At 36.6% G+C, this 115,343-nt stretch carries 103 protein-coding genes and 12 pseudogenes (1 of these 115 only partly in view); 85 read left to right on the forward strand and 30 right to left on the reverse strand.

The window, feature by feature from the left end; genetic code table 11:
- Positions 1-127: 127 nt before the first annotated feature.
- The 10 genes and pseudogenes from UP17_RS08305 to spoVK all read left to right on the forward strand — a co-directional run bounded on the left by UP17_RS08305 (position 128) and on the right by spoVK (position 10,125).
- Positions 128-583 (forward strand): SMI1/KNR4 family protein, encoded by a 456-nt coding sequence (locus tag UP17_RS08305; protein ID WP_061462495.1) that lies wholly within the window; start codon positions 128-130, stop codon positions 581-583.
- 133 nt (positions 584-716) lie between these two features.
- Positions 717-1,424: a response regulator transcription factor gene (locus UP17_RS08310; RefSeq protein ID WP_061462496.1), complete on the forward strand. Its 708-nt coding sequence runs from the start codon at positions 717-719 to the stop codon at positions 1,422-1,424.
- Positions 1,421-2,179 carry a histidine kinase gene (locus UP17_RS08315; protein ID WP_061462497.1) on the forward strand — a complete coding sequence of 253 codons (759 nt, stop codon included), beginning with the start codon at positions 1,421-1,423 and terminating at the stop codon, positions 2,177-2,179. Before UP17_RS08310 ends, UP17_RS08315 begins: the two co-directional genes overlap by 4 nt.
- A 41-nt stretch (positions 2,180-2,220) precedes the next feature.
- A complete protein-coding gene (locus tag UP17_RS29475; protein WP_349817602.1) occupies positions 2,221-2,370 on the forward strand; it encodes an ATP-binding protein in 150 nt (49 codons plus the stop codon).
- 208 nt (positions 2,371-2,578) lie between these two features.
- Positions 2,579-3,352: pseudogene (locus tag UP17_RS08320) on the forward strand (ABC transporter ATP-binding protein).
- Entirely contained in the window at positions 3,330-5,216 is a 1,887-nt protein-coding gene (locus UP17_RS08325; RefSeq protein ID WP_061462498.1) for an ABC transporter permease, read from the forward strand. The pseudogene UP17_RS08320 and the gene UP17_RS08325 overlap by 23 nt, the downstream one beginning before the upstream one ends.
- 600 nt (positions 5,217-5,816) lie before the next feature.
- Positions 5,817-7,148: a GHKL domain-containing protein gene (locus UP17_RS08330; protein WP_061462499.1), complete on the forward strand. Its 1,332-nt coding sequence runs from the start codon at positions 5,817-5,819 to the stop codon at positions 7,146-7,148.
- Positions 7,149-7,604: 456 nt separating this feature from the next.
- Entirely contained in the window at positions 7,605-8,525 is a 921-nt protein-coding gene (miaA, locus tag UP17_RS08335) for a tRNA (adenosine(37)-N6)-dimethylallyltransferase MiaA (RefSeq protein WP_061466028.1), read from the forward strand.
- Between the two features lie 3 nt (positions 8,526-8,528).
- Entirely contained in the window at positions 8,529-8,762 is a 234-nt protein-coding gene (hfq, locus tag UP17_RS08340) for an RNA chaperone Hfq (RefSeq protein WP_034313436.1), read from the forward strand.
- 406 nt (positions 8,763-9,168) lie between these two features.
- Positions 9,169-10,125 carry a stage V sporulation protein K gene (gene spoVK, locus UP17_RS08345; RefSeq protein ID WP_061466029.1) on the forward strand — a complete coding sequence of 319 codons (957 nt, stop codon included), beginning with the start codon at positions 9,169-9,171 and terminating at the stop codon, positions 10,123-10,125.
- 37 nt (positions 10,126-10,162) lie between these two features.
- Here the strand turns inward: spoVK and UP17_RS08350 are convergent, their stop codons facing one another.
- On the reverse strand, positions 10,163-10,771 hold the full coding sequence (locus tag UP17_RS08350) for a trimeric intracellular cation channel family protein (RefSeq protein WP_061462500.1): 609 nt from the start codon (positions 10,769-10,771) through the stop codon (positions 10,163-10,165).
- 164 nt (positions 10,772-10,935) lie between these two features.
- Here UP17_RS08350 and hflX point away from each other — a divergent pair, with 164 nt between their 5' ends.
- The 4 genes from hflX to glnA all read left to right on the forward strand — a co-directional run bounded on the left by hflX (position 10,936) and on the right by glnA (position 15,442).
- Positions 10,936-12,189 carry a GTPase HflX gene (hflX, locus tag UP17_RS08355; protein ID WP_061462501.1) on the forward strand — a complete coding sequence of 418 codons (1,254 nt, stop codon included), beginning with the start codon at positions 10,936-10,938 and terminating at the stop codon, positions 12,187-12,189.
- A gap of 12 nt (positions 12,190-12,201) precedes the next feature.
- Positions 12,202-13,470 carry a methionine gamma-lyase family protein gene (locus tag UP17_RS08360; RefSeq protein ID WP_061462502.1) on the forward strand — a complete coding sequence of 423 codons (1,269 nt, stop codon included), beginning with the start codon at positions 12,202-12,204 and terminating at the stop codon, positions 13,468-13,470.
- A 195-nt stretch (positions 13,471-13,665) separates the two neighbouring features.
- Positions 13,666-14,067: a MerR family transcriptional regulator gene (locus tag UP17_RS08365; protein WP_061462503.1), complete on the forward strand. Its 402-nt coding sequence runs from the start codon at positions 13,666-13,668 to the stop codon at positions 14,065-14,067.
- Between the two features lie 40 nt (positions 14,068-14,107).
- The gene (gene glnA / locus UP17_RS08370; protein ID WP_061462504.1) at positions 14,108-15,442 is read left to right on the forward strand and encodes a type I glutamate--ammonia ligase; all 1,335 of its coding nucleotides are present in this window, start codon (positions 14,108-14,110) and stop codon (positions 15,440-15,442) included.
- A 98-nt stretch (positions 15,443-15,540) separates the two neighbouring features.
- On the opposite strand, the gene UP17_RS26225 is transcribed toward glnA, so the two are convergent.
- Positions 15,541-15,798, reverse strand: a complete 258-nt coding sequence (locus UP17_RS26225) for a tyrosine-type recombinase/integrase (protein WP_081108760.1) — start codon at positions 15,796-15,798, stop codon at positions 15,541-15,543.
- A gap of 465 nt (positions 15,799-16,263) precedes the next feature.
- Between UP17_RS26225 and UP17_RS08375 the strand changes: the two genes are divergently transcribed.
- From UP17_RS08375 to UP17_RS08395, 5 genes are all read left to right on the forward strand, one after another.
- Positions 16,264-16,620: a hypothetical protein gene (locus UP17_RS08375; RefSeq protein WP_155727270.1), complete on the forward strand. Its 357-nt coding sequence runs from the start codon at positions 16,264-16,266 to the stop codon at positions 16,618-16,620.
- A 783-nt stretch (positions 16,621-17,403) separates the two neighbouring features.
- Entirely contained in the window at positions 17,404-18,243 is an 840-nt protein-coding gene (locus UP17_RS08380) for a tyrosine-type recombinase/integrase (protein WP_061462506.1), read from the forward strand.
- A 92-nt stretch (positions 18,244-18,335) separates the two neighbouring features.
- Positions 18,336-18,707 (forward strand): hypothetical protein, encoded by a 372-nt coding sequence (locus UP17_RS08385; protein WP_061462507.1) that lies wholly within the window; start codon positions 18,336-18,338, stop codon positions 18,705-18,707.
- Positions 18,708-18,877: 170 nt separating this feature from the next.
- Positions 18,878-19,447: a nucleotidyltransferase domain-containing protein gene (locus UP17_RS08390; RefSeq protein WP_061466030.1), complete on the forward strand. Its 570-nt coding sequence runs from the start codon at positions 18,878-18,880 to the stop codon at positions 19,445-19,447.
- 181 nt (positions 19,448-19,628) lie between these two features.
- On the forward strand, positions 19,629-19,997 hold the full coding sequence (locus tag UP17_RS08395; protein WP_048687544.1) for a VOC family protein: 369 nt from the start codon (positions 19,629-19,631) through the stop codon (positions 19,995-19,997).
- A gap of 428 nt (positions 19,998-20,425) precedes the next feature.
- Here the strand turns inward: UP17_RS08395 and UP17_RS08400 are convergent.
- Positions 20,426-21,700, reverse strand: a pseudogene (locus UP17_RS08400) (IS110 family transposase).
- Positions 21,701-22,635: 935 nt separating this feature from the next.
- Between UP17_RS08400 and UP17_RS08410 the strand changes: the two are divergent.
- The 3 genes from UP17_RS08410 (at position 22,636) to ltrA (ending at position 26,948) form a co-directional block, all read left to right on the forward strand.
- Positions 22,636-23,169: a hypothetical protein gene (locus UP17_RS08410; protein ID WP_053344630.1), complete on the forward strand. Its 534-nt coding sequence runs from the start codon at positions 22,636-22,638 to the stop codon at positions 23,167-23,169.
- Between the two features lie 400 nt (positions 23,170-23,569).
- Positions 23,570-24,616 carry a YaaC family protein gene (locus UP17_RS08415; protein WP_061462509.1) on the forward strand — a complete coding sequence of 349 codons (1,047 nt, stop codon included), beginning with the start codon at positions 23,570-23,572 and terminating at the stop codon, positions 24,614-24,616.
- 1,003 nt (positions 24,617-25,619) lie between these two features.
- Positions 25,620-26,948: a group II intron reverse transcriptase/maturase gene (gene ltrA / locus UP17_RS08420; protein WP_061462510.1), complete on the forward strand. Its 1,329-nt coding sequence runs from the start codon at positions 25,620-25,622 to the stop codon at positions 26,946-26,948.
- Positions 26,949-27,230: 282 nt separating this feature from the next.
- On the opposite strand, the gene UP17_RS08425 is transcribed toward ltrA, so the two are convergent.
- From UP17_RS08425 to UP17_RS08435, 3 genes and pseudogenes are all read right to left on the reverse strand, one after another.
- Positions 27,231-28,235: a DUF4030 domain-containing protein gene (locus tag UP17_RS08425; RefSeq protein ID WP_061462511.1), complete on the reverse strand. Its 1,005-nt coding sequence runs from the start codon at positions 28,233-28,235 to the stop codon at positions 27,231-27,233.
- The gene (locus UP17_RS08430; RefSeq protein ID WP_061462512.1) at positions 28,201-28,755 is read right to left on the reverse strand and encodes a sigma-70 family RNA polymerase sigma factor; all 555 of its coding nucleotides are present in this window, start codon (positions 28,753-28,755) and stop codon (positions 28,201-28,203) included. Before UP17_RS08430 ends, UP17_RS08425 begins: the two co-directional genes overlap by 35 nt.
- A 575-nt stretch (positions 28,756-29,330) precedes the next feature.
- A pseudogene (locus UP17_RS08435) lies at positions 29,331-30,572 on the reverse strand (IS110 family transposase).
- A gap of 399 nt (positions 30,573-30,971) precedes the next feature.
- Between UP17_RS08435 and UP17_RS08440 the strand changes: the two are divergent.
- The 9 genes and pseudogenes from UP17_RS08440 to UP17_RS08480 all read left to right on the forward strand — a co-directional run bounded on the left by UP17_RS08440 (position 30,972) and on the right by UP17_RS08480 (position 40,143).
- Complete coding sequence (locus UP17_RS08440; RefSeq protein WP_061462513.1) at positions 30,972-32,240, forward strand: M20 family metallopeptidase; 1,269 nt, start codon at positions 30,972-30,974, stop codon at positions 32,238-32,240.
- 373 nt (positions 32,241-32,613) lie between these two features.
- Positions 32,614-32,796 (forward strand): annotated as a pseudogene (locus tag UP17_RS08445) (transposase); the annotation flags it as partial.
- Positions 32,797-32,992: 196 nt separating this feature from the next.
- Positions 32,993-33,727, forward strand: coding sequence for an ABC transporter ATP-binding protein (locus tag UP17_RS08450; RefSeq protein ID WP_061462515.1), 735 nt, complete (start codon positions 32,993-32,995; stop codon positions 33,725-33,727).
- The gene (locus tag UP17_RS08455) at positions 33,724-34,554 is read left to right on the forward strand and encodes an ABC transporter permease (protein ID WP_061462516.1); all 831 of its coding nucleotides are present in this window, start codon (positions 33,724-33,726) and stop codon (positions 34,552-34,554) included. The genes UP17_RS08450 and UP17_RS08455 overlap by 4 nt, the downstream gene beginning before the upstream one ends.
- Positions 34,555-34,571: 17 nt before the next feature.
- Positions 34,572-35,333, forward strand: a complete 762-nt coding sequence (locus UP17_RS08460; RefSeq protein ID WP_061462517.1) for an ABC transporter permease — start codon at positions 34,572-34,574, stop codon at positions 35,331-35,333.
- Positions 35,334-35,357: 24 nt separating this feature from the next.
- Positions 35,358-36,137: an ABC transporter ATP-binding protein gene (locus tag UP17_RS08465; protein WP_061462518.1), complete on the forward strand. Its 780-nt coding sequence runs from the start codon at positions 35,358-35,360 to the stop codon at positions 36,135-36,137.
- Entirely contained in the window at positions 36,112-37,950 is a 1,839-nt protein-coding gene (locus UP17_RS08470) for an FtsX-like permease family protein (protein WP_061462519.1), read from the forward strand. The genes UP17_RS08465 and UP17_RS08470 overlap by 26 nt, the downstream gene beginning before the upstream one ends.
- 88 nt (positions 37,951-38,038) lie before the next feature.
- Complete coding sequence (locus UP17_RS08475; protein ID WP_061462520.1) at positions 38,039-38,719, forward strand: response regulator transcription factor; 681 nt, start codon at positions 38,039-38,041, stop codon at positions 38,717-38,719.
- Positions 38,719-40,143: a HAMP domain-containing sensor histidine kinase gene (locus UP17_RS08480; RefSeq protein WP_061462521.1), complete on the forward strand. Its 1,425-nt coding sequence runs from the start codon at positions 38,719-38,721 to the stop codon at positions 40,141-40,143. The genes UP17_RS08475 and UP17_RS08480 overlap by 1 nt, the downstream gene beginning before the upstream one ends.
- Positions 40,144-40,186: 43 nt before the next feature.
- On the opposite strand, the gene UP17_RS08485 is transcribed toward UP17_RS08480, so the two are convergent.
- Together UP17_RS08485 and UP17_RS26230 are read right to left on the reverse strand one after the other, a co-directional pair.
- The gene (locus tag UP17_RS08485; RefSeq protein WP_250211776.1) at positions 40,187-40,894 is read right to left on the reverse strand and encodes a S8 family serine peptidase; all 708 of its coding nucleotides are present in this window, start codon (positions 40,892-40,894) and stop codon (positions 40,187-40,189) included.
- Between the two features lie 115 nt (positions 40,895-41,009).
- A pseudogene (locus UP17_RS26230) lies at positions 41,010-41,123 on the reverse strand (YjcZ family sporulation protein); the annotation flags it as partial.
- 377 nt (positions 41,124-41,500) lie between these two features.
- On the opposite strand from UP17_RS26230, the gene UP17_RS08490 reads away from it, so the two are divergent.
- The 6 genes from UP17_RS08490 to UP17_RS08515 all read left to right on the forward strand — a co-directional run bounded on the left by UP17_RS08490 (position 41,501) and on the right by UP17_RS08515 (position 47,939).
- Entirely contained in the window at positions 41,501-41,776 is a 276-nt protein-coding gene (locus UP17_RS08490) for a hypothetical protein (protein WP_061462522.1), read from the forward strand.
- 274 nt (positions 41,777-42,050) lie between these two features.
- On the forward strand, positions 42,051-43,046 hold the full coding sequence (locus UP17_RS08495; protein WP_250211777.1) for a LacI family DNA-binding transcriptional regulator: 996 nt from the start codon (positions 42,051-42,053) through the stop codon (positions 43,044-43,046).
- Between the two features lie 193 nt (positions 43,047-43,239).
- Positions 43,240-44,688 (forward strand): sucrose-specific PTS transporter subunit IIBC, encoded by a 1,449-nt coding sequence (locus UP17_RS08500; RefSeq protein ID WP_061462524.1) that lies wholly within the window; start codon positions 43,240-43,242, stop codon positions 44,686-44,688.
- A gap of 69 nt (positions 44,689-44,757) precedes the next feature.
- Entirely contained in the window at positions 44,758-46,230 is a 1,473-nt protein-coding gene (locus UP17_RS08505) for a sucrose-6-phosphate hydrolase (protein WP_061462525.1), read from the forward strand.
- Between the two features lie 16 nt (positions 46,231-46,246).
- The gene (locus UP17_RS08510; protein WP_057277268.1) at positions 46,247-47,221 is read left to right on the forward strand and encodes a carbohydrate kinase family protein; all 975 of its coding nucleotides are present in this window, start codon (positions 46,247-46,249) and stop codon (positions 47,219-47,221) included.
- A gap of 220 nt (positions 47,222-47,441) precedes the next feature.
- Entirely contained in the window at positions 47,442-47,939 is a 498-nt protein-coding gene (locus tag UP17_RS08515) for a PTS sugar transporter subunit IIA (RefSeq protein WP_054397421.1), read from the forward strand.
- A 620-nt stretch (positions 47,940-48,559) separates the two neighbouring features.
- Here the strand turns inward: UP17_RS08515 and UP17_RS08520 are convergent.
- Positions 48,560-49,834 (reverse strand): annotated as a pseudogene (locus tag UP17_RS08520) (IS110 family transposase).
- Between the two features lie 309 nt (positions 49,835-50,143).
- Here UP17_RS08520 and UP17_RS08525 point away from each other — a divergent pair.
- The 5 genes and pseudogenes from UP17_RS08525 (at position 50,144) to UP17_RS26240 (ending at position 54,473) form a co-directional block, all read left to right on the forward strand.
- Positions 50,144-50,650, forward strand: a complete 507-nt coding sequence (locus UP17_RS08525; RefSeq protein ID WP_061462526.1) for a ferritin — start codon at positions 50,144-50,146, stop codon at positions 50,648-50,650.
- Positions 50,651-50,932: 282 nt separating this feature from the next.
- Positions 50,933-51,524: pseudogene (locus UP17_RS08530) on the forward strand (cupin domain-containing protein); the annotation flags it as partial.
- 530 nt (positions 51,525-52,054) lie between these two features.
- Positions 52,055-52,765 (forward strand): YetF domain-containing protein, encoded by a 711-nt coding sequence (locus UP17_RS08540; protein WP_061462529.1) that lies wholly within the window; start codon positions 52,055-52,057, stop codon positions 52,763-52,765.
- A gap of 91 nt (positions 52,766-52,856) precedes the next feature.
- Positions 52,857-53,018: pseudogene (locus tag UP17_RS29480) on the forward strand (hypothetical protein); the annotation flags it as partial.
- Positions 53,019-53,139: 121 nt separating this feature from the next.
- Positions 53,140-54,473 (forward strand): IS3 family transposase gene (locus UP17_RS26240; protein WP_155727271.1). Its coding sequence is split into 2 segments (ribosomal slippage): positions 53,140-53,512 and positions 53,512-54,473, totalling 1,335 coding nucleotides; the frame shifts between segments, so codons are not numbered across the junction.
- 63 nt (positions 54,474-54,536) lie between these two features.
- Here the strand turns inward: UP17_RS26240 and UP17_RS08555 are convergent.
- Both UP17_RS08555 and UP17_RS08560 read right to left on the reverse strand, forming a co-directional pair.
- On the reverse strand, positions 54,537-54,782 hold the full coding sequence (locus UP17_RS08555) for a hypothetical protein (protein ID WP_061462531.1): 246 nt from the start codon (positions 54,780-54,782) through the stop codon (positions 54,537-54,539).
- A 6-nt stretch (positions 54,783-54,788) separates the two neighbouring features.
- Positions 54,789-55,001 (reverse strand): hypothetical protein, encoded by a 213-nt coding sequence (locus UP17_RS08560; protein ID WP_061462532.1) that lies wholly within the window; start codon positions 54,999-55,001, stop codon positions 54,789-54,791.
- A 155-nt stretch (positions 55,002-55,156) separates the two neighbouring features.
- Between UP17_RS08560 and UP17_RS08565 the strand changes: the two genes are divergently transcribed.
- From UP17_RS08565 to UP17_RS08590, 5 genes and pseudogenes are all read left to right on the forward strand, one after another.
- The gene (locus UP17_RS08565; RefSeq protein WP_061462533.1) at positions 55,157-55,381 is read left to right on the forward strand and encodes a hypothetical protein; all 225 of its coding nucleotides are present in this window, start codon (positions 55,157-55,159) and stop codon (positions 55,379-55,381) included.
- 286 nt (positions 55,382-55,667) lie between these two features.
- Positions 55,668-56,291: a hypothetical protein gene (locus UP17_RS08570; protein WP_061462534.1), complete on the forward strand. Its 624-nt coding sequence runs from the start codon at positions 55,668-55,670 to the stop codon at positions 56,289-56,291.
- 1,129 nt (positions 56,292-57,420) lie between these two features.
- Positions 57,421-58,143: pseudogene (locus UP17_RS08580) on the forward strand (ETX/MTX2 family pore-forming toxin).
- Between the two features lie 146 nt (positions 58,144-58,289).
- The gene (locus UP17_RS08585) at positions 58,290-58,742 is read left to right on the forward strand and encodes a hypothetical protein (protein WP_061462537.1); all 453 of its coding nucleotides are present in this window, start codon (positions 58,290-58,292) and stop codon (positions 58,740-58,742) included.
- Positions 58,743-58,814: 72 nt separating this feature from the next.
- Positions 58,815-59,588: a TraX family protein gene (locus UP17_RS08590; RefSeq protein ID WP_061462538.1), complete on the forward strand. Its 774-nt coding sequence runs from the start codon at positions 58,815-58,817 to the stop codon at positions 59,586-59,588.
- Positions 59,589-60,238: 650 nt separating this feature from the next.
- Here UP17_RS08590 and UP17_RS08595 read toward each other — a convergent pair.
- Positions 60,239-60,451, reverse strand: coding sequence for a hypothetical protein (locus UP17_RS08595; RefSeq protein WP_061462539.1), 213 nt, complete (start codon positions 60,449-60,451; stop codon positions 60,239-60,241).
- A gap of 59 nt (positions 60,452-60,510) precedes the next feature.
- Here UP17_RS08595 and UP17_RS27420 point away from each other — a divergent pair, with 59 nt between their 5' ends.
- Both UP17_RS27420 and UP17_RS08605 read left to right on the forward strand, forming a co-directional pair.
- A complete protein-coding gene (locus UP17_RS27420; RefSeq protein ID WP_155727272.1) occupies positions 60,511-60,660 on the forward strand; it encodes a hypothetical protein in 150 nt (49 codons plus the stop codon).
- An 89-nt stretch (positions 60,661-60,749) separates the two neighbouring features.
- A protein-coding gene (locus UP17_RS08605) for an IS3 family transposase (RefSeq protein ID WP_434218677.1) occupies positions 60,750-61,900 on the forward strand; the annotation gives its coding sequence in 2 pieces (ribosomal slippage) (positions 60,750-60,999 and positions 60,999-61,900; 1,152 coding nt in all).
- Between the two features lie 162 nt (positions 61,901-62,062).
- Here UP17_RS08605 and UP17_RS08610 read toward each other — a convergent pair.
- Positions 62,063-62,689 (reverse strand): hypothetical protein, encoded by a 627-nt coding sequence (locus UP17_RS08610; protein WP_061466032.1) that lies wholly within the window; start codon positions 62,687-62,689, stop codon positions 62,063-62,065.
- A gap of 217 nt (positions 62,690-62,906) precedes the next feature.
- Between UP17_RS08610 and UP17_RS28460 the strand changes: the two genes are divergently transcribed.
- Positions 62,907-63,146: a hypothetical protein gene (locus UP17_RS28460; protein WP_061462540.1), complete on the forward strand. Its 240-nt coding sequence runs from the start codon at positions 62,907-62,909 to the stop codon at positions 63,144-63,146.
- Between the two features lie 783 nt (positions 63,147-63,929).
- Here UP17_RS28460 and UP17_RS08620 read toward each other — a convergent pair.
- Complete coding sequence (locus UP17_RS08620; RefSeq protein ID WP_061462541.1) at positions 63,930-64,211, reverse strand: hypothetical protein; 282 nt, start codon at positions 64,209-64,211, stop codon at positions 63,930-63,932.
- A gap of 1,676 nt (positions 64,212-65,887) precedes the next feature.
- On the opposite strand from UP17_RS08620, the gene UP17_RS08630 reads away from it, so the two are divergent.
- Positions 65,888-66,292: a DUF1259 domain-containing protein gene (locus UP17_RS08630; protein ID WP_061462543.1), complete on the forward strand. Its 405-nt coding sequence runs from the start codon at positions 65,888-65,890 to the stop codon at positions 66,290-66,292.
- A gap of 113 nt (positions 66,293-66,405) precedes the next feature.
- On the opposite strand, the pseudogene UP17_RS29485 reads toward UP17_RS08630, so the two are convergent.
- Positions 66,406-66,525, reverse strand: a pseudogene (locus tag UP17_RS29485) (IS3 family transposase); the annotation flags it as partial.
- 39 nt (positions 66,526-66,564) lie between these two features.
- Between UP17_RS29485 and UP17_RS28235 the strand changes: the two are divergent.
- The 5 genes from UP17_RS28235 (at position 66,565) to UP17_RS08645 (ending at position 69,423) form a co-directional block, all read left to right on the forward strand.
- On the forward strand, positions 66,565-66,720 hold the full coding sequence (locus tag UP17_RS28235) for a hypothetical protein (protein ID WP_167555974.1): 156 nt from the start codon (positions 66,565-66,567) through the stop codon (positions 66,718-66,720).
- Positions 66,721-66,746: 26 nt separating this feature from the next.
- Positions 66,747-66,977, forward strand: a complete 231-nt coding sequence (locus tag UP17_RS08635; RefSeq protein WP_061462544.1) for a hypothetical protein — start codon at positions 66,747-66,749, stop codon at positions 66,975-66,977.
- A 510-nt stretch (positions 66,978-67,487) separates the two neighbouring features.
- The gene (locus UP17_RS08640; protein WP_155727273.1) at positions 67,488-67,664 is read left to right on the forward strand and encodes a hypothetical protein; all 177 of its coding nucleotides are present in this window, start codon (positions 67,488-67,490) and stop codon (positions 67,662-67,664) included.
- A 127-nt stretch (positions 67,665-67,791) separates the two neighbouring features.
- The gene (locus tag UP17_RS28240) at positions 67,792-67,929 is read left to right on the forward strand and encodes a hypothetical protein (RefSeq protein ID WP_167555975.1); all 138 of its coding nucleotides are present in this window, start codon (positions 67,792-67,794) and stop codon (positions 67,927-67,929) included.
- A gap of 150 nt (positions 67,930-68,079) precedes the next feature.
- Positions 68,080-69,423, forward strand: a complete 1,344-nt coding sequence (locus UP17_RS08645) for an FAD-binding oxidoreductase (RefSeq protein ID WP_061462546.1) — start codon at positions 68,080-68,082, stop codon at positions 69,421-69,423.
- Between the two features lie 124 nt (positions 69,424-69,547).
- On the opposite strand, the gene UP17_RS26250 is transcribed toward UP17_RS08645, so the two are convergent.
- From UP17_RS26250 to UP17_RS08665, 3 genes are all read right to left on the reverse strand, one after another.
- Positions 69,548-71,121, reverse strand: a protein-coding gene (locus tag UP17_RS26250) for an IS3 family transposase (RefSeq protein WP_155727228.1) whose coding sequence is annotated in 2 segments (ribosomal slippage) — positions 69,548-70,479 and positions 70,479-71,121 — 1,575 coding nt in all. Because the reading frame shifts where the segments join, the coding sequence is not laid out codon by codon here.
- Between the two features lie 337 nt (positions 71,122-71,458).
- Positions 71,459-71,692, reverse strand: coding sequence for a hypothetical protein (locus tag UP17_RS08660; RefSeq protein WP_061462547.1), 234 nt, complete (start codon positions 71,690-71,692; stop codon positions 71,459-71,461).
- Positions 71,693-71,806: 114 nt separating this feature from the next.
- Positions 71,807-72,196 carry a hypothetical protein gene (locus tag UP17_RS08665; RefSeq protein WP_061462548.1) on the reverse strand — a complete coding sequence of 130 codons (390 nt, stop codon included), beginning with the start codon at positions 72,194-72,196 and terminating at the stop codon, positions 71,807-71,809.
- A gap of 61 nt (positions 72,197-72,257) precedes the next feature.
- Here UP17_RS08665 and UP17_RS08670 point away from each other — a divergent pair, with 61 nt between their 5' ends.
- Entirely contained in the window at positions 72,258-72,566 is a 309-nt protein-coding gene (locus tag UP17_RS08670) for a DUF3139 domain-containing protein (RefSeq protein WP_061462549.1), read from the forward strand.
- Between the two features lie 361 nt (positions 72,567-72,927).
- Here UP17_RS08670 and UP17_RS08675 read toward each other — a convergent pair whose 3' ends face one another.
- Entirely contained in the window at positions 72,928-73,107 is a 180-nt protein-coding gene (locus tag UP17_RS08675) for a hypothetical protein (RefSeq protein WP_061462550.1), read from the reverse strand.
- A 764-nt stretch (positions 73,108-73,871) separates the two neighbouring features.
- Here UP17_RS08675 and UP17_RS28670 point away from each other — a divergent pair.
- The 3 genes and pseudogenes from UP17_RS28670 to UP17_RS29195 all read left to right on the forward strand — a co-directional run.
- A pseudogene (locus UP17_RS28670) lies at positions 73,872-74,023 on the forward strand (IS110 family transposase); the annotation flags it as partial.
- Between the two features lie 464 nt (positions 74,024-74,487).
- Positions 74,488-77,103: a phosphoenolpyruvate synthase gene (ppsA, locus tag UP17_RS08680; protein ID WP_061462551.1), complete on the forward strand. Its 2,616-nt coding sequence runs from the start codon at positions 74,488-74,490 to the stop codon at positions 77,101-77,103.
- A 973-nt stretch (positions 77,104-78,076) separates the two neighbouring features.
- Entirely contained in the window at positions 78,077-78,211 is a 135-nt protein-coding gene (locus UP17_RS29195; RefSeq protein ID WP_284149564.1) for a hypothetical protein, read from the forward strand.
- Between the two features lie 289 nt (positions 78,212-78,500).
- On the opposite strand, the gene UP17_RS27435 is transcribed toward UP17_RS29195, so the two are convergent.
- Positions 78,501-78,644 carry a hypothetical protein gene (locus tag UP17_RS27435; protein ID WP_155727274.1) on the reverse strand — a complete coding sequence of 48 codons (144 nt, stop codon included), beginning with the start codon at positions 78,642-78,644 and terminating at the stop codon, positions 78,501-78,503.
- Between the two features lie 379 nt (positions 78,645-79,023).
- Here UP17_RS27435 and UP17_RS08685 point away from each other — a divergent pair, with 379 nt between their 5' ends.
- The 3 genes and pseudogenes from UP17_RS08685 to UP17_RS29490 all read left to right on the forward strand — a co-directional run.
- Entirely contained in the window at positions 79,024-79,374 is a 351-nt protein-coding gene (locus UP17_RS08685; protein ID WP_061462552.1) for a hypothetical protein, read from the forward strand.
- 390 nt (positions 79,375-79,764) lie between these two features.
- Positions 79,765-80,013 carry a hypothetical protein gene (locus tag UP17_RS08690; protein ID WP_155727275.1) on the forward strand — a complete coding sequence of 83 codons (249 nt, stop codon included), beginning with the start codon at positions 79,765-79,767 and terminating at the stop codon, positions 80,011-80,013.
- Between the two features lie 639 nt (positions 80,014-80,652).
- Positions 80,653-80,736 (forward strand): annotated as a pseudogene (locus UP17_RS29490) (IS6 family transposase); the annotation flags it as partial.
- 120 nt (positions 80,737-80,856) lie between these two features.
- Here the strand turns inward: UP17_RS29490 and UP17_RS08695 are convergent.
- The 3 genes from UP17_RS08695 to UP17_RS08705 are packed head-to-tail and all read right to left on the reverse strand — an operon-like array spanning position 80,857 to position 83,937.
- Positions 80,857-82,689, reverse strand: a complete 1,833-nt coding sequence (locus UP17_RS08695) for an amidohydrolase (RefSeq protein ID WP_061466033.1) — start codon at positions 82,687-82,689, stop codon at positions 80,857-80,859.
- A gap of 13 nt (positions 82,690-82,702) precedes the next feature.
- On the reverse strand, positions 82,703-83,296 hold the full coding sequence (locus tag UP17_RS08700; protein WP_061462554.1) for an antibiotic biosynthesis monooxygenase: 594 nt from the start codon (positions 83,294-83,296) through the stop codon (positions 82,703-82,705).
- On the reverse strand, positions 83,293-83,937 hold the full coding sequence (locus tag UP17_RS08705; protein WP_061462555.1) for a hydrolase: 645 nt from the start codon (positions 83,935-83,937) through the stop codon (positions 83,293-83,295). Before UP17_RS08705 ends, UP17_RS08700 begins: the two co-directional genes overlap by 4 nt.
- A gap of 268 nt (positions 83,938-84,205) precedes the next feature.
- Here UP17_RS08705 and UP17_RS08710 point away from each other — a divergent pair, with 268 nt between their 5' ends.
- The gene (locus UP17_RS08710; RefSeq protein ID WP_061466034.1) at positions 84,206-85,657 is read left to right on the forward strand and encodes an IS1182 family transposase; all 1,452 of its coding nucleotides are present in this window, start codon (positions 84,206-84,208) and stop codon (positions 85,655-85,657) included.
- Between the two features lie 192 nt (positions 85,658-85,849).
- Here the strand turns inward: UP17_RS08710 and ycaC are convergent, their stop codons facing one another.
- Both ycaC and UP17_RS08720 read right to left on the reverse strand, forming a co-directional pair.
- The gene (gene ycaC / locus UP17_RS08715; RefSeq protein ID WP_061462556.1) at positions 85,850-86,494 is read right to left on the reverse strand and encodes an isochorismate family cysteine hydrolase YcaC; all 645 of its coding nucleotides are present in this window, start codon (positions 86,492-86,494) and stop codon (positions 85,850-85,852) included.
- 184 nt (positions 86,495-86,678) lie between these two features.
- Complete coding sequence (locus UP17_RS08720) at positions 86,679-87,239, reverse strand: NADPH-dependent FMN reductase (RefSeq protein ID WP_061462557.1); 561 nt, start codon at positions 87,237-87,239, stop codon at positions 86,679-86,681.
- A 685-nt stretch (positions 87,240-87,924) separates the two neighbouring features.
- On the opposite strand from UP17_RS08720, the gene UP17_RS08725 reads away from it, so the two are divergent.
- From UP17_RS08725 to UP17_RS08770, 9 genes are all read left to right on the forward strand, one after another.
- On the forward strand, positions 87,925-88,866 hold the full coding sequence (locus tag UP17_RS08725) for a ring-cleaving dioxygenase (protein WP_061462558.1): 942 nt from the start codon (positions 87,925-87,927) through the stop codon (positions 88,864-88,866).
- 105 nt (positions 88,867-88,971) lie between these two features.
- Entirely contained in the window at positions 88,972-89,919 is a 948-nt protein-coding gene (locus tag UP17_RS08730) for a ring-cleaving dioxygenase (RefSeq protein ID WP_155727276.1), read from the forward strand.
- Positions 89,916-90,521 (forward strand): alpha/beta hydrolase, encoded by a 606-nt coding sequence (locus UP17_RS08735; protein WP_061462559.1) that lies wholly within the window; start codon positions 89,916-89,918, stop codon positions 90,519-90,521. The genes UP17_RS08730 and UP17_RS08735 overlap by 4 nt, the downstream gene beginning before the upstream one ends.
- A 342-nt stretch (positions 90,522-90,863) precedes the next feature.
- Positions 90,864-91,700 (forward strand): alpha/beta fold hydrolase, encoded by an 837-nt coding sequence (locus UP17_RS08740; RefSeq protein WP_061462560.1) that lies wholly within the window; start codon positions 90,864-90,866, stop codon positions 91,698-91,700.
- Between the two features lie 832 nt (positions 91,701-92,532).
- Positions 92,533-92,829, forward strand: a complete 297-nt coding sequence (locus UP17_RS08750) for a PadR family transcriptional regulator (RefSeq protein WP_061462562.1) — start codon at positions 92,533-92,535, stop codon at positions 92,827-92,829.
- Between the two features lie 21 nt (positions 92,830-92,850).
- Complete coding sequence (locus UP17_RS08755; protein WP_061462563.1) at positions 92,851-93,165, forward strand: DUF1048 domain-containing protein; 315 nt, start codon at positions 92,851-92,853, stop codon at positions 93,163-93,165.
- A 13-nt stretch (positions 93,166-93,178) separates the two neighbouring features.
- Positions 93,179-94,096 (forward strand): ABC transporter ATP-binding protein, encoded by a 918-nt coding sequence (locus UP17_RS08760; RefSeq protein WP_061462564.1) that lies wholly within the window; start codon positions 93,179-93,181, stop codon positions 94,094-94,096.
- A 5-nt stretch (positions 94,097-94,101) separates the two neighbouring features.
- Positions 94,102-94,869, forward strand: a complete 768-nt coding sequence (locus UP17_RS08765) for an ABC transporter permease (RefSeq protein WP_061462565.1) — start codon at positions 94,102-94,104, stop codon at positions 94,867-94,869.
- Positions 94,870-95,372: 503 nt separating this feature from the next.
- On the forward strand, positions 95,373-97,055 hold the full coding sequence (locus UP17_RS08770) for a M4 family metallopeptidase (protein ID WP_349817594.1): 1,683 nt from the start codon (positions 95,373-95,375) through the stop codon (positions 97,053-97,055).
- A 490-nt stretch (positions 97,056-97,545) separates the two neighbouring features.
- On the opposite strand, the gene brnQ is transcribed toward UP17_RS08770, so the two are convergent.
- Positions 97,546-98,895 (reverse strand): branched-chain amino acid transport system II carrier protein, encoded by a 1,350-nt coding sequence (gene brnQ / locus UP17_RS08775; protein ID WP_061462567.1) that lies wholly within the window; start codon positions 98,893-98,895, stop codon positions 97,546-97,548.
- 843 nt (positions 98,896-99,738) lie between these two features.
- Here brnQ and UP17_RS08780 point away from each other — a divergent pair.
- From UP17_RS08780 to UP17_RS08800, 6 genes are all read left to right on the forward strand, one after another.
- Positions 99,739-100,935, forward strand: coding sequence for an FAD-dependent monooxygenase (locus tag UP17_RS08780; RefSeq protein WP_061462568.1), 1,197 nt, complete (start codon positions 99,739-99,741; stop codon positions 100,933-100,935).
- A gap of 395 nt (positions 100,936-101,330) precedes the next feature.
- Positions 101,331-101,861: a sigma-70 family RNA polymerase sigma factor gene (locus tag UP17_RS08785; protein ID WP_434218685.1), complete on the forward strand. Its 531-nt coding sequence runs from the start codon at positions 101,331-101,333 to the stop codon at positions 101,859-101,861.
- The gene (locus UP17_RS08790; protein ID WP_061462569.1) at positions 101,851-102,897 is read left to right on the forward strand and encodes a DUF4179 domain-containing protein; all 1,047 of its coding nucleotides are present in this window, start codon (positions 101,851-101,853) and stop codon (positions 102,895-102,897) included. Before UP17_RS08785 ends, UP17_RS08790 begins: the two co-directional genes overlap by 11 nt.
- Before the next feature lie 51 nt (positions 102,898-102,948).
- Complete coding sequence (locus UP17_RS28245; protein WP_167555976.1) at positions 102,949-103,095, forward strand: hypothetical protein; 147 nt, start codon at positions 102,949-102,951, stop codon at positions 103,093-103,095.
- Between the two features lie 49 nt (positions 103,096-103,144).
- Positions 103,145-103,297, forward strand: a complete 153-nt coding sequence (locus UP17_RS27440) for a hypothetical protein (protein WP_155727277.1) — start codon at positions 103,145-103,147, stop codon at positions 103,295-103,297.
- Between the two features lie 770 nt (positions 103,298-104,067).
- The gene (locus UP17_RS08800; protein ID WP_208857050.1) at positions 104,068-104,553 is read left to right on the forward strand and encodes a hypothetical protein; all 486 of its coding nucleotides are present in this window, start codon (positions 104,068-104,070) and stop codon (positions 104,551-104,553) included.
- Between the two features lie 735 nt (positions 104,554-105,288).
- Here UP17_RS08800 and UP17_RS08805 read toward each other — a convergent pair.
- Complete coding sequence (locus UP17_RS08805; protein ID WP_061462571.1) at positions 105,289-105,627, reverse strand: winged helix-turn-helix transcriptional regulator; 339 nt, start codon at positions 105,625-105,627, stop codon at positions 105,289-105,291.
- Between the two features lie 353 nt (positions 105,628-105,980).
- Entirely contained in the window at positions 105,981-106,106 is a 126-nt protein-coding gene (locus tag UP17_RS29200) for a hypothetical protein (protein WP_284149565.1), read from the reverse strand.
- 363 nt (positions 106,107-106,469) lie between these two features.
- Here UP17_RS29200 and UP17_RS08810 point away from each other — a divergent pair, with 363 nt between their 5' ends.
- The 3 genes from UP17_RS08810 (at position 106,470) to UP17_RS08825 (ending at position 108,535) form a co-directional block, all read left to right on the forward strand.
- Positions 106,470-107,183 carry an SDR family oxidoreductase gene (locus tag UP17_RS08810; RefSeq protein ID WP_061462572.1) on the forward strand — a complete coding sequence of 238 codons (714 nt, stop codon included), beginning with the start codon at positions 106,470-106,472 and terminating at the stop codon, positions 107,181-107,183.
- Between the two features lie 508 nt (positions 107,184-107,691).
- On the forward strand, positions 107,692-108,213 hold the full coding sequence (locus tag UP17_RS08820) for a GrpB family protein (RefSeq protein ID WP_061462574.1): 522 nt from the start codon (positions 107,692-107,694) through the stop codon (positions 108,211-108,213).
- A 127-nt stretch (positions 108,214-108,340) separates the two neighbouring features.
- On the forward strand, positions 108,341-108,535 hold the full coding sequence (locus tag UP17_RS08825) for a hypothetical protein (RefSeq protein ID WP_061462575.1): 195 nt from the start codon (positions 108,341-108,343) through the stop codon (positions 108,533-108,535).
- Positions 108,536-108,801: 266 nt separating this feature from the next.
- Here the strand turns inward: UP17_RS08825 and UP17_RS08830 are convergent, their stop codons facing one another.
- On the reverse strand, positions 108,802-109,266 hold the full coding sequence (locus tag UP17_RS08830; RefSeq protein ID WP_061462576.1) for a hypothetical protein: 465 nt from the start codon (positions 109,264-109,266) through the stop codon (positions 108,802-108,804).
- Positions 109,267-110,636: 1,370 nt separating this feature from the next.
- On the opposite strand from UP17_RS08830, the gene nhaC reads away from it, so the two are divergent.
- Positions 110,637-112,058, forward strand: coding sequence for a Na+/H+ antiporter NhaC (nhaC, locus tag UP17_RS08840; RefSeq protein ID WP_061462578.1), 1,422 nt, complete (start codon positions 110,637-110,639; stop codon positions 112,056-112,058).
- A gap of 88 nt (positions 112,059-112,146) precedes the next feature.
- Here the strand turns inward: nhaC and UP17_RS08845 are convergent, their stop codons facing one another.
- Positions 112,147-113,406 (reverse strand): hypothetical protein, encoded by a 1,260-nt coding sequence (locus UP17_RS08845; protein ID WP_061462579.1) that lies wholly within the window; start codon positions 113,404-113,406, stop codon positions 112,147-112,149.
- A 104-nt stretch (positions 113,407-113,510) separates the two neighbouring features.
- On the opposite strand from UP17_RS08845, the gene UP17_RS08850 reads away from it, so the two are divergent.
- Entirely contained in the window at positions 113,511-114,620 is a 1,110-nt protein-coding gene (locus UP17_RS08850) for a mandelate racemase/muconate lactonizing enzyme family protein (protein ID WP_061462580.1), read from the forward strand.
- Positions 114,621-114,634: 14 nt separating this feature from the next.
- Positions 114,635-115,343 carry the 5' portion of a hypothetical protein gene (locus UP17_RS08855; protein WP_061462581.1) on the forward strand. The gene runs 8 nt beyond the window's last position, so 709 of the gene's 717 nt are visible here — the first part of the coding sequence; the start codon lies at positions 114,635-114,637; its stop codon lies off the right edge, out of view.

Below are 115,343 nucleotides of genomic sequence, written 5' to 3' on the forward strand. Positions count from 1 at the left end.
AATATAAAGGAAAACCTTGCCTTTTTATTACAGCAATCAGCAAGTGAATAAGGCTTACAGAATAAGATCATCTGGTGGTGAATTGATTTTGTATGTTGCTACAATAATCTGAAATGGAGTTGGTAGAATGGTGAATATTACTGGATATGGTAAAGCGACACAAAAAGCAGTGAATAATTTTGAGGAATTTGTGGGTTTTGAAATCCCTGCTGATTATAAACAATTTCTCCTCAAGCATAATGGCGGCATAACTGCGGTGCAAAACAGTAAGTTTTATGTAGATGCATTAGACACACTCGTTTGCTTAAATGTCCTTTATGGATTAGATCTTCAGGATAAAGAACTGGATTTACAGAAATGGCATGAAGAAAACAGGGAAGACTTACATAAGAATTGCATTATAATAGGTAATGATACGTGTGCAGGTAAAATTTTACTGATAAATAACGAAGAGGAAAAGGGAGTCTACTTCTGGGATCAGGGGTGGTATTCGGATCCATCAGGCCAGGATGAAAATATTTATAAAGTTGCAGAGAGTTTTCAATCCTTCATTGAGGGATTGAAAATCCCGGAGGAAATCTAATTTTATTTGCATCCCCTTGATTGGCTTAGGCCATTCAAGGTTTTTTATTGTAAATTCAAAAGCAGATTGATATGGGACGTAAATTATATGTAAGAGTGATAGTAAGGATTGTTCTTTTAAAAGGGAGGAAAAGATTTATAAAATCTTATTGGTTGAAGACGATGTCAAGATAGCTGGGAGCTTGGTCAATTATTTATATAGGTATGGGTATGAGGTTTTTGAAGTAAAGCAATTGGACCAAGTCTTTTCGGAGTTTCAAGAGATAAGGCCGGATTTGATTTTATTGGATATTAATCTTCCATATTATGATGGTTTCCATTGGTGCCGACTAATGAGGACGGTTTCAAAGGTTCCCATCATATTTACATCTGCAAGGACAGATGAAATGAACCAAGTCATGGCCATTGAATATGGGGGAGATGATTATTTAACAAAACCATTTCATTTGGAAGTGGTGCTAGCGAAAATAAAAAGTGCCCTTCGCAGGGTTTATGGTGAATATGCAGAAATATCTTCATTCCACCAACAAGTAAAGCAAATGGACGGATTAACCCTTTATACGGAAAAAGCGATGATTGAATTTCAACACAATCAGGTAACGCTAACGCAAAATGAGTTAAAATTATTGAGTTGTTTACTACGACAGTATGACACCATTGTCTCCCGTGAAGATTTACTTGAAGCCCTATGGAATGATGATTCATTTGTTGATGACAATACTTTGACTGTCAATGTCACTAGAGTACGGAGAAAACTAGAGGATATTGGCGTCAAGCATGCCATAACAATCAGCAGGGGAAAAGGATATCGACTAAAAATAGTGCAAGGTGAAGAAAAGTGAAACTAAAATCCTTTATTATAGACCGTCTTTATTTTATATTTTATACCGTTCTATTGGTAAGCCTGCTTATTATTGCTTATGCATTAGCCGTTCTGGAAGCGGGGAATCACATATCGATTTCAAATATCTTCTATTTAATTATTCTCACGTTGTTTATGTTGCTTCTATTTTTAGCGCCCGATTACATAAGGCACTACCGTTTTCTTAATCAATTAGCAAGGATGAAGCAAGAACCGAGCTTGTCGTTTGAATATGTCGAAGCCTTTAGGGAACCCCTGTCAAATGAACAAAAGTTGTGGATGGAGCTTTTTCAACAAATGAACAAAGTAACAATTGGACAATTACAAGAACAAATCAAACAGAAGGAGCAATATGAGCTGTTGATTCATCAATGGGTTCATCAAACGAAGACACCTGTTTCAGTCATTTCCTTACTGATTCAAGAAGGCAATAGGACATTTTCGAATGGGCCGATGAAGGATTATCTTAAAGAGATAGAAGAAGAAAATGATCGATTTCGCAGAGGACTGGAAATTATATTGCATGGAGCAAGGCTGCAGCGTTTTTCGGAGGATGTAAAATCGGAGCGATTTGACTTAATTAATCTAGTTAAACAAGTGATTAACGAGGAAAAAAAACAGTTCATCAAACGGTTCATATACCCCAAGCTTGATACGGAGCTTGAGAATTTTTATGTGCATTCGGATCGTAAGTGGCTCCACTTCGCCATTAGTCAGGTGTCTTTAATGCACTGAAGTATTCAAGGCAGGAAGAGCATGACAGCATAACGTTCAACATTGTTGAAAAAGGGTCGGAGATTCTAAGGATAACAGATCAGGGAATTGGAATTGTCCCACATGATATAAAACGAGTGTTTGATCCTTTTTTACTGGAGAGAACGGGCGAGTTCAACAAGAGTCAACCGGAATGGGACTACTATATCTAGTGAAGGAAATCGTTAACAGGCTTGGGCATGGCGTTACCATACAATCGACTGTATCTGAAGGGACTACTGTGGAATTTCTCTTTAAGACAAATACCCTACATGAAAGGTGACAGAATTGTAAGGGAGTTAAAGCGGTATGTAATAAACTTCGATGGGAGCCTCCCGCTTTATTCATTATACTTACGGTAAGAAAGGGAGGTATTTTCGGATGTCGATTTTAAAAGCGGAACAACTATCCAAAACTTATTTTCAAAAGCAGGGGAATTTATTTCATAAAGCGTTACAATTTCACAATGAATGTACAGAAAGGGGAGTTTGTCGGAGTGATGGGTCCATCAGGCAGCGGGAAAACCACGCTGCTTAACTTAATGGCCACGATTGATAAGCCCACCACAGGTAAAGTCATTCTAAATGATCAAAACCCTAATGAATTAAACAATCAGGACCTGGCTTTGTTTCGCAGGAGGGAAATTGGATTTGTTTTTCAAGACTTCAACCTTCTTGATACACTTACCGTTCGCGAAAATATCCTCCTTCCTTTAGCGTTAGATCATTATAAACTGCAGGAAATGGAAAATAGGGTAAATCAATTGGCGAACCTCTTTGTATAGAAGGGATTTTAGAAAAGCGGACTTTTGAAATTTCCGGGGGTCAGCAGCAACGAACGGCTTGTGCAAGAGCGATGATTCATGAACTTTCCATTATTTTAGCGGATGAACCTACTGGTAATTTGGATTCTAAATCTGCCAAGCAGGTAATGGATACCCTCACGACACTTCAGGAGAAAAAGGGAGCAACCATCCTCATGGTCACTCATGACCCGACTGCCGCCAGCTTCTGTGACCGGGTTCTATTCATAAAGGATGGCAAGTTCTTTTCGGAGGTTCATAGCGGAGGGGAGAGACAGAGCTTCCATCAAAGGATTTTAGATACGTTAAGCGTTTTGGGAGGAGTCTATCATGAACATCCGACTTCTCGCTAAGAGAAATATCCAAGGAAATGCACAACATTATCTAGCATATTTTTTTAGCATTGTCCTTTCCGTCTCAATCTTTTTTATTTACACATCATTTATCTTTCATCCTGATGTGCTCCATGCGAATATCCCTGGGGGACAGCTAATCAGTAGGGGACTCATAGCAGCAGAAATAGTGATCATCATATTTTCGGTTTTCTTTATCGCTTATTCGAATGCCGCATTTATACAGCCGCGAAAAAAAGAGTTTGGGTTGCTGACACTGCTTGGAACGTCCAAATCCCAACTAAGAAAACTGATTTACCTGGAGCAAACGATTGTTTCCCTCATATCCATCCTGATCGGAGTAGGCTTGGGGTTGTTGTTCTCAAAATTATTTTTAATGGCAGTTTCTTGTGTAGAGCAACCAATATCATTTGTCTTTGTCCCTGAGGCATTTGTTTATACGATTGTTGGTTTCATTTTGCTATTTCAGCTATTATCGCTCCTTTCATTGTTCCACATTGGAAATGCGGAGGTTGTCGATTTACTAAAAGATAAACAAAAACCAAAAAAGACGCCCTTCGTTTCAAAGTGGTTAATTGCATTATCAGCAGTTTGCTTATGCATTTCTTATTACTTGGCAGCCACGATGTCGTTGAACAATTCTTATATTCGAGTGATGCCCATTTTATTCTTCGTACTGATCGGCACCTATTTTTTATTCAGCCAAAGCATTGTCGCTCTATGCAGCAGGCTTTATCGGAAGAAGAAAAGCTTATATGGTGGAACGAATTTAATTACACAAACAAACCTGATATTTAATATTAAGGACTATTCCAGGTTATTCTTTTTGACCTCGATCATTACAGCTGTGATTTTGACCGCTGCAGGAACACTTTTCATGTTCAGTGCAGATTTAAAAAAGCAAGGGATCGATAACATTCCGCAATCAATTGGCTGGGTTGAAAATGACGCTTCCATTTATTCCGTTATTGAACCATCCGCAGTGGAGAAAACATTAAAGGAAGATGGATTCAAGATCCTTTACGAAGTTAATATGACAGGTGTGCCCATTTCCCACATGTTACCCCATATGAGAACGGGAGAATCCAATGAAAATTGGTCATTATTAATCTCGGAAAGTGATTATAACAATGCGGCTGCATTGCGAAAAATTGATCCAGCAAAGCTATCTGGAGAAGAAGCGTTATACATTTTTCCTTATGGAGGACTAGACTATGAATTTGTCCAAAAGGGTGAACAAAAGGAGCTGCAATATGGTAAACAAACCATACAGGTAACAATGATTGGTCAGCGCAATCAATCGATAGTCGCTCCAATAAAATCAGCAACGACCCTGATGGTGGTCGATGATCAGCTGTATCATGAAATCACTAATGATGTGCCTTTAAAAGATAAGGTAAGAGTACGAGGGTATGAAGTTAAAGACTGGGAAGAATCAATGGAAACTGCTGCTAAAATAGAAAAAATGTCTAATAATCCTGAACATAATCAATTGCAAACAAGAGCTCCGATTTATCAAGAAATGAAACAGGGAAGCATTTTGATCCTTTTTATCGGCTTGTTCGTCGGTTTATTATTCTTTATCGTCCAAGGAAGCATGATGTATCTGCGAGTTTTTACGAATTTAGAAGATAAAAAAATCCAAATTCATGCCCTACATCGACTGGGACTGACAAAAAAAGAAATACGGAAAATTTTAAGTGCGGAAATACGCATCCTCTTGTTCGCTCCTTTTCTGATAGGGATGATTCATGCCATAATCGCCTACGTGGCATTAAGCAATTTATTGGGATCCAACTTGTTCGTCTATTCTGCTATGGTCATCGGAACGTATTTTCTTTTTCAACTGCTAATTATCAAGTAACAAAAAAGATGTATGAGCGGGCAGTCATCAATTCGATTAAATAAAAGCTATATGTAAATGGAGTCAGGGGGCCCTGATTCCATTTTTTTGTATTAATGTCTCGTTAAAATGCCGTTTTCCTAAATGGTAAATTAGTTAATACGTACTATTGCAAGGGAAGTGATCCGCTTTTTTCATGAAACTGAATGGCATCTGAATAAAAATATGAATTTTATTTAGATTTTATAGATTAAACCTTTACATTCTTGTAATATTTTCATATAAAGGGTAAAATTATTTATTTCAAGGCTAATATATTGAAATCAGCATCTGTTCTTTTTTTCGTGTTCTTATATAAAGTTATATTAATATAATAAATATATGGTAATAAAATGTTTTGCTAGAAATATTAAGTATTTAATTTAGCTTAAATTAAAATTTAAAAAGTTAAGGATCAAAAAAGAAGTGGATAATATGTTAATTACTTGATTAAATACAGTGCCGTATACCTATGTTTATCGTGAATATTAGATTCTTTTCTATTTCTTTTCCCCTTTATATAGTAAACTCATAAAAGGTTCGTTAACTGTTAGCTGCTAGAGACGAGGTAAGTTTAATCCTATGAAAAATAAAAAGTTAAGGGCATTTCTTTATTTGACCATTCTTTTATTAATTGTCTTCATTCTTCTAAATATGTTTTCTACTTATTTAAGCATTAAAAATTCTGTGCAAAAATCCGTTGCTAATCAAAACTTGGTAACTGCCAGGTCTATTGCCGACTCAATGGATATAGAGGCATATCAACGATTTCTCAATAACCAAGTAAATAGCCAGGAATATAAGGATATAAAAGCTTATTTAGAGGATGCCCGTGAAAAAATCGGGGCATTGTATGTTTATACCATCATGGTTGATAATCCGAGAGTATCTAAAGCTATGATTACCGGATTTTCTAAAGATCATAAAGGGGATTTTCCTATCGGTGGTGTATGTACTGTTCCGTCGGAGCAAGTCGAACAGGCGTATGAAGGTAAAAGCTTTATTACCGGGATTCTGGAAGATCCGGAATATGGTGAGTATTTGACTGTGGGAGTGCCAATAAAAAATCAAGATGGCACCATTATTGGTTTTTTGGGCATTGATGTGAGTGCAGAGGATATTAATGCCATTAACGGAAAGGTATTGAAAAGCAGCATCGCCATCCTTGTTTATAACGGGGGATTTGTCATCATGTTGCTATTTACCTTTTTTGTCATTCAAAAATGGTATCAAAAAGAACTGACACGTGAAGTGGGGGATACGGAAGATACATATCAATCGGAATTTCAATCGCTCATTGCTTCAGTCCGCTCATTAAGGCATGATTTTTCCAATCATATTCAGGTGATACATGGACTGCTTAAATTAGGGGAGAACGCAAAAGCACTCGATTATTTAACTGGCCTTTCAAAAGAAGTGCATTCGATAGAATCGATGAAATTGGATGTGATTCATCCGGGCTTATCTGTCCTATTAGAGACAAAAAGGCTATCGGCACAGAATTATAACATCGATATAGAAATTGATGTTTCACCCAAATCTTTCAATCGGGTCAAAACAATCGATTTGATAAAATTATTATCCAATGTTATCGATAATGCAATTGAAGCAACAATTGAATTGCCCGAGCAAGAACGCCGAATGAATATTGCATGTAACGCTGATGATCAAAAGTATACGTTTATGGTCACGAACACCGGGCCAATGATTTCCACTTTAGATCAGGAGAATATATTCACCAGCGGATTTTCAACAAAAAAGGCACAAAAGGGTAAAGTTCGCGGACAAGGATTGTTCATCGTTAAAGACTTAGTGAACAGATATGATGGAGAGATTCATGTACAATCCACTGAAAAAGAAACGACCGTTACGATGATGATACCCGTAAATGGAAGAATATGCTGTGAACTGTAAATCAAAAGGGAAGCGCAATGATAAAGAAGGTATGATTCCTCAAAATGCAGAAGGAATCATACCCTTTTTTAGTTATTTTTGATTATCTTGTAATTTGTTGAAAGGCCTTTATCATGCTTATTTTTCTCCATTAGTCCCAGCTGGTTTCGCTATTACTTGGTCTAATGCGGTAAATGGAACTGGGGACTTCATCTATATTATAAAGCTGATCTATATGGATAAATGAAGGTATAATGGTCACAATTGAATGTGAATAAAGGGATTTCAAGATGGCGATTATTCCGGGAAAAGAGGTGAATAAAAGAATCTGAATTGGACATAATGGGTAGATGTTTAGCTGCTTTCATCGAGATTATGATAAGATAGGAAAAAATCATATAAGGCAGTGAGAATGTGAAACAACAAAAAGGAAAACTTCTCGTTATCATTGGACCGACTGCTGTTGGCAAGACTAAGATGAGCATTGAGATGGCAAAGTTATTTAATGGTGAAATTATCAGCGGAGATTCGATGCAGGTTTATAAAGGGATGGATATTGGGACTGCAAAAATCAAAAGGGAAGAAACAGAAGGGGTTCCCCATTATTTAATTGATATTAAGGACCCTGATGAACCATTTAGTGCAGCAGAGTTCCAGGAGCGCGCTAATGCTTGTATCGGGGATATCCAGAGCAGAGGTAAACTCCCAATTATCGTCGGTGGAACAGGATTATACATACAATCGGTCATCCATGATTATCAATTTTCGGAAGCGCCATCAGACCCTGTTTATAGGGATGGACTCGAAAAACAGGTAAGGGAGTTTGGAATCGATCCAGTTTTTGAACAATTACGCAGCGTTGACCCAGAAAGCGCGAATCGGATTCATCCTAATAATGTTAGAAGGGTGATCAGAGCACTTGAGATTTATCATTGTACAGGTAAAACGATGAGTGAGCAGCTGAATGAACAGCCTACTGAATTTAAATATGATACATGCATCATTGGATTGACAATGGAACGTGAGAAGTTGTACCGACGTATCGATCAACGTGTTGATGGGATGGTAGAAGAAGGGCTGATTCAAGAGGTGGAGTCCTTTTACGAAAAAGGTTTGAGGGATTGCCAATCAATCCAGGCTATAGGCTATAAAGAAATCTATGATTTTTTTGATGGAAAAGCTTCATTGGATGAAGCAGTTGAGAATTTAAAGCAAAACTCCCGTAGATATGCAAAAAGGCAATTGACTTGGTTTCGGAATAAAATGGATGTAAATTGGTTTAATATGACCGATCTCGAGGGTTTTCCAAAAAAAATACATGAAATATCTGGATTTATTGCAGGAAAGCTTTTCAATGAAGGCGAATACATAAATTTAGAGAGAAAAGAGGAGGACTAATACATGAAACAATCAGTAAATATTCAAGATCAGTTTCTTAATCAATTACGGAAAGATGGTACGTATGTGACGGTATTTTTATTAAACGGGTTCCAGATTAGAGGACAAGTAAAAGGGTTCGATAATTTTACCGTTTTATTTGAATCAGAGGGCAAACAGCAGTTAGTCTATAAACATGCGATTTCTACATTCGCTCCACAGCGTAATGTTCAGATTGATTACGAAGTGAAGGAATAATCATATATATGAATGTGAAAAACAGGTTTCGCTTATTGCGACCTGTTTTTTTTGTATGCACGGTACGTTTCTTTTTCAAAGAATCGATAATTTTACGTACCTGTTTTGAATATATATAAGGGACGGATTATTTTCCGGGAAACCGCAGGAAATGACAATCCCTCATAAATAATTGGTGAATGGGAATGAAACTTGTCGTAAAAAACCTTTTAGGGAAAAATCCTGTCAGACATAAGTCGCCGTTAGAAAAGGAATATGGCTAATTAAACTGAAATCTTTGGTATTCACGAAAAGAAATAATGAATTTTCCGATGGGGAAGTTTTGGCGATGTTACATATGCCTATTACCATCATAAATCTAATGGAAATTGTGGAGTAAGGGGTCCAAGATGGAGAGGTGAATGCATTGGAACAACCGATCCGTATGAAAAATAACGGGCAAATCAATATTGTGTTTAATGCGGAAAACAGAAAAGCGTTACAAAAGGATCTGCCGATAAAAGAAATTTTGGTGCAAGAAATCCCCCACCAGCATGTAGCGTTGAAAGAGATTGAAGATGATCTGAAATCGCTGGTCGGAATGGAAGAAATGAAACGGATGATAAAAGAAATATATGCCTGGATTTACATCAATAAACAACGTGAGGAAAAGGGGCTGAAGACTGGCCGGCAAGCGCTGCATATGATGTTTAAAGGAAATCCCGGAACTGGGAAAACAACGGTTGCACGTTTAATAGGTAAGTTGTTTCAAAAAATGAATGTTCTATCGAAAGGGCATTTAATTGAAGCGGAGAGGGCAGATTTGGTCGGGGAATACATTGGTCACACTGCCCAAAAGACAAGGGATTTAATTAAAAAGGCCATTGGCGGAATCTTATTTATTGATGAAGCCTATTCCTTGGGAAGGGGCGGCGAAAAGGATTTTGGTAAAGAAGCCATAGATACGCTTGTCAAGCATATGGAGGATCGCCAACACGAATTCATTTTGATCCTTGCTGGATATTCAAGGGAAATGGATTATTTCCTTAGCCTAAATCCTGGCTTGCATTCCAGGTTCCCGCTTGTTGTTGACTTTCCGGATTATACGATTGATCAGTTAATGGAAATAGCCGATCGGATGCTGCAGGAAAGGGAATATCTAATGAATCGGGAGGCCGAAAGGAAATTAAAAGAACATTTAATCATATTACGTTCATTTCGGGGGCCTATTTCATTTTCTAACGGACGCTATATCCGAAATGTTCTTGAAAAGTCGATCAGGGCACAGGCGATGCGGCTTTTACTGGAGGATTCGTTTGAAAAAGCCGATTTACTGACCCTAACCAGCCAAGATTTGATTTTTGAGGATGATGAGAAAGAATGACATGGAAAAGCCCACCAAAATGGCGGGCTTTTCAAATTTATGTTTTAGGCACCCATTTTTTATTAGGTAGATGCCAATTATTAGTGTAAGAAAGGACTCGCAATATCGTAATGACAGCGAAGAGCGAATAAAGCTGCCAAGACTGGGATAATACACCACTGCCTAAAACCAAGCCTGTTATGATGGCCCATACTACGTAGATTTCTTTTCTGAAGACCAATGGCTTTCTTCCGGCCAGTACGTCACGAAGTATCCCGCCTCCGCATCCGGTTAATGCCGCAGATACAATGATGGCACTCATTGGATGATTAAGTTCCACTGCATACATCGCGCCTTGGATGGCAAAGGCAGAAAGGCCAATGGCATCACTGAGGTTTCCCCATCTTTTCCAGTGTCTTGAAAGGTTTGTAGGGAATACAAAAACGATGGTGATGGATACTATAGCGATGGCAAAATAGAAACTTTGATCCCATAATGTTGAAACGGGGACACCAATCAGCAGGTTCCGAATTGCCCCTCCGCCAAAAGCGGTTATGATTCCTAAAATATAAACTCCTAAAATATCATACTCTTCTTCCATGGCAATGATGGTTCCGCTAATAGCGAATGCAATCGTACCTATGATGCTTAATACTTCCCATGTCATATGAATTCCCTCTATGTCTTTTCGATTTTGATGGTAAAGTCAAATTTGATTTTAGCATGATATCGGAATTTTTAAAACGGTAAAAGCTTTGTTTTTAGGAAATTTTTATATAGTCAATTTTTTTGTTATGATTAACTGAAATCTTCAAGAAGGTGGTGCATGATTTGGAAGAATCATCAAAGGAAACGGCCGTGTTGATTGGATGTCAAACAACAGAACCTACTGAACGTTTTGAATATTCACTCGATGAGCTGGCTTCATTGGCGAAGACGGCGAATGGTGAGGTGTTAATGACCATCACCCAGAAAAGGGAAAGCGTCGATCCAGCTACATATATAGGAAAAGGAAAAGTGGAGGAGCTTCGAAATCTGGAAGAGGAGCTTGAGCCGGATTTATTTATCTTTAATGATGAACTATCCCCGAGCCAGATTCGGAACCTTTCGAAACAATTGGAGGCAAGGATCATTGACCGGACACAGCTTATTTTAGATATATTTGCTCAGCGGGCACGTTCCAGGGAAGGGAAGCTGCAGGTTGAACTTGCTCAGCTCCAATATTTATTACCGCGTTTGGTCGGACAGGGGACCGCAATGTCCAGGCTTGGAGGCGGAATCGGCACCAGGGGCCCTGGAGAAACGAAGCTGGAAAGTGACCGTCGCCACATTCGTGGGAAAATAGATGAAATCAAGCAACAATTAAGTGGCATTGTCAAGCATCGTGAACGCTATCGTGATAGAAGGAAACGTAATAAGACCTTTCAAATTGCACTCGTGGGATACACGAATGCAGGTAAATCGACGCTGTTCAACCGTTTGACGGAGGCGGATTCATTCGAAGAGAACCAGTTGTTCGCTACACTGGATCCCATGACACGAAAAGCCATTCTTCCCAGCGGATTTACCGTGCTGCTGACGGATACGGTAGGATTCATTCAAGATTTGCCGACATCTTTAATCGCCGCATTCCGCTCGACTCTGGAAGAGGTGAAAGAAGCTGACTTGTTGCTCCATGTGGTCGATTCCTCAAGTACAGATTACTTTAATCATCAGAAAACGGTGCAGGATTTGCTAAATGACTTAGAAGTCCCTTCCATTCCACAGCTAACATTGTATAATAAGAAAGATCGGATTCATGCTGATTTTGTAAGGTCATCCAGTCATGCTTCATTAATGATCAGTGCCTATGAACAATCGGACTTGAATCAAATTATGGAAGAAATTGAAAAATACGTGATTGAAGAAATGGTCCCGTATTATGTTTTCCTGCCGTCGAGTGAGGGTAAACTATTATCACAGCTGAAAAATGAAACCATATTGCGCACTCTCTCCTTTAATGAAGAATCGGAAAGATATGAATGCAAAGGTTTTTGTCTAGCTGATCATCCATTAACCGGGCAGCTTGAGAAATATTCATTATAAAGGGGAAGTTTGATGTATCAGCAGTTAACAAATGGAGAAGTGTTGAAAAACATTGCCCAGGACGTGGAAGCAATGATTTCTCCGTTACATAAGCAAGTCGACGAACGAATTGAAGAAAATCAATTTCGTGTATTACAAAGTTATCAAGCACATAGGGTGAGTGATTCCCATTTCATCCCGACAACAGGGTATGGATATGATGATATGGGCCGCGATACGCTTGAATTGATATATGCAGATGTTTTTGGTGCGGAAGCTGGATTGGTGCGCCCGCAAATTATTTCAGGCACACACGCCATCTCCACTGCCCTGTTCGGCATATTGCGTCCGGGAGATGAATTGTTATACATAACTGGAAAGCCGTATGATACTTTGGAAGAGATTGTCGGTATCAGGGGATCGGGTATCGGATCTTTGCGCGATTTTCAAATCAGCTATAAAGCCGTTCCATTAGAGGAAGCGGGATCCGTTGATTTCGACGCCGTTAAACAAGCCATTCAACCAAATACTAAGATGATCGGTATACAACGGTCAAAAGGGTATGCTACACGCCCTTCCTTTACGATTGAAGAGATTAAGGAAATGATTTCCTTTGTTAAAGCCATTAATCCGGAAATCGTCGTGTTCGTGGACAATTGCTATGGAGAGTTTGTTGAAACACTAGAACCATGTCATGTCGGAGCAGATTTAATGGCTGGTTCACTGATTAAAAATCCAGGTGGCGGGATAGTGAAAACCGGTGGATATATTGTTGGTAAAAAGGACCTTGTTGAAGCGTGCTCTTATCGATTAACATCACCTGGAATAGGGGCTGAAGCAGGTGCTTCCCTTTATAGTCTGCAGGAAATGTACCAAGGTTTCTTCCTTGCACCGCATGTCGTGGGCCAAGCTGTAAAAGGAGCCATGTTCACAGCTGCGTTTTTAGAAAAAATCGGTATGAATACATATCCTAAATGGGATGCGAAGCGTACAGATTTGATTCAATCTGTTCAATTTGATGACCGGGATAAAATGGTTGCCTTCTGTCAAGCCATCCAATATGCATCGCCAATCAATTCGCACGTGACACCATATCCTGCATATATGCCAGGATATGAAGACGATGTAATCATGGCTGCGGGCACCTTTATACAGGGAGCCAGCATTGAACTGACGGCAGATGGTCCAACAAGGGCTCCGTATGTTGCCTACGTTCAAGGCGGCTTGACCTATGCCCATGTTAAAATAGCAGTATTGACCGCTGTGAATGCATTGATGGATAAAAAACTGATTCAACTGTAAAAGAGAATATGTAATTTACGTGATGGGAGTCCAAATCAATGGATTCCTGCCATAAACAATAGTCGTAATATTTGAGTAGTTACAAATTATTTAACTCTTCTAAAAAAAATGACGTCATAAAATGTAACATCAGATTGACATGTTTAATAACATGGTATATGATTATTTTAAGATAAACAAAGGAGGATGCTAAGAATGAGCGGCAACAACATTCGGCGTTCTATGCCTCTTTTTTCCATCGGAATCGTCATGCAGCTAACTGAGTTGTCTGCACGCCAAATTCGGTATTACGAAGAGCATCAACTTATTACTCCTATGAGAACAGATGGAAATCGTCGGGTTTTTTCTTTAAACGATATCGATCGACTGCTTGAGATTAAAGACTTAATCGAACAAGGAGTCAATCTGGCCGGCATAAAAAAAATTTTCACTGTAAAGGAACAGAATTTACCTACTCAAGATTTAGAACAAGCGGAAAAAATTAGACGTGACCTTAGTGATGAGGAGCTTCGCAAGCTTCTGCGTGCCGAGCTTTTACAAGGAAGTAAGCATCGAACATCTCTTCGACAAGGGGATATGTCTCGTTTTTTTCAATAAAAAATATGATTTTATGAATGATTATTAGGGGGAATAAAAATTGGCAAAGTTCACACGTGAAGACATCACTCGTTTAGCGAAAGAAGAAAATGTTAAGTACATTCGTTTACAGTTTACCGACATTTTAGGGACGATTAAAAACGTTGAAATCCCAGTCAGTCAATTGGAAAAAGCACTTGATAATAAAATGATGTTTGACGGATCTTCCATTGAAGGCTTCGTCCGTATCGAAGAGTCTGATATGTACCTATTTCCTGATTTAAATACATGGGTTATCTTCCCTTGGACTTCCGAAAAAGGTAAAGTCGCACGTTTGATCTGTGATATTTACAATACGGATGGAACACCTTTTGATGGGGATCCCCGTGCTAACCTAAAACGTGTTCTTGCAGAAGCAAGAGAAATGGGCTTCACAGATTTCAATCTTGGACCTGAGCCTGAATTCTTCTTATTCAAACTGGACGCAGCAGGCGAGCCTACTCTAGAATTGAATGATAAAGGCGGATACTTTGACCTTGCACCTACTGACCTAGGAGAAAACTGCCGTCGTGATATCGTTCTTGAGCTTGAAGAAATGGGATTTGAAATTGAAGCATCCCACCATGAAGTAGCTCCAGGACAACATGAAATTGACTTTAAATATGCGGATGCAATCTCAGCATGTGATAACATCCAAACATTTAAATTGGTTGTAAAGACGATTGCCCGTAAACATGGTTTACACGCAACTTTCATGCCAAAGCCATTGTTCGGTGTTAATGGATCTGGTATGCACTGTAACGTTTCATTATTCAAAGGAAACCAAAATGCATTTTATGATACAGAAGGAAAATTGGAATTAAGTAAAACAGCTGAGCAATTTATCGCAGGTATCATTAAGCATGCTCCAAGCTTCACTGCGGTAACAAACCCTACTGTTAACTCATATAAACGTCTAGTTCCTGGTTACGAAGCTCCTTGTTATGTTGCATGGTCTGCTAAAAACCGCAGCCCATTAATTCGTATCCCAGCTTCACGCGGAGTGAGTACTCGCGTAGAGGTACGTAGTGTCGATCCAGCAGCAAACCCATACCTGGCACTTGCTGTTATACTGAAAGCTGGACTTGACGGCATCAAAAACGACTTGACTCCTCCAGCTCCAGTTGATCGCAACATCTATGTTATGAATAAAGAAGAACGTGAAGAAGTAGGCATCGTTGATCTTCCAGCTACTTTATATGCTGCATTGGAAACATTAAAAGCTGATGAAGTCATCAAATCAGCACTCGGTGAACACTTACTTGAACACTTCATCGAAGCAAAAGAAATCGAGTGGGATATGTTCCGCACACAAGTTCACCCATGGGAACGCGAACAATATATGTCAATGTATTAATAGTTTCAAAGCCTTGGTATTACTGAGTTTCTCAGTTACCAAGGCTTTTTTTATTTTTATAAAATGAACGGAAACTGGCTGGCTGACCACATTTCAAACTATTTCATATTCAACTTTAAAACGTGAGCATAGACATCTGCTGTTGTTTGAATGGATTTATGTCCTAAACGTTCCTGCACATCTTTTAAACTGGCTCCGGATTCAAGAAGTAAAACCGCATGTGTATGTCGTAAACCATGAATGGTTATATGTTTTGTAATTCCTGCTTTTCTGCAGATGCGATTAAAGGCCCTGTGTAAGGTGGATTTTGAATAGGGGAGGCCATTTCCGCGTTCGAAAACAAGATTTTTCTCTATGAAATCTTTCTGCCAATTTCAGTTTTATTTCCTTTTGCTTAATGAAATGACGTGTTAAAAGAGCGGCAAGGCTTTCGTCATGATGGATTTAAAGAGCTGATACCCTTTTTTATCTGAAGAGTTTATTATTCGTGGTTGCTCGGTGTATGGCTGAGTGATCTTTTTGTTCACCTTAAACCAGATATAACTTCACAGAAAGACGGCAAGTATTTGGTGGTAAATGTATATCTTTGAGAATTTAAGAAAGGTCAATATTGGTGATGGGGCGGCATTACTAGGAATGGTAAATTGCAAATACCTTCATTTGTAGTTATAAATTCCATTTTTTTGCGTTTTATCATGATAGGTGAGTTCTCTTTTTTTAGACAACAATAAATAGGCAGCCCAATATAGTTGTCCATTTAGGACACTAACCCCTCTTTGTACATAGCCTGAAAGGGTAAACAAAAAGGGAGGATTTCTTGAATGTATAACTATAATCACGCTTTTAACCCTTATAATGTGCCTTATTATATAGACGGAGAACGAATACCGGGGCCGGGCGGTGGTCAATGGGACGGACATGGCGGCGGTCATGGTGGTGGTCAATGGGACGGACATGGTGGCGGTCAATGGGACGGACATGGCGGAGGTCATGGTGGCGGTCAATGGGACGGACATGGCGGAGGTCATGGTGGCGGCCAATGGGACGGACATGGCGGAGGTCATGGTGGCGGTCAATGGGACGGACATGGTGGCGGACATTGGGAACACGGGCAATGGGTTCCACGCTGTAGGAGAGTATGGGTTCATGGATTTGGTTGGACTTGGATTTGTAGGTGATGAAAAAAGACAGCATATTGCTGTCTCCAGGCTGTCGACAAAGTCGACAGCTGTTTTTTATAAAAAGTTTAGCAACAATATATTGTGTCCTTCTTTCAAACTTACAACTAAATATGCTAATTAAAAGATAAAAAAACCCCTTTTTCTCCAACAATTCTTTTGGAAAAGGGGTTTGTCTACACTCTGAAGACAGCATATTGCTGTCTCTTTTTTTCGCTTTTTCTTCGTATTATACATTTCTTAATTTAACTCTAACTACCAGTAAATTTACATTTATTGAAGTGTTACAATTATTATGAGGTGTTTTGAAATGTTTATATCACCAATGTTATTACACAAATCTAATCATCCTTTCGATGATGATTCATATATAACTGTTATAGGTATAAAATTAGTTGGTCGAAATTAATTAGTGCTTGTGCCTTGCAGGTTATTTTATATTTCGCCCATATCATCGTGGTCAAAATTATTATTTTTCTATCTGCAGACACACATTTCAACGACATATATGTTCGCTATGAAATCCATTTGAGTTATTTCAGACGTTAAGTGAAAATAAAGTTTTTTAATTTACAAAAAAGTCGTTTAAAACATAATAAAGTTTTTTAAAAACGTCAGTCATGTTATTCCATTAAAGGGTGCGTTAGATGAAGATCGGTGCTGTCTTATGGCAGCTTTTTCCTCTTTAACTACCAGGTGTTATTGTTTCTACTAATCTAGTATAATAGTTCTTCTTTTGTCTATACTGTCTATTAATAGGGTATAGATGGGAGAGAAACAGGTATGATCTTAACTGAGGTATGGAGTTTATATAAGGCAGATAAGCAAATCCAAGGTTATTCTTCACAAACATTAAAGGCCTATAACGTCCAATTTAACTTGTTAGTGAATAGTTTTGGAAATATATCTATTCAAGAACTTTCAACTAATTCTCTAAAAGTTTATCTGGGAAAAGCAGCTGAAAAGCTTAAGCCATCTAGTCTGGGACACAGAATTCGATTTATTAAATCTTTATTTAGATGGGCTCAGGATGAAAATTTAATTAATGGAAATCCTGCTTCAAAAATAAAGGAACCAAAAGTAGAATTAAGGGTTCCAAAATACTTGTCTGAAGAGGAAATTGAACATTTGCGGGAAGCTTGTCATACAACATTCGAAAATGCTTTATTTGAGTTTATGTACTCAACAGGATGTAGAATTGGTGAAGCAATAACGCTAGATAGGACATCAATCAATTTTTCTAATCAATCAGCAATCGTATTAGGAAAAGGAAATAAAGAACGAGAAGTATATTTTAATACTCGTTGTGAAATATGGTTGAAGCGATATTTAAGTGAGCGAAAAGATCATGAGGAAGCACTCTTTGTGACAACACGCGCCCCCCACCGAATGAGTATTTCTCAAGCGAGAAACGTTATAAAACTGATAGCAAAGAGAACGGACATTAAAAAGAGCATTCATCCTCATCAGCTTAGACATAGTTACGCCACAAAATTATTGAATAATGGAGCGCCTTTGGAAGTGATTCAAAATTTAATGGGCCATGAAAAAAGTGAAACCACAAAAATTTATGCATATCTAAGTGGTGCAATGCGAAGAGATTTGTATAGAAAGTATTTTTAAGGGACCAGGGTCCTTTTTATTTTGTATTTAATAAACTATCGGGGCAGTTTAGTGGAATAAGGGAATTAACATTTAGGAAGAATAGTCCTGAGGTGATAATAGTTCGTGAAAAGAATCTGCATAGTGTTTGTTGGATTACTCTTGGTAGGGTGAATGGAGTTCCTAAAAATGAATTGCTTGAAGAAACATTATATGCAAGATACTATTCGTATCTTGACCAAAAATATTCAGATTTTATATTGTGTCCAAGAATAGAAATCGAAAGAATAAAAGGTGATACTCGCAGACATATTGTTTATGCAAGTGCGTTAAATTATAGTTCACATCATGGTGACGTTCCTTTTGATAGAATTCATTTCACATTGACTGATACTCCAGAAAAGGGTGTTGAAATCAATATGGTTAGAATACAAAAAGGGATTTCTGAAAAGGAAAGTCAAAAACAGTGTAGAAATAGGAACTAAAAAATCTTATTCAGCTAAAGGGTGCTTAGTTAACGATCAGAGCTGTCTTTAAGGCAGTTTTTTCTTATGGAACAAAAGGGGCAGGTTAGTTGCGTAAGGATTCAGTAGAGGTTTTTCAAAATAGAAAAAGAATAGATAAGGATATAAGTTTTTTAGTTTGGGGGATTCATATGCCATTTGAGCAATGTCATAGCATTACTTCTTTAATGTCAGGGTTTAATAAAACGTGGTTCTTTGCAGGTGGTTGGGCAATTGATCTTTTTATCGGCAGAGAAACAAGAGAACATCAAGATATCGAGATTGCACTATTTCGGGAAGACCAATTATATCTGAAGGAATATCTTAAAGAATGGGATTTTAAAAAGGTTATTAAAGGTAAATTCTACACTTGGGAAAATGAGTTTTTAGAGTTACCTATTCACGAAATACACGCTTTGAATAAGTCAAATGGAGATAAATTAGAAGTTCTTCTAAATGAAACAAAGGAAAATGATTGGAAATTCAGAAGGGATTTAACGATCTCCCATCCACTTAAGTCAGTTTGGAGTTATTCTGATACAGGCATTCCTTATCTAAATCCAGAAATTGTACTTTTATATAAAGTAAAAAACACAAGAGAAAAAGACCATCAAGACTTTATGGCGATAATAGACAAACTAGATAATCAGAGGAAAAAATGGCTTCATTACGCTATACAATTGCACGAACCAGAACACAAATGGCTTCAATTCTTAACATAATGTCATAAAGAACTAACGGGGCAGGGTAGTGGAAGATGTAACTATAAATATAAAACATTAACCATAAGAGATTCTTATGTATTTTTATAAATAATATAAAATTTTATTTACGTTGGAAGTTTAGTATCCTTGTATCAAAGGAGAATTTTGGGAAAACTTTGAATTCATTGGGGGTACTAAAATGATTAAAGGATTACATCACGTTCAGATAACTATTCCAAAGGAGACTGAAGAAAAGGCTAAAAATTTCTATTGTGGTATTTTAGGTTTACAAGAAATCGAAAAACCCGAATCCCTTAAAGGACGAGGAGGATTTTGGTTAAAAGTCGGTGATAAAGATGTACATATAGGAACAGAAGATGATTTTGATAGATTGAAAACTAAAGCACATATTGCTTACGAAGTAGAAGACATCTCATATTGGAAAAATAGATTAACAAAAGAGAATATACAAATACTTGATGGTGTTCCAATTCCAAATTTTGAACGATTTGAATTTAGAGACCCATTTGGTAATAGGGTAGAAATGATTCAAAATTTGAACTTATAAGTTCTTTTTTGAAACATACATAGAAGGCCTTAATGAACTCCCTCAGTTTAATAGATAATACTCACGAATACTCGCTTATTCGCAGGATTTCATACCACATGGTATAGGTTGCTTTAGATAAACGAAAGAGATAGGACCGTTTTGATAAGATGAGGGCAGATTGAAATAGGGGATCTATTAAAAATCCCATATTATTACATATGCTGCACGCATTTTCCACGCTGCCCCTGGAGGCTTTCCCTCCCATGTCTCAACGGGTCATAATCATATGCCCTTTCATTCCTTCGTCACACCTATCCAGGGGGTGGAGGCCGGTTTTGCTAACGGAACGGGTCATTGCCCTTTTGTTCATTACATCCAGTACTTCGTGCTTTCTTTGAAATCCTACGAATAAGCCAACTTTCGTTAATAACAATGTGAATGTAAATTTACGCTGCTAGTTGTTCAAGAGGGAAGACCATTTCCGGTTTATAGGCAGAGCCATTACGAGCAATCCCAACTAGAACACGGGCAAGTTTTCCACATAGTTTCATGATGGATTTCATTTTCTTAATCTTCTTCACTTTAACATTGTTCGAGTGTAGGGCTTTAAACTCAGGGTTATTCATCACCAGACTCATGGTCGCAAGGAAAAGGTAACGCCGCAGGCGGGATCTTCCACGTTTGGAAAGAACAATTTGGCCTTTCCACTTCCCAGAGCTTGCTTCAGCTAGATGCAATCCTGCATGACGAAGGAGCGCATTCCCGTGAGCGAACCCACTTAGATCTCCAGCTTCTCCTAAGATGCCCGCTAGTGAAATCTCGCTGATTCCTTTAATGGCAAGTAATTGCTTAACGAATGGAATCTGTTCCAAGACGTTTGTGACTTCTTGCGTCACTCTTTCGAGTTGGGATGAAGCGAGATCATATTCCTCTAATAACTGTCCCAAGTGAAGTTTATACGCATCAAGGGCTTGTTTCGTACCAATTGAACGCTTGGCCAACGCAAGCAGGGAATGGGCTTTTTTATGCCCGGAATGTCGCTTCATACATGATTTCCACCCGGTTACGATATCTTGAGGCTGTAAGGAACATCATTCAGCTGGGGTAGGAAAGAGGCGTAGGGTTGCGATTGCCCCTTTACATGATACGTCTTTAAACACTTCCCGGAATTCGGGAAAGACAACATCCACCCAGCGATTAATTTGGTTGATGGAGCTAACAAGACGTTTAACGATCACATCTCGGTTAGCCATAAGGACACGAAGTTTTTCAAATGATTCTGAAGTGGAACGAACGAAGGCATAGTAGCCATTCTTCACCATATCAGCTATGACAAGGGCATCTTTTTTATCACTTTTGGATTGCGTATTATCACGATTTTCTTTGTTTCTTTTGACATGGTGAGGATTGACCGTGACAACATCCATGTTTTGTTTGACTAGCCACTTTGAAAGGTTTATCCAATAATGACCGGTAGGTTCCATTCCGACTATCGTGGTGCCTAAGTTTTTCAAGTGTTTTAGTTCCTTGATCCAGTTTAGTAAGCTAGTAAAACCCTCTTCGTTATTTTGAAAAGACAAAGGTTTTCCGACCACAATGCCCCGATAGTTTACTGCACGGGCCACGTGTACATGTTGGGCAATATCCACACCAACAACTAGATGTTGATCCGTAATTCTCTCAATTAGTTGATTTTGTTTGTTTTGCATTTTAAAATTCATAGTAGGGCTTCCTCCTTAAGGTTTTGAGTTAGATTGGTCTCTATACTCGTATCTTACCGAGGGGCTCTATTTTTTTCAAACCTGATATTTAACGATCTACAGGAATGCTAACGGGTGCTATAGCTGAAGATCGGAGCTGTCTTTAAGGCGGCTTTTTTTTTATGCAACTATCGGGGCAGGATAGTTTTATAAGAAGTATAAAAACAAAGTATTAAATTACCATATGTAAAATAAGTTGGGTGTAGTAAAATACTATTGTTTTCATAGAAAAGAAAAAAGGCATAATTAATCTTAATTAGTATATATTTGGATGTGAAATAACACCTTATGGATTTGTATGATTGGGGTTTTGATGTAATCATAGCTATTATTTTTCTTCTGATGTCTAAAAATAAGAAAATAACAATACTTGTTTTAGTATTAACTTTCTCTGTTTCTGCAATTCTTCATAGAGACATAGTAGTTGGAGCCACATTTTTTATTCTATTTATTATCGATATGTATAGACAAAAGAAAAAATAAGTTAGATTCAACTAACAGGTGCTATAGTTAATGTTCAAAATGAGTTGCTGCGGCAGCTTATTTTTTAATTGCTTTTTCAACTAAAGGGGCAGGATAGTGGAAGAAGGATTAACTATCAGACACTCCAATTATCAGACTATGTTGTTTGGTAATGCCAATTTCATTGTAGTTGAGAGCGACATCCCAAAACCACCTCACTATGAAAGTAGCAGGAAGAGGTAGCTGACCATTTGGCGTGTACTAGGTAAAGCTAAATAATTCTTTGTATTGAGTATAAGAAGACATTTAATCTAATTCTCTTATTTTCGAAACTTGTGTTTTTTTATCAGCAAATTGATCCATACAAAAAAGCTGTATCACGAATAAATTATATTTAGGAAAAAAAATTTTATTGATTGAAAGGAAGAGTTTATTTGAATAACAACTTTGAAGAAAGTTCATCAGAAGAGAGTGGTAATATGGTAGAGGCAATTACAACTGGTGTATTTCATGTGCCCGTTGATAACCAAGCGCCAGATAGCAATGATATGATCAACATCTATTTCAAAAATCCGAGTTCAAAAACGCTTACTGCGAATTTCCTAGTGGAATTTTCCTCTCCTGGGGTAGCTCCTGGCGTTCAAAACCCGGAAATTTCGTCTCCACCAAATGGTAACTGGACAGTAACAGTTCTCCCTCACCATACCCTCCTCATCGTAGTCACCGGTCCCGCTTCTCCTCCGGCTTTCGGAACATGGCGTTTTTCATTTTGGGGCGATATTGACCGCAACGAAAAGAAAAACAAACTTAGCGTAGAAGTAATTGCTGGGAGAATATTTGGTTCTGGGCCGGATTTGGCTTTTGACGATGCAGGGGCGACTTTCCCTCATGGGTTGTTTGTTGATGCAGACATTGAAGTAACCGGTCCATCAGTCCCAGTCCCAACAGGCGGTATCATTTCGGTTTAACAATCGAAACAGCTTACAGAATGGAAGGCGATGGCTTAATGCAGTCGTCCTTTCTTTTTCCGGCATGGGGTTATCCCAAAAAACAACTGAAGGTTTGTGAAATGATACACTTAAACTAACGGGTGCGTTAGTTGATTAAGGAACACAAAAATGATAAATCTTTTTTATAAAAGAATAATCCAATTAACTAGTATAAGGGCATGTTTTGATTTATCTTTTTCAAAACATGCCCTTTCTATTTATTCATTTATCAAGGTTTCTGTGTAGTGACAATAAAGTTGTTTAATTACAAATAAAGTCGTTATATTTACAATATACTTATTTAAAAAGCACATGTTATCAATTACAATAAATGTAATCGAACGTGTGTTTTTTATTTGTGAAATGAGGTTATAGAATAATGGCAGATATTATCAGCTACAAAGGAAAAGAACTAACATTACATAAGTCGATAAAAAACCCTAATTTTCTAGGGAAAACCGTTTTAGTGGATGATCCATGGGATTATGTAGAAATGTGGCTAAAAAGAAATAATCATAATGATGAAGCTGTATTCTATTGGCAGCAGTCTCTTCAGTTTTATGAAGCTTCTACCATGCTACCCTTAACCTCATCCCCGTTGACGATATATTATTGTTTTTTAAATGCAGTAAAGACACTTTTAATTGTAAATAAGGTTTCTTATTCAGATTTACATGGAGTATCAGGTTGGAGTAGAGAAAGTCGTGTGTCCCTAAGTAATGAATATATCAAATTTAAAACATCTGGGATTATCTCTGCCTTATGCAATTATTTAGGAGATCCAGTCCAAGATAATGAACAATACACACTGAAAAATTTACTTTATAACCTTCCTTTCATTCATAGAGCCTATTGTCTAACATATACCTCTGAAGCAAAAAAAGAGTTATACATACCTATCCACAAAGCATTTTTTGTTAAAAAAAAGGGTTCTTCAGAAAGTTGGTTTTCTGCAGTAGTGGATCCAAAGTATGCAAATGGTCATACTCTAAATAAACTTAAAAAAAACTTTGAGAGGGATATGAATTTTCCTGATACTTTCGTAGTTAGATACAAAACAAGATTTAGATGGAAAAATGATGATTCTAACAAAATGAAAAAAATATCATCTTATCACTATAAATTGAGAAAACAACTTAGTTACATTTCTGGCTTATCAAGACTGTGGTACATCAAACGAGATGAGATAGATGGAATAATACCACGAAATTCAATGATTTTAATATTTGCAGCAATGCATAGGTTAAGTGAATTATCTAGGTATGAACCTGTAATTCTTTCTAAACATTTAAATAGTCAACATAACTGGTTATTATCAGAGTTTATCAAAAATGCCTCAACGCAATTTATAGACGAAATAGCATCCGAATTAACTGGAGAGGAATTCATGACCCCGGGAATGACATCCAGAAAAAATCTTATCTGAATTTAATACTTAAAAAGATAATTAATAAATTTGGAGATGAAGTTATGCCTAAGCGCCAAACTGGTTGGACTGAATAGAAAATTGCCCGGTATCAATATGGTAAAGGAAGGAGATACCCTTTATGGGCGTCTCCTTTTTTTATTGTTCATTATCTAATGAGTTTGTTATTCAATAAAAACCAACATCAACCACCCCACCCCCGCCAATCTTGGCAGAGCACGCTCGGCACTTGCCAATCCTTTTAGTTTGAAAGACCGTCAAACCAAATGAATTTGGTCAGCTGTTTGAAATAGTAAAAGGCAACTCCTTAAATTCCCTCCCTGTCGGTCAGTCAGAAATTTACCATTGACGCCTGCAATGTTCATATTTTCTCCCCAAAAGAGACTTGTATTGTAGATTTATAAAAAAGAGTGATCAATTATATTAAAGTTTAAAAAGGCCTTGTTAATATAAAGAGGGATTGTGAAAAAGTGTACTTAAACTAACGGGTGCTTGTGCGGCCGAGCCTAGGTCGTATCATATAGCGGGTGGGATTCCCGTCGAGTAAGAATTAGCCATTCGCTCGTAGCGAGTCTTGGAGGGCTAATGGTAACGTTAGTCTTTAAGCGTAGACAGTTAGGTGACGGGCCGAAAGCCAAATGGTTGAAGGGATTGAGCTCCATAATGTTAGTAAATCGAGAGGGCTGATGCCTTAAGCGCAGCAGAAAGCTACATTTTATTCTTCGTTAAAGGCAAGAAGGATAAAGCCTCTCTGGAGTCAGAGACCTTGGCACGTTATACATTGATATGATGCGGCAACTCGGGAGACCCTTCCGGTCTTTTCTATTTTATTGAAGAGTATGGTGTACAAGCGATAACAAGTAAGGAAACCAAATGCCGTGTAGGGAGTCGGATAGCAGCGTAGTACCAATGAAGTTGGGTAATGCCGATGGAGGGAAGGCTAGCTACCAGTTATCACCCTTACTAGGGAAACATTTACTACACACAGAGGTAGGTATTATAAATGGAAACAAAACTACTAAGGATAGCAGAATTAGCAAAATCTGAGCCTAAAATGAAATTTACATCTCTTGCGCATTTATTAAATGAGCAATCGCTAACACAATGTCATCTTGAACTACCTAATAAAAAGGCTACTGGTGTTAACGGAACGACTAAAGAACAATACAGCGAAAACTTGGAAGAAAATATAAAGGATTTAGTAAGTAGGCTTAAAAGCAAAAGTTATCGCCCTGTTCCAGTAAGAAGGATGTATATCCCAAAACTCAATTCAACCAAGAAAAGGCCTTTGGGGATACCGGAACATGAGGATAAAATTGTACAAAAAGGCATTACAAAAATACTAAATACTATCTATGAAAATGACTTCCTAGCTTGTTCATTTGGTTTCCGTCCGAATAGAAACTGCCATGATGCGCTGAAAATACTGAACCATTATATTGAAAAGAAATCAGTAAGCTATGTAGTGGATGTAGATATCAAAGGTTTCTTTGACAACGTTGACCACAAGTGGATGATGGAGTTCCTGGACCTCCGAGTCACCGACCCTAACCTACTGAGAATAATCAGCAGGTTTCTTAAAGGTGGATACATGGAGGAAGGTAAAAAGTACAAAACAGATAACGGTACACCGCAAGGTGGAGTAATATCTCCGATATTAGCGAATGTATATCTCCATTACGTTCTCGACTTATGGTTTGAGAAAGTGGTTAGGAAACAATGTAAAGGGCAGGCCTACATAGTAAGATATGCAGATGACTTTGTTTGTTGTTTTCAACATAAAAGTGAAGCTCAGCAATTTTCCCATTCAGTAAAGCTTAGATTGAAGAAGTTTAACTTGGAGATAGCCGAGGATAAAACGAAAATTATACCCTTTGGAAGGTTTGCAGAAAATAATGCAAAGCGAGATGGGAGCAATAAACCGGATACCTTTGATTTCCTAGGGTTTACTCATTATTGCGGGAAAAGCAAACAAGGGAAATTTCGAGTGAAACGGAAATCTAGTAATAAGAAAGTCCAAGGTAAACTAAAAGAATCCAAAGAATGGTTGAAGATTAATAGAAATAAAGATATTCATACGATCATGGATAGATTTAAACGCTCACTCATAGGTTATTACAACTATTATTGTATGACCGATAACATACAAATGGTTAACAACTTCAAAGAGAGACTCGAATACTTACTATTTAAATGGCTAAACAGAAGAAGCCAAAGAAAGTCCTTTACATGGGATAAATTTAATCTCTTTCTCCGTAAATATCCACTGCCTTCACCAAGAATCAAAGTGAATATCTATGAACTAAGAAAAGAGATTGGCTACATTCTGTAAACGATGACTAGGAGGAGCCGTGTGCGTTAATAGCGCAAGCACGGTTCTGTGAGGGGGAGGAGTACAATTTACCGTAAGGTAGGAAGGCTCCTTTCTACTCGACTAGTTCATTAAGGATCACAAAATGATCAATCTTTTTTATAAAAGAATAATCCAATTAAATAGTATAAGGGCATGTTTTGATTAATCTTTTTTCAAAACATGCCCTTTCTATTATTCATTTATCAAGGTTTCTTGTATTAATTTGATCAAACTTTGTTCAAGGCTACAACGGAAATTCGATTAAAGATTTATCTGTTCCTGTTCTTGATTATATATTTTGATTGAATAAGGTTGTCCTTCCAATAAAGGCTTTGTTTTTTCTGAAGATAAGATTGTTTTTATATTGCGTTCTATTCTAGTTCCTAATTCTCTTGATCCAGCTGAGCTATCTGGAATTGATGTTTTAATGATTATAGTTAGTTCAGGATCTAGGGAGTACGAGATACTAGTTGCGTTATACATTTTTTTACCCATTATTTCCTCATCTAATGAAGGTAAAATGTAAATTGCCACGTTATCATCGTACACGTCTTGTCGTTTTAAATTAATGGAATATCCAGTTTGGTTGTTTGAGACAAGAATCTTACGAATCATATCTTCTGTATTTTGTTTTATGTCCTTAAAGTACTCTGGTGAAGCTTTTATCTTCATATTGACCTCTTTAGACTTTGTTGAAATGCCATAAGCAACTACATTTATATTATGGTCATTTAATGTATCCATAATTTCCTTTTCAAAGGAAGCTGGTTTTTCAATAGCTTTTGCTGATTTTTGAACATCATCTTTATCTACTTTAAATACTTTTACAGAAAAAGCATCTAAATTATCTTTCTGTAAAACATCCTTAACTATATTCGTTACGTTTTCCTTTATAGGTGAAAAATCTTCATTATTATTGCTTAAAACCCCTACCTCAATGATTTTATCAGGTTTATATGTTGCACTCACATAGCTTAAATTAATATCTTCAGCTTCCAGTTTACTATCGATTCTTTCTGTAATATTACTTTCAGGTTCAATGATCGAATTTAAAATGGGAATAGTAGAAACAAAGCTTGCCATCGCAGGGGAGGTGGAGAAATAACCCAAAGAAATCGTCAGGAATATTCCAGCTGCTGCAGTTCCAGTAAAGATTTTTCTTCTTCTTACTCTTCTATTCCCTTTATCAATTGCACTATTTATAGCTTCTTCAAGTTTCGTTTTAGGAACATTAATTTGTTCCATTTCTTTTTGGATATTCTTCATGAACCGTACCCTCCTTAAGATTCATTCTTAGTTTGGTTGTTGCTCTATGTAACTGAGCTTTTATCGTCCCTTCAGGACAATTAAAATCGCGTGCAATTTCTTTTATTGATAAATCTTTATAATATCGAAGTAGAATGAGTGTTTTGAACCGTTCCTCTAACTGGTCAATTGCATGAAGCAAATCTAGTCGTTCTTCCACCTTAGAATTATTTATATCTCCTTGAACCTCTTCGTAATCGACCGGGACCACATCATATAATTTTTTTTTCTTCAAAAAATCTAATGAAGTGTTGATTATGATCCTCGTTAACCAGGTTGAAAAGTATTTGGGTTCTTTTAATTTTTTAATTGATTTATACGCTTTAAAAACACTCTCGTGCACAACATCCAGCGCATCGTTTTCATTTTTCATATAGATATAAGCCATTCTATAGAGAGTATCCTTTTCTTGTAAAACTAACTCTTGAAAGGCTATTTTATTTCCAGCCATAGCCTTTTTTACTTTGTTCAGATCGCTCATGTATAATCCTCCTTTCAACCATTAGACATTAAGCGTATTAGAAACGTTGCAAGAAATGTAGTTTTAAAAATTAAGTCGTATCGTTTACAAAAAAGATGTACTGTTTTAAATAAAATTTAGTCGTTTATAAAAATGATAAACCGAAATCAATACTTGGAATTTGTTTTTCCTTAATGAACTCCCTCAGTTTAATAGATAATGCTCACGAATACTCGCTTATTCGCAGGATTTCAAACCACATGGTATAGGTTGCTTTAGATGAATGAAAGAGATAGGACCGTTTTGATAAGATGAGGGCAGATTGAAATAGGGGATCTATTAAAAATCCCATATTATTACATATGCTGCACGCATTTTCCACGCTGCCGCTGCCCCTGGAGGCTTTCCCTCCCATGTCTCAACGGGTCATAATCCTATGCCCTTTCATTCCTTCGTCATGCCTATCCAAGGGGTGGAGGCCGGTTTTGCTAACGGAACGGGTCATTGCCCTTTTGTTCATTACATCCGGTACTTCGTGCTTTCTTTGAAATCCTACGAATAAGCCAACTTTCGTTAATCACAATGTGAATGTAAATTTACGCTGCTAGTTGTTCAAGAGGGAAGACCATTTCCGGTTTATAGGCAGAGCCATTACGAGCAATCCCTACTAGGACACGGGCGAGTTTTCCACATAGTTTCATGATGGATTTCATTTTCTTTATCTTCTTCACTTTAACATTGTTCGAGTGTAGGGCTTTAAACTCAGGATTATTCATCACCAGACTCATGATCTTCCACGTTTGGAAAGAACAATTTGGCCTTTCCACTTCCCAGAGCTTGCTTCAGCGAGATGCAATCCTGCATGACGAAGGAGCGCATTCCCGTGAGCGAACCCACTCAGATCTCCAGCTTCGCCTAAGATGCCCGCCAGTGAAATCTCACTGATTCCTTTAATGGCAAGTATTTGCTTAACGAATGGAATCTGTTCCAAGACGTTTGTGACTTCTTGCGTCACTCTTTCGAGTTGGGATGAAGCGAGATCATATTCCTCTAATAACTGTTCCAAGTGAAGTTTATACGCATCAAGGGCTTGTTTCGTACCAATTGAACTTGGCCAACGCAAGCAGGGAATGGGCTTTTTTATGCCCGGAATGTCGCTTCATACATACTTTCCACCCGGTTACGATATCTTGAGGCTGTAAGGAACATCATTCAGCTGGGGTAGGAAAGAGGCGTAGGGTTGCGATGGCCCCTTTACATGATACGTCTTTAAACACTTCCCGGAGCTCGGGAAAGACAACATCCACCCAGCGATTAATTTGGTTGATGGAGCTAACAAGACGCTTAACGAGCACATCTCGGTTAGCCATAAGGACACGAAGTTTTTCAAATGATTCTGAAGTGGAACGAACGAAGGCATAGTAGCCATTCTTCACCATATCAGCGATGACAAGGGCATCTTTTTTATCACTTTTGGATTGCGTATTATCACGATTTTCTTTGTTTCTTTTGACATGGTGAGGATTGACCGTGACGACATCTATGTTTTGTTTGACTAGCCACTTTGAGAGGTTTATCCAATAATGACCGGTAGGTTCCATTCCGACTATCGTGGTGTCTAAGTTTTTCATGTATTTTAGTTCCTTGATCCAGTTTAGTAAGCTAGTAAAACCCTCTTCGTTATTTTCAAAAGACAAAGGTTTCCCGACCACAATGCCCCGATAGTTTACAGCACGGGCCACGTGTACATGTTGGGCAATATCTACACCAACAACTAGATGTTGATCCGTAATTCTTTCAATTAGTTGATTTTGTTTGTTTTGCATTTTAACATTCATAGTAGGGCTTCCTCCTTAAGACTTTGAGTTAGATTGGACTCTATACTCATATCTTACTGAGGGGCTCTATTTTTTTCAAACCTGATATTTAACGATCTACAGGAATGCTAACGGGTGCGTTAGTTAAACAAGCATCACGCCAATTTGGTCGATTGTAGTTGATTTCAAATTTGGGGTAGCGTCAGGAAAATGCGGATTTACAACGTTAGGCACATTTTCAAGACGTTACCCCTATATATCTTTGGCTCATTAAGTTTAACTAAAGCATTGAACGCGACTTTAAATAACACGTATCAAATGTTTCCCCACCTTTAACCCCAGAAATATGATCTAAGAACAGCACATAGAATAGTATAGAAATACTGCGGCTGATGCCGGACATGGAGGGGATGTATTTATATGAGTACCAGAATGATCCGGCAGCTGATAAGGTCAAGGCAACAGGAATTAGTCGAACTTGCTGCTTCATTTATTCGAATTCCATCTGAAAATCCATCGCCCGAGTTTAAGAAGCGGTCAGCAGAAATGGGACGCCATATTAGCCGATACCTAGCAGGAAAAGGGTTCTTGATTACCGAGCACCGCCGTAGCGAAAATGCGCTGGTTACCGTGGTCTGTGATGCTCCCTTAACCAGGATACCTGGTCCACGGCTCCTATTTTGCGGACATACAGATGTCGTACCTGCAGGCGATCGTTCACATTGGACCTTCGATCCTTTCTCAGGAGAAGTCAGAGCAGGTATGCTTTTGGGTCGGGGAGCATCCGATATGAAAGGAGGCTTGGCAGCACTGATTTTTGTGGCGGGACTACTTCAGGAGTTCGCCCCCACTCTTAATTTGAAAGGTAGCCTAGGAGTTATTGCCTCTCCGGATGAAGAGACTGGCGGCATTGAGGTGGCTTCGCTCCTGGATCAAGGATTGATTAAGGGTGATGCTTGTCTGATTGGTGAACCAACGGACCCCCACCATCCGAATGCCGGTGAAAAGGCCGAGGCATGGATGCAGGTGATCATACCAGGTCAGACAGGGCATGGCAGCCTACAACCGCTTTATGGAATCTCCGCCGTACGAAGAGGGGCAGCCGCGGTCGAAGCACTAACCAAGCTATTGGAGCTCAAGGCAACGCCTCCGGCAGAGCTTGGTCAACTTTTGTACAATACTGAGTGGTTCCTAGGAAATCCCTTACTGTCACAGTTACTTTATCGTCCCTCTTACAATCCAGGTGTAATCCAGGGTGGAACAAATGTGAACGTCGTCGCAGACAAGTGTATCATTAAAGTGGATACCCGGGTTCCATTCGGTATGAAGCCCGAGTTTGTACTTGATGTCGCTAGGAATCTTGTTAGTGCTGTAGCGCCAGATGCGGTTGTAGAGCCAATGGTACCCTGTACTAACCCGAACTGGACCTTAGAGAATCGTCCAATTGTGAGGGAAATAGAACTGGGAATCCAGCGTGTCCTCGGAAGGGAGGAACCCGTATTCAGCGTACTTTTGCTGAGTTCAAGTGATGCCAGTCACTTCCGGCGCCATGGCATTGATACCGTCCTTTACGGTCCTGGGCTGGAACACACTATCCATGGGTACGATGAGCGGGTTTCAGTGGAGAACTTAGTTGAATCTGCCGAGATTTATGCTGAGACGGCAGTCAAGTATCTTAGATCATTTTAAATCTATTTTCACTAAACTTTATGTAGGGGTAACGTCAGGGTTTTGACAATTTATAACGTTAAGATAGAACCCCTTGTATCAATAGGGTCTAGCCTATTGATATGGAGTCAATATTACGTGAAACAAGGCTTACTAGTGTCTCGTATAATTTGTCTCAACACATTTATCGTTACTACACCAACGATTTCCACTTCCTAGAACAGCTTAACGTTGTAAATCCGCATTTTCCTGACGCTACCCCATGCCCATCAAGCTAAGAAAATAGGTCACCCCCCAAAACGATAAATTGAGCTTATAAGTTATACAAGAAAGTACAAAATTTCGTTCTGGGGGCACTACAAAACTTTAACTTGATGGCAATGTGGTGGTACCCCTATATGCAAAACGTAAAGAAACGATTGAGCGTGTATTCGCAGATGCAAAAGAAAAGCATGGTATGCGTTGGACTACTTTAAGGGGACTTAAAAAATTGTCGATGCAGGCGATGCTTACTTTCGCTGCCATTAATTTAAAGAAGATGGCCAATTGGACATGGCGAGGTCCAAAAATGGCCTAACATAGTGGGCTCGTAGAGCCCCAATCTCTTAACTTTAGGCGAAAATTCAAAGGGAATTTCAAAAGGGGTTCAGAATTTTTTAATTCCGAACCCCTTTTGTCTACAAACTGAAACTCACAAAAATGTGAGTTTTTTTCTTTTCTTTATTTTTTATTTATATTTGTCTTTTATATTAAACCATAAGGAGGGATTGAATATGAAAAAAGAAATTGTTTTAGAAGCAAATAACATCACAAAAGCAGTGAGTGGAAAGAATATTGTAAGCCAATTCTCAACTAAGGTGTATAAAGGAGATATATGCGGCTTCTTGGGACCCAATGGAGCAGGAAAAACAACTGTTATGCGAATGTTTACAGGACTTATTCGTCCTACTGAAGGCTCAATAATGGTAGGGGGTAAAGATGTAAATAAAGATAGACAACAGGCTTTAAGAAATGTAGGAGCGATTATAGAATCCCCTATCTTTTTCCCTTACATGTCAGGAAGAAAGATGTTACAAAATCTAGCGAGACTATATCCTGACCTATCGAGAAAAGAACAGTTAGAACAGGTGGAGGCAGCATTATCCATTGTAAGACTAACAGAGGATGCGGATGTAAAAATCAAGAATTATTCATTAGGTATGCGACAAAGGCTGGGAATTGCTCAAGCCCTCTTAGGAGAACCAGATGTCATTTTATTAGATGAGCCAGCAAACGGTCTGGATCCTATGGGAATGAGAGAATTAAGGGAATTAATTCTTGAACTTCGAGAAAAGAAAAACCTAACATTTTTCATCTCTAGTCATTTACTTGACGAAATTCAACAAATGTGTGATCGTCTTGTCATTATTCGTAACGGTAAACTTGTTACACAAGGAAGCAAAGAGGAGTTAATTAAAGATCCAAGTAAGAGACTAGAAGATGTATTTGTGGAGATGATGACATCATGAAAGGACTTTTCACTTCAGAGTTAGAACGATTATGGTCCCAAAAGATATCATGGATCATACTATTTTTTATACCCTTGATGTCGATAGGTTCAGTTAAATATTACTTGAGTTGGAATGAACGAGTGTCACCAGGGCAACCAGATTATGTAACTTCCTTAAACTTTCCTATAATCAGCATTTCTGAACATCTCGTTGTTTCTTTTAATATCATAGCTATAATACTAATTTCTACGGTTATAGCTAATGAGATAGAAAATGGGCAGTTAAGAATGATCCTCATTCGTCCTTTTTCTACAACTCAACTTTTTTTAGCAAAATTAGCTACTATTTTAACAACCATGTTCTTGTATTTAACTCTATTTTGGATTTTAAATACTGTTGCTGGTTATATCTTTTTTCCCAAGGTTGATACCTTAATAACATTTTTAGATGAGCAGAAATTATCTTTGACAGCAGCTTTATTATATAACGTTAAATACTTCTTTGCTTGTTTTGTGACAATGATTAGCGTTGTGTCAGTCTTTACATTATTGGGATCAATAAGCAGAAGTACAATGATTACACTTGGGGCAGGGGTTGGCTTTATTTTCTTAGCAATCGCCATTCCTCAGCTCTTAGAATTCTCGACGCAAACGATTATCGGGCACAGCACAGTGATTCACCTTATGTACATGTCTATTGTGAAAATTCAGCACACGGGAATAGCATTTTTACTTTCATCAACTAACAATCTAAATTCCTATATCATTTTAGTTCAAACGGTATACATTGCTCTATTTGGTTTAATTGCTTATTGGACATTTGTGAAAAGAGATTATTTTATTTGAATTAGGGAGGGTTTTAATTGAAAGCATTATTTATAAGCGAATGGGAGAGACTTTGGAGTCAAAAAAAAAGTAAGTGGATGATTGGAATCTTTACTGTAATTGTACTTCTTCAAGCATGGTTTTTAAGATACTATGGAGTTGGAATTTATAATAACGATCAGCAAGTACCTCTAAATACTTGGAATTTTCCATGGTTTTTATTAAAAGAATCTTCATTCTTACTTACATTGATTTTTATGCCTGTTTTTTTTCTAAATAGCCTTAATGTAGAATATAATTCAGGGGCATATCGTCTTTTTTTAATTAGACCTTTTAAAAGAAAATCATTTCTAATTTCAAAATGGTTCTCTCTTGCCTTAATGGTACTAGTACATTTATTAATTATTCTAGGGATTGGTATAGCGTTTGGTTTTATCTTCTTAAAACCAGATAATGATTTTACTTTTTATGGTCAACAGAAGAATGCTATAGAAGCTATATTATATACAGTACAAGTGTATGGTCTCTTTTTCATCATTCAAATGTGCTGTTTAGCTCTTGCTAGTTTAATTAGTGTAATTATTTCAAATGCGGTTATTAGCTTTTTCTTATTAATTGGGTTATATGTAGGTTGTTTGTATGTTTCTAGCCAACTTTCATTTTTCTTATTATCAGTTCAAAGTATCTTTCATACTCTGAGTACCACTAGCAATTCTTTATATATTTTTGCACTCATTATTATGTTAGTTGGTTTTGGTGCTTGTGTAAGGATCTGGAGTAAAAAAGAATTTACTTCTTAAATAAAGATAGGAGGAAGAATTAAAATGGCTATATTGGAAGCACGAGAAATTACAAAAGTTTATAAAACTAAGTACAGAACGTACCCTGTCTTAAAGAATATAAGTTTAGATATTGAAGAAGGCGATTTTGTAGCAATTATGGGTCCTTCGGGAAGTGGAAAGTCTACCTTATTAAATGTGCTTTCTTCCCTTGATATCCCCTCAGATGGGGATATCAAGGTCGGGGGAACTACTCTTACAGGTATGAAAGAAGAACAATTAGGTATTTACCGACGTGAGCATATTGGTTTCATCTTTCAAAATTACAACTTGTTAGATCATTTGACTATTGAAGAAAATATTTTATTACCTGCTGCTTTAAAAAAAGGAGATAAGAAAGGTGTACAGAATAAACTTCAAACATTTGCTAAAGAATTGGAAGTGACAAAATTTTTAACTAAATATCCTTATGAAGTCTCTGGGGGGCAGCAGCAAAGAGCTGCTATCATTCGTGCTCTTATTAACAATCCTGCTTTATTATTTGCTGATGAACCTACAGGGAATTTAGATTCTAAATCTGCTCAAAATGTTCTACATACATTAAAAATGTTAAATGATAAGTACAAAACAACTATTTTAATGGTAACTCATGATTCGGTGGCTGCTAGCTTTTGTAACAGGGTCATTTTTTTAAAGGATGGCCAAATTGTCCATGAGATGAAGCGTTCTAAATTAGAAGATACGTCTAAGTTCAATCAAAGAATCTTATCTTTTATCGCTAAGGAAGTGGAGGATAATGATGTCAATGTGGAAATATATAACTAAGAATATAACCCGTAATCTTTCTCATTATACAGTATACATACTTAGTAGCATTCTTTCTGTAGCAATTTTTTATATGTACGCAGCCTTTCTTTTATATCCAAAGATTTCAGGAACAGAACAGTTATTAATTGCATGTGAAATTATTATTTTGCTATTTTCTTGTTTCTTTATTACATATTCATATGAGCATTTCCTTAGAGAAAGAAAAAAAGAAATGGGTATTTGGAAAACATTTGGAGCCTCTAGAAGGCAATTGTTTAACGTGATCGTTTTAGAGAACGCCGTAGTTGGTACGTTTTCTATTTTAGTGGGTATTTTATTGGGAATGCTGTTATCAAAGGTTTTCTTTAATTTTATTAGTGATATTCTATTTTTGAATCAATCGTTCATTTATACTTTTTCTCCCGTGGCTGTTTTTGTTACGGTTATTTTATTTGGAATAGTATTTTTACTTGTTTCGTGTCGAAGTTACTTAAAGATTAAACGAATTGCAGTTCTAGAGTTATTTCAAGAAGAAAGAAAACCTAAACCTTCAGCTCAATTCTCTAGGGTTAAATTCATTTTATCTATCTGTTTTCTTTTAGCCTCTTATATATTTATCTCTTACGCATCTTTACCTATGCTATTATTTACTTTTTTACCCTTATTAGCCTTAGTGCTAGTAGGCACATACCTATTCTGTTCAAATGGTTTAGTAGGTGTAATATCTTACTTAAATAATAAAGAAAAACGGCAGTTAAATGGGATAAAGATGTTAACTCTTATAAGTTTAAGAAAAAAATTATATTATAATTCAAAAATTATCTTTATCGTATCTATTCTATTATCTGCAATTATGATATCAATAGGTTCTATTCAGTTATATATAGAAAAGAACAAACAAAGAATGCAAAGCACTCACCCTCAAGGAGCATTATTTGTTGCATCAAAGGGGAAGGAAAACAAAATAGAAGATAGTATAAATGAATTGAAGAGACAAGGAATAAAGGATTTACAAACGAAGAAATGGGAAGGACTAAAAATTTCTTCAAAGAGTGGGAAAAAGGAATTTTTAATAATACAGAATGACCCATCTTTTATAAAAAATGAAGATGCATTAAAAAATAACAATTATATTTTTAATAATAAAAAAAAGAATGATATTACTAATGGAATCGTAAAATTAAAATCTGAAAAAAGGGAGAGAGATCTAAAAGTTAAAGATATGAACGGTAAAAGAGTTCTTAATCCCATAGATGGAATTGAGGGTATTATCTCTGTACCGAAAAATACTTTTAGTGAAATATATAGAACAACGATTTCTGAAAAGAAATTGTCACTTTATAAACTAGATTTTAAAGAGGATGCAAAAAGTTATAACCTTTTTAAGAAATTATCAGATACAGCCTTGTTAAAATCAGATAATCTTCATAATGTTCGACTTCTCGATTATGAAAATACAGTGCAATTATCTTCAATACTGAGACTTACAGGACTGTTTATATGCTTAGTTTTGTTTCTTGCTTTAGCTAGTCTGCTTTGGTTTAAACTGTATGAAGATATGAATGATGATAAAAAAGTATTTCACTCATTACGAAAAGTTGGTCTTACAGATAAAGAAGTTAAAAGGACTTTGTACATTCAAATTTCAGTCATATTCTTTGTTCCTTTATCTTTAGGGGGATTAAATTTATTTATAGCTACTAATGCCTTGCAAAATATATTAGAAGGAATCACAATTTATTCTATAATAGTAATATTTTTAATATTTGGAGTGTCTCAATTTATTATCTATCTTATTTCTAGTTACTTTTATTCTAAAAAGGTGCTATGAAAAGAAGGTATTTTTGTCTAGGAGAGTACTAACTAATTTATCTCTCCTAGATAATTCAAATATTAGGGGGACGGGGAGGTATATACTTATGCAAGAAAGTATTCTTGTGGTCGATGATGAGCTGGAGATTGTAGATATAATCTCTGATATCTTTGAAGATCGAGGTTATAGAGTTCTTAAAGCTTATAATGGAGAACAAGCATTAGATCAGTTAAAGGCGAAGGTAGATTTAATAATATTAGATGTTATGATGCCTCAGATGGATGGCTTTGATCTCTGTAAAGTCATTAGGGAACAAATTCATTGTCCTATTCTGTTTCTAAGCGCGAAGCACTCAGAGATGGATAAAGTAAAGGGATTAACTTTAGGGGGAGATGATTATATAACAAAGCCTTTCCAAGTGAAAGAACTTATTGCCCGCGTCGAGGCGCACTTAAGACGTGAACAGAGGGATCGAGTTAGCACTCAAAATCAACGCCTTTTAGGCAATTTAACTATTAATTATTCACAACATGACGTTTTATTGGATGGTAAGAAGATAGACTTAACAAGTAAAGAGTTTAAGATATTAGAACTCTTAACCGTAAACTTAGGACAGATATTTTCTAAAGAACAGATTTATGAGAAAATTTGGGGTATTGATGCAATGGGTGACTTAAATACTATCATAGTTCATATTAACAATTTAAGAGCTAAACTAACTTCAGGGATGTCAACTTATCACATTAAAACAGTGTGGGGAGTAGGATATAAATTGGAAAAACGCTGATGATTAAAAGGCTATCTTTAAAAACTCAGTTTATCTTAACCTTTGCTTCAGTAATTTTTTTAAGCCTCATAAGTACAATTGGTACCTTAGTTTTAGTATATTATTTTCTCTCCGTTTATAATGAAAAGTCAGTCCAACCTGCTAATTATTACGAGAAAAAAGTTCCTAGTATAGAAAAGTTTGTCGAGTTAAAAGGGGAAAAGATCGTAGAAGTAGCTTTTCAGAAAAATCTAGAAAAAGTTATTCCTATGGAAGGAATTACATATCAGGTTATAAATCTTCAAGGAAATAAAATATATGGTACATTAGATGATCAATTAATAGAAAATAACAAAAGTATATATGAAAAAGTTAATAGATCTGATCAAAAAGGAAAGGTCATAACAAAATATCTTCCTATCCTCGACAAAAATCAAATGGTAGGCGTTCTAGCTGTACGATATGTGTTAGCATCATCTATTGATTATTATATAAAATACATATTTCTTATAATATTATTGATTCCTTTTTTATTTTTAACACTTTACTCATACATATTTGCGAGACGTTTAGGAAAAGAATTAAATAAGCCGATCAAAGAATTGAGTGCTGCTTCTCAGAAAATTAAAAATCAAGATTTGGATTTTGAGATTAAATATGAGAGTGAAAATGAAATAGGTGTATTAATTGACTCTTTTAACAGTATGAAAGAAGAGTTGAAAACGTCACTTTATCTTCAATGGAAATTAGAGCAAGAGCGTCGAGATATGGTTGCCTCGATTGCCCATGATTTAAGAACACCTCTAACAATTATATTATCCCATGTAGAGGTCTTAATGGATCCATCATTAAATGGACAGAAACGTTTGCCACAATATTTGCAAACAATAAAAAATAATACCCAAAGAGTATTGCATTTGACAGAGGAAATGAAAAGAGTGTCTGAGGTAGATAATCCAGATTTTACGCTTGAGATTGAAAGTGTTATTCCTATAGAAATGTTACCAGAAATGCTAGAGGAATTTAAAAAATGGGCAGATGATGAAGAAATAAAGTTCACTTACAGCTTGAATAGAAAGTCTGGAGAGGGAAATTCCGAATTTGCATTAGATCCAAAACGATTGCATCAAATTCTTACTAATTTAATTTCTAATAGTATTCGTTTTACCCCAATGAATGGAAGTATTGATATTCAGGTTCAAATAGAGAAAGATATGATGTTTTTTTCTATTTCCGATACAGGAAAAGGTTTTGACGCCAAAGATTTGCCTTTCTTATTTAGTAAATTCTATCAAGGAGATCCTTCAAGGAACGACCAACTTCACCATGGATTGGGATTATATATTGTAAAAGAGTTGGTTATAAAACATGGTGGTGAAATTCAGGCTAGAAATAATAAACCTCAGGGAGCATGTATTGAATTCACCATATCTTCCATTAAATAAACAAAAAATGAACTATGATTATCATAGTTCATTTTTTGTTTATTTAACTGCGTTGTATACGTCTAATTGTCCATTGCCCCAATAAGCTAAATAGTTCAATATCTTTTTTTACTCCGTTTTTATAGAGATAATCAATGGAACTACTTGGCCGTTTTTTGTAATGACGTTGGTCGATAATTAAGGCTAGGGTAGCAGAAACCTTAGGTGCAGCCATGGAAGTCCCAGAAGCAAATAAGTATCTGCCCGTGTTAAAAGTAGTTAATACTTGTTCTTGTCGGAAAAGCCCACCATCCCACCATGCCTCTTGGCCGTATTTCTCTAATAATCTAGAATCTCCCCCTGGAGCAGCGATATCAATATAATTTTTTCCGAAATTAGATAATAAAGAAGGTTGTTGCGTAGGACCAGTAGAAGACACTGTAACTACACCAGGCAATTCCCCTGGAGCCTCAATCCCTACCCCATTAAATGTTTTTCCTTCTTCTGCGTATTTTTTCTTAAGAAAATTATTTAGCTCTGATTTATTAGAAACATCTATTGAATCGTTTCCTGCAGAAGCAACTACCACACTACCTAACTTATTAGCATACTCAATTGCAAGTTTATATCCTTCAACATCTGCCCACTTATTATCTAAAAGTTCCCCGTCTTTATATATGTCGCCATCAATATAATAGGAACCAAGGCTAAGATTAATAACATCGACGTCATCCTTAGCTGCTTGAATAATTGCTTTAAGGGGTCCTACCATTGGTAGTACCCGACGCTACCCCAATTTGAAGAAGCCGACCAATAAAGGTCGGCTTTTTTCATTTTTAGCAGAAACCGCCATATCCATGAACGGGGGCAGGACAGCATTGGACACCGCCACCGAAACAGCTAGCTCCAACAATGATTAAGAGTATAAACAAAACGACTATAAAGGCGAATCCTCCGCCAAATCCTCTACCGTCATCACAACTTGATTCACAACGTGACATACAAACATCTCCTCATTTTGTTTTTAGAGGAGGAAATTAATTAAATGGGTTATATCACCTTATGCTCTAATTAGGAAAATGACACAATAGTCTCCATCTCTGTTCAGAAGAAGTAAAAAAAGTAGATTCCTTAAGGAGATCGACTTTTCAGGTTGGAATTCTCTTAGCGTATAAAATTTCCGAAATGGGCGGTATAGCATTGTTACATTTTTCCTCTTTTTTCAGTATAAAGAGAAAAAACGAAAAAAGTTAATTAAATCAATTAGATCATACATTCAAATTAGAAAGAAAGTACCCTTATGCTGCAACGGAGCAGGTTAGAACAATAAGTCCTATGGTATAATTCTGCTAATAGTTGAGTTTTCGGGGGTAAGTCAATGAATAATCAAGATTATTTTAATGATGAAAACTATACTGGTAATCACCTTCATGTAGATAATTGGAAATATGAGTTCACTCCATATATAGAAGCAATTGCTTGGGTAAGAAAAGACAGTTCAATGGACTTGTTTTTTAATGATTTCGCAGATGATAAGGAGTTTCAAGCGTTATTTAGTGATAAAGAATACTATTATAATGAACTTATGGGTGTATTTCTTGGTAATGTTAAAACTAATCAGGAAGTATACGAAATGTTTCGTAATTGGGTTTGATGGGGTGCTATACCCATTTAGGAAGAGAGCTAAATAGAAAAGAAAGGATTTTTTCTCATAATGGTTAGTTCTATTTATCATTGTATAAATGTAACCTCTTTACTAATTTCCATATTTTTAACCTCCTACTTGGACGTGAATGCGTTTACATTTAAATTTGCAATGATAACGTTGTAAAATTTCCTGTTTAAATAATCAACTATATTCACCTCTTAATTTACTAAACATATTGGTGTATAATAAATAAATCCATATAAAGACGGAGATGAATGCTTTGGTTACAATTACTGATATCGCGAAGCTTGCCGGAGTTGCTAAGAGTACAGTTTCACGTTATCTAAATAATGGTTCTGTTAGTGAGGCAACGAAAAATAAAATCGAACGTGTGATAAATGAAACCAGCTATGCTCCTAATGCCTTCGCTCAAAGTTTAAAAGCAAAGAAAACTAATATAATCGGTACCATTGTACCGAGACTTGATTCGTATGCTTCTTCTCATACGTTAATTGGCATTGATGAACAATTAAGAGAACTAAATTATCAAATGCTGATCTCAAATACCGGTCAGGATTTAGATCGGGAAATTGAAAATATTTACACACTGGCTAAGCAAAAGGTTGCGGGAATGATTTTGCTTCCATCCCAAGTTACAGACGCCCATTTAGATGCCTTCAAAGAGCTGCACTTGCCCGTTTTACTGGTTGGTCAGCAGCATGAAACAATTCACAGCATCATACACAATGATTATGAAGCAGCATATGATCTCGGAAAACATGTGCTGGAAAAAGGTCACCGTAAGATTGCTTTTTTGGGCGTAACAGGAAAAGATATTGCTGTAGGAGTCATGCGAAAAAAAGGATTTCAGCGGGCGATAGATGAAAAACCAGACTGTGAAGTAAGGTATTATGAAACAAGCTTCAGCATAACAGATGCATTAATCAATGTCCCCTCTATTATTGAGGAATTCACTCCCTCTATTATCGTATGTGCAACTGATAATATAGCGATTGGTGCTTTGAAAGCAGCTTATTTAAGAGGTTTAAAAATCCCAGAAGACTTGTCGATCACTGGATTTGGAGGTTATGAAGTAACAGAGATGATACACCCAGGCATAACTACAGCGAAATTCTACTACAAAGAAGCAGGACAAATGGCAGCTAAAAGTATCGTAAAGCTTGTTAACGGGGAAGAATTACCAAAATTATCTCTATCAAAATATAAAATTATTGAAAGAGAAAGCGTTGACAATCGTTTACTACACCGATTATAATCAAAATGAAATCGGTTACCAAATATTTCCCCTCTAAAATGTAACCGGTTTCTGTGAATCAACTTGTTGATATTATATTTTTTTGGTTTATTCTGGAACCGGTTCCGTTACTTAATATATTCATATATTTTTTTGGATTCAAACGGAACCGGTTCCAAGTCAGCGTTTATAAACGTTTAAAAGGAGGATCATTATGAATTATAAAGAAGTATCCCAGGAAATATTGGAGGCAATCGGCGGGAAAGAAAATGTGGCAGCTGCAGCACACTGTGCGACTCGGCTCCGCTTAGCTTTACATGATGAAGATAAAGTCGATCAAGCAAAACTAGATGAGATGGATGCAGTAAAGGGAACATATTCAACTGGAGGACAATACCAGATTATTATCGGTGCGGGAACTGTTAATGAAGTATACAAAGAGTTTTCAAAGCTAACTGGACTTACTGAAATGTCGACGAAAGATGTAAAAGATGCTGGTTCGAAGAAAATGAATCCGCTTCAGCGCTTTGTAAAAATGCTTTCTGATATTTTTGTTCCTATTATTCCTGCAATTGTTGCCGGCGGTCTATTGATGGGGATTAACAACTTGCTCACAGCACCTGACTTATTTATCGCAGGGCAATCCATTGTCGAAGCTAACCCGGGATTCGCAGATTTAGCAGCTCTAATTAATACATTTGCCAACGCAGCATTTGTATTCCTTCCAATCTTAATCGGTTTCTCTGCCACACAGCGGTTTGGCGGAAATCCTTATCTGGGTGCTACACTTGGAATGCTAATGGTTCACCCTGACTTATTGAATGGTTGGGGATACGGAGGAGCCTTAGTAAGCGGTGAAATTCAGGTCTGGAATATTCTTGGATTTGAAATTGAAAAAATCGGATATCAAGGCACTGTGTTGCCAGTACTTGTTGCTTCCTTTATTTTAGCAAAAATAGAAACGTATTTGCGAAAAGTCATTCCTTCCGCACTAGACAATATTCTAACACCATTATTGACAATTTTTATTACTGGTATCTTAACGTTCACAGTAGTAGGACCGATTACTCGTGCTACAGGGAACTTATTAACAGATGGTCTCATCTTCTTATATGATGGAACTGGTTTTATCGGAGGAGCTATATTTGGACTTCTTTACGCACCAATCGTTATCACAGGTATGCATCATAGCTTTATTGCTGTAGAAACACAATTACTTTCTGATATTTCAAAAACTGGGGGCTCTTTTATTTTCGTAATTGCAGCAATGTCCAATATTGCTCAAGGTGCAGCAACCCTTGCAGTTACTTTCATTACGAAAGATAAAAAAACAAAAGGTACGGCATCTGCAGCGGGTATTTCGGCTCTTTTAGGGATTTCAGAACCTGCAATGTTCGGTGTTAACTTAAAACTGAAGTATCCATTTATTGGAGCAATTATAGGTTCAGGAGTGGCTTCTGCTTTCGTCACCTTCTTCAAAGTAAAGGCGATTGCACTTGGCGCTGCAGGTCTACCAGGGATTATTTCCATAAAAACAGATACAATTATCTTTTATATAATTGGTATGGCCATTTCCTTTGCTGTTGCCTTTATCGCAACATTCAGTTTAGCAAATCGGACAGATAAAAAAGTTGCTGCCCTTTCTCGAAAAGAAGCAGCCTAATTTATTAATATGAAAAGGGCTGTTCGAAACAAGGAACAGTCATCTGATTTTTTAAAGGAGTCTGATCACATGGGCTGGACAAAAGAACAGCGTTATCGCCGCGTTGAAGATGTTAATCAGGTAGAGCTGCAAAATTTGCAAACAAGAGTAAATGAATGCACATGGCGACAAACCTTTCATATACAGCCTTTATCCGGCCTACTTAATGACCCTAATGGCTTCTCTTTTTATCATGGCGAGTACCATTTATTCTACCAATGGTTTCCACTTGGTCCTGTACATGGGTTGAAGTATTGGTATCATACGAAATCAAAAGATCTTGTTTCTTGGGAAAATGCCGGCATCGGGATCGCACCGGATGATTATTATGACAGCCATGGAGCCTATTCCGGAAGTGCTATTGAATATGAAGGAAAACTATATTTATTTTATACCGGCAACACCCGTGATGAGAATTGGCAAAGACATCCCTATCAATGTATCGCCATCATGGAGAAAACGGGTCAAATTGAAAAATTGACCCATCCATTCATTCGGGACGTACCAGAAGGATATACTAATCATTTCCGCGACCCGAAAGTTTGGAGAGAAAATGATACCTTTTATGCAGTAATCGGTGCACAGCGGAAAGACAAAACAGGATGTGTCGTCCTATATCGTTCCTCCAATCTAGTAAACTGGACATTTGAAGGAGAGTTACAAACTGACCTTGGAGCTTTTGGATATATGTGGGAATGCCCAGATTATTTTGAACTGCAAAACTATGGTGTACTGATGTTTTCTCCACAAGGTTTGGAGCCCAAGGGAGACCTTTACCACAATATTTATCAATCCGGTTATGTTATTGGCAGCAAGCTAGATACAATAACCCACTCATTATCACATGGCTCTTTTCAGGAGCTTGACAGAGGCTTTGATTTTTATGCGCCGCAAACAATGGTTAATCCTGACGGAAGGCGTATCCTTGTCGGATGGATGGGCTTGCCTGAAATCGACCTACCCACAGACAAAAATGGCTGGGCGCATTGTTTAACACTGCCAAGAGAATTATCTGTTCGAAACGGCAAACTGATACAGCGGCCAGTGCAGGAACTTCAAGCGCTACGCAGGCAGGAAACTGAAGTAAAAGGTGTTTTGAAGAACACCAAGAACATGTATGAAGAATTCAAAGGAGTATCCTATGAAATGGTATGTGAATTTGAAAACAACGATGCCGTTGAATTTGGTATTGAATTCAGGGCCGGTGATGATGAAAAAACGGTCATTAAATATGATACTGTAGAGAAAAAAGTCATTCTTGACCGCTCTTCTTCAGGTGAGACCGTTGGAGAAGCTTATGGAACAATCCGAAAATGCTTTGTGAATACCAAAAAAATTAAGTTTCATTTATTTGTAGATACCTCTTCTGTTGAGATTTTCATCAATGACGGTGAAGAAGTATTCACGAGCCGGATCTTCCCTCGTGAAAACAGAAATGAAATTCGTTTCTTTGCATTATCTGGAAGCACCACTTTTCAAGCAAAAAAATGGAGTTATGTATGAAAGCGAGAGGTAAGGTATGAGAAATTTATATGCAATCGGTGAAGTATTAATTGATTTTATCCCCCTTCAAAAAGGAATCGCACTAAAAGATGTAATGGAATTCGAGCGTGCTCCAGGAGGCGCTCCAGCGAATGTTGCTGTATCAGTTGCCAGAAATGGCGGCAATGCATCGATAATTACTAAGCTCGGAATGGATTCATTTGGGGACTTTCTTTTAGAACAATTGCAGCAAGCCGGCGTGAAAATAGATAAAATTACGAGAACGAATGAAGCCAACACAGGCCTTGCTTTTGTATCTTTGCTTGAAAATGGTGAACGTGATTTCTCTTTCTACCGCAATCCTTCTGCAGATTTGTTGCTTCATGAGACTGAAATTAACGATAGCTGGTTTGCAAACGGCGACCTCCTCCACTTCTGTTCAGTCGATTTAGTGGAAAGTCCTATGAAGCATGCGCATGTGAAAGCCATTACTTCTGTAAAAGCAAAAGGCGGAATCATCAGCTTTGACCCAAATGTCCGCCTTCCGCTTTGGACTGATCCTGAAGAATGCCGGAAAACGATTTTAGAGTTTGTTCCAATGGTTCATATTGTGAAAATTTCTGATGAAGAGCTTGAGTTTATTACCGGGATTACTGACAAAGAAAAAGCAGTTTCTTCGTTATTTACTGGTGCTGTTAAAGCAGTAATTTATACAAAAGGAGCTCAAGGTGCCGAATTATATGTAAGAGGTAAAAAATACGAATCAACCGGGTATCGCGTCGGCGTACAGGATACAACAGGGGCTGGGGATGCATTTATCGGAGGCTTGCTGTATCAGTTATTAGAAAAAGACGTTCGGCAAGGAAATCTGGAAGAAGTTCTTGAACTTCATCACCAAGAAATCCTAAGCTTTGCAAACGCTAGTGGCGCTCTTACTACGACTGGAAAAGGAGCAATCTCTTCCATTCCGGCCAAAGAAGCGATTTATCAACTGCAGCAAATCGATCAATAATGGCGCCTACCCTAAACGGAAAAGTACCGACCGATTGGCTTGCTAAGTTGATAAGGACCTATTAAAAGGCCTTGGAGCTGCGGGCGTTTTGGAGGTAGGAAATAACATCTAGGCAATTTTTGGACCGAAATCAGACCAGCTAAAAGAATAAATCAAAAAAGTGATTGCTTAAGAAATTTGCTGTTCAGCCAGAATATTAAAAATAATTGGAGGTATTACCTTGTTAAAAAACTTATTTGGAAAAAAAACAAAAATTTCGGAAATAAAATTAGTATCGCCAATTGAAGGAGAAATTTTAAAGCTTGAAGATGTACCGGATCCAGTTTTTTCACAGAAAATGATGGGAGATGGTATTGCTTTCTTTCCTATCGAAGGGAAGGTAGTGGCGCCGGCTGATGCAAAAGTCATCAATGTCTTCCCGACGAAGCATGCCATTGCATTGGAAACGGCAGAAGGGCTGGAAATATTGATTCATATTGGATTGGACACGGTTAACATGAAAGGAGAAGGGTTTTCCGTTTGTGTGGCAGAAGGTGACCAGGTTAAAGCAGGAGACATATTGGTCACCTACAGCCTTGAACTGGTAAAGGAAAAAGCATCAAGTACTATTACACCGATGATCATTACCAATGGAGACATTGTGACACATTTAGAGTATCACTATAGTGGACAATCTGTAGCCGGTAAAACGACCGTTCTGGTAGTTACCTTAAAATAGGAGAATGAGTAAAATAGAAGAAACTCGTTAAAGAACTAAAGAACATATGACCAAGAGATGTCCACCCCAGAAATGGGGTGTTTTTATTTTAACTAAGTTGGTATCATAACTTAACGGAATTGTGTTACTTTAGGTGGTAATTTGCACTTATTTTAAGTGCTATTTTGCACGTATATTATTACTGCAGTTTTCCGGGGCTGCCATTTGGTGACCTTTTTGCTTAATGAACTCCCTCAGTTTAATAGATAATGCTCACGAATACTCGCTTATTCGCAGGATTTCAAACCACATGGTATAGGTTGCTTTAGATGAACGAAAGAGATCGGACCGTTTTGATAAGATGAGGGCAGATTGAAATAGGGGATCTATTAAAAATCCCATATTATTACATATGCTGCACGCATTTTCCTCGCTGCCCCTGGAGGCTTTCCCTCCCATGTCTCAACGGGTCATAATCCTATGCCCTTTCATTCCTTCGTCATGCCTATCCAAGGGGTGGAGGCCGGTTTTGCTAACGGAACGGGTCATTGCCCTTTTGTTCATTACATCCAGTACTTCGTGCTTTCTTTGAAATCCTACGAATAAGCCAACTTTCGTTAAATAACCATGTGAATGTAAATTTACGCTGCTAGTTGTTCATGAGGGAAGACCATTTCCGGTTTATAGGCAGAGCCATTACGAGCAATCCCTACTAGGACACGGGCGAGTTTTCCACATAGTTTCATGATGGATTTCATTTTCTTTATCTTCTTCACTTTAACATTGTTCGAGTGTAGGGCTTTAAACTCAGGATTATTCATCACCAGACTCATGGTCGCAAGGAAGAGGTAACGCCGCAGGCGTGATCTTCCACGTTTGGAAAGAACAATTTGGCCTTTCCACTTCCCAGAGCTTGCTTCAGCGAGATGCAATCCTGCATGACGAAGGAGCGCATTCCCGTGAGCGAACCCACTCAGATCTCCAGCTTCGCCTAAGATGCCTGCCAGTGAAATCTCGCTGATTCCTTTAATGTCAAGTATTTGCTTAACGAATGGAATCTGTTCCAAGACATTTGTAACTTCTTGCGTTACTCTTTCGAGTTGGGATGAAGCGAGATCATATTCCTCTAATAACTGTCTCAAGTGAAGTTTATACGCATCAAGGGCTTGTTTCGTACCAATTGAACGCTTGGCCAATGCAAGCAGGGAACGGGCTTTTTTATGCCCGGAATGTCGCTTCATACATGATTTCCACCCGGTTACGATATCTTGAAGCTGTAAGGAACATCATTCAGCTGGGGTAGGAAAGAGGCGTAGGGTTGCGATGGCCCCTTTACATGATACATCTTTAAACACTTCCCGGAGCTCGGGAAAGACAACATCCACCCAGCGATTAATTTGGTTGATGGAGCTAACAAGACGCTTAACGAGCACATCTCGGTTAGCCATAAGGACACGAAGTTTTTCAAATGATTCTGAAGTGGAACGAACGAAGGCATAGTAGCCATTCTTCACCATATCAGCGATGACAAGGGCATCTTTTTTATCACTTTTGGATTGCGTATTATCACGATTTTCTTTGTTTCTTTTGACATGGTGAGGATTGACCGTGACGACATCTATGTTTTGTTTGACTAGCCACTTTGAGAGGTTTATCCAATAATGACCGGTAGGTTCCATTCCGACTATCGTGGTGTCTAAGTTTTTCATGTATTTTAGTTCCTTGATCCAGTTTAGTAAGCTAGTAAAACCCTCTTCGTTATTTTCAAAAGACAAAGGTTTCCCGACCACAATGCCCCGATAGTTTACAGCACGGGCCACGTGTACATGTTGGGCAATATCTACACCAACAACTAGATGTTGATCCGTAATTCTTTCAATTAGTTGATTTTGTTTGTTTTGCATTTTAACATTCATAGTAGGGCTTCCTCCTTAAGACTTTGAGTTAGATTGGACTCTATACTCATATCTTACTGAGGGGCTCTATTTTTTTCAAACCTGATATTTAACGATCTACAGGAATGCTAAAGGGGCAGATTAGTTGCATAAGGCATACTCAGATTACTGCAAAGCTACCCTTTAAATAAATTGTGTCATTTACCTATGGGGAACATAACTTAAATCTAAGTACTCCCTTAAAACTAATAAAGAGTGATTGTATGTCTTGTGTTACTGGCATTCTGGAGGATTTGTGTGTTTTTATCAAATTATATAGGAGTGATAAAAATGAATGAAGAGCTTCAAAAATTAATTAACAATTTAATTCAAGTTGAGCATGTTTCAACAACACTATATCTTGCAATGTCTGCGTATATGGGTAGGTTGAACTTAACGGGCATGGCACACTGGTTACGTTTGCAATCAGATGAAGAAAGAACTCATATGCTTAAATTGATTGATTATGTTGTTGATTTGGATGGAACTGTAACACTCAATAATATTCCTGCTCAACCAAGCGACTTCGGAACACCATTAGAAACTTTTCAAAAGGTATTAGCTCATGAACAATTCGTTACAAATTCTTATCGTCAAGCCTATAATTATGTAAATCAAGTTGACCCTCAAGCTTCAGTTATTATACAAGACTTTTTAAGGGAACAAATAAACGAAGAGGCGCAGAGCCTAACAATTGTTAATCGTCTAAAACTTGCTGAAAATAATCCGTCTGCTCTTTTATTACTGGACCAAGAATTAGGGAAAAGGACAATTACTGCGACACCTGCTGCTGGTTGAAAACTAAATTAACAATGAATATAAAGGGGAGAGAGGAGAATCAATAAAAGTTACGCTACTATTGGAGTATGTTAGTTGTGCATAAAAAGGCCTCCAGTTGGTGGTCTTTTTAATGTATAAAAATTTACATTATCATTCATTCGTATTAGAAAAAAATACAATTATTCAACAATTAGGAAATTTAATAACTAAAGTGACATTCTATAATTTACCTTGAATGTTAATTACATTTCCTTACCAAGTACATATGATAATTATATAAACTGTAAGGGGTTGAGAAAAATGTATTATGTTCCTTATATCCATCCATATCAATATCAAAATCCTTATTATGTAAATGGACCAATGTATAACAATGTAAGAAATCCTCATTATTGGAGTGTTAATAATGCTAACCAATTGGGTTTTTTACAATCATCATATGGAAGAAATAATATTGAGGTAAAAGATTATGGATCAAAACCATATGTAGTGAATATCAATGAGGCTACAAAACAAAACACTACCTACCGTACCGCATTATGGACAGGAAAACATTTGCAAGTTACATTGATGAGTATTAAAGTTGGTGAAGACATTGGTTTAGAAATTCACCCTAACGTAGACCAATTTTTACGTATTGAACAAGGTCAAGGGGTTGTTCACATGGGCAATAAAAAGGATAATTTAATCTTTGTAAGAAACGTCTATGATGATTATGCAATAATGATACCTGCTGGCACATGGCATAATGTAACCAATACAGGTAATATTCCGCTAAAACTTTACTCGATATATGCTCCTCCTAACCATCCATTTGGTACTGTTCATGAAACTAAAGCAGATGCATTGGCTTCGGAAGAAGGTTACGGTCCATGGCAATAGTAATACAGTTATTTCTGGCAGGTCTCCAGATGAATGGATAAAGCACACGGAATTTTTGGTAAATGAAGGGTTAGAGGATGTTAAAAGAGGAATAAGTGCTACACTTATTCTTCAAGAATTTATTCTAATGAGAGTTCTTGTAGGGAAAGGATATTCTCCCGAAAAAGCATATGAAAAAGTAGAAGAATGGGAACGTACAGGAGAATCCAAACTTCTTCAGCAAAGCAAAAATATGTATAAATAGAGTGAACCTATCATGCTGCAAGCGAGGACAGTTCCCTTAGACTTTTAAAGGCTGAGAGTAGAATTAGAATTATCATGGTGAACCGATCACAAATAGTGGTAAAACAGAGGGTGGAAATTATTATTAATAATGAATGCATCGAAAAGTTAATATGAAATATACTAATGTTGAGGACAGGGAAACCTGTCTTTTTCTTATATATCGGGAAAGCGGATAATACAATATGAAATAAATAATTAATTAATTAAAATCAAGGATACGATATGACTAACAATAGATAAAATTGGGGTGGGGAAATGCCTGAACATATCGAAGTAATTTTGAGATCAATTACTTCTTTCACTTTATTACTAATTGGAACAAGAATATTAGGTAAACAAACAATATCTCAAATGACAATGTTTGATTTTGTTGCAGCAATTTCGCTAGGTGCAATTTCAGCGAATTTAGCCTTTAATACTTCTATTAAGGTACATCATACAATTATTGCATTTACTATATATGTAGCAATTATTTTCCTGATTGCAGTTATTTCATTAAAAAATAGAAAAGGAAGAAAATTTCTGGCTGGAGATCCCACAATTGTGATGCAAAATGGAAAAATATTAGAAGGAAACATGAATAAAATGCGATATACATTGGATTATTTAAATCAACAACTAAGGGAAAGAGATATTTTTAACATAGAAGAGGTTCTATTTGCCATAGTTGAAACAAATGGAACGTTAACAGTATTAAAAAAGCCGCAATTTAGGAACGTTACAAAACAGGATTTGATGATTGCAGTAAAGCCTGAAAAGAAGTTACCTATTGAACTTATTATGGATGGAGAAATAATTAAAGAGAATTTAGAACAAAATAATATAACGTTTTCATGGTTAGAATCAGAGTTAAAAAAGCGTAATTTATTTAAACATGATGTTGTTTATGCAGTACTGGCTGCTAATGGTAATATGTATGTTGATACATTTAGAGATCATATCAATTCCCCTATTGATAAAGAATAATTATTTCTTACAAAAGTAAGTATAAAAATATAGGGACGACGTAATCGTTTGAGAGTACAATTAATTTCTAGCAAGTCCTCAATATCATTTACCGATGAGATTTAGATTACATAACGTGGTAAATCCACAGGATTTATATGGGTATTGTGTGTACATCCATCCTGTCACGAAAGAGTTACGTATTCAGAAGAAAGATAGTTCCTTAGAGAATATACAGTTTGATGAGATTATTAGTGTAATTGTAGAGCATTAATAAAAAGTCCTTTCTCTAAAGTTGAACTATACCCCGGATAACGGACACACATAAAAAAGTGTCCCTTATCCGGGTTTTTTTATGTTTCAATAGATGTAATGAGTATGGACGGAGGGTTTCTATGAGTAAGAATATATATACTGAATTTCAGATTAAAGAACTTGAAAAGAATCCAAATATCATTAGTGCTTCCGAGCGATCTATTTCCTATAGTCCGGAATTTAAAACAAAAGCTGTTAAGGAATATAAAAAGGGGAAAGCCCCCTCTCAAATTTTCATTGACCAGGGAATTAATCTCGAAATAATTGGAAAGAAACAACCCAAACGTTGTCTACAGCGCTGGCGTAGTACCTTTGAAAGGTTTGGTGAGGAAGGCTTCCTTACGGAACGCCGTGGAAAAGGAAGTACAGGACGCCCCACTTCCAAGCCACAGTCTGTAGAAGATCAACTTAGGAAGGCCGAGGCGAGAATCAAATTCCTTGAAGCAGAAAATGACTTCCTAAAAAAGCTGGAAGAGCTAGAAAGGCAGGCTCTGAAAAAGAAATGATTCTAACTGCTGCTGAGAAGTTCTATCTGATTGAAAGGACGATCAGAATACACCAATTAAAGAAGGCTGTTTCTTATCTATGCAAATTGGCTGGTGTAAGTCGAAGTGGCTACTATGATTGGTTAAAGGCAGCTCCTTACCGTGAGCTTCGTGAAGAACAGGATGAATTGGACATAGAATTGATCAGAAATATTTTCATCAGTAAAAAGGAAAAAGTAGGCGCCCTCCAAATCAAAATGATTATGGAGAATGACTACTCGGCCGTCATGAATCATAAGAAAATCAGACGGTTGATGACAAAATATAATCTCCTAGCGAAAATCAGAAGGGCCAACCCGTATCGGAAGATGGCCAAGGCAACCAAGGAGCACCTTACTTGTCCAAACCTCCTTAATCGTGAATTCAATCAGGAGGTGCCAGGGAAGGTCCTGCTTACTGACATTACCTATCTTTATTATGGGAAAGGCCAAAAAGCGTATTTATCCTGCGTAAAAGATGCCGCCACAAAAGAAATCGTTACGTACCATTTATCTACTTCATTAGAAATGGATATCGTTTACGAGACTTTAAATAAGCTAAAGCAGGCTGTGTGTCACGAGTTCCATCCGAGTGCAATCCTTCATTCTGACCAGGGGTTCCATTACACCCATCCGCTATTTCAACGCAAAGTGAAGGAACTTGGGATAACCCAATCCATGTCCCGCAAGGGAAACTGTTGGGATAATGCGCCAATGGAAAGTTTCTTTGGCCACTTTAAGGATTTGGCAGAATATAAAACATGTACTAATTTAACGGATGTGAAGGAAGAAATTGATCGAGTTATTGAAGAATATAATGAACATCGTTATCAATGGGGGCTAAGGAAAATGGCCCCGGTACAATACCGGGACCATTTATTAGCTGCTTAGGCACTTTTTTATACTGTCCGTAAAATGGGGCACAGTTCAAGTGAGAGGGACTTGTTTTTTGTTTTAATTAGGCATAACATTTTTAACTAACTCCGTAATATCAATATCTGCGTTATAAGTTACCTGATCTATACGAAAATCCTCACTTGCTGCAAAGTTAATTTTAATTTGCTGAATCCATTCATATGCGGCAATGGCTGCTATCCAATCAGGATCCTTTTTAAAATCTGAATTTATTACCTGGAAGCTTCCACTCTGAAAGAAATTAGTTCCCTTGGTGTGTAAGTATACTTTGATATTAATGTTCATACTTACCTACCTTAGAGATAGATCATACCAACTTTCGCCAATGATCATATTCTCACCTTTTCTTTTATAAGTGAATTTCGCTATATTTTGACCTTCTAAATGATAAGGTACTTCCCAGAAAATCGTCACCTCACTGATATCGTCCTCTTTGGCGAGATTAGCAGCTAAATCCTCACTATACATTTCAATTAAATTTTTAGTCCTCTTTGCATTGTTCATAGCGTCCCATTTCAAATATGGTAAAACTATATAACTCCCATCATTTAGGCCTAAGTTTTCGTTAACTTCCATTTCGCTATTTGTGTGGCTATAGTTCTTATCTATAATGCTGTTAACTGTTTCTTCTATTTCTTCTTTCCTGGTTGATTCGGTCTGTGTCTTCTCATCAGGAAACTATTAAAGAACCAAAAGGAACAAAAAATTTTTCCTGGAAGCTAAGGAAGCACAAAAGAGAAAAAGCAACTAAAAAAGATGGAAAAGGACCTTTTCCATCTTTTTTTCATATTTATTTTACTATCTTTTTTGAAGTCCATAAAAAAATTGCCATTAAAACAAATCCTATTACTAACGGTGTAAAGGTTACAATGGTTAAAATCTGAGGGGTATGTTCGAACCATAATCTAGTGGCTCCTTCTTGTTCGTAAACAAAGTCAGGATTTTCTATGTTGAAAACGATTCTATTTATAAATAAAAATAGTCCGAATGTGTACAAGGAAACCAAACTTAATATCAAATAGATTGTTCCGTTTACTTTTTCCATATTTAAAGTTCCTTTCTATGTTTTTACCAATTTAATAATAGATATGGTAAAAATGGTAAAATTAGTGTAAATTAAAATAGCTATATAATATATTTTACAGAAAAAAGGGGAGTATTTAAATTACCATGTTAAAAAAGTTATTTTTTAGTCTTTTAGTCCTAGGACTTGTATTTAGTTTCTCTGTTAGTACTTTTGCTGAAACCAATGATTCGGAAGAAATCGAGGATTTTCCAATAATCACTGATTTCAATGAAGCTCCTAAAGTTGATCTTTCAATAGATGACACTGAGTATCCCGTTGTAGAAGATGATCCTGTGGATTCTTCTATACCAACACCACGTTTTGGTCCTACGAATATAACTTATAAAATAGTTAGTAAAACACTCTATGGTTCAGGTCACAAAGGTTTTAGAGATGGACCAAGTGGTAGAGGTCCAGCTACACTCAACATTAATAGTTCAAAAACTATTAACCGTTCTTTTACAAATACGATATCTGGGGATTACCCTATTGGAAAAGGTAAGATTGCAAAATCTTTGTCTACTACGATTGGGGACTCAAAATCTTATGGTACTAGTTATACAATTCCCGTTGAAAAAGGTAAGAAAAAATTAATAATCTATAGACCTTTTTATTATCAATATAAAGTGAAACAAAGACAATATGTAAATGGTATGGCTACAAATACATATAAATATGCTTACGTAAATGTTTTTCAAGATTGGGATTACGATTGGAAATATTTATAATTAAATATGGATATTAGATGTTGCAAAAAAACAAAGCTCTTACTAATATTATTTAGTAAGAGCTTTCAGTTTGTCGACAAACTGAGATCACCTAAATAGTAGGTGAGCTTTCTCATTTTACTAATCGTCCAAAATTCATCAAATGTTTTATCTAATGCGCTACTATTTTGATTGCAACTGTCAAAGTAGGTACTGATTTTCATTATAGATGAAAAAGAATGAATGTATTAGTATGAAAAAATGACCACATTCTGACCACCAAATAAAAATAAAAAGGTGAAATAACCTAAAAGAAATTTGTATACAGGTTATAGAAAACCTTGTTAAATAAGCCTTTATGTATCTTTTTGAAAAAAAACAAAGTCGAAGATATGTTCCGCACACAAGTTCACCCATGGGAACGCGAACAATATATGTCAATGTATTAATAGTTTCAAAGCCTTGGTATTACTGAGTTTCTCAGTTACCAAGGCTTTTTTTATTTTTATAAAATGAAAGGTTTAAAAAATATCGAAAAAATTTATATCGGCCAAAAATTACGTGTGAAATAAGTAAAAGGGGTTGAGTCTCATATGTCCTTTTTAAAGTAAAAATAAAGCAAAATTGAAGAGGCAGAAATGTTGTTAAATCAACGTTTTCTGCCTTTCACTATTTCTTCAATTGCTTAATTACAGCTTTGGGACAGGCCCCTTAAAAAAGGATGTAAAGGATATCGGAAAATTTTAAAGAATATCAAATTATCAGTATAATCTCATAAAACCAACTAAATAACACATCAAAATTTCCGATACAATATTTGCGAATACATTTTATAGAAAGTATGTTTTATAGAGTCGAAAAAACCATTTAAAGGGAGTGCTGGTCATATGAAAAGTAATAAAAAAAAATTAGGAAGAAAAATTTTAGCTCTTAGTACAATCGCATCTATTTGAGTGACATTTGCGACAGCCTCTCCAGAATTAACAGGTGCTGCTCAACCTGTTAAAATTCAACTAATGAAAAATTTATGGGTGAAGCAAAAGCAATACAAGACTGGAAAACCCCTTTGACTGAAGCTGAACTAGTTTATGGAAAGCATTTAGATAGTCAGCGAAAATATTCATATTCGGTCGGCGATGCTACTTATTTTATGAAGGATATTGAGTTTCATAGTAATGCAGTATCCCCAGACGGTCCCCCTAACTTTACTGATGTAGGAGATGTATTTGTAGGACACGCAATTTTAAACAACGAACTTGATGAAAAAATAGATTTAAAAACAGATAGTTTCTCAAGAACGATTACAGATTCTGTTACTACTTCTACTACACATTGATTTAAAATTGGAGAGAAAACAACTGGAAAGATATTTTTACCAATAGGGGAATTATCGCAAGAAGTCTCTCTAGAATATAATTTTTCTACTACGAGTAGTGAAACAAAAACAGATAGTAAGACTTATTCAATTCCTTCACAAACGATTCCAGTTAAACCCCATTTTTCTGTTGAAGTAATTGTAATGTTAAATAGAAGTAAGGCTACAGGAAAAGTCAATCTCTTAACTAAAATGTCAGGAAATATTGCAGGTTGGAATCATTGTTATGACCCTTTACCTGGTGAAAAGGTTGGTAAAGCTTATGTACATAGCGGCTCTATAGCTAGTATGGTTAAGTATGCAAAAAATTTCGAGGAACTTCCAAATTTATCCGTAAACTCAGATAATACGATAAACTTAATCGGCAAAGGTACTTATGAAGCAGAACTCGGTACAGAATATTCGGTAACTGTAAGACCAATTGATAAAAAAGGAAGATATACGGGTGAAGATTACACATATACAGTTAAGCCAGAGGTTAAAACAGCAGAAAATTAAGATGCTGTTCCAATTTTCTAGGAGAGTACCTATTTAATAGAAAAGAAATTGCAAGTTAATTGTATTATATTTAAATAACTTAAAATAATGGTAAAAATAGGGTTATTTAGGTTTCATTTTCAAAATAAAAATAGGGGGTTTTTGAAATGAAGAAAATTTCAAAACTAGGTTTCTTATCAATTCTGTTAGTAGTTTTAATGTTTAGTAGTACTGTTGCGTTTGCGGAAGAAGGAGAAAGTATTGGTGTAACACCTGTTAATGAAGGCGGGGGAATTACTGTTTTTGGAACTAGTACTCCATCTTCCTCTCATAATTTAGTAAAGAGCGGAAGAATGACATTTTCCGGTTCTGCTCAAGGATCAAATTTATACACAAATAAGTATTTTACAGGGAAATCTCAAGTTAAGCTTTCTGTAAAGAATAACCATTCTGCGACTTTAGCCTTAAAAGTATATAAAAACACAAGTATTTTCGCTGTATATTCTGAAACTTTGAAATCTGGAGAAACATTAACTGCATTTCCATCTGGTTTAGATAAAAGTGGACTATACTACATTAAATTTGTAGCTCCAAGTAATTTTAGCGGATATGTAGAATAAATACATATTATAAAAACCTGAAAGACTAGAAGTGTTTTTTATTGATGCTTTTAGTAAATGGGGAGTATTCAAATGACTACTACACTACTTAAACTAATTGCATTAGTTTCTATGTTTATTGATCATACCGGGCAATTCATCCCTGATACTCCAGAATATTTTAGATGGATTGGGAGGTTGGCTATCCCAATTTTCATATATTGTGTTGTTTTAGGATACAAACATACATCTAACAGAAAGAAATACATGTTACGTTTGTATTTTTCAGGAGTTGGTATGGCCTTTATTAATTTAGGAATTAACATTGCCTATAGCCATACAGGGGTCATTATTACAAACAATTTCTTTGCAACTTTATTTGTAATTGTTCTAGTAATTTATTTATTGGATAAAAGGCAGGTAAAACTATATGTGTACTTTATTTTATGGCAACTGATTAGTACTATCTTATGTGTGCTCTTTTCAGAGATTATAGTGATTAATTTTCAAGCAGACCATTTATTTTATGGAGCAATATTAGGAAATATATTCTTTGTTGAGGGTGGTATTTTCTTTGTATTGCTGGGTATTCTACTTTATTTGTGTAGAAGTAAAGTAGGAATTACTATTGTATATATCATTTTTCACTTGATTATCTTTACTGCTTACGCTAAATGGGGAGTAGTCAAGGACGGTATTATAAATCATTTATTTCCGTTTAGTGATTACCAATGGATGATGATTTCTGCACTACTACTATTATTACTCTACAATGGGAAAAAAGGTACTGGATTAAAATATTTCTTTTATTTCTTCTATCCTATTCATATTATAATTCTTTTTTTGATCGGGATAAATCTCCGTTAAAATGTTTATAGATAAAATTTTAGCTAATTAGAAACTATTCTTTATTTTTAAGGAATTTTATAATTTAGGTCTTGAAAACGTATGATATTCACGTTTTGTTGTTGCTACCCATGGTGCGACCCCTTCTAAAAGTAAAAGGAGGCTAAAAAGTAATTGAATGGATACTATCATATTATGGTGTTAATCCTCTAGGATACTTTTTAAGCTCAAAGCCCTTCTCGTGTGAGAGGGGTCTGTTTTTTGTTTTAATTAGGTCTACCTTCTTAACCAACTCAGTAATGTCATTGTCTTCGTTAAAAATCACTTGGTTTTATACGGAAATCCATACTAGAACCCATTTCCCTATTAATCTGCTGTATCCATACACATATGCAGCAACTGTGGATGTCCAATCAGGATCTTTCTTGAAATCTGAATTTAGAATTGAGAAACTTCAACTCTTTAAGAAATTAGTTTCTTTGGTATGTAAGTAAACTTTTATTATAATGTTCATAGTTTTATTCCTACATTCTGAGATATATTTTGAAGAAGTTAATACTATTTTGGAAACTGGACCATTTCAATATAATCATCTGTAACAAACTCATAATTATGATAATCGAAATCTTCCCAGTTTATATCTTCAAATGAATTTCGAGTTAGTGTAATTTTTAGACATTTTTATCTGATGTGTTTCCTATTGAATCCGTAATAGGGAGTTGCCAAAATAGAGCAGTTTCTTCTACGTCTGCATTTTCAAACAAACTTTGAAATACTTGATTGCTATCTTCTAATAATCCATTGGCTGTCATCTTAGCAGTGAGGTTTTCACTACCGGAAAGTGTAAGGATAACAATTTTATCGTCTTTAATATCGGTTCCCATATGCTCGTTGACCACTAAATTGAGGATTAAAGTCATTATCTTCGGTAGGGTGATATGTTATGTCATCTTCTAAGCTAACTGAAGAGCTTCAACGATTTTCCCGTCTTTACCAGTCCCTACTGGAACACCTGCCTGAATATTCACTGTCCTTGACACTTCTTTCAACTGGTGAATTACTTTCATTAAAGGCTGTTTTTTTAATGAAGTAAATCTTTTTGTTTTTGGGTGGAGTTAGTATAGTTTCATGGACACATTTTAGTTAAGTCCTTACAATGATTTTTGAGAGGATGTGTCCGTTTTGGAACGTAAGAATACAGGTAAAAAATATAATAATGAATTCAAGAAGACTATTGTAGATCTTTATCACTCGGGTAATTCAGTAAGAGAATTAAGTGGCGAATATGGTGTATCAGACGTAACTATTTATAAATGGGTTAAAGAATTTACCCCTATCGGTTTAGGGGAAGAGTCTATGACTCCGAAGGAATTAGCCGCCATACAGAAGGAAAACCTTCGGTTAAAGCAGGAAGTTGAAATCTTAAAAAAGGCTATGGCCATATTCGCGAAAAAATAACCGAGACAGATCTTACCGAATTTATCGAGGAAAATAGGAATCTATACCCTGTACAGAGAATGTGTGAAGTATTAGAAATCCCAAGAAGCAGCCATTATCAGTCTCTTCAACTTGTAGTATCCAATCGCGAACAGGAAAACAAAGAACTAACGAATAAAATTAATCTCATTTACCTAGAAAGCAAGGGACGGTATGGTGCTCCTAAGATACATCAAATCCTATTAACCAAAGGATTTTCCCTCAGTCTAAAGCGTGTTCAACGCTTAATGAGCAAGGCGAGTATTCGTTCTATCACGAAGAAAAAATACCGTCCTTATCCATCTAAAGAAAAAGTTATTCAGTTAGATAATTTGCTTAAACGAGACTTTACCACCCAGACCATTAATGAGAAATGGGTAGCTGATATTACGTATATCCACACGTTAAAAGACGGATGGTGTTATTTAGCTTCTGTATTGGATCTTCATTCAAAGAAAATAGTAGGGTATTCCTTTTCACGTTCTATGACGACAGAACTGGTCATAAAAGCTTTCGATAACGCTCACTCTTCACAAAAGCCCTCGGAGGGCTTAGTTCTTCATACGGATCTTGGCTCACAATATACAAGCAGTGAGTTCACTCAACATACTCAGAATCATCATATTAAGCAATCCTTTAGTCAGAAAGGTTGCCCGTACGATAATGCCTGTATTGAATCCTTTCATGCGATATTAAAAAAGGAAGAAGTCAACCACGTCCAGTATCTAGATTACCAAACAGCTAAATTAGCGATATTCCAATTTATTGAAGGTTGGTATAACCGAAAAAGAATTCACAGCAGCTTAGGATATAAAACTCCACAAGCCATTGAAGACCAAATTAGAAATGCAGCTTAAGATTTAACTTTTTTGTGTCCAAAATATTGACTCAAATCCAGGGTTCAATTTTGTAATTGGTAACCAAATGAAAATATTTGTTTTTTATGTGAATAAGTCGAAAATATATAAAGGTGAACAAAACCTTGTATATTTTCGACTTGATGCAAAAGTATCAGATTATCATTCACAACTGTACTTGAACTTAGGCTCTGTCTGAATATAAAAAGCATTTCTTACTTGTGCACTCCAATTTGCAAAGGCTGATCTCCATTCAGGAGTGCTAAAGAATTGATCTACAGTTTGAGTTTCAGAATGCCAAACTATAAATAGGTTGAGTGGGGCAATTCCTCCTGCCCAAATTCCATTATTTGCGTCAGTATCTTCTTCCCTTACTAATAATAAGGGTAGACCAAATTGAAAAGCCATTGAAGGTTCTACTTGTGAATAAACTGATCCTTCCCAGAACGGAGTGGATGGTGGAAGGGGTCCCTCATTGACGCCAACTGTCTTAATTTGAAAACGACGGAGGTTTACTGCCAACATTCCATAGCTTGATGAAACTAACCGACGAATATCGGTTAAAATGGATTCGGGATAACTTTCGCTTAAAGGTAATGTACGTGGAAAAAGCAAAGCATTCTCAATCTCAAAAATTAGACGGTTTAGAAACTGTTGTTGGTTATCATTTAAATGAGTTGTCGTACTTAAAAATATGGGAATACGATAAGCACGGTCAATACACTCTTGGTGTGCCGATCCTATTTTTGCTTCATCTTTGCGTAAAGAGCTATGCTCATTTTTACTCACTTTCACTTCATCCTTGCGTGAAGAGCTATCCTTATTTTTACTCACTTTCTCATCTCCTTTTTTTAATACTATTTAGAAAAGGAATAAGCTAGCTTGGACATTGTTGCCTTGATGGCAACCTTTTAGCCTTTAAGGCTAGTATTTTATCTTTTGGTTCTTTCTTTTTCCCTTTTGTTTTGATTCACCTCGAGATTTCACCTAATTTACCACGCTCTATTTGGATACATTTGGTGCCACTGTTGCCAAGAACCATGAGGATGGTGCTGATGCCACTGTTGCCAAGGTACGTAAGGATGTTGTTGGTGCCACTGTTGCCAAGAACCATGAGGGTAGTGCTGATGCCACTGCTGCCAAGGTACGTAAGGATGTTGTTGATGCCACTGTTCCCAAGTATTGTGAGGATGGTGCTGATGCCACTGTTCCCAAGGTACAAATGAGGAATGTGATTGTCCATTAGGCATTAAATTCACCTTCTTTTTTATTTATTCTTCATAGTTTATGTATTTTAGTTTTTAAAGAGCTTATCTCTACTAAATATAGGCGGTTTGCTGTTTTACAAATCAATTCTGATGTAGACTCAGAAAGCTTTGACCTATAGAGTTATCCGAAATTAATGATTGAAGAAATTGGAAAATTGAGGGAGAGGTTAAAAACCTTCTTCATACCGGGTGCTTTAGTTCCATTGTGTGCACTAAAGAAGTCCACAATAATAAGTGTTTTTTTTATTTGTTCAAAAACAACATCATGTTTATCAAAGACTAACTTAAAAAATGAAGGGATGTTTTGAAATGGCAAATTTAAAACGTAACATGATCGAATTGGTAAAAGAAGTGAAGGAAGGTGAAATTGAAACCGTAAAGTATCTCACACCTGTAAGGATAATCCCTTCTCATTAGTGAAGGGATGGATTTGATATTTGTACCTTGTTTAAGGTAAAGGGAATTGATACTGATATTATTCGTGAAGACTTGCTGGAAGAGATGGAGTGAAACATAATGCCTTTCATGATGCTACGGTAATTAAGGACTATTATGAGGAAATAATTAATCGGAGCTTAAAAAAAGATGACCCCGGATTACATTGCCGAAGTCATCTTATAGCAGCCTTGAATCTTTAATTAAGCTGTCTACTTTTGATCATACAGTTCACAAACAACAGTCGGTTTTTTTTATTTTTTAAAGTCGACCAACTTTTTTCAAGTTTATTATAATAGAAACAGTGAGATAATGCCCAAGTATTACTAACGACAGCCACTGGTCCTGCAATTTGCCAATGCTTTTTTCGCTGTTGCCCAAGAAATTACTTTCCCTGCTACTAATGAACTACCACTAAATGCAGAAATAATCCAACCAACCCTGGTTCCATTCTCAGTACCTCTAATAGAATCCACATTATTTGCATATGTGTTAAAAGGTTTAGAACTCGCTAATTTAGCAGTTTTATTTGGTTCCTTTAGATAACGAGCAGTACCTATACCAGTAGTGAAATTCTTAGTGTAACTAATGTTCAATACTGTAATCATTGATTTGTTACCACTTGTAGAAGTAAATGGATAAAAACCACTGACTTCTTCCTGTGTTTCAGGTTCTGGTATTTCTTCGAAAAGAATTACATCTTGATCTACTATTTTATCGTTAGTAAGAGTTGTTGAAAAGTCTTGTATAAGTTCGTGGTTGTCTTCATTATAAACTTTTGTGTGTAATTGTTTCCGTTGTTTCTATATACCGTGTTTGAACACCCAAGATTGTCAACATGTACTCAGATTTTTCTTCAGTATCCGTAATAATCTCCATATCATCTTCAGGTATAATTGTTGAACAGAGATTGCTAATGCTGTGTTACTCGGAATAAAGAATGCTAGACTTCCTAAAAGTAGGATAAAGCTCATTAAAATTAATGTTATTTTCATCTTTTTTTTAAAATATCCCTTTTTATGTTTATTTAGTTAGGTAATGTGTCTTAGACTAAAATACTATTGATCTATTTTAAAGGAAATAAATACATAACAGTAAAAAAATAGAATTAAAGAAAAAGTGAAAAATGTTAGAATTCCAATTAAAAAATGAGCGTATAGTGCAAAAATCATTGAAAGGCTTGATAGTGCACTGATTAAGAAAATGTTCACCCTATGCTTATTTTTATAAAACAAACTAAAAATAATTGATAAAAAAAACAATATACTGGCCAAATAAAATACAAAATCCGCCGGGTAACTTTTTTGGTACCGGACAACATACCAATAAAGAAGTACAACAAAAAATATTTTTACAAACTTGAACACAAAATCTCTCCTTCTATGTATTTCATAAGTATGAATTATTATCTTTTTCGTAAAAAATGGTCTTTTGATTTCTTTTGAAAATCACTATTAATTCCATATAACCCATAATTAAGAAATGAGATTAATGGTAAATATAACATATATTCCTGTTAGGGAAGGTACTCTATATATCTGTACATAACAAATACACTAGACATTATATTGAATTGATTGAATTTTTTGAACACGAAAAAGTCAAATCTTAAGCTGTATTCCTAATTCGATCTACTATAGTCAGGTGGGCTTTCTATTTTACTAATCGTCCAAAGTTCTTCAACTGTTTTATTCTGACCACCAACTAAAAGTAAAAAGGTGAAATAACCTAAAAGAAATTTGCATACAGGTTATAGAAAACCCTGTTAAATAAGCCTTTATGTATCTATCTAAAAAAAAACGAAAGTCGAAGATATGTTCCGCACACAAGTTCACCCATGGGAACGCGAACAATATATGTCAATGTATTAATAGTTTCAAAGCCTTGGTATTACTGAGTTTCTCAGTTACCAAGGCTTTTTTTTATTTTAATGATATTAGAGTGAACAAATTGATTGACCACTTGTCATACTATGTTGAGGCATAATCCATATATTTTAAATATCCATCAACACTTTTTTCTTCGAGTTTTCTTTGACCGTGAGCATAGACAGCTGCTGTTGTTTGAATTGATTTTGTAGCGCGCAACCCTGTGTCATGGGTAGCATTCAGGGCGCAACTAATTTCTGGAGCAGCCTGTAACTACCCCCATTGGATTAACACCACGAGTTCCGCCATCGCCTATATTTTTTGGTTTAAATTTGCCCAATCTTAAATAATTCACCAGCAAACCATAATACCATGTTCTAAAAAACAAATGGTTTTATTATAAGGAGAAGAATATTATGGGTAGGGACTCGAAAAGGGAGTTATGTAGTGAATTTGCAAGGATTCTTGACGGTGATGCAAGTTTAATGAATGGAGTATGTTTAGTTCAAAGATTTAGAGACATCCCCTTTAGAATACTTGGAAGGAGAACTAATTCACCGTTAGTAAACCCTCAATTTTTCAGCTTTGAGAATTTAGATAGTAAAGGAAATGCACTAAATCTAGGGGAAACAGTACTACTCCAAGAAGAGGTAAATCCATTGTTAACAGAATTAAGAAAAAGGGATATTATTGTAACAGCAGTTCATAATCACTGGTTGTTTGAAAATCCTAGAGCCATGTATATGCATTTTGAATCAATCGAACCACCACTGGAATTTGCTCGGAAAATTCGAGAAGCATTCAAAGTCTTAAGAGATTAAGTTGAAAAAAATTTAATCAGTAGATGATATAAGTTAATTTGCAACAGGTGTTTCGTTCTAGATTCAAAAGACCGTTTGAAGTGTACCCTTTATAAAGGACATTTTAAAAAAAGCTAGGCAACTTGAAGGAGATGCTGTCTGTATTTTTCAGGAGGCATCCTTTTTAGGTTCCATTGTCCTCGATAATGGTTGTAATAGATCATATAACTTTTTACTGATGGAGGATTGAATGAATAATGCCTGGGCACTATAACTTTGAAAGGAGTGTGCTAATGAAAAAAGAAAATCGCTCATCTGTTGAACCTACAATTGCAGAAGGAATTAATACAGAAGATGAATTGAAAAGAGATGCTACTAAAGAAGAGATTGACAAAGGCGATTACACGGAAGTAACTACTTTGTCTTTTGATGAGAACGATCCTAGTTAAACACCGTTTCCCGCGGTGTTTTTATTTTGGGTAAGAAAGGTGAGTTCCTAAAGATTCGAAGAGTTAGGACTTTAGATTTATTTAACCAGGCCTCTAAATTAATTAATGTTGCTTTCATGGCAAATCCTATGTTTAGTCAGCCAAGGAGCCCATATGCTGAAGAACTGTTCGACACAATTATGGATGAATATTTGGATCTGGAAGGTGACCCATCCGGACTACCTGAATTCACGGCCAAAAGGATGAATCTTCCTTAAGAAGATAATATGGTTAAGGTAGCAATCCTGGGAAGATATCCAAGCGACTAATAAGCCTATTCCATATGATCGACTAGAAAATAAAACATGTTTAGGTGCAATTGATTTCTCATTCATAAAAGACTTTACAGCATGCGGTGTTTTATTTAAGGATGGTGAAAATTATATATGGGAAAGCCATCAGTTTGCAAGACGTGATTTTATCAAAGAAGCAAAATTAAAACCTCCAATATTTGAGTGGGAAGAGGATGGGTTGATTACATTATTGGATGAACCCGTTATTGATATCAGTTATATGGTCAATTACTTTTGTGAAATGAGAGAGAAATACGGGCTAAATACTATTGTTGGAGATACGTTCCGTCTGGATATTGTAAAAACAAGCATTAGAAGAAGCGGGGTTCAAAGTTTTATATATACAAAACCCTCATGCAATCTATGCAAAACTTGCTCCTAGAATTGAAATCCAGTTTGCCTAAAAACGTATTATTTTTGGAGATAATCCATGAGGTGAACACAAATAACATTTTTGTAAAAGTTAAAAATGGTGGAAGTAAAGACTTTGTCAAAAAAGATGAAGTTAGGAGAAAGACAGATGGATTTTCAGCTTTTGTCTGCGCTCTGTGGCAAGCTGATCAAATACTAGTTGATGATGTGGACTTTTTAGTGGGTGATATAGAATATTAATAGGCTCCGTAAAAGGATGTTGTTAATTATCTTGTTGAACTTTCGGGGTAGGTTAGTTGCATAATGGATCTGGAAAACTAAAGAAATTATACTCTTAAACATAAACTGAATTCATCGGAGGAGAAATATGGAATTATTTGTTGGGATAGCTCTTATACTTATTGTATTTTTTTCTTCAAGTATTATTGAAAAAAGATTAAAGAATATAGAAAAACAAAACAATCGTGTAATAGAAATTTTAGAAGAAATTAGAGATAAGAAATAAATGTTCTTTAACTAACAGTTTTCTCTTATGGCACAAACGGGGCAGGTTAGTGGAAGAAGGAAATTCCAATCTCTGAATTTTTCTTCATAGTATTAACTCTCAATTCATACAATTTATAATCTTCAAAATTATGCAACGGGAGTGGAATACATGGGATCTAGAGAGTTAACAGGACGAGTAATTTTCAAAGGAGACCCTGGCTATAAAGAAGCCATTAAGAATTGGAACCCTTATGTTGATACTTTGCCTCTTGTCTTTGTTTTTGCACAAAATACCCTCGATGTAAGTAATGCCATTAAATGGGCTCGTAAGAATAATGTACCCGTGCGTGTTAGAAGTGGTCGACATGCTCTTGATAAGAACCTCTCAGTAGTAAAGGGAGGAATTGTTATTGATGTAAGTGACATGCAAAAAGTTCACTTAAATAAAAAAAAGGCAATTGCAACCGTCCAAACAGGAATTCACGTAGGCCCGCTTGTAAAAGGATTAGCTCGAAAAGGTTTTATGGCTCCGTTTGGAGACAGTCCAACCGTTGGCATCGGAGGAATTACGATGGGCGGTGGATTTGGAGTGCTCTCACGATCGATTGGTCTTATAAGTGATAACCTCCTCGCACTGAAAACGGTGGATGCAAAAGGCAGGATTATTCAAGCAAATAAGGACTTAAATAAGGATTTATTTTGGGCTTCTAGAGGCGGAGGAGGAGGTAATTTTGGATATAATACCGAATACACGTTTAAAGTTCGTCGTGCCCCTAAAACTGCAACCGTCTTCAATATCATTTGGCCGTGGGAACAATTGGAAACGGTATTTAAAGCTTGGCAAAAATGGGCGCCGTTTGTTGACGAACGATTAGGGTGCATACTTGAGATTTTCAGCAAAGTAAATGGTTTGTGTCATGCAGAAGGAATTTTCCAGGGTTCAAAAAATGAGCTGATTAAATTATTGGAACCTTTAACAAATGTTGGAACCCCGACACAAATAGTTATAGAAACATTATCCTATCCAGACGCTATAGATTTCTTAGACCCTGACGAACCAATCCCTGGTAGATCTGATCAGAATGTTAAATTCTCCTCGGCTTGGGGACTTAATCTTTGGACGGAAAGACCCATTTTCATCATGAGACAATTTTTGGAAGAAGCCACTGGGACAGAATCCAATTTCTTTTTTATAAATTGGGGTGGTGCTTTAAGCAGGGTACCTAGCAACAAAACAGCCTTCTTTTGGCGTGATCCATTGTTTTATGTGGAATGGACTGCTAGTTGGGAAAATAAATCACAAGAAGCTATGAATCTTGCATCAGTTGAAAGAGTACGTCAGCTGATAAAACCATATGTAACCGGTTCATATGTTAATGTTCCAGACCAAAATATTGAAAATTTTGGAGAAGCATATTACGGCTCAAACTTTGCAAGGCTTCAAAAAGTAAAGGCGAAATATGATCCCAAAAATTTATTTCATTTTCCACAGAGCATACCACCATCTTTTTAAATAGTTTATTCGTTGTGTAAAACAAGATAAAATCCCTGCGTCTTGAACTGCACCTCATTTGTTAGACACCATCTAACAATGAAGTGCTCCCTGTCAAGTAGACAGTGGAAATAATAAAAATGCTTTACACGGCTTGATCCCTAAATTCCAAGGGGCTCAAGCCGTCTAATTTTTCTTGATAGCGCTCTGAATTATAAAACGAAATGTATCCTACAATTGCTATTTTTAGCGCTTCATATGTATCATATTTATTTAAATAGTATTTTTCGCATTTGAGCGTACCCCAAAAAGCCTCGATTGGTCCGTTATCAATACAACGTCCCACTCTAGACATACTATGTACCATCTCGGCATCATCTATCATCCGTTTGAAAAGTTTTGAAGTATATTGATAACCACGATCGCTATGAATAAGTGGATGCTCATCCTCTTTTAATTTTTGTATGGCTGGTGTCATCGTTTGAAATACAAGTTTATTGTTATTCGAATGCCCTAATACATAACTCACAATCGAATTATCGTATAAATCAATAATGGCGCTTAAATAAGCCTTTTTGCCATTCCCATATTTAAACTCCGTGACATCTGTACACCATTTTTGATTCGGTTGGTCTGCTTTGAACTTGCGACTGAGTATGTTTTCTGCTACATAATCTGGATTCGATTTACGATATTTTTTTCGTTTTCGACGAATCACCGATTTTAATCGACACATTTTCATCAAACGATAAATACGTTTTTTATTTACCTTCGGTAAATCTACTTTTTCACGCTGACGATTGATTGTAAGTGTGATGCGACGATATCCATAAATCCCATCTACTTGTGTATAAAGGTACTGAATTGATTCTAGAAGCTGTTCATTCTCGATTTCCCGTGCTGATGGCTGACGGTTCAACCACTTATAATAAGCAGCACGTGCAACATCGGCAATTTCACATAATAAAATGATTGGCAGTGCTTCCTTCGCTGCTAATTCTTGAATGGCAATATAACGGTTATGTATACAACTTTTACTTAACGACGCCTCCTTTCGATTTCCTCTAACTTTTTTAAGAAGAGATTTTCTGCACGTAATCGTTCATTTTCACGTTCCATGCGTTGAATTTCTAAACGAAACTTGTCTTCAGTGCTTAACTCTTCTTCTAACTTTGTACGTCCACGGCGATCTTGTAAGCCTAATTCCCCGTATTTTTCGAATTTTTTTACCCATTGATATATTTGTTGGTAAGAAACCGCATATTGTTCAGCTGTTACTTGATAACTTTTATCGTTGGCAATACAAGCTTGTGCTATTTCAATGCGCTCTTGTACTGTTGTTTTTCTACCTTTAGTCATAGTTTGGCTCATTCCTTTACCCGAATCTTTTAATTCACTATGACTAGTATACTTTTTAATCCAATTTCGCAAAACGGATGTACCGGAAAGTCTATATTTTCTAACGGTTTCTCTTAATGAATAACTTCCTGAAATATAGTCTTGAACAGCTGCTAGCTTTAATCCTTTCGGATATGTATTATGATTCTCACTTCTATTAAGACTATCCTCTCCAAAAAACAAGTAATTATTTTGCCAATCTTTGATCGTTCTAGAATCAACTTTATACAACTCGGCCACCTCATTAAGAGTGAATTGGCTATTTTCATAGAAATTTAGAATCTCTAATTTTTCTTCTTTTGAAAAGCTATATTTTCTCATAAAAAAACCTCCCCAATAGGCAAACAGATTTTATTTTTTAATCTGTCTACTTATTGGGGAGCGTATCACAAATGAGGTGCAGTTTTTGTTCTCTTTTTATTCGAAAATCAGCATTTATGGATTAACAAAGCCTTTTTAAAAAGGAGGTGAGATATTGGGAAAGGTGAAATTAAAAGGCATGAGCCCAGTAGATTACCGGGTTCATGCCCTCAAGGCTGCCTAATTAAATAAAGTGTCTAACTTTTTGAGTTCACTTCAATTAGGGTGGTTTTTATTGTGAAAAGGAATATAAAAGGAGACTGTCTCATATTTCGTTTTTGGCTTAGAGCCATCTCTTTTATCCATATGTTGAATCAAATCCTGTAAGTTTATTAGCATTCGGATAGTCTTTTGCATATTTGATCGCCCAATTTGCTGCTTTTTTTGCTTTATCGGAATCATTAATTCGAATTATTTTTGTATTATCATACCATTTAAACCAAGTACTAAGACTAAGATTTTTAGGATGAGATTTTTCATTTTTAATAGAAACAAAGTTTGTGCTTGAAACTACAATCCCTGCATTACCCACAAAACCACTATTTGATGAGCTATTAGTGATTAATAGATCACCAGCTTTCGTTTTTATTTTAGAACCAGGATAATAATAAGTAGATGATGTTGCTGCTGTTGCGAATGTTGTTCTTTACAGTGGGCTTGTTTGGGTCATGTTGGAAACAATATTGCCTTCCAATATATTATCTTCTATAGAAGTTAAGGCTTTATTATCTTTAGTCGTAGTTAATCCATAATCCTCTAATTCTTCAATGTCAGAGTCTGGAGTTAAAATATCTACTTCGTCTTTAATAAGAGTTTCTTGTTGGGAATTTTCTTCAGATAATAATTCGAAATATTCTTCGTACGTCAAATCATTATACATTACCCCAGTATTTTGTAATGACTGAAACTCCTCCAGTGAAAATATGAAATTTTCGTCAGAAGCGGAAGCAGACTGATGAAAGAAAGATAATACAAATAATATCGAAAACATTGAAACTATAAAAAACTTAAATTTACTAAAAACTGTATCTTCCATTTATTGTAATTCATGATGTTACTGTAATATAATAAACAAAAAGAAAGGATTTAGGAAAAAAATGAGGGGAAAAATATATTTTTTTGTGATAATTGTAATTTTAGTCTTGGGAGGAATTTTTATTTATAACTCCCTAAAGGGTGATAAAACTGTATTGAACGAAACAGAGGAAGCCGTATATAATAATGTAGTTAATACTGAAGGAAATAAGGATGAAGACATAATATCTATTGAACCTTATTACAGTTGGTTAGAGAAACCAAAGAATGCTTACAGTGCATATGTTATTTTCAAAGATAGACCTAATGAAAAGGTTGAATATTCATATATAAGAGACAAAGAAAAAAAGGAAGTCTTCCGTGTGAAATAGATAAAGGAATCCATATTGCATCCTCCAATTGTAAGGCATTAACTAACAATTGGAGGATGCAATTTTTCATTTGAAGATTCTGCCTACAGAATGATTTGTAAAACATTGTCTCTTTTCACATCTTAAGTTTTTCCATACAACATTAGAATGTAGTTTAACTTCCATAATACTAATTCTAAGTATCTATATAACAATTAGAAAAGTAAGTTAAAAGGTTCTTGTTGTTATTTCATCGATAAGGAAAAGCCCTTCTCGTTTTTTTGAGAGAGGCATGTTTTTGTTTTAAAAAGGTCTTAAATTTTAGGTCTAACCTTCTTAACTAACTCCGTAATATCAATATCTTCATTATAAAGCACCTGATCTATTCGGAAATCCTCACTAGCTGCGTAGCTTTTTTAATCTGCTGAATCCATTCATATGCGGCAACGGCAGCTGTCCAATCTGGATCTTTTTTAAAGTCTGAGTCTAAGATAGGGGAGCTTCCACTCTGCAAGAAATTAGTTTCTCTTGAATGTAAGTGGACCTTGATATTTATGTTCAACCCTAAATACCTCCTGGAGTTAGTATAGTTTCATGGACACATGTTAGTTATGTCCTTACTTCTTCATTTGCCTCTTTTCAATATATATCCAACTATAATAGAACAGCCAGAAGACCAAGGGTACTAAAAGTACATAAGGTTTAAATTCATTTGAATGATGATATTGATATATTATTAAAATTATTCCTATAATCAATGCCGGCAGTAAAAGAATAAAATGTTTTTTCTTATGCAATTTACCTCTCACCAGTACTTCGTTTTGTCATTCAAAACACTCCTCTCTAAAAATGCAATCAATCCATATATTAACATAAATTCGCTATGAAAAAATGACCACATTCTGACCACCAAATAAAAATAAAAAGGTGAAATAACCTAAAAAGAATTTGTATACAGGTTATAGAAAACCTTGTTAAATAAGCCTTTATGTATCTTTTTGAAAAAAACGAAAGTCGAAGATTTGTTCCGCACACAAGTTCACCTATGGGAATGCGAACAATATATGTAAATGTATTAGTAGTTTCAAAGCATTGGTCACACTTTTTCCTCGAGTTTCTTTGACACGTGAGCATAGACATATGCTGTTGTTTGAATTGATTTTCCAGCGCGCAACCCTGTGCCATGGGTATCATCCAGGGTGCAACTGATTTCTGGAGCTGCCTGTAACTAACTCCCATTGGCTTAACACCACGAGTTCCACCACCGCCAAGATTTTGGGTTTAAATTTGCCCAATTGGATTTAAAACTTACAAAAACTAAAAAACTTAGATTCCATAATAGTGGGTATGGAACCTACAGGACATTACTGGATTAACCTATCAAAATGGCTGGTTAAACAAAACACGAGGTAGTTACTGTGAATCCCCACTTAGTAAAAAGGAATAATGAGAATCGTGACAATACTCAATCGAAAAGTGCCAGGGACGGCGTGGAGATGTGCATCATGTGGTCAAATGTGGAGTGAAAACTGACTCCTTTATTTAACTATGCCTTCACGAAGCCAAAAAGATCTGATCGCATTTCAATTACCCGGAAACCCAATTACAAGGGTTATGAAATCCTGCGAACAAGTGAGCATTCGAGAGATATTCGTACCAAACTGAGGGAGTTTAATAAGAGCTGAAATCCCATATAATATAAGGTGCTTTTGTGAAAATAAACAGATTAAATGGAAAAAAGTTGATTTTAAATCATATTGTGGGTTAAAAGGTATATGAGCTGCCTTCGAGGGGAGGAACCGGTGCATCAGTTTACTTTATGGTATTTTTTGTACTCTTCCTATTTTAATTATAGCATATAAAAAATGGACAATATAGACTATTTATTCCCATTTACTACTGGTAAAATCAATAGAACATTAATGGTTAGGAGAGATGTAGAATGAGTTCTTTGGCTCTCGGTTTTCAGGAAATAGAAAAAACACAGCTTTTGCTCGTTGGCGGAAAAGGGTTAAATTTAGGGGAATTGTCAAAAATTGAAGGAATACAAGTACCAGAAGGATTTTGTGTTACAACAGTGGGATATCAAGAAGCCATCGAACAAAACAAAACGTATCATGCTTTGTTGGATCGACTCACAATGTTAAAAGTAGAAGAACGAGAGCAAATTGGTGAAATCAGCAGGAGGATTCGACAAATCATTATGGAAGTAGAAATTCCTTCCGATGTTGTGAAAGCAGTTACTCACTATCTCTCCCAGTTTGGCGAGGAACATGCTTATGCAGTGCGTTCTAGTGCGACTGCTGAAGATCTACCACATGCCTCTTTTGCCGGTCAACAAGACACCTATTTAAATATTATTGGCGTCGATGCCATCATGCAGCATATCAGCAAATGTTGGGCTTCCCTGTTTACGGATCGCGCGGTAATCTACCGTATGCAAAATGGATTTGACCACAGTCAAGTTTATTTATCCGTTATCGTTCAAAGGATGGTTTTCCCACAGGCTTCAGGGATTTTATTTACCGCTGATCCGATTACTTCCAACCGAAAGCTGCTATCAATCGATGCCAGTTTTGGACTTGGAGAAGCACTGGTCTCTGGCTTGGTATCTGCCGATTGTTATCAAGTACAGGAAGGGGAGATCGTCAATAAGAGGATCGCAACCAAAAAATTGGCTATCTATGGAGTAGAAGAAGGCGGAACAGAGACCCAGCAGATCGATCCCGATCAGCAAAAGACGCAAACACTTACTGAACAACAAATTTTACAACTGGCACGCATCGGAAGACAGATCGAAGCTTATTTTGGTTGCCCGCAAGATATCGAATGGGGTTTGGTTGATGATACATTTTATATTGTCCAGAGTCGGCCAATCACTACTTTATACCCGATCCCTGAAGCGAATGATCAAGAAAATCACGTTTACGTATCTGTCGGTCATCAACAAATGATGACCGATCCCATGAATCCACTGGGATTGTCTTTTTTCCTGTTAACGACTAATGCACCCATGCGTAAAGCTGGTGGAAGGTTGTTTGTTGATGTCACACATATGCTGGCTTCACCTAGCAGCAGAAAAATGTTATTAGATGGCATGGGACAACACGATCCGCTCATGAAAGACGCACTCATTACCATAATAGAGCGAGGAGATTTCATAAAATCTTTACCAAATGATAGGCAAGAACAGAGTTCCGGTAAAAGCAATAAAGGTGTGTCGTCTGCTGATTCTAGGGGACAAATCGAAAACGACCCGACCATCGTTTCTGATTTGATTAAGAGCAGTCAAACATCGATAGAAGAGTTAAAACAAAACATCCAAACGAAATCAGGATCAGATTTATTTGATTTTATTCTGGAAGATATCAAAGAATTAAAGAAGATTTTATTTGACCCACAAAGTTCAGCTGTGTTTATGGCTGCTATGGATGCTTCATCATGGATCAATGAAAAAATGAACGAGTGGTTAGGTGAAAAAAACGCAGCAGATACGCTTTCTCAGTCTGTACCAAACAATATTACTTCGGAAATGGGTCTGGCGCTATTGGATGTCGCAGATGTGATTCGTCCTTATCCAGAAGTAATTGATTATTTACAACATGTAAAAGATGATAACTTTTTGGATAAACTGGTTAAGTTTGATGGTGGACAGGAAACCCAAGACGCTATCCATGATTATCTCAGCAAATACGGAATGCGATGTACCGGAGAAATCGATATTACTAAAACTCGTTGGAGCGAAAAACCAACTACACTTGTCCCTGTGATTCTTGGTAATATCAAAAACTTTGAGCCTAATGCCAGCAATCAGAAATTTGAGCAAGGGCAACAGGAAGCTTTGAAAAAAGAACAAGAGTTATTAGATCGATTGAAACAACTACCGGATGGTAAACGAAAAGCCGAAGAGACCAAACGAATGATCAGCCTAATCCGGAATTTCATCGGTTATCGAGAATATCCAAAATACGGCATGGTTAATCGCTACTTCGTTTATAAGCAGGCTTTGATGAAAGAAGCCGAACAGCTCGTACAAGCCAAAGTCATTCGTGAAAAAGAAGATATATACTACCTCACTTTTGAAGAACTTCATGAAGTCATACGCACAAATAAATTGGATTACCAGATCATCAGCAAACGAAGAGAAGAGTACAAATTCTATGAAAAACTAACTCCACCACGTGTTATCACGTCTGATGGTGAAATCATTGTAGGTGAGTACAAACGAGAAAATCTCCCAGCCGAAGCTATTGTAGGTCTGCCTGTTTCTTCCGGAGTTATTGAGGGACGTGCGCGTGTCATCTTAAACATGGAAGATGCTGATCTAGAAGAGGGAGATATATTGGTCACCTCCTTTACTGACCCTAGCTGGACACCATTGTTTGTATCCATAAAGGGCTTAGTCACCGAAGTTGGTGGACTGATGACCCATGGAGCAGTTATCGCACGTGAATATGGCTTACCAGCGGTTGTAGGGGTGGAAAATGCCACCAAGATAATAAGAGACGGGCAACGAATTCGCGTGCATGGAACAGAAGGGTATATCGAAATAATATAAGTGGTGAATACTTCCAGATTTAATCAGTAGCACCGCACCAGTGGTTACCAGAGCGGTGACTTACAATCTTACCATTGGGACCAAAAGTTGAAGCCAACTTTATCGGTGGTGCATACTTACAAATGATAGTTACCGATCCAACGCCATTCAAAACATCAATATATTGTGTCCTTCTTTCAAATTTATAACTAAATATGCTAATTAAAAGATAAAAAAACCCCTTTTTCTCCAACAATTCTTTTGGAAAAGGGGTTTGTCTATACTCTGAGACCAGACCACAATAAGTGGTCTCTTTTATTTGTTCAAAGATCAACATTTCTCTAGCCCGAACTTATTTAGGAAAGGAATTTTTTTCTGTCTCTTATGAGATTCTGATGAGTATAATTCGTGATAGAGAGCTGGTTAAATGGCAAGCAGCATTAATTATGCCAGAACTATATGACTCGTGAATTACTCAAAAAAGGATTTATCTAACCTGTGAAAGGGTGAAGGCTTATGAACGGACAAAGATATAAAGCTTTCTGTCCATCCTGTACATTTACAGTGTTTTCAGGAAACACTTAGCCTAAATAATTATAAAGTCAAATGTACGTGTAGGTGTCATTTTGTTTTAGATATTAACTTTACAGAAAGGATTAAAAATATGGTCTTACGTTAAAGAGCCGAACTTGAAAAAGATTTTTATAAGAATGAACTGTTTGAAAATGGGATATTTCAAAACGTCCCAAGGAAAGCAACTCTGAGAACTCATTGTATGACCTTGATGGAAATAAGGTTTGTTCATCATACGCTGCTGAAGAGGAGCAGCAAAGGTTTTAGTTGAAGATGATGAATGAAATGCTGTTAGAAAGCATGTCTAATACTACTGCTATAGTGAGTTAAAATATTAGATATTGCCCCAATGAATTAATTGACGATGAAGAAAATGGAGTTTTAGTTCAATATAGGATTGCAAGCAGAAACGATGATATCTATGTTCAATCATCCGAATACAACCCTAGCGATGGGAATAGCTGGTTTAAAAAAGGTAGTAAAGGAAATTCAACAAGAAATTTATGCAGATTCTTGGGACGTTTTGTCAGGTCAGCACTTGAAAATCGTCAATTGAAAATTAAAAACCTACAATTAGTCAAAAGGATTGATACCGAAATTAAACATAAAAAAACAGTCAAGTTCATTCTGAACTGACCCAGGATTCGAATGGCGGGTCTTTTGGTTTATAAGTTCCATAGGGGTGCACTAAAAAAGACCACAATAATGAACTGCACCCCAATTGTTAGACACCATCGCGGTAAAAAACCGGCTAGCTATCAATTGCTTCGTACGAGCTCTATGCCAATAGCTGAATGTGGACTTATTTTTCATGCTGAAGATCAGCTGCCCTTCAAATATCAAGATCAATGGTTCTCCGTATGGGTAGGGTCTAAACTTCCATCTAATAGAGCAGGATCTATAATGATTCTTGGGTAAATGGCTTCTTTTTTCAAATTGATATGCTTTGATAAAGCGTGATCCAAATGATACATTACCTTCGCTTTCATTTTTCCCCTCGTTTTGAGCAACAAAGTTTTCAATAGTTTTTAAAGCTTTTAGAAGGTTTTCAAAATATTTGGATCTTCTTTGCTTTTTGCAACTAAATTACTAAATCCTTAGATATCTAAAAAGGCACTCAAACAATTCGTATATTGTAGTTGCTGCTCATTTAGGTATCCTTTCTCCATAGAAATCTCCTCGTTTTTCATAAAATTTCATGGGTTGGAAATATATTGTTATCCCCTTTATAAGTATAATCTCAACAACTTGTTACATCTCTTCCTCAATCCTGTATTTAAATAATTTCTCATTGTAAACAAAAAGAACCTTCTCTTGGGAGTTTACATAAGCTAAATCAAATAAAGAATTGAGGGGGAATTACTAAAAATGTATGGTTTAATAAATGATGATATAAATGTAAATGATTTAAGAAGAATTGGTTTTGGTGGAGGGCACTTTGGAGGTTTTGGTGGAGGGCACTTTGGAGGTTTTGGTGGAGGGCACTTTGGAGGTTTTGGGAGACCATTTGGATTTGGAAGACCGTTTGGATTTGGAAGGCCATTTGGTTTTGGAAGACCGTTTGGTTTTGGCTTTCCTTTTCTAGGAGGGCTTGCTGCAGGAGCGTTGCTTGCAGGGCCATATTATGGTGGCTATGGATATGGTGGCTATGGGTATGATGGCTATGGATATCCAGGATATGCTCCATACCTATCCCCATATTCATACTACCCTTATTGAGAAAAGAAGTTAGTGGCTAAGAGCAAATATGAGAGAGCGGATATGAAATTGTACAGATACTTCTAATTTTAAAGCCCTTATCTTTAAAGTGGGGCTTAATTTTTATTAAAAAGGTAAATCATCAGGAATTACGGGGTTAACCTTCTTCACTAACTCCGTAATATCAATGTCTCCATTATAAACATCTTTAAAATCACCACTAAAAGCAAATTCCCCTTTTAATCTGTTGAATCCATTCGTATGCGGCAATTGCAGCTGCCAATCTGAATAAGTAGCTCAGAAACTTCATGAGTTGCGGGTAAAGTTCAAATAAGGCTCTCTCCTTAATTGGTGAGGGGTTAAAGGGCGTGCGTTCGTTCGTATATAATGGGTAAAAAGGGAGGTTCTCTTTTGATGTCTATTCGTGACCGAGGAATTCTAATTTCGTCTAGTAATGCTACTGAAGCAAAAAACATACTGGAAACAACTCCTCAAAACAAGCCACCTTCCATTATGGGATTAGCTTTTCTGGGGTATCTTGGTGGAACCATTCTTGAAGTTATAGAAAAACATGTGATAGTCAATTATTCACATTTAATAGAATTGAAAAAATTTCAAGAAATATTTAAAATGATACATATGATGTTCCATTACATATAATTGGATATGAGGGAACCATCAACCCACCTTTTAAGTTAAAAACATACTAAAAATAGTGTGATTTCATACAAACATCGGTATATTAACCTTATCTCATTCCCTTAGGATATCTGAGTTGCTTTTTCTCTATTTCCTTTTTCAATGCGGATGAAGAACGGAATAATGAGACTTAGAAGTAGTATTCCGGCCAACGATGCAAAGGTAATCAAATGACAGCCTCTATCGGACCAATGCAATTGATACAATTGGTCCGATAGAGGCACCTACGAAAGCCATAAACATATGAAACGAAACAGCAATACCACGAGAAGATCCAGCTAGTTGTCCAATTAATGAAATGATGGTAGGAAGGGTCAAGGCAATACCTGTAACAAACCAACATTCCAATGATACCAACAGCTCGAATCAATAATATTTGCCAGTGGTTTAATCCAAAATTAGGACCAGTTAGATAACTTACTAGGGTTGTATAATAGCCAGCTAGTGAAATAAAGAGCACTGTTGAAATAATATAGTAAATATGTAAGTCTTTTTTATTAAATATTACTCCAATTTTAATAAAATAAGAGAAAACTGACCCTTTAGGTTTCTTATTTGCATCCCTTGGTATAAAATAGGCGATTAATATAGCGGATATAAAAAGGACAGACTTTGCAAGGAGAGAAGTCTGTCAAAAAACAAATCAAGTCAATCAATCAACTCTTCGGTCTTACCGCATATTAGTAGATTCCGTTAGGAATACACTGCTATTTCGTATCTACATATTATTTGCACCAGAACCCATATTACCATTATGATCTCAATACCATTACTATTTGGGTCCTACCTCGGCCCAAACCCTTATTAGAAAGCAAAGCAAGTACAACCGATACCCCATTTAGTTCCATCATTTCCTATTACGGTATGAGTGTGTTGATGGAGAGGGTTACTGCAACTATGTTTGTGATCATGGGCATCGTGAAAAAGTATATTGTCGGCTAGGTTAGCACCACCATAACCATAAACTCCCGTCGGTGACCAATCAGGTGATGCTGGCGGCAATTCAGGTGATAAATTTTTAAATTCATCATTTCCATAAACAACCTGCCCACCCATAATGGTGAGTAATGATTCAAGGTCTTTGATTTCTTCTTCTGGCACAGTAAAGTAGTCAGCAGACATTACAGCAATATCAGCAAACTGACCTACTGCAAGGGTACCCTTTTTATCTTCATCACCGGAGAACCATGCACTTCCTTTGGAGTATAGTTCCAGAGCTACTTTTCTGTCAAGTTTATTCTTTTCATCGTATATCGAAAGACCACCAATGGTTTTTCCTGCAACCATCCAGTAAAGAGCAACCCAAGGGTTATAGCTGGAAACCCTCGTTGCATCACTACCGGCGCCAACAGGTATACCCAGGTCTAGCATACGATAAATCGGAGGAGTATGCTTTGCAGCTTCCTTTCCGTATAAATCAACAAAGTATTCACCTTGGAAAGCCATGCGGTCTTGGATGGCAATACCGCCATTTAAAGCCTTAACACGTTCCATACTACGGTCTGAGATTGTTTCTGCATGGTCAAACCACCAGCGTAGACCATTAAATGGAATTTCTCTGTTGACTTCCTCAAAAACATTTAAGAAACGTGTTATTGACTCGTCATAAGTTGCATGTAAACGGAATGGCCAACGATTTTCCACCAATAGAGAAATTACTTTCTTTAAGTCAGCTTCCATCACCGTAGCTAGGTCGGGCTGCGGCATTTGAAATTTTTCAAAATCGGCTGCCGAGAATACTAACATTTCTCCAGCACCATTCATTTTATACTTATCATTTCCTTGACCCGGAGAAACAATTTTTGCCCATGAAGCAAAGTCTTCATATTCATGATCTGGATTTTGCGTAAATAGATTATAAGCAATACGCAAAGTTAATTGATCCTTCTCGGCTAAATGTTCAACAACTTTGTAATCATCAGGATAATTTTGGAATCCGCCACCTGCGTCAATGGCACTTGTGATACCTAATCTATTTAATTCGCGCATAAAATGGCGAGTAGAGTTAATCTGGTCGTCAATATTAAGTACTGGAGCTCTACCCAAACTTGAATATAGAATAGAAGCGTTAGGATTGGCAATTAAAAGACCTGTTGGATTACCTCGTTTATCTCGCTGAATTAAACAGCCCGGAGGATCTGGGGTATCTTTTGTGTATCCCAGTGCACGCAACCCTGCACGATTTACAAGTGCTCTATCATAAAGATGTAGCACAAAGACAGGTGTGTCTTCAGAAACAGCATTAATCTCTTCCAAAGTTGGCATCCGTCTTTCTTTAAATTGAAATTCAGACCAACCTCCAACTACTCTTACCCACTGGGGAGCAGGTGTACGCCTTGCCTGCTCTCTAAGCATTTCCAGAGCAATAGCAAGTGATGGCACACCTTCCCAGCGCAATTCCATATTATAATGAAGACCGCCACGAATAACGTGTATATGAGAGTCATTCAAGCCCGGAATAGCTCTCTTTCTTTTAAGGTCTATTTTTTTGGTATTTTCTGTGGCACTATCAAGAAGCTCATCTCCACCTACTGCAGTGATTAAACCATCAGTTATGGCGATAGCCGATACCTCAGGTTGAGATGGGTCAAGGGTAGTGATTTTTCCGTTATATAAGATCATATCCGGTAAATTCATGTTCACACCTCGTCTACTTCCTATTATTCTGTAACCATGGATGAAATATTTTACCGAGAATCGGCATTACTACCCATGATAGCAAGGACACTATACATACTGAAACAAAAAAAGCTGACATAATAGGAATCATATTTTTTATAAAAGGTCCTACCACTTTAGGAACCAACATGCTAAGAGGCCATACACCAAGAACGGTAACAATGGACATTTTCCATTTTGGCGGTGGAACTGGCATTTTCGGAGTAACAAACCAATAAGCCAAACTGCTTTCAGTTTTGTACGTTGGATTAGTAGCTTGAAATAGTTCTGCCTTTTTTAACAAATCTCGACGAATATCTGACTCTTGCCAAGCACGAAGATGCTCATACGTATCAAAGCGAAAAACAACAGTATACTCTCTGGATCCGTTATTGGGGACTATTAGATTTACGCCTAAATGCCCTGGAAATTTAGTAGCGGCAGCTTCGATTTCATGTCTCCACGTTTCAAACTGTTTTTCTCTACCTTCTTGAATTTCCCATGTAACAATCGTTGTTACTGGACCACCAGCATCCATAGTGTTCCCTGTATGAGTTTCTCCGACAGTTACTCTTTCCTGATTCATATTTTCCTGCTTGGAGGCGCGCCATGTACCATAGTATATGCGTATTCCACACCTTGACCATAAGCACCAGTGTGTTCTTTTACAATTTCCATAACAGCATCATAAGTGTCTTTGCGTGCCCAGTCACGTTGGTATTCAAGTAAAACTTGAATTGCTGTCACTGGAATTGCTCCAGCTTGTTCTACACGACGCATAGCAGCATTATGTGCTGTCAAACTAGTACCACCTGAAGCATCATCAACTGCATAAACTTCATAGCCAGCTTTAATTGCTTCAAGCACAGGGAATGCAAGGCAAACTTCAGTCCAAAGTGCTGCAAATATCAATTTTTTTCTACCTGTTGCTTTAACTGCCTCAACAAATTTTGAATCTTCCCAAGAGTTCATTGAACTACGTTCTATAATTTCATGGTTTGGAAATATGTCAAGAATTTGTGGCCAAAAATAACCGGAAAAGCTTTTTGTTTCAACTGTAGTAAGAATAGTAGGTACGTTAAAAGCTTTTGCTGATTTAGCAAGCAGCATAACGTTATTCATTAATGTTTGTCTGTCAATGCTTGCAACTCCAAAAGTCATTTGAGGCTGAAAATCGATCAAAATTAATGCACTGTTCTCCGGAGTTAACAATTCTAAATTACTCATAATAAAACACTCCTTTTTTTAAATTTTTTCAAATAAAGTTTTTTGAAACAATTTTAATATTTTTTTAAAGGCAATTATTAGTTTCAGCTGTAATCGTAAAAATAAAAGCCTTGCTATACTTCTTATTTAAAAAGTAGCGCTGATTAAATCGAGGGCACTGAAAAAGTCCCTTCGGGCCAATAGAGGTAGATTTTCTCAGTTTATTCTGAGGAAATCTACCTTTTTTTGTTTTATAATCAAAGGTAATAAATTTATGTGGGTGAGTACGATGATTCAAAAACAAACGTCTATGGTTTTTAGTCCATATATGGCCATTTATGATGTAGTGGTTCCAAAGGATAACATGTTACGCAAGATCAATGAACTTATTGACTTTTCTTTTGTGTTGGAAGAATTGAGGGACAACTACTGTCTTCATAACGGTAGGAATGCTGTCGATCCAATACGTATGTTTAAATATTTGCTGCTCAAGACCATTCATGACCTATCAGATGTGGATATAGTTGAGCGTTCCAGGTATGACATGTCCTTTAAATATTTCCTCGGCATGGCTCCAGAAGATCCAGTTATTGACCCTAGCTCCTTAACGAAATTTCGAAAGCTCCGTTTAAAAGACATAAACCTTTTGGATATGCTCATTCATAAAACCGTTGAGATTGCGATTGAAAAGGAAATCATTAAAAACAAAACGATTATTGTGGATGCCACCCACACGAAAGCCAGATACAATCATAAGACTCCAAAAGAAATATTGATGGACCAATCTAAAGGATTAAGAAAAGTAATCTATTCGATAGATGAAGAGATGAAAAATAAATTCCCATCCAAAACCACTACTGATGTATTGCAGGATGAAATTACTTATTGCCAGAAGCTCATCGAGGTAGTGGAAACAGAGGAGCGTATCACCCAATATCCAAAGGTAAAAGAGCAGTTAAATCTATTAAAGGAAACGGTATCCGATGATATCGAACAGTTAAGGATCTCCAAAGACCAAGATGCCAAGATTGGCCACAAGAGTGCTGACTCTTCTTTCTTTGGATACAAAACACATATTGCGATGAGTGAGGAACGAATCATTACAGCTGCGACTATCACTACAGGTGAAAAAACGGACGGTAAAGAATTAAAGGCATTAATTGAAAAGAGCACGGCTGCCGGTATGGTGATTGAGACCGTGATTGGCGATACAGCTTACTCAGAGAAGGGAAATATTGAATACAGTGAAGAAAATAACATTAAACTAGTCGCAAAATTGAATCCTTCTGTTACACAGGGATTCCGGAAGAAGGAAGAGGAATTTCAATTTAATAAGGATGCAGGAATGTACGTTTGTAAGGCTGGGCATTTGGCTATCAGGAAAGCTCGCCAGGGCAAAAAAGATGTAGCGACGAATCAAACAGATACCTATTACTTCGATATAGAAAAGTGTAAGATTTGTCCCTTAAAAGAGGGCTGTTATAAAGAAGGAGCGAAAAGCAAGACCTATTCTGTCAGTATTAAATCCAATGAACATACAGAACAGGCTACATTCCAGGAAAGTGAGTATTTTAAAGAAAAATCAAAAGAACGTTATAAAATAGAAGCGAAAAACAGTGAATTGAAACACAGACACGGGTATGATGTTGCAAAATCCTCGGGTCTACTTGGCATGGAATTACAAGGAGCAATGGCTATTTTCACCGTTAACTTGAAAAGAATATTGAAATTAATGGCCTAAAAAAGTGACACAAAGAAGCAAAAAAAGACGATTTCCATTCAAGTATCGAATGAGAATTGTCTTTTTTTTAGTTTGATTTACCGTACTAGTTAGAAAAACGTGAGTTTTTCAGCAGCCTCGATTAAATCAGCGCTACTTTTATGCTATCCACTTTTAAAAAAAGTGATTTATAGCTATTTCTTAGGAATAAATTTATGCATTTTGTTTACTAAGATCTCGCTGAGCTCCCATATAGCTTCCAATTACATTTTGATAACCTGGAAGATTACTAGCAAGTAAATTGCCAAAACCTTCGACATCGTTGCGCCAATCGCGTTGTAATTCGCACGCTACGCTAAACCAGTTCATAAGTTGCACGCCATTATGTGCCATACGCGTATTGGCAGCTTCTGCAACTTGTTTACTGAAAGTGCCTGAAGCATCAGTAACAGCAAATACTTCATACCCAGCTTTTATAGCGGAAAGTGATGGGAAAGCAACGCAAACATCCGTAACTACGCCCGCGATAATAAGTTGTTTTTTTCCAGTTTCTTTGATTGCTTTTACAAAATCATCATTATCCCATGCATTAATTTGTCCAGGTCGAGCTATTTTTGGTGCATCAGGAAAGAGATCAACCAATTCTTGCATTAATGGCCCATTAGGTCCGTGTTCAAAGCTTGTTGTTAAAATAACTGGTAAATCAAAAAACTTAGCAGTGTGAGCAAGAGCCAAAACATTGTTCTTAAATTCATCAACACCATAGTCACGAACTAGTCCAGCCATAAGGCCAGTTTGATGATCCACTAAAAGAACGACAGCATCATCTTTATTAATACGAGAATAGAGATCAGACATTATGTATTCCTCCTAAAATTAAGTACTCGAAGAAAGTTTAAATATTATAATAAATTCCTTCGTTTGCTACAATCAATTTATAACTAAACTGATTGTAGATATTAGTTTATCTATAAACTAATGACAAGTCAATAATTTCATTACAAGTCATAAAAAACCAATTGGATATTTTTTAAAAATGCTTCTATTTATCTAAAGCAGGAGTTTTATCTATCCAATTTATAAATTGTTGTAAATAACGCTGAAGATAACGTTTTGTCTTTTCGTCAGTAAGCACTTTCTGATCGGAATCAATCTTTTCATGTACTTGAGAAATCAGCACTTTTTGAAATGGAAGAACATGAGCTTGCATAGTTTCTAGTATTTCTCTGATTTGCATCTGAGCATAAACAGTACCTAACCCCCCAGGAGTTGCTCCAATTAGGCCAACCGGTTTTCTGCTAAGAACAGCGGATTCCCGAGGTCTTGATGCCCAGTCCAATGCATTCTTTAATACGCCTGGAATTCCAGAATTGTACTCTGGACTTACAATAATGATACCGTCAACGTCCTGGATAGCAGATTTAAATGATGTCACTGTTTCTGGAACACTTATTTCTAAGTCTTCATTAAAAAAAGGTAGATTATTTATCTCGATCCAACGAAATTGATGGGAATCATCCATCTCTGTTAATGATTGAGCAATGATCCGATTATAAGAGTTTTTTCGTAAACTACCACAAATAAGGCCAATGGTCTTATACATATATTTCCTCCCCTGTTAAAATCATCTCATCGTACCATGATATAGCAAAATGAAAAAAGTGGCTTTGTGCCTAATCTCAAACTGTTTAATTTAATGAAGTGTTTATTACAAAAAATCTAGGATGTAAGGGATTTCTCATTAGTTTTCTTATTATTGGCTAGTGCTTGCAAGCTATGGCAAATAGACTATGTCTATATTATTTTCTCTTCCAACCACTTTATATTTCCAGCATACTAGTAACTATAAAAAAATTGGTGGGAGTGCAGAAATGGAAGAAAAGAAAGTCACCATAAATAGCTATCTGCTTCTCTGATTGAATAAAGGTGAATCTTCTTGCTATTTCAAATAGTAATCGCAAATTCAATATAGCTTCCTGGTGAAACTTCAATAATGACAACCTTAACTATAACTATTTTCTCCTTCTGACCTATTTCATATGAATCATTGGAAATCATATATCATCAATATCACTTTGATATCGAAAATGCTGGGCGATACTCCTTTATTTAACCAAAATTAATAATGGATATAGTGAATAATTTTCGAGATCCAATATTTTTAGACAATAAAAAATTTCGCATAAAGGAAAAAACACCCTTAAAGTCGTATATACAATTATCGACAAATTGGCGATGCTTTTTTAAGGTTAGTGTCTAACCGGAATAAAAATGGGAGTGAAAATAAAATGAGTAAAAAAACGATGGGTATTCACCACATTACTGCAATTGTTGGTCATCCTCAAGAGAATGTTGATTTCTATGCAGGTGTATTAGGTTTACGTTTAGTGAAAAAAACTGTCAATTTTGATGACCCAGGTACCTACCATCTTTATTTTGGCAATGAGGGAGGAAAACCAGGAACAATCATGACATTTTTTCCATGGGCAGGAGCTAGTCAAGGGAAAATTGGTGATGGTCAAGTAGGCGTTACATCTTATGTTGTTCCAAAAGGAGCTATAAAGTTCTGGAAAAAAAGACTGGAATCCTTCAATATTCCTTTTACTGTAAGGGAGCGCTTTAGCGAGGAATACTTGGAATTTGATGACCCACATGGGCTACACTTGGAAATTGTTGAAAGGGAAGAAGGCGAGGTAAATACATGGACCTTTGGCGGGGTGACACCTGAGGTAGCTATTAAAGGCTTTGGCGGTGCTACTTTATTATCGGCCTATCCTGACAAAACGGCTGTATTGTTAGAAAAAATATTGGGACTAGAATTAATCGGCAAGGAAGGCGGCTTTGCACGTTACCGTTCTTCAGCAGAAATTGGCAATGTCATTGACTTAAAATTAACGCCAATTGGACGCGGGACAATGGGTGCTGGAACCGTACATCACATTGCATGGCGGGCAAAGGATGATCAAGACCAATTGGAATGGCAAAAATATGTTGAGGAAAACGGATATGAGGTAACTCCTGTACGAGATCGAAACTATTTTAATGCGATTTACTTTAAAGAACACGGGGAAATTCTCTTTGAGATTGCAACAGATCCTCCTGGATTTTCTCACGATGAATCTGAAGCGACGATGGGAGAAAAATTAATGTTGCCAGAGCAGTATGAACAGTTTAGAGAGCAGATTAAACAAAGTATTTTACCATTTGAGGTAAGAGAATTAAAGTTGTGAGCTGGTTAGCTGGTACAAATTATGCAAAATTAGGTGAGATTTTTTCCATAGCGAGACTTAATTAATTTCTTAATCAAAGTAAAGAAAAGAATGGGAATGGTGAGGTTGCAAAAAACAACAGGGATCCATCATATTACAGCAATGGTGAACGATGCCCAAAGAAGTATTGATTTTTATGCTGGCATACTGGGGTTAAGACTTGTAAAAAAGACGATAAACTTTGATCGTCCAGAGGTCTATCATCTTTATTTTGGAAATGAAACTGGTCAACCTGGGGCTGTTATAACTTTTTTTCCGTGGTCAAACCAGTTAAAAGGTCGAATTGGCACAGGACAGGTTGGAGTAACCAGTTTTATCATCCCAAATCAATCCATTAAATTTTGGGCAAATCGTTTGAAAAAATTTAGAATTAGGTTTATTCAATCCCTACGTTTTGGAGAAAAATATTTACAATTTCAAGATCCGGATGGTCTCGAAATTGAATTAGTGGAACGTAATGAAGGCCCAAAAAATAATTGGAGTTTTGGAGAGGTCGATTCAGAGGTCGCAATTAAAGGGTTTGGTGGAGCTATACTAATTTCAACTCAGCCTAATAAAACTGCGGATGTGCTTGAAAACGTATTAGGGCTTGAATGTCTTGGGCAAGAAGCGAGCTTCCTTAGGTTTAAATCGGATGGTCAGTTTGGAAATACAATTGATATTAAGCTAACTCCTTCGGTTCGCGGGTTAAAAGGGGCCGGAACTGTTCACCATATCGCATGGAGGGCAAAGGATGACCAAGATCTTTTGAGATGGAGAACACTTCTTCAAGATAAGGAGTATTATCCGACTGAGATTCGTGATCGAAACTACTTCAATGCTGTGTATTTCCATGAACAAGGCGGTATCCTTTTTGAAATAGCGACCGATCCGCCAGGCTTTTCCGTTGATGAAGCTGTCGCTGAGCTTGGTAATAAACTGATGTTACCATCTTGGCTGGAGCCAAAACGAGAAGAATTAGAAGAAGCCTTACCTACCGTGGAAGTTCGCGTTCTGGAGGGAGATCAATCATGAAACATATATTTAATAAGGGTAAAGATTCAACGAAACCAACGTTATTATTACTGCATGGTACTGGCGGAAATGAATTAGATTTATTACCTATAGCGGGAAGAATTGATGACGAGGCATCAGTGCTAAGTGTCCGCGGAAATGTATTGGAAAATGGAATGCTTCGATTCTTCCGGAGATTAGCTGAAGGTGTATTCGATGAGGAAGATCTGATTTTCCGTACAAAAGAATTAAATGAGTTTCTTGATGAGTCTGCTGCAAAGTATAATTTTGATCGAGACAACATGATAGCTATTGGATACTCAAATGGAGCTAATATAGCTGCTAGTTTATTATTTCACTATCAAAATGCATTAAAGGGAGCCATTCTCCATCACCCGATGGTACCGAGAAAAGGAATTGTTCTTCCTGATTTGTCAGGAAAATCAGTCTTTATTGCTGCTGGTAAAAATGATCCTATATGTTCGCCGATGGAATCTACTGAACTTCAATCATTATTTGAAAAGGCTAATGCAAAAATTGAAGTTCATTGGGAAAATAGTGGGCATCAATTGACTGTTGATGAAGTTGAAGCTGCGGCTTACTGGTATCGCAGGGTCTTTTAAAATTTCCAAGTGAAATCGACAAATAAGCCTTGATATTTTAGGAACGGCTGTGATTCCTAATTCCTTTAATTGGAGATACCCCAATTGGAGTTGCTTAGAAATCTCTTATTCGATTTTTCAGTTTTAATTTTTTTCAATGATTTACACACCTTGGTTTAAACAAATAAATTGTAATCTAATATATTTTTTTCATAATTTTGCAATTTTAATAGTTGGGAATATAATAATCCTATAAACATTTTGTAAAAAAAAGTATTTTAAATGTTTTGGATAAAGAGTTTTTTTGATCAGCTAAGCAAGAATATAGGGTTAATAAAGAAACTTCATGGGAGGAACTTTTATATGGCAAAATTTACTGTAGGTAATGAAAATCATGCTCCAATTGAACTTTATTATGAGGATCAGGGTTCAGGGAAACCCATTGTCTTAATACATGGGTGGCCTTTAAGTGGACGCTCTTGGGAATATCAGGTGCCAGCTCTTATTGAAGCAGGTTACAGAGTCATAACATATGATCGCCGAGGATTTGGAAAATCATCTCAGCCGTGGGAAGGATATGAATATGATACACTTGCTTCTGATTTACATAAACTGTTGGAACATTTAAATCTTCAAAATGTCACACTTGTTGGTTTTTCTATGGGTGGAGGTGAGGTAGCTCGGTACATTAGTTCGTATGGAACAGATCGTATTGAAAAGGCTGTTTTTGCTGGAGCAGTTCCTCCTTATTTATACAAATCAGAGGATCATCCTGAAGGAGCATTAGATGATGCAACAATTGAAGAATTCAAAAGTGGCGTGATAAATGACCGCCTTGCATTTCTTGACAAATTTACAAAGGGATTTTTCGCGGCTGGTAATCAAACAGATTTAGTTAGTGAGCCATTCCGTTTATATAATCGGGATATTGCAGCTAGTGCCTCTCCTAAGGGAACGCTCGATTGTATAACGGCCTTTAGTAAGACAGATTTTAGAAAGGACTTGGAAAAGTTCAATATTCCTACTCTTATTATTCACGGTGACTCTGATGCAACTGTACCTTTTGAGTTAAGTGGAAAACGTACATATGATTCCATTCCTGGTAGTAAACTCGCTCTAATAAAGGGTGGTCCGCATGGATTACACGCAACTCATCCAAAAGAATTTAATGAAGCGTTACTAACATTTTTAAAAGACTAATAAAGTAATGACAGTTTTACTTAAATGAGAAAAAGCATTCTTTGTTAATAATATCGTATGAATCAGGTGTTGAAGAACTCCTTATCCGTATGCACTTTAGTTGAAAAAACAGCACAAAAGGATCTTCGTTTGGGGCTGTTGACAAATCCCCCTTTAAACAAAGAAAGATGAACATCTACTGAATGTAGTGTTTATCTTTTTTTTGTTTACTATATTTTGTGTCCGGTTATGAAATTCTTTAGTTTGTCAACAGTCCCGTTTGAAGATCCTTTTTCATTCCCATTTTCTCTTTAATTTTGATTAAATGAATAATCTTGTTTTTTCATTTTATAATTTACTCAATCTGATGTATTTTTATGGATTTGAAATAAAGTCTCGATGTTTTGTCTCTATAAAAAAGTTCCCTTCCTTAGAAAAAATTAAGGGTACTTAAATAAAAATAAGTTTCCAAAAACGAAGGTTTTTCCGGTACTTTTCCCGGCAGACCTTCGGTTTTTTTATGCCAATATCTGAAAAAATCCCAATCGTAAATTAATAAAATTCCGTTCCACACTGGAAAGAACTGAACGAAAACGGAGAGTCCAACTGGGCCAAAAAGATGGGTTGGGACTTTTGATAAAGGTGTGTTCATGTAATTTCCTCTTTCTACCGCCGCCTCTTTAAAATCAGTCAGATGTTTTTTCCCTCCTCTTTCGGGAGGTAAGAATGTTCGGTTTTACTACATAAATATAAAAGAAGTAAATAAAAATAAAAAATGGGTTGCACACAACAGCTACTTTGTAATACTATATAGTAGTACTCGGTAATGCTAAGTAGTTTATTAGGAGGATATATGAAAGATTTAACTGAAATGCTTAAAGGTGTTCTTGAAGGGGTGGTGCTTCAAAAGATCCATGCTGGAGAAACTTACGGCTATGAAATTACCAAGTATCTAAACGATTTAGGATTTGGCGATATTGTGGAAGGAACTGTCTACACCATTCTTGTTCGAATCGAGAAAAAAGGGCTCGTCATTGAGAAGATAAAGTCAGAGCTTGGACTTGCGAGAAAATTTTACACGCTAAACGCTAAAGGAGAACAAGAGTTAAAGGAATTTTGGGAGCGTTGGACATTCTTAGAAAAAAAATGAATGAAATAAAGGAGAAAAGAAATGTTAAAAAAAATGATGCAAGAAAAAAGAGAATATCGTGCCTATAAAAAACGAGTGAATAAATTACCAGAAGAATACAGAAAGGCGATGAAAGCAATTGAAAAATACATGTGGAATTTTGCAAAGGGATCAGGCATGTTTGAGATTTTAAAAAATATTTTAGAGATGTTTGAGAATAGTGCTACGGATGGCTTATGCGTACGAAAAGTAGTTGGAGATGGTATTGCCGAATTTGCCGACTCATTATTAGCAGAATTTCCAGAAGAAACATGGATAGATAAAATGAAAAAAAAATTAAGGGATTCAATTGAGTAAAGGAGAGAGAGCCATGAATTCAACAGTCCTTAACATCAAAAATGTAAAAAAGAGCTTTAAAGGGAATGAGGTTTTAAAGGATGTCAATATCACTTTGAAGCAAGGTTCCGTATATGCCTTATTAGGGGCGAACGGTGCTGGGAAAAGTACCCTATTAAAAATTGTTACCGGGTTACTAAATAGTGATGGAGGGAAAGTGACAATCCAAGACATAGATGTCGCTAACAATCCGGTATTGGCACAAAAGTTATTTAGCTTTAGTTCCCAGAATACCACTGTTGACGGAGTACTCACTGGATACGAAAACCTTTATTTAATTGCTAAATTACGACACGAACGCAACCCGAGAAAAGTTGCCGAAAGTTTGTTAGAAAAGTTTGATCTGACTGAAGCCAAAGATAAAGCTGTTTCAAATTATTCAGGAGGAATGTGTCGTCGTCTTGACTTAGCCATGAGTTTAGTTGGGAATCCAGATATCATTTTTCTGGATGAACCTACTACTGGATTGGATCCGAATAGCAGGCAGGAGCTTTGGAATACGATTAAAGAAATGAAGTACCAAGGGAAAACCATCTTTTTAACGACTCAATATTTAGAAGAAGCAGATTATTTAGCCGATCAAATAGGCTTTTTACGAGAAGGGAAAATTGTTGCCAGCGGGACCCCAGATGAAATGAAACGAATTGCTGGAGTAGATAAATTACTTCTTGTATTTAATCGAAATCAAGACGCCGAGAAAGCTTTAAAACTTTTGGAATCTTATTCTCCGATCAAAAATGCAGACTTTGAGATTTCCATAGATTTAGATAAAGAAATTCAAACGACATTGAAAGTATTGAATGCCCTAACAACTGAAAAAATTGACCTCAAAACCTTCAAAATGACTACTCCAACCCTTGATGATGTATTTATGACACTTTCGAAAGGATGAAAATTATGAATGTTTTTCAAAATTTAAGTGATACATTAACGCTTGCAAATCGGATCATTAAACATAATATACGTAGTATCGACACGCTTCTTACGGTTGTCGCGATGCCGGTTATGATGTTATTGGGTATGGTTTTCATATTTGGCGGTGCCATTCAAATTGCTGGGGTGTCTGAAGATGAGTATATTAATTATATTCTTCCCGGAATTCTGTTAATGACGATTGCTACAGGATCTGCTTACACCTCGTTACGGATAAATTTAGACAAAACCTCAGGGATGTTTGACAGATTTAAGTCAATGCCCATAGCCAAATCATCTGTACTGGGGGGGCAGGTAATAGCTTCAGTTATTTTTATGTTAGTTTCAATAATGGTCGTATTAATAGTAGGATTTATAGCTGGATTTAGAAGTGAAGCAACATTTGCTGAATGGCTACTTGTGGCACTATTGATCACTCTCTTTTCGCTAACATTAACGTGGATTTCAGTGCCATTTGGATTGGCTGCTAAAGGTATTGAAGGAGCAAGTTCTTTTTCATATATCTTAATAATGCTGCTTTTTGTCAGTTCTGCATTTGTTCCTGTCGAAGGAATGCCGAAGATCATCCGAATCTTTGCGGAAAATCAACCAATGACACCGATTATTCAAACTATTAGAAATCTGTTAGACTCGCAGCCTGTTGGAAATGATCTGTGGGTGTCGTTCGGTTGGATGGTGTTAATAATATTAATTTCATATATTTTTGGATTGAAGGTTTATAGAAGAGTTTAAAGAGTTGTTGCTGTAAAAAAGTAGTTATCTATTATAATTATTTTGTATCAAAGCAGCAAAATAATTGCTGGAGAAACAAATGATTTTAAGGAAGAAAAAATGAACCCTTTGCTAGTATATATAGCAAAGGGTTTTCAAATTTATTGATTTAGTATCTTCTTCTTTTATCTTGTTTACTCAAGAATAAAGAAAACGACACAGTATAGACAGGCCGTCGAGAAATGCAATAAAGGGGGAATATCACTATTTTATCCCCCCTTATTAATGACCCCATATGTAATTAATTAATCAACCTTTTATATTTAGTTTAAATTAACTACAAAAAAAGTATAGAAAATCCAATGAATTTAGAGGTATTTTTAATTTCATCACCATGTCAAGTGGTGAATTGTACCTAACATAATTTATCATCTGGGTTTTAATAGTTTTTATAAAATTAAGATAATTCCAAATATTCATGTAAATTAACTTTTATTAATCTATAATGAAGTCGATGGAAAAAATTGGGGGGTATCGTATTGAAGAAAAAGTTTATTGTTCCTGCAGTTCTATCGTCAGCGTTGTTGGTAGGTTCTATCCCAGCCAGTAATGTATTTGCGAAGCCGGTTGATCCGATGGTGGCTAGTAGTGTACAAGCTTCTAAGTGGAATGAGAAGGCAAACGTTCCTGTTTTTGTGAAGGAGCGATTTGCTGAGAAATTCTCTTCTAGCAACTCTTCCAATGCACTAAATTATTTAAAGAAGAACGAAGGTAAAACCGGAATTAAAAATCCCGATAAAAACCTAAAAGTAAAAGATTCACAAAAAGATAAACTCGGTATGACCCACGTTCGCTTTAATCAATCAATAAATGGTGTGAACGTAGAAGGATCCGAAGTTATTGTTCATTTTAATAAGAATAATGAAGTCGTATCCGTCAACGGAAGAGTAAATCAGACGATTGCCGATGATGCGGTGGACACGACTGCCTCCTTAAGCAGTGATGCAGCACTAACGCAGGCACTTTCATCTGTCAATGCCCCTGAAGAGCTAACGTATGAGGCAACTTCTGAGCTTGTAGTCTATCCTTTTGAAGGAAAGAATCATACAGCTTATAAAGTGAATGTTAACTTCATGGGGGATGAGCCTGGCAACTGGTTTGTCTTTGTGGATGCAAACACGGGAGAAATCATCGATAAGTATAATGGTTTAATGCATGCTGATGAAATGAAAGCACAAAAAGGTGCTGGAAAAGGGGTACATGGTGCTCACAGGGAATTACATATTACCCAAGTGAAGGAACCTAAATCTGGAACTCAGTTTACGTTAGCTGATTACTCTCATAATGGTCTTGATGGAATACTTACCTATGATGCTAAAAATGATAATAGTTCCAGTAATGATACTCTATATGTGGGGAATTCTGCAGCATTTATCGGCGACTATGATGGGGCTCTTGTCGATGCACACTATAATTCGGAAAAGGTATATGATTATTACCTTAATGAGCATGGCCGAAATTCTCTTGATGGTGAAGGAATGGCCATCATTTCTAAGGTACACTATGGCAATAATTACAACAATGCATCCTGGAATGGGCGTTGGATGACCTATGGGGATGGTGACGGTGAGTACTTTATTTCACTATCAGCCGGTCTTGACGTTGCTGCCCACGAAATGACTCATGGCGTCATCACTCATACAGCAAATTTAGTTTACCGCAATCAATCTGGAGCACTAAACGAATCATTTGCTGACGTCTTTGGTGCACTTGTTGACGATGATGATTGGGAAATGGGCGAGGATATTATGGCACCAGCTGCTAAAGCTGACGGTGTAACGAGATTGCGCAGCTTGAGTAATCCAAACAGTGTTGTAGTAAGTAATGCGGAAAGAGCTGCATATGGCAGTGGAGTCTATCCGGCTCATATGGATGAATTTTATCACATGCCAACTTCGGTAGATGGCGGCGGTGTCCATGTTAACTCCTCGATTACAAACCACGCTGCATACTTGATTGGTCAAGAAATTGGAAGGTACAAGTTAGGACAAATCTACTATCGTTCAATAAGCGTTTATTTAACGCCAAATTCCGATTTTAGTGACGCTCGTAAGGCTATTGTTCAGTCTGCAATTGATATTTATGGTGAAGGCAGCAAAGAAGAGGCCGCAGCTGCTGCCGGATTTGATTCGGTGGGAATTTACTAAGCATTTAATTGGATCCGCCTGCAGGAATCAATATTTTTAGCGGACTTTAGAAGGATATTGAAGTGCGTTTTATGTTCCCCCAGAATAAGAGTTTGGGGGATTTTTTGTTATGATCTCACCAGCCTCCCATGTGTTGCCACATACACTTTGGACACGTGGAGTGCTGTTCACTACTTGTAAGGAAAGATAAATAAGAGATGTAACAGTGATTAAAGAGCCTTTTGTAAGGCTCTTTAATTTTATTAAGTATAGGGGGTTTTAAATAGATTGAGGACTATGGAGAAAAGGATATTACATGATGAATCACATTATATTGAAAATGGAGCCCGGTTTATGCTAATAGGTACTTTACTTTATAAGGGAGTTGCTTCGGCAGCGCTTTTTCTTTAAGGGCCATGTTCACCTTTTCAAGGCAGCTAACAGGTGCTGTTCCTATTATAAAGTCAACCAGTAAAAAATTACTGGTTGACCTTTTTTTAATATGTATTATTTATTTAACTATTCTAGTTGGAGGATTAAGACCGAATTTTCCTCGTAGTATGCTACTGCTAAACCCTATAAATCCTCCAACAATAGCTGGGATAATCCATCCTAGTCCTACATCGTACATAGGAAGAATTTTATTAAAAAAATTATTAATGGATGAAAAGTGTATACCAGCTCGATTTAATCCATCAAATAAACTAATTATAAATGTTAAAAGTAAGCTTCCTTGATACACTTCAGCTTTCCCTTTAATTAAAGAATGAAAAAATGTTAAGAAAATTAATACAATAGCTAATGGATAAATAGCTGTTAAGAGAGGAACAGAAACAGTAATTAACTGTGTTAGCCCAATATTAGCAACTATTGCACTAAAAATAGATAAACTAATAGCAATTGTTTTGTAAGGTACCTTTGGAAATAGTTTATGGAAGAATGAAGAACAAGATGTAACAAGTCCTACGCTTGTTGTTAAACAAGCTACTGTAATCATTAATCCTAATAATATCCCGCCATAAGCTCCAAAATAATAATCCGAGACTTTTGCTAATATAGTACCTCCATTTTCCAGGTGCCCAAGTTTTTCTACACTTGAAGCACCCATATAAGAAAGAGCTGAATACATGATTGCCAGGAAAAAGGCAGCAATTCCAGTTGCTTTTGCACAAACAACCATAATTTGTTTTTTTGTTTTAGCACCTTTTTCTTTAATGGCATTAATGATGATGATGCCAAAAACAAAAGATGCAAGCGTATCCATTGTTAAATAACCTTCTCTAAACCCATTAAAAAATGGTTGAACTGAATAATTCTTAATAGGTGCTTGAAAATCTCCGATTGGATGATTAAAAGCAACTACTACTAGGATTCCAATGAACGTTATCTTGATTGGTGTTAATATTTTCCCGACAATTCCGACAACTTTCGCGGGATTGATCGAAAAAAGGCACGTAATGCTAAAAAAGATGATTGTAAAAATAAGTAAAGGAACTGTGCCTGAATTTTCGGACAAAAAAGGTTTTACACCGATTTCAAAAGAAACGTTGCCTGATCTAGGCAAAGCAAATAAAGGACCAATGGCTAAATAAAGAATGGTTGTGAATACAATACCAAATACAGGATGTACACGACTTGCTAACGACTGTAAATCATCTTTCCCCGAAAAACCAAGTGCTAACACACCAAGTAACGGTAAGCCAACTCCTGTTATTAAAAACCCTGCATTTGCTGACCAGATATTCATTCCTGCTGATTGCCCAAGCATTGGTGGGAAAATTAAATTTCCTGCCCCAAAAAATAGAGCAAATAACATTAAACCAATAACTACAATAAATGAAAATGGTACTTTATTAGCCAAATTAAAACCTCCATGAAAGAATTAAATTTTACTTTTTTGAAAAAAGAATTTTCAAAAAATTACTCACAAACCTAAATACATAAGATTGTATTGTATTCTGACTGATAAAATTAATTTCAATATAAATTTAAAGTTTCTCCTTTTTGGGTGGCCTTATTAAATATGCAAAAAGGTTCTTTAAAATTTTAACGACAAGCAGAATATTTCTATGATTTCGATTCAAATGATAATCGGTGTGAATTACAGGAAATTCCCATTACTTAGCCCCCAAATAGTGATCAGTAATTATTAACTAAAATACCATTTTATAACTATTGATATATTGTAATACATACTGCTTACTCTTTAAAGGATAAAAAGGAGGAAAAAAACAAGAAATAAAGTTGTCATTGGAAGGTATAAAAGTGGATTACGGACTATAGGTTATACTTTTTTACTTGTGTCATACGTAGCAGCTGTGAAAAGACAATCCTGGTTGTTAGTTGGATTTAATGAAAAAATATAATAGCATAGTTGACTATCCTTATGATGTAACGGTTCTTATAATTGCTATGTTGGTTTTATTAACAATTGTGTACGTATCTATCAATAGAAGGTTACTCGATTAATTCAACTAATAGGTGCTATAGCCTATAATCGGAGCAGTTTTTAAGGCAGTTTTTCTTTATGCGACTATCGGGGCAATTTAGTTGAAGATTGCTGTTTGATCTTTATTAAACAATTGGACCATTTTTTTGAATAATTTAAGTTCTAATATTTTACTGTGGTAAATATGTTAAATAGGCCGTGAATATACTGTGGATATGTTAAGACTTTAATTAGGAAAGGAGTGAATAAGCAATTATGAAACAAACGATGCGCGTTCTTATTTCTGGTTCGAGCATTGCCGGTCCGGCACTTGCTTACTGGCTTCACCGCCACGGATTCGACGTGACTGTAATAGAACGTGCACCAGCATTGCGCACGGGTGGGTACGGGGTTGATATCCGTGGTGCAGCCATTACGGTGCTAGAGGGGATGGGTATACTCGATCAAGTTCGTGCAGCTGACACGAACATGACTGGTGTTTACTTCGTGAATAGCAAAGGGAAGATCGAAGGTCAAATAAGCGAAGCGAGTATGGGAAACCACCAGGGTCTGGACATCGAAATCATGCGTGACGATCTTTGTCACATTTTGTACGATTTAACTAAGGATACGGTCGAATACATTTGGGGCGATTCGATTACCGCAATACATGAGACTGAAGCTGGTGCAGAAGTTCAATTTATTTATTGCAAGCCGCAGACTTTCGATCTGGTAATCGGAGCGGACGGTCTCCATTCTAATGTACGCACCTTGACTTTTGGCGACGAAGCACAGTTTAAACGTACGCTTGGCTGTTATATCTCAATTTTCACCCTTGAGAATTACCTCAACCTCGACCACCGCCAGCTGTTTTATACGATACCAGGCAAAACTGTAGGTATGTATAGCGCCCGTAACAATACCGAAGCAAGGGGTATGTTCTTGTTCCAATCAAAGGCATTGAAATACGACCGCTATGATACAGATTCTCAAAAGAAACTTGTAGAAAATGCATTCGTAGGCCACACGGGTTGGGAAACCTCGAATCTACTCAAAACCATGAAAGATGCGACAGACTTTTATTTTGACGAGATTTGCCAGATTCACATGCCGACATGGTCAAAAGGCCGGGTTACATTGTTAGGAGATGCGGCGTATGGCCCATCACCCCTATCGGGTCAAGGGTCTAGCCTGGCGCTTGTCGGAGCTTTTGTATTAGCTGGTGAACTCAAAGCTGCAGATTGCGATTTCACCCGTGCCTTTGTTGCCTACGAACAAAAAATGAGAAGGTTTGTTGAGAAAAATCAAAAAATAGGACTAATGGCTGCCGGGAGTATGATTGAAAGCTCAACCTTCAAAATCTTTTTACGCAATTTAATGTTTCGCGTACCCATCCTTATGATCGTATCGTTTAAGTTGATTTCGAAAATGATAGCGAAAGCTGCCAACGGGATTGAACTGAAAGATTATTGATATGCGATATTTTAGAGACGAATTTCAACCAGTCTTTAAAACAATACAAAACCCGAACAATTTTCTGCCTGGCAGCTAAGCGTAAGCAGGCTCTTAAGCCTTTAATATTATTGTTAATCTTCCGCAATCGGGAGCGATTCTTTAATAAGGTGCTTCAGTTTAATTAGAAAAAGGATCTTCCTAATCGAAGATTCTTTTTTCATTGCATATAAGGTCGCTTATTTGTTAACTAGCTTACTATTTTTTTCTAAGGTTCTGACTGATAGTAGAACTACTATTCTGTTTTTAAACAAATTTTCATCAAAAATGACTAAGTATTTTTATGGTTTTAAAAAAACTTCGGCCAAAATAGTAAGTTTTTCGTCTAATATGTATACACAAAAAAACAAAAGAAGGTGATCAACATAATTGCGTCTAATCACAGAAATCCGGAGGATAACGATAAAGCTTTTTTAGGGCTATTTCGGCAATACGAACAGGATATTTATAGAATGGCATATGTTTACGTGAAAAATAAAGATGATGCACTAGACATTGTTCAGGAAACAGCATACCGGTCTTTCCTAAAATTTAATACATTGAATGACTTGAAGTTTTTTAAGACTTGGATCATTAAGATTACAATAAATTGTGCAATTGATTTATTAAGGAAAAAAAAGAAAGTGGTTCATTTAAACATAGAGGAAGATGAGTTTATTTCTAACAGCACGGAAGATATCCCTTTGTCACTAACCCTACAGGATTTATTAGAAGCATTAAATGAAGATGAAAAAACTGTACTATTACTAAAATACTATCAAGGATACACCTTTGGCGAGATTTCAGAGATTTTAAATATACCATTAAGCACGGTGAAATCCGTTTTATATCGAGCATTACAAAACCTTTCCAAAAAAACTAGGAGGGTTGATATGTATGAACAATAAGATAAGACAAGAGATGGATAAAATAGAGATCCCAAGTGAGTTAAATAATAGGGTTATATTAGGGATGGAGAATGCAAAAAAAGATTATGAAAAGCCTAATCAACATAAACCTGAAAGCAAGAATGATAGAAAAAGATGGAGTCTTAGAAAAAAAGTAATTCTTTTCAGCAGTGTTGCTGTATTATTACTTGGATTGTTAATAAGTTCTGCTTTTGTTTCTCCTGCAATGGCAAACGTGATTTCACATATTCCATATTTAGGCTCAATATTTCAATCGGAATCAATAAGTAGCTTAATTATTGATGAATTAGAGGAAAAAGGATACAAAATTAGTGGAACAGGAATCAGTTACAAGCCTAAAAAGGAATTAGAAGTAAGAGTAGAAGGTTCAGATGATTATTTTAATGATGTAAAAGATGAGATCGAAAAGACCGTGAAAGGAATTTTAAAATCAAAAGGCTATGATGCCTATTCCGTAAAAGTTAGTAAAGAACTAGCACTAAATGCTTATGTCCTTAATGAAGAAGAAATAAAACTTGGAAGAGAAATTACAAACAAACTAAAACAATTGGACTATAAATTTTATCCGATACTAATCTTCCCTAGGGCAAAAGTTATTTCTATAAATATAGACGGATCCAGGAAATACTACGATGCCGTTAAAGATGATGTTGAGAAAGCGGCAATAGAAGTTACAGAATTGAATAACTATAAAGATTATAGTATTGATGTAAACAGATCGACTGTTAAGATAGCGAAAGCAGATACAGGAGCATTAATTACACCTGCGATTGCTGAAGGGCTGATGTCAAAAAAGGATTTTAAGGTTACTGGTGTAGGTTATAAAGAAAAACCGTTGAGCTTCATAATAAGTACCTCCATCCCAAGTTCTGATCCAGAAGCAAAAGCACTTGGGTCTGAAATCGAATCAATGATTGTTGAATTTCTGAAATCAGAGGAAATATCGTCAATATTAGGTGAGGAATCTTATGAAATTAAAGTAAAGAGCAAAGACAAAAAGAAAATAAATAAATGAATGAAGATGGTTCTTCAAGCCAAAATGTTTTTTAAGGAGTCTACTTATTATATGAAGTTATATGATAAAAAGAAAAAGGTACAAATGAAATATAGAAAGAAAATTAAGGAAAAGAAAGAAGATGAAAATAACAGTAAAAAAGTGTTTGTTATTTGTACTTTCATTGTTTTATTTATTCTGGTGACATACTGGGGGTGATTTATTTCAATCTGAAATCCCTAAATAAATAAGGAGTTGAGTTGTTTATATGTTTGATGTTGCATTGTTATTTATTATTGCTTTTGCTGGAGGAATTATTACTATAATCGGTTTCTTCGTCATATTAGGTCGAAGGATTTCAGAACCGAAAAAAGCACTTCAACTAAGAATAGATAATCTCGACTTTATCTACATATCATAATAGCCAATTTATTAATAAAAAGTTATTCCAGATTATGGCCCTTTAATTGAACAAGAAAGGGAAGGTGCCTCAATTTAATCTTCTTGTAGACTTCTGTATACGCTACCTTTAATTGCTCTTTAAGTTGCTTGGTATTATTTTTCAATTTCATAATCTTCCGTTTCAGTGATTCAATAAGGGCATCTTTCCGCCAACATAGTTTTTGAAGGCTCCAACCGAATGGGCAGCCTCGGTTATAGAAGATTTGAGATATTTATTTCCCTTTTGGGCTCTGGTTGATTTCCTTTACCCCGTACTTTCATTGTGTCCTGTATGAGGGGGGCCCATGAACATAATCTGGCTGCACTTTCGAACTATTTTTCAACGCCCGTTCTGATTTTAGTTAGAATCAGTTCGTCCTTTCGAGCGGCAATATCGGTATAGAATCCAATCGTTCTATGTTTTCTTGATATACACTAACTTTTTGTGGCAACCTCTCGATCGAGTTTTCAATCTGTTCAGTCAGAAAATCAATATGAATTAGAGTCGTTTTGACCATCATGCGTTGATGAGAGTTCACATATCAACTCAGGGTAAGGATTAACTCATCTTTTTTCTTCTTTAACGAGCGTCACGCAAAGCTTGCTTCCAATAACCCATGACAAAGAAGTGAGCAATCCACTCATCATCAATCCGTTCTAGAAAAATTTAATTGGATATTTAATCAATCAATCGGGCATCATATTAAAGGACTTTTAAAGGTTTCATTATTAAATATGGAGGGATTTTTTATGGATAATAACACCAAGAAAAAAATTGAATCTGAGGTTAGAAAAAGTGTGGATGTTGAGATTGGACAAGATTTAAGTGACTTTAGAAATCAATTAAATAACCTGCAATCTTCACTATCTAAAATACAACAAGGGCAACAACAATCCGGCCAGCAGCTGGGTCAACAAAATCAACAACAATCACAGGGTCAACAAAATCAATTATCGCAACAGATTCAACAATTAAGTGGTCAAACACAACAACAATTACAACAAACAGATCAACAATTACAGGAATCTATTCAACAAGCAATTCAAACTTTAAATCAAGCTTCCCAATATGTTCAAAGTAATCGAGCATTAACTCAAATGAATCAAGCTGTAAGTCAGGCCCAACAGCAGTTACAACAAATGATCGGGGGGCAGCAACAATCCGGACAGCAAATGGGAAATCAACAAGGTCAGCAACAATATGGCCAAATGGGACAGCAAAACCACCTACAATAATGTATTTCTAATAAACATATAAAAATGTTGGGAAAAGACTACTCATAACAGGGAAGCCTTGAAAGGTTCATAATGAACGCACAGTGCGTTGGTTCTAAAAAGACCGTTATTATGAACTATACCCCGGATAAGGGACACAAAAAAAGTGGTCCCTTATCCTTTCAGATTATGGATAATAGAATAATTCTAAAATTTTCTTCCTTCTCAAATAAATCATCCACTCTAAAGGCAGTAAGTTAGAGATGTGGTGATAAGGATTTATTTGTCAGCAATAAATTTCGCCCGCTAAATCACCATAAATCATTTATTCCTAATAGTGCAGAGTCTATTTTCACGAATGTATTAAACAGGCATTTTGTAAAGTTTATTGATGTCTGATTATGCTAAGAAGTATGTTGTACACTGGTTCATCCATGGGAACGCAAAAATTTGTGTCATATTAATACTTTTAAAGCCTTGGTATTACTGGGTTTCTCAGTTATCAAGGCTTTTTTTAATTTTAAAATGAAAAGGAACTGGTATACTATTTCATCTTAAGCCTTATCCTTGTATTTAAGAATAACCATCCACACTTTTTTCTCCGAGTTCCTTTGATACGTGGGCATAGACATTTAAACTCGTCTGCTAGTAAAAACTAACCATAGCCGATTCATTTATTTTCCATAAATCAAATCATGTCTGATATCGTTCATAATTGAAGCACCCAAAATTAAAGAATGATCTATATTTAATCTTCTATAAATTTAATCCAAATCTCTTTAATTCAATGAAGATACTTTCCAATCGTTCCCCTTTTTCTGTTAACGTATATTCCACACGAGGAGGGACCTCTGGAAATACTTTTCTTTCCACTATCCCATGATATTCCAACTCTTTAAGGCGTAATGAAAGTGTTTTCGGACTAATTCCATCCAATGATTTTAATAAATCACGGAATCGCAACGTTCCTTCGATAAGCAGATCCCGAATAATTAAAAAGGTCCATTTAGTACTGATCACGTTAATTGTTCTAGCAATGGGGCAAGGCTCACCTGATGTTCCTTTGGTCAGTACGACCGGCTCAGTAACACTCATCTGACACATCCTCCCTAAAATTTTTTTTGGACTATTTTACCTTATTCTATCACAATAGTATACTTTCAGAAACTTTATGAAATAAATATCACTACTTCCGTAAATGAACTTACTATATATATAATATCGATGAGCATATTATTCTATCACAATATTGAGGCAGTGCTCAGGCGAGAAATCAACGGCTCATTGCACTCTTAATCAGTGCTTTTGCTATCGGTAGCACAGAGTTCGTCATCATGGGTATTCTTCCGGATGTAGCAAATGATTTGATTGTTACTTAAGCGAAAAAGGGTTATTGGTAACTGGCTCTGCTCTAGGTGTCGTAATCGGAGGTCAAATTATCATCGCATTTACCGGACGTTTGTCTGGTAAATCGTTGCTGTTCTGTTTCGTGCTAATCTTTGTTGCAGGGAATCTACTGGCAGCAGTACCTCACAGTTATCAAGTTCCAATGCCCGGCCTTCGGATCTAGACATCGTATTTCTCATCAGGATTGCCAGCCTCGTTCCACGCATCCAGGGAGAGGTTATTTAGGATTATTCGTCATGAAATCCGCGTCCTTCGCAACTAACAGCTATTCTCGCTTTAATCATTAAGGTTGTCGAAAGCAAAAAGGTGGCACAGCACTTTTAATCTAGCTAATGCCGAAGGAGGTTGGGTAATAGATCATGTGCCGGGTCTCATTTACATCGAGTACAGAAATTCCTCGGAATGGTTTCACTTGCTATGATGTAATAAAAAAATTCGAAGGTTGAAAAATTTGTATCCGAACTTGATATACATCTGTAAGAAGTATTGAATTTTTAATCTATTAAGTAAGATCATGAGGAGGTATAAACATGTTAAAAGGTAAAAAAGTTGTGATTATAGGCGGAAGCTCGGGGGTTGGTTTTGAATCAGCTAAACAAGTAATAGCCCAAGGAGCAGGAGTGATTATTGCCAGCCGTTCCGAAGATAAATTACAGAATGCAAAAGAGAAACTAGGAGATAGAGCTACGGCTTTAATACTAGATACAACACAAGAACAGCAAGTTCAGTCCTTCTTTGAAAAAGTCGGCCAGTTCGACCATCTTGTGGTGAGCGCGGCAGAAACATCCGGAGGGTCATTCCTCCAAACAGATACAGCCAAAGCTCGACAATTGTTTGAAAACAAATTTTGGGGCCAATACTACGCGGCTAAATACGGTGCTCCTAAAATTTTACCACACGGATCGATCATTTTATTCTCTGGGGTTGTTGCCTACAAATCGATGGTCGGTTCATCAATTCTAGGAGCAGTCAATGCGGCCGTTTCGAATCTAGGTCAGACCTTGGCATTAGAACTTGCTCCGATCCGAGTGAATATCGTTTCGCCCGGTATCATTGATACACCTTCCCGCAGCGAAATGCCAGAAGAAACTCGCAATAACTTCTATGCTACGTTGGGAAACAAACTTCCTGTGAAACGAATAGGAAGAGCTGAAGACGTTGGACAAAGTGTACTATACTTGCTCCAAAATAGTTTCGTGACTGGAACCGTTCTTCATGTGGAAGGCGGTCATATTTTAGCTTAAGCCCGCAGTAAAATTGTTTGTTCAATCAGATTATAAAGCGGCTTTTCATTGAAAGGCCGTGTTTTGAGTATAAAAATGTCAAACAGCCGTTATCCCAAGGGATTTCCGGCGTTCCTCAAAAAGAATCTAATGGTATTAGTAATATTAGACGGGAGCCCGCCACGCGTCCATCAAGCCAAGGAAAAATCCTATCCTTAAAACAAGAAAAACGCTATTCTTTTTTTGAAATCAATACGAAAGGAAGGCGTTTTTTTATGGGCTTCATTAACAACTACAACTCATTACCCAGGAATTATACCGTAATTTATCCCTCGAGCTATTTTGCTAATAATGAACGTGAAACACGCGGAAAGAGTGTAAATGACATAGTAAAAGCTAGGAGATACACGGTATATGCTGAAATTAGGTAGGGGGGGGCTGTGGCAGCTCTTTTCTCATAGAACTAAATGGGCAGTTAAGTGCAAGGACAAGATATAATAATTCCTATTAAATGATATGGGTGGGGAATATGGAAAAACCAGTTGTAATCGAAAATTATAATCCAAATTGGTCGAAGGAATACGGGCAGGAAAAGAAGAAGATAATGGGGGTCTTAAAAAAGGACAATATTTGCATTGAACATATTGGGAGTACATCGGTTATTGGATTAGGAGCAAAACCCATTTTGGATATAATGGTTGGCGTTAATAATTTAGAAGAAGTGGACAAATTTATTGAACCCTTAAAACAAATAGGGTATGAATTTGTAGCTCATAAGGAATTTCCAGAAAGGAGGTTTTTTAGAAGAGGACAATGGAGAGCAGGAACACACCATTTACATATATACAAGTTTGAAAGTAGATATTGGAATAATAATATTTTGTTTAGAAATTATTTAAGAACTCATTCTGATGTACTAAAACAATATCATCAATTAAAAAAGGATTTAGCTGTAGAGCATTACTTAGACAGAACTGGATATACTCAAGCAAAAGAACCGTTTATACAAAATGTCCTTGAAAAAGCAAAAGAAGAACAAAAAAATAAATAAAACCTTCTTCTGTCATTAACAATTGCTTTACTTTATTTTTGAAAATAAACTAGTGGAAATAAATGTATTTGGTTCATTTCCAGTGACATTAATAAGTGGTGATTTTAGGTAGGAGGAGAGGTAACTCATGAAAAATCGAATGGATACATTCAAGGGATCAAAGCATTTCCGGCTGAATCAAGTCGCTGAGGGTATATTTTCAGCAATTTCGGTCCCAGGTACCGGATCTTTAGGGGTATCTGTTGGAAAAGGGGGTATGAACGACAAAAATCCTTATTACTACGATTTTCATGTTTATGAAAGAAAAACTTTATTCAGCTAACGGGTGTGTTAGCAGATGATCAGAGCTGTCTTGAAGGCATCTTACTTCAACTAGAAGCTGTTGGTTTATGGTGAATAAATGTAATACATGTATTGTTCTAATAGCCTTAAAGCCTTGGTATTGCTGAGTTTCTCAGTACCAAGGCTTTTTTGCATAATAAAAGGGAAATAGCAGGCTGAACACAATTTGACAACAATTGTGTAGAGAATCTTATCTCTATATGACATTTAAAGTGGATCCAATATTTATTCTAGATTCATTGGAACTTATAAACGTTCGCCATAAAGTTCTTTTTCTTCATTTGGATGAAAAAGAGTGAATCCTTTTGAACAAAACACAAACCTTCTATCTATCTCGAATCCAGCTTTATTCAAAATTTTAACTGTCCCCTGTGAACCAGTTCCGGCATACCCGCAACTACAACCAGATAGGTGTAGCTCATTTCCTTTTTTGTCTATAAGGATGAGATCGCTATCGACCAAAATATTGTCTTTATTAATTTCTTTAACAATTTTTGCAATTTTAAAACGGTCAAATTGATCTTTAACTGCTTCGAATAACGCAATACTTTTATTGGTAACACCGCTATCTTCACCGTAATCTTTTATGACCAATACTTCCCGCTCATATGATTTCTTATATAGATGGTACTTTTGATAAGTGACGTCATTAATTTTACAAATAAGTGGATTATCACCATTCGGTTTTTTATTCGTGGATTTATTAAACATTGCGCCCCTCCTAAAATAGTTATTTTATTAAGTTTATTAGGAGAAAAAGAGATTAGTACTAAGAACCTGATAAGAGGCAAATTTTTTTATTTTAGCTTCTCGTTTAACTAAATGTAAGAAGAATTAGTATTAAAGATGTTAAGGAGTTGCTGGGAATGAATCGTGATACCTTTAAGGTGTGTGGATGGAGCTGATAGAAAGGAGTAAAATTGTGAAGTCAAATTAAAAAGCACCTAAAAGCCGCTTTTTCAATGTATATCTTTTTAAAGTAATGAACATTCATTATGCTAATAACGATTTCGACTATTGCAAACATTATTATATCGATCAGATTATTTTCATCCATAGAAAATGATAGGGAGCGAAAATTTCAATATATGTATAAGCAATGAAAAATAAAGGTATTGACCATAAGTTGCTGCGTAAAAATAGTGGAATCGTTAAGCTAAAAAAGGGTAAGAAAAAACCAAAATCTTCTCTACTTCTCTTTTTATAAATAATGATTAATACGGAGATTACAATCACGTTGATAATTATAGTGAAAATTAGGTCAATAACTTCATAGAAGGAAGGTTAACACTTGGACAATCCTATTAACAAATGCGGTTGTATGGACTCGTAGCATGACAGACTATTCAACAAATCCGTAGATTGTCTACGTATTTCTCCAATCAGTTGCATACTTCCTTTGATATTTTGTATCCTCTTCTTTTTCAACCAAATCCAATGCGATTTGCTTTATTTCCTCATCTTTATTTCATTAAACAAATTCCTAAGTCCTTGAATGATATCAAAAATGAATTAAGGTGTAGTTTTTTTTATGAACACAATTTATAAACCGATCAACAAGACTTTTTATTACCATCTCTTTTTGCTCAGTGCCGGCTAGACTTATTTTCCATATAGATTGTAGGCTACCTTTTGCCAAACCAGAAAGAAATTGGACAGCCCTCGATCCTCGATGGCTATCAGAATGTGTTAAATCCAACTTCAATTGTTCCCATACTTCATAAGCCCAGTCCACCTCTTCTTTGGTAGATGCAAGAATATGATTGTAGGCTTCGTATTGTAAGTCCTTATCTTGAGAAAGTAAATTTTCCGATGTAGGGGCAAGGGTCTTCTCGTATTAAAAGACTTAGAAGATCAATTCTTAAACTGCTGCTGTTACTGCAGGGTTTTGTTTGGTAACGATAGGGGATGTTCAAACGATTCTCTAAAGAGACTCAATTTTCAAAAAATAATTGACGAATATCCATGGGAATATTATGATGATTCTATTAACGGCTATTTAACGACGTATTATTTGTTTTTAAATAGTTATCAAAATACTAGAGTCATTCAATTAACCTTAAAAACAAAGGGGATGCTTTATGAAAAAAGAAATGTCATTCGGTGTTGCAATAATACCGCTCATCGTCATGATTGTAATGATGGCAATTACGGTTGTCTGGCTGGAACAGGGTCCACATATTCCACTTATTTTAGGAACATCAGTTGCAGCTATTGTTGCTTTGTGTTCTGGATATAAGTGGAGTGAAATTGAAGAGTCTATGTACAAGGGGATACGTCTCGCTCTGCCAGCAGTCGTCATCATTATTCTGGTAGGGATGGTGATTGGGGCTTGGATGGGCGGAGGAATTGTTGCCACAATGATATATTATGGTCTCAAAATCCTCACACCTTCGTTTTTTCTTGTAAGCATCTCGGTTATTTGTGCAGTGGTATCATTGGCTATCGGTAGTTCGTGGTCAACTATGGGGACTATCGGTGTTGCTGGGATGGGGATTGGACTAAGTATGGGGATACCTGCGCCAATGATTGCTGGGGCCATTATTTCAGGCTCATATTTTGGTGATAAAATGTCACCGCTTTCAGACACGACGAATCTTGCATCCGGGCTGACAGGAACAGATTTATTCGTGCATATTCGCCATATGCTCTACACCACGATTCCGGGCTTTATCATTGCCTTGGTCGTGTATGCCATTCTTGGGAGGGATTTTGGGAAAGGAGATATGGATGCTGCGAATATTGAACAAACGATCCGTGTTTTACAGGATAGCTTTGTCATTTCCCCATTCCTATTGATCATTCCGTTAATCGTCATTATTCTTGTTGCTAAAAAGGTTCCAGCCATTCCAGCATTGATAATAGGGGTCTTGCTCGGTTTCTTATCACAAATTTTCATACAAGGTGGCAACGTGGCTAATGCAATAGCAGCTTTGCAAAGCGGCTTCGTGATTGATACGGGCAATAAAATGGTCGACAAGCTGTTTAACGGCGGCGGATTGGATTCAATGATGTACACCGTGTCAATGACCATTGTTGCGATGACATTTGGTGGAATCCTTGAAAATACAGGCATGCTTCAAGCGATCGTAAAGCAAATATTAAAATTTGCAAAAACATCAAGAAGTATCGTAGCATCAACGGTCTTATCATGCTTTGCGACGAATATTACATGCTCGGAACAATATATTTCCATCGTGATTCCTTCACGTATGTATGTAAAAGCTTATCGTGATAAAGGATTACACTCGAAGAACCTATCCCGCGCACTTGAGGATGGCGGAACATTGACTTCGGTATTTGTTCCTTGGAATACTTGCGGAGTATTTATTTTAGCTACACTTGGTGTGCATGCATTCGATTATGCACCATATGCGATTCTGAATTTTATCATCCCGGTTATTTCTATCATTTATGCGATGACTGGCTTTACAATTACGAAATTGACAGAAGCTGAAATTCAAAGTATCAAGAAAGAAGAGGAAGCAACTCTTCCAATATAACTTGCCGAACTTTTAATGGGACATGCTCCAAAGCAGGAGCCCTTCGAAAAGAGGGTTCCCTCAACGAGAACCTTTCTTTTCTTTGGATTTAGTATACTGGCAAATTAAGTTCATAAACAGCTCGGGGACGCCCTTTTGAATAGGTCATTTCTTCTCCAACGATGGTCACATGACCATGATCGGATAGTTTTTTTAGAATTCTTTCTGTGGTACGACGGGTCACCTGTAAATAATCCTCTAGTTCAGCAGCAGTGAATTGGATGGATTGGCGGGAATGACTGAACTGGATGATTTTAGATATGTTTGCAGGGCTCAATTTTGTCTGTTTGGCCACCTGAAGAAGTTCGGGATGATCGTTTTTCAAGCGTTGCTGTTTAGCATGCTGTGGAAACGGGCCAAGCAAATCTTTGTCTTCTGTGAAAATGTATCCGCATTTGTCATCACTATGTTTTTCAGCAAAACCGAGGGCAATCTTTGCATGTCGATCTGCATCCATAATAGTTGAACCATATCCGAAACCAATCGTGCCCTTTTTCTGTAATTGGGCAAAAAAATGATTCAGCCCGTTTCTGTTCATCAATGATTCGATATCACCACGGGTGCTGTACAGTATGAAATGGCAGTCTTCAAGTAACTGGACGGAGGCTTGAATTTCATGTGCCAACCCATCTACCAGTTCATGAGCGTTCGCTTCTTCCGATATGACATAGCAAACGGCAATTTGTGAAGACCTGCTTTTAATTAGGTCTGTATGGGCTTTAATATCCTGCAGTGCTTTAAAGATGGAACTTTGAGGATCAACCATGCGCATGGCAGGTACACCAATAAGCTGCAGTTGATCAAATACAGAATGTACGCTTGTTAGTGCAAGATCAATGAAACCATCTTTCCAAAGTTTTTGATGATAACAAGTGATCAGTGAAATGTCAAATGAGTCCTTAAGCATTTCCTGGTAATCCATAATGTAGCTTGTATCCATCTCGATTTCGAGGTCAGCTAATACGTTCGTGACAATGGAGGCTTGGCTAACATCGATGGAAATTCGGTGAGGAGAGATTTTTTTATGATATAGCACGGATAGTAAGGAAGAAGCGACCGACATCTCATCTTGTGCTAAATAAAAAGAAGGAACCGGAAGATGCTCATGATATTTTTTTGAAAAATAGTACGGCAACGCCCCTGAAAACAACACAGCATCACACGGCTTTAGAGTTTTTATAAGCAGACCCGCCTCAGTAGGTTTCTGATATATATAGGCGTCAAAGTCAATTTCAGCAATTTCCGATGTTATGGATTCAATTCTTTCGATAAATTCAGTGGAACCAATGACAGCAATTCTTGTATTCATTGTTAACCTCCAGGTGAATGAGCTAATGTATTCCTAAATAACGGTGTATTAACGACAACTATATCAAATTCGGACAATCTTGTGAATCGAAAGGGAGTTTAGAAATGAAAATTACAGCGATCCACCTATATGCGATCCATCTGCCTCTTAAAGAGCCATTTGTGGTTAGTTACCATACCTACAAATTTATGCCATCGATTCTTGTAAAAATAGAGACGGCTGAAGGGATTGTTGGGTACGGGGAAGGTGTGGCAGACGAACATGTGACAGGTGAGACATTGGAAGGGACCTACCAGGTGTTGAAAAATACGCTGGGACCCATACTGTTAGGCAAGAATCCATTTGAAATCGAAAGTCTACATGATTTGATGGACAAAACGATTTATGGAGCCCCTACAGCTAAGGCGGCTATCGATATTGCTTGCTTTGATATCATGGGTAAGAAACTGGGGCAGCCAGTCTACCAGTTAATAGGGGGGCGTTATCATGATGAGTTTCCGATTACCCATGTCTTAAGTATAGCCTCTCCCGAAAAAATGGCAGAAGAAGCGGCTGCTATGGCCGATAAGGGCTATCAGTCATTTAAAATGAAGGTTGGCACCAATGTCAGTGAGGATGTGGCACGTATTCAAGCTGTGCGCGCCCGTGTGGGTGAGAATATCGCAATACGAGCAGATGTTAATCAAGGGTGGCGGAACAGTGCGGTAACTCTTATAGCGATTGATCAATTGCGTGAATGCGAGCTTGATTGGCTTGAACAACCGGTAGCTGCAGATGACATCGATGGAATGGTTGAAATAAAATCGAAGTCTACGATCCCGTTGATGATTGATGAGGGGTTAAAGGGCACCCGGGAAATGCGTGAAATTATCCAGAAACGAGCAGCCGATAAAGTAAATATTAAACTGATGAAATGCGGTGGCATATATCCTGCGGTAAAGCTTGCCCACCAAGCGGAGCTTGCTGGGTTAGAATGCCAGATAGGCTCGATGGTTGAATCTTCTATTGGATCTGCAGCAGGATTCCATGTAGCTTTTTCCAAGAAAGTGATCACAAGCGTAGAACTCACCGGTCCATTGAAATTCTCAAGGGATGTTGGAAATCTATTCTATGATGTGCCATATATAAGATTGACTGAAAACCCAGGATTAGGTGTGCAGATAAATGAAGAAACGCTAGTTGAATTAACTGTTTTTCAGGATGTTATCCGATAAAAGGGGGAGCCACTTTGGAATTGATTTATGAGGGAACCATCAAAAAGGAATGGGAACATCACAAGCGGTTTGAGGTCAGAAAATTAGTGTTGGAGGATTTAATCGATATATTGCAAGTCCAAGAACAGATCGTTCAACATTTGAACGATAATGGTGTGCTTCAACCGCTTACCAAGGAAGAGTTTCAATATATTCTAGAAGGAAATGGACTGATGATTGGAGCATTCGTTTGTAAAGAATTAATTGCGTTCCGGGCGTTGCTGGCTCCTCCTATTGATGAGGATCATCTAGGTAGAGATATCGGATTGACAGAAAACGAGCTGTCGAATGTTATCTATCAGGAAATTTCAAACGTACTCCCTGCATACAGAGGAAATAAACTGCAACAGACACTTGCAACATTAATCATGAAGGAGCTGAACAATCACGAGTCAACTTACCGATATGTATGCTGTACGGTTGCGCCTTTTAACATCCCAAGTTTGAAGGATAAGTTTGCCCAGGGAATGGAGATTGCAGCATTAAAGGAGAAATATGGGGGGCAAATGCGTTATGTATTTGTCAAGGAATTGTCGGAAGTGGACGCATCTCATTGGCAGGAAATCCAGTTCATTGAGATGAATGATATTGCAGCCCAGCAAGAAATACTCGCAAAAGGTTGGCGTGGATTCAAAATGGAAGAACAGGAAGGAAAACAGTTAGTCTTTTATGGCAGTAAGAATA

Origin of the sequence: Peribacillus simplex, from assembly GCF_001578185.1 — a bacterium.
GTDB lineage: Bacteria > Bacillota > Bacilli > Bacillales > DSM-1321 > Peribacillus > Peribacillus simplex_A.

Bases quoted from the DNA above. Each gene is read 5' to 3' on its own strand.
- UP17_RS08365 (WP_061462503.1), top strand. From the start codon at position 13,666: ATGAGCGGCAACAACATTCGGCGTTCTATGCCTCTTTTTTCCATCGGA.
- UP17_RS08710 (WP_061466034.1), top strand. From the start codon at position 84,206: ATGATTCAAAAACAAACGTCTATGGTTTTTAGTCCATATATGGCCATT.
- UP17_RS08740 (WP_061462560.1), top strand. From the start codon at position 90,864: ATGGCAAAATTTACTGTAGGTAATGAAAATCATGCTCCAATTGAACTT.
- UP17_RS08735 (WP_061462559.1), top strand. From the start codon at position 89,916: ATGAAACATATATTTAATAAGGGTAAAGATTCAACGAAACCAACGTTA.
- UP17_RS27420 (WP_155727272.1), top strand. From the start codon at position 60,511: ATGTCATCTTCTAAGCTAACTGAAGAGCTTCAACGATTTTCCCGTCTT.
- UP17_RS08380 (WP_061462506.1), top strand. From the start codon at position 17,404: ATGATCTTAACTGAGGTATGGAGTTTATATAAGGCAGATAAGCAAATC.
- UP17_RS08450 (WP_061462515.1), top strand. From the start codon at position 32,993: ATGAAAAAAGAAATTGTTTTAGAAGCAAATAACATCACAAAAGCAGTG.
- UP17_RS08540 (WP_061462529.1), top strand. From the start codon at position 52,055: ATGCCTGAACATATCGAAGTAATTTTGAGATCAATTACTTCTTTCACT.
- UP17_RS08765 (WP_061462565.1), top strand. From the start codon at position 94,102: ATGAATGTTTTTCAAAATTTAAGTGATACATTAACGCTTGCAAATCGG.
- UP17_RS08685 (WP_061462552.1), top strand. From the start codon at position 79,024: ATGTATGGTTTAATAAATGATGATATAAATGTAAATGATTTAAGAAGA.
- UP17_RS08620 (WP_061462541.1), bottom strand. From the start codon at position 64,211: ATGATTACAGTATTGAACATTAGTTACACTAAGAATTTCACTACTGGT.
- UP17_RS08845 (WP_061462579.1), bottom strand. From the start codon at position 113,406: ATGAATACAAGAATTGCTGTCATTGGTTCCACTGAATTTATCGAAAGA.
- UP17_RS28240 (WP_167555975.1), top strand. From the start codon at position 67,792: ATGGAATTATTTGTTGGGATAGCTCTTATACTTATTGTATTTTTTTCT.
- hfq (WP_034313436.1), top strand. From the start codon at position 8,529: ATGAAACAATCAGTAAATATTCAAGATCAGTTTCTTAATCAATTACGG.
- UP17_RS08395 (WP_048687544.1), top strand. From the start codon at position 19,629: ATGATTAAAGGATTACATCACGTTCAGATAACTATTCCAAAGGAGACT.
- ltrA (WP_061462510.1), top strand. From the start codon at position 25,620: ATGGAAACAAAACTACTAAGGATAGCAGAATTAGCAAAATCTGAGCCT.
- UP17_RS08500 (WP_061462524.1), top strand. From the start codon at position 43,240: ATGAATTATAAAGAAGTATCCCAGGAAATATTGGAGGCAATCGGCGGG.
- UP17_RS08720 (WP_061462557.1), bottom strand. From the start codon at position 87,239: ATGTATAAGACCATTGGCCTTATTTGTGGTAGTTTACGAAAAAACTCT.
- UP17_RS08425 (WP_061462511.1), bottom strand. From the start codon at position 28,235: ATGAAGAATATCCAAAAAGAAATGGAACAAATTAATGTTCCTAAAACG.
- ycaC (WP_061462556.1), bottom strand. From the start codon at position 86,494: ATGTCTGATCTCTATTCTCGTATTAATAAAGATGATGCTGTCGTTCTT.
- UP17_RS08670 (WP_061462549.1), top strand. From the start codon at position 72,258: ATGAGGGGAAAAATATATTTTTTTGTGATAATTGTAATTTTAGTCTTG.
- UP17_RS08725 (WP_061462558.1), top strand. From the start codon at position 87,925: ATGAGTAAAAAAACGATGGGTATTCACCACATTACTGCAATTGTTGGT.
- UP17_RS08805 (WP_061462571.1), bottom strand. From the start codon at position 105,627: ATGAGTGTTACTGAGCCGGTCGTACTGACCAAAGGAACATCAGGTGAG.
- UP17_RS29195 (WP_284149564.1), top strand. From the start codon at position 78,077: ATGTTCAATCATCCGAATACAACCCTAGCGATGGGAATAGCTGGTTTA.
- UP17_RS08525 (WP_061462526.1), top strand. From the start codon at position 50,144: ATGAATGAAGAGCTTCAAAAATTAATTAACAATTTAATTCAAGTTGAG.
- UP17_RS27440 (WP_155727277.1), top strand. From the start codon at position 103,145: ATGTTTGATGTTGCATTGTTATTTATTATTGCTTTTGCTGGAGGAATT.
- UP17_RS08585 (WP_061462537.1), top strand. From the start codon at position 58,290: ATGAAGAAAATTTCAAAACTAGGTTTCTTATCAATTCTGTTAGTAGTT.
- UP17_RS08485 (WP_250211776.1), bottom strand. From the start codon at position 40,894: ATGGTAGGACCCCTTAAAGCAATTATTCAAGCAGCTAAGGATGACGTC.
- UP17_RS08470 (WP_061462519.1), top strand. From the start codon at position 36,112: ATGTCAATGTGGAAATATATAACTAAGAATATAACCCGTAATCTTTCT.
- UP17_RS08810 (WP_061462572.1), top strand. From the start codon at position 106,470: ATGTTAAAAGGTAAAAAAGTTGTGATTATAGGCGGAAGCTCGGGGGTT.
- UP17_RS08755 (WP_061462563.1), top strand. From the start codon at position 92,851: ATGTTAAAAAAAATGATGCAAGAAAAAAGAGAATATCGTGCCTATAAA.
- UP17_RS28245 (WP_167555976.1), top strand. From the start codon at position 102,949: ATGAAGTTATATGATAAAAAGAAAAAGGTACAAATGAAATATAGAAAG.
- UP17_RS08590 (WP_061462538.1), top strand. From the start codon at position 58,815: ATGACTACTACACTACTTAAACTAATTGCATTAGTTTCTATGTTTATT.
- UP17_RS08350 (WP_061462500.1), bottom strand. From the start codon at position 10,771: ATGACATGGGAAGTATTAAGCATCATAGGTACGATTGCATTCGCTATT.
- UP17_RS08475 (WP_061462520.1), top strand. From the start codon at position 38,039: ATGCAAGAAAGTATTCTTGTGGTCGATGATGAGCTGGAGATTGTAGAT.
- UP17_RS08790 (WP_061462569.1), top strand. From the start codon at position 101,851: ATGAACAATAAGATAAGACAAGAGATGGATAAAATAGAGATCCCAAGT.
- UP17_RS08555 (WP_061462531.1), bottom strand. From the start codon at position 54,782: ATGAACATTAATATCAAAGTATACTTACACACCAAGGGAACTAATTTC.
- UP17_RS08850 (WP_061462580.1), top strand. From the start codon at position 113,511: ATGAAAATTACAGCGATCCACCTATATGCGATCCATCTGCCTCTTAAA.
- UP17_RS08305 (WP_061462495.1), top strand. From the start codon at position 128: ATGGTGAATATTACTGGATATGGTAAAGCGACACAAAAAGCAGTGAAT.
- miaA (WP_061466028.1), top strand. From the start codon at position 7,605: ATGAGCATTGAGATGGCAAAGTTATTTAATGGTGAAATTATCAGCGGA.
- UP17_RS08595 (WP_061462539.1), bottom strand. From the start codon at position 60,451: ATGGGAACCGATATTAAAGACGATAAAATTGTTATCCTTACACTTTCC.
- ppsA (WP_061462551.1), top strand. From the start codon at position 74,488: ATGAGTTCTTTGGCTCTCGGTTTTCAGGAAATAGAAAAAACACAGCTT.
- UP17_RS08645 (WP_061462546.1), top strand. From the start codon at position 68,080: ATGGGATCTAGAGAGTTAACAGGACGAGTAATTTTCAAAGGAGACCCT.
- UP17_RS08390 (WP_061466030.1), top strand. From the start codon at position 18,878: ATGCCATTTGAGCAATGTCATAGCATTACTTCTTTAATGTCAGGGTTT.
- UP17_RS08465 (WP_061462518.1), top strand. From the start codon at position 35,358: ATGGCTATATTGGAAGCACGAGAAATTACAAAAGTTTATAAAACTAAG.
- UP17_RS08455 (WP_061462516.1), top strand. From the start codon at position 33,724: ATGAAAGGACTTTTCACTTCAGAGTTAGAACGATTATGGTCCCAAAAG.
- UP17_RS08825 (WP_061462575.1), top strand. From the start codon at position 108,341: ATGAAAAATCGAATGGATACATTCAAGGGATCAAAGCATTTCCGGCTG.
- UP17_RS08665 (WP_061462548.1), bottom strand. From the start codon at position 72,196: ATGGAAGATACAGTTTTTAGTAAATTTAAGTTTTTTATAGTTTCAATG.
- UP17_RS08570 (WP_061462534.1), top strand. From the start codon at position 55,668: ATGTTAAAAAAGTTATTTTTTAGTCTTTTAGTCCTAGGACTTGTATTT.
- UP17_RS08800 (WP_208857050.1), top strand. From the start codon at position 104,068: ATGGATAATAACACCAAGAAAAAAATTGAATCTGAGGTTAGAAAAAGT.
- UP17_RS27435 (WP_155727274.1), bottom strand. From the start codon at position 78,644: ATGAAAGCGAAGGTAATGTATCATTTGGATCACGCTTTATCAAAGCAT.
- UP17_RS08760 (WP_061462564.1), top strand. From the start codon at position 93,179: ATGAATTCAACAGTCCTTAACATCAAAAATGTAAAAAAGAGCTTTAAA.
- UP17_RS08700 (WP_061462554.1), bottom strand. From the start codon at position 83,296: ATGAATCAGGAAAGAGTAACTGTCGGAGAAACTCATACAGGGAACACT.
- UP17_RS08820 (WP_061462574.1), top strand. From the start codon at position 107,692: ATGGAAAAACCAGTTGTAATCGAAAATTATAATCCAAATTGGTCGAAG.
- UP17_RS08330 (WP_061462499.1), top strand. From the start codon at position 5,817: ATGAAAAATAAAAAGTTAAGGGCATTTCTTTATTTGACCATTCTTTTA.
- UP17_RS08490 (WP_061462522.1), top strand. From the start codon at position 41,501: ATGAATAATCAAGATTATTTTAATGATGAAAACTATACTGGTAATCAC.
- UP17_RS08750 (WP_061462562.1), top strand. From the start codon at position 92,533: ATGAAAGATTTAACTGAAATGCTTAAAGGTGTTCTTGAAGGGGTGGTG.
- UP17_RS08705 (WP_061462555.1), bottom strand. From the start codon at position 83,937: ATGAGTAATTTAGAATTGTTAACTCCGGAGAACAGTGCATTAATTTTG.
- UP17_RS08505 (WP_061462525.1), top strand. From the start codon at position 44,758: ATGGGCTGGACAAAAGAACAGCGTTATCGCCGCGTTGAAGATGTTAAT.
- UP17_RS28235 (WP_167555974.1), top strand. From the start codon at position 66,565: ATGAAAAAAGAAAATCGCTCATCTGTTGAACCTACAATTGCAGAAGGA.
- UP17_RS08780 (WP_061462568.1), top strand. From the start codon at position 99,739: ATGAAACAAACGATGCGCGTTCTTATTTCTGGTTCGAGCATTGCCGGT.
- UP17_RS08430 (WP_061462512.1), bottom strand. From the start codon at position 28,755: ATGAGCGATCTGAACAAAGTAAAAAAGGCTATGGCTGGAAATAAAATA.
- UP17_RS08480 (WP_061462521.1), top strand. From the start codon at position 38,719: ATGATTAAAAGGCTATCTTTAAAAACTCAGTTTATCTTAACCTTTGCT.
- UP17_RS08560 (WP_061462532.1), bottom strand. From the start codon at position 55,001: ATGAACAATGCAAAGAGGACTAAAAATTTAATTGAAATGTATAGTGAG.
- UP17_RS08630 (WP_061462543.1), top strand. From the start codon at position 65,888: ATGGGTAGGGACTCGAAAAGGGAGTTATGTAGTGAATTTGCAAGGATT.
- UP17_RS08510 (WP_057277268.1), top strand. From the start codon at position 46,247: ATGAGAAATTTATATGCAATCGGTGAAGTATTAATTGATTTTATCCCC.
- UP17_RS08695 (WP_061466033.1), bottom strand. From the start codon at position 82,689: ATGAATTTACCGGATATGATCTTATATAACGGAAAAATCACTACCCTT.
- UP17_RS08375 (WP_155727270.1), top strand. From the start codon at position 16,264: ATGTATAACTATAATCACGCTTTTAACCCTTATAATGTGCCTTATTAT.
- UP17_RS08325 (WP_061462498.1), top strand. From the start codon at position 3,330: ATGAACATCCGACTTCTCGCTAAGAGAAATATCCAAGGAAATGCACAA.
- UP17_RS08830 (WP_061462576.1), bottom strand. From the start codon at position 109,266: ATGTTTAATAAATCCACGAATAAAAAACCGAATGGTGATAATCCACTT.
- UP17_RS08440 (WP_061462513.1), top strand. From the start codon at position 30,972: ATGAGTACCAGAATGATCCGGCAGCTGATAAGGTCAAGGCAACAGGAA.
- nhaC (WP_061462578.1), top strand. From the start codon at position 110,637: ATGAAAAAAGAAATGTCATTCGGTGTTGCAATAATACCGCTCATCGTC.
- UP17_RS08415 (WP_061462509.1), top strand. From the start codon at position 23,570: ATGGCAGATATTATCAGCTACAAAGGAAAAGAACTAACATTACATAAG.
- UP17_RS29200 (WP_284149565.1), bottom strand. From the start codon at position 106,106: ATGTCTAGATCCGAAGGCCGGGCATTGGAACTTGATAACTGTGAGGTA.
- UP17_RS08360 (WP_061462502.1), top strand. From the start codon at position 12,202: ATGTATCAGCAGTTAACAAATGGAGAAGTGTTGAAAAACATTGCCCAG.